102 protein-coding genes, 1 tRNA gene and 1 pseudogene are annotated in these 110010 nt (G+C 46.3%); 53 read left to right on the top strand and 51 right to left on the bottom strand.

Annotation, left to right across the window (positions count from 1 at the left end; genetic code table 11):
• Positions 1-284: 284 nt before the first annotated feature.
• The 4 genes from FTT64_RS06820 to FTT64_RS06805 all read right to left on the bottom strand — a co-directional run bounded on the left by FTT64_RS06820 (position 285) and on the right by FTT64_RS06805 (position 3649).
• Positions 285-701: a heme-binding protein gene (locus FTT64_RS06820; RefSeq protein WP_180182135.1), complete on the bottom strand. Its 417-nt coding sequence runs from the start codon at positions 699-701 to the stop codon at positions 285-287.
• A gap of 63 nt (positions 702-764) precedes the next feature.
• On the bottom strand, positions 765-2066 hold the full coding sequence (gene hemL / locus FTT64_RS06815) for a glutamate-1-semialdehyde 2,1-aminomutase (RefSeq protein WP_075166927.1): 1302 nt from the start codon (positions 2064-2066) through the stop codon (positions 765-767).
• A gap of 42 nt (positions 2067-2108) precedes the next feature.
• Positions 2109-2729, bottom strand: a complete 621-nt coding sequence (gene thiE / locus FTT64_RS06810) for a thiamine phosphate synthase (protein WP_016659151.1) — start codon at positions 2727-2729, stop codon at positions 2109-2111.
• Between the two features lie 536 nt (positions 2730-3265).
• Positions 3266-3649 carry a DUF962 domain-containing protein gene (locus tag FTT64_RS06805; RefSeq protein ID WP_016659152.1) on the bottom strand — a complete coding sequence of 128 codons (384 nt, stop codon included), beginning with the start codon at positions 3647-3649 and terminating at the stop codon, positions 3266-3268.
• 236 nt (positions 3650-3885) lie between these two features.
• On the opposite strand from FTT64_RS06805, the gene FTT64_RS06800 reads away from it, so the two are divergent.
• Complete coding sequence (locus FTT64_RS06800; protein WP_180182136.1) at positions 3886-5343, top strand: inorganic triphosphatase; 1458 nt, start codon at positions 3886-3888, stop codon at positions 5341-5343.
• Between the two features lie 113 nt (positions 5344-5456).
• Complete coding sequence (locus FTT64_RS06795) at positions 5457-6932, top strand: CYTH and CHAD domain-containing protein (RefSeq protein WP_180182137.1); 1476 nt, start codon at positions 5457-5459, stop codon at positions 6930-6932.
• 22 nt (positions 6933-6954) lie between these two features.
• Here the strand turns inward: FTT64_RS06795 and FTT64_RS06790 are convergent, their stop codons facing one another.
• Positions 6955-7587, bottom strand: a complete 633-nt coding sequence (locus FTT64_RS06790; protein ID WP_016659155.1) for a hypothetical protein — start codon at positions 7585-7587, stop codon at positions 6955-6957.
• Positions 7588-7695: 108 nt separating this feature from the next.
• Here FTT64_RS06790 and FTT64_RS06785 point away from each other — a divergent pair, with 108 nt between their 5' ends.
• Together FTT64_RS06785 and FTT64_RS06780 are read left to right on the top strand one after the other, a co-directional pair.
• Positions 7696-8091 (top strand): DUF3144 domain-containing protein, encoded by a 396-nt coding sequence (locus tag FTT64_RS06785; protein ID WP_005178954.1) that lies wholly within the window; start codon positions 7696-7698, stop codon positions 8089-8091.
• A gap of 124 nt (positions 8092-8215) precedes the next feature.
• Positions 8216-9283, top strand: a complete 1068-nt coding sequence (locus FTT64_RS06780; RefSeq protein WP_160241186.1) for an amidohydrolase — start codon at positions 8216-8218, stop codon at positions 9281-9283.
• Positions 9284-9421: 138 nt separating this feature from the next.
• On the opposite strand, the gene FTT64_RS06775 is transcribed toward FTT64_RS06780, so the two are convergent.
• The gene (locus FTT64_RS06775; protein WP_180182138.1) at positions 9422-12184 is read right to left on the bottom strand and encodes a pitrilysin family protein; all 2763 of its coding nucleotides are present in this window, start codon (positions 12182-12184) and stop codon (positions 9422-9424) included.
• A gap of 121 nt (positions 12185-12305) precedes the next feature.
• Positions 12306-13133, bottom strand: coding sequence for a PhzF family phenazine biosynthesis protein (locus tag FTT64_RS06770; protein ID WP_005178958.1), 828 nt, complete (start codon positions 13131-13133; stop codon positions 12306-12308).
• A gap of 136 nt (positions 13134-13269) precedes the next feature.
• Here FTT64_RS06770 and FTT64_RS06765 point away from each other — a divergent pair, with 136 nt between their 5' ends.
• Both FTT64_RS06765 and FTT64_RS06760 read left to right on the top strand, forming a co-directional pair.
• A complete protein-coding gene (locus tag FTT64_RS06765) occupies positions 13270-13848 on the top strand; it encodes a flavin reductase family protein (RefSeq protein WP_045794869.1) in 579 nt (192 codons plus the stop codon).
• A 107-nt stretch (positions 13849-13955) separates the two neighbouring features.
• A complete protein-coding gene (locus FTT64_RS06760) occupies positions 13956-15134 on the top strand; it encodes a YbfB/YjiJ family MFS transporter (RefSeq protein WP_180182139.1) in 1179 nt (392 codons plus the stop codon).
• Positions 15135-15140: 6 nt separating this feature from the next.
• On the opposite strand, the gene FTT64_RS06755 is transcribed toward FTT64_RS06760, so the two are convergent.
• Complete coding sequence (locus FTT64_RS06755) at positions 15141-15710, bottom strand: M23 family metallopeptidase (RefSeq protein ID WP_180182140.1); 570 nt, start codon at positions 15708-15710, stop codon at positions 15141-15143.
• Between the two features lie 217 nt (positions 15711-15927).
• On the opposite strand from FTT64_RS06755, the gene FTT64_RS06750 reads away from it, so the two are divergent.
• A complete protein-coding gene (locus FTT64_RS06750) occupies positions 15928-16089 on the top strand; it encodes a hypothetical protein (protein WP_180088509.1) in 162 nt (53 codons plus the stop codon).
• Positions 16090-16378: 289 nt separating this feature from the next.
• Here FTT64_RS06750 and icd read toward each other — a convergent pair whose 3' ends face one another.
• Entirely contained in the window at positions 16379-17635 is a 1257-nt protein-coding gene (gene icd, locus FTT64_RS06745) for an NADP-dependent isocitrate dehydrogenase (protein ID WP_016659160.1), read from the bottom strand.
• A 406-nt stretch (positions 17636-18041) separates the two neighbouring features.
• Between icd and FTT64_RS06740 the strand changes: the two genes are divergently transcribed.
• Together FTT64_RS06740 and paaI are read left to right on the top strand one after the other, a co-directional pair.
• A complete protein-coding gene (locus tag FTT64_RS06740) occupies positions 18042-18827 on the top strand; it encodes an rRNA large subunit pseudouridine synthase E (protein ID WP_045794865.1) in 786 nt (261 codons plus the stop codon).
• 177 nt (positions 18828-19004) lie between these two features.
• Complete coding sequence (gene paaI, locus FTT64_RS06735) at positions 19005-19397, top strand: hydroxyphenylacetyl-CoA thioesterase PaaI (protein WP_005178971.1); 393 nt, start codon at positions 19005-19007, stop codon at positions 19395-19397.
• Between the two features lie 94 nt (positions 19398-19491).
• Here the strand turns inward: paaI and FTT64_RS06730 are convergent, their stop codons facing one another.
• Positions 19492-21195, bottom strand: a complete 1704-nt coding sequence (locus FTT64_RS06730) for a M61 family metallopeptidase (RefSeq protein WP_180088513.1) — start codon at positions 21193-21195, stop codon at positions 19492-19494.
• A gap of 179 nt (positions 21196-21374) precedes the next feature.
• Between FTT64_RS06730 and FTT64_RS06725 the strand changes: the two genes are divergently transcribed.
• The 3 genes from FTT64_RS06725 to slyD all read left to right on the top strand — a co-directional run bounded on the left by FTT64_RS06725 (position 21375) and on the right by slyD (position 24717).
• A complete protein-coding gene (locus FTT64_RS06725; protein WP_227554614.1) occupies positions 21375-22685 on the top strand; it encodes a D-alanyl-D-alanine carboxypeptidase family protein in 1311 nt (436 codons plus the stop codon).
• Positions 22686-22813: 128 nt separating this feature from the next.
• Complete coding sequence (locus FTT64_RS06720) at positions 22814-24100, top strand: NAD(P)/FAD-dependent oxidoreductase (RefSeq protein WP_180182141.1); 1287 nt, start codon at positions 22814-22816, stop codon at positions 24098-24100.
• A gap of 134 nt (positions 24101-24234) precedes the next feature.
• The gene (slyD, locus tag FTT64_RS06715; protein ID WP_005178991.1) at positions 24235-24717 is read left to right on the top strand and encodes a peptidylprolyl isomerase; all 483 of its coding nucleotides are present in this window, start codon (positions 24235-24237) and stop codon (positions 24715-24717) included.
• Positions 24718-24793: 76 nt separating this feature from the next.
• Here slyD and FTT64_RS06710 read toward each other — a convergent pair.
• Both FTT64_RS06710 and yaaA read right to left on the bottom strand, forming a co-directional pair.
• Positions 24794-25438 (bottom strand): annotated as a pseudogene (locus FTT64_RS06710) (metal-dependent hydrolase).
• 17 nt (positions 25439-25455) lie between these two features.
• The gene (gene yaaA, locus FTT64_RS06705; RefSeq protein WP_005178997.1) at positions 25456-26235 is read right to left on the bottom strand and encodes a peroxide stress protein YaaA; all 780 of its coding nucleotides are present in this window, start codon (positions 26233-26235) and stop codon (positions 25456-25458) included.
• A gap of 135 nt (positions 26236-26370) precedes the next feature.
• Here yaaA and FTT64_RS06700 point away from each other — a divergent pair, with 135 nt between their 5' ends.
• Positions 26371-27003: an alpha/beta hydrolase gene (locus FTT64_RS06700; protein ID WP_005178998.1), complete on the top strand. Its 633-nt coding sequence runs from the start codon at positions 26371-26373 to the stop codon at positions 27001-27003.
• Between the two features lie 116 nt (positions 27004-27119).
• Here the strand turns inward: FTT64_RS06700 and FTT64_RS06695 are convergent, their stop codons facing one another.
• The 4 genes from FTT64_RS06695 to pheA all read right to left on the bottom strand — a co-directional run bounded on the left by FTT64_RS06695 (position 27120) and on the right by pheA (position 32097).
• Positions 27120-27485 (bottom strand): hypothetical protein, encoded by a 366-nt coding sequence (locus tag FTT64_RS06695; protein ID WP_016659168.1) that lies wholly within the window; start codon positions 27483-27485, stop codon positions 27120-27122.
• Positions 27486-27581: 96 nt separating this feature from the next.
• On the bottom strand, positions 27582-29828 hold the full coding sequence (locus FTT64_RS06690; protein ID WP_005179002.1) for a bifunctional prephenate dehydrogenase/3-phosphoshikimate 1-carboxyvinyltransferase: 2247 nt from the start codon (positions 29826-29828) through the stop codon (positions 27582-27584).
• Between the two features lie 3 nt (positions 29829-29831).
• Positions 29832-30923, bottom strand: coding sequence for a histidinol-phosphate transaminase (gene hisC / locus FTT64_RS06685; RefSeq protein ID WP_180182142.1), 1092 nt, complete (start codon positions 30921-30923; stop codon positions 29832-29834).
• Between the two features lie 64 nt (positions 30924-30987).
• Positions 30988-32097 carry a prephenate dehydratase gene (gene pheA, locus FTT64_RS06680; protein WP_005179005.1) on the bottom strand — a complete coding sequence of 370 codons (1110 nt, stop codon included), beginning with the start codon at positions 32095-32097 and terminating at the stop codon, positions 30988-30990.
• 486 nt (positions 32098-32583) lie between these two features.
• Between pheA and FTT64_RS06675 the strand changes: the two genes are divergently transcribed.
• The gene (locus FTT64_RS06675) at positions 32584-33105 is read left to right on the top strand and encodes a type 1 glutamine amidotransferase domain-containing protein (protein ID WP_005179007.1); all 522 of its coding nucleotides are present in this window, start codon (positions 32584-32586) and stop codon (positions 33103-33105) included.
• An 85-nt stretch (positions 33106-33190) separates the two neighbouring features.
• Here FTT64_RS06675 and FTT64_RS06670 read toward each other — a convergent pair whose 3' ends face one another.
• Complete coding sequence (locus FTT64_RS06670; protein WP_168407491.1) at positions 33191-34333, bottom strand: acyl-CoA dehydrogenase family protein; 1143 nt, start codon at positions 34331-34333, stop codon at positions 33191-33193.
• Positions 34334-34483: 150 nt separating this feature from the next.
• Positions 34484-35833, bottom strand: coding sequence for a dicarboxylate/amino acid:cation symporter (locus FTT64_RS06665; protein ID WP_127800011.1), 1350 nt, complete (start codon positions 35831-35833; stop codon positions 34484-34486).
• Between the two features lie 428 nt (positions 35834-36261).
• Between FTT64_RS06665 and FTT64_RS06660 the strand changes: the two genes are divergently transcribed.
• Positions 36262-37263, top strand: coding sequence for a glycosyl transferase family protein (locus FTT64_RS06660; protein WP_171431737.1), 1002 nt, complete (start codon positions 36262-36264; stop codon positions 37261-37263).
• Positions 37264-37335: 72 nt separating this feature from the next.
• Here FTT64_RS06660 and FTT64_RS06655 read toward each other — a convergent pair whose 3' ends face one another.
• Both FTT64_RS06655 and FTT64_RS06650 read right to left on the bottom strand, forming a co-directional pair.
• Positions 37336-37605 (bottom strand): YeaC family protein, encoded by a 270-nt coding sequence (locus tag FTT64_RS06655; RefSeq protein ID WP_005179016.1) that lies wholly within the window; start codon positions 37603-37605, stop codon positions 37336-37338.
• Entirely contained in the window at positions 37605-38513 is a 909-nt protein-coding gene (locus FTT64_RS06650; protein ID WP_005179018.1) for an NAD(+) kinase, read from the bottom strand. The genes FTT64_RS06655 and FTT64_RS06650 overlap by 1 nt, the downstream gene beginning before the upstream one ends.
• Before the next feature lie 189 nt (positions 38514-38702).
• Here FTT64_RS06650 and mrcB point away from each other — a divergent pair, with 189 nt between their 5' ends.
• Together mrcB and FTT64_RS06640 are read left to right on the top strand one after the other, a co-directional pair.
• Positions 38703-41105, top strand: a complete 2403-nt coding sequence (gene mrcB, locus FTT64_RS06645; protein WP_104472396.1) for a penicillin-binding protein 1B — start codon at positions 38703-38705, stop codon at positions 41103-41105.
• A 16-nt stretch (positions 41106-41121) separates the two neighbouring features.
• Positions 41122-41676: a hypothetical protein gene (locus FTT64_RS06640; protein ID WP_104470304.1), complete on the top strand. Its 555-nt coding sequence runs from the start codon at positions 41122-41124 to the stop codon at positions 41674-41676.
• Here FTT64_RS06640 and FTT64_RS06635 read toward each other — a convergent pair.
• The gene (locus tag FTT64_RS06635; protein ID WP_180182143.1) at positions 41673-42596 is read right to left on the bottom strand and encodes a thiamine phosphate synthase; all 924 of its coding nucleotides are present in this window, start codon (positions 42594-42596) and stop codon (positions 41673-41675) included. The two genes, FTT64_RS06640 and FTT64_RS06635, sit on opposite strands and share 4 nt — an antisense overlap.
• A 138-nt stretch (positions 42597-42734) precedes the next feature.
• Here FTT64_RS06635 and hemP point away from each other — a divergent pair, with 138 nt between their 5' ends.
• A complete protein-coding gene (gene hemP, locus FTT64_RS06630; protein ID WP_016659175.1) occupies positions 42735-42905 on the top strand; it encodes a hemin uptake protein HemP in 171 nt (56 codons plus the stop codon).
• 117 nt (positions 42906-43022) lie between these two features.
• Here the strand turns inward: hemP and FTT64_RS06625 are convergent, their stop codons facing one another.
• From FTT64_RS06625 to FTT64_RS06610, 4 genes are all read right to left on the bottom strand, one after another.
• On the bottom strand, positions 43023-44363 hold the full coding sequence (locus tag FTT64_RS06625; protein WP_160242992.1) for a HAMP domain-containing sensor histidine kinase: 1341 nt from the start codon (positions 44361-44363) through the stop codon (positions 43023-43025).
• Positions 44364-45029, bottom strand: coding sequence for a response regulator transcription factor (locus FTT64_RS06620; protein WP_180182144.1), 666 nt, complete (start codon positions 45027-45029; stop codon positions 44364-44366).
• Between the two features lie 118 nt (positions 45030-45147).
• Positions 45148-45504, bottom strand: coding sequence for a NirD/YgiW/YdeI family stress tolerance protein (locus tag FTT64_RS06615; RefSeq protein ID WP_005179042.1), 357 nt, complete (start codon positions 45502-45504; stop codon positions 45148-45150).
• Positions 45505-45615: 111 nt separating this feature from the next.
• Complete coding sequence (locus FTT64_RS06610; RefSeq protein WP_180182145.1) at positions 45616-47373, bottom strand: GspE/PulE family protein; 1758 nt, start codon at positions 47371-47373, stop codon at positions 45616-45618.
• Positions 47374-47571: 198 nt separating this feature from the next.
• Here FTT64_RS06610 and FTT64_RS06605 point away from each other — a divergent pair, with 198 nt between their 5' ends.
• Entirely contained in the window at positions 47572-48567 is a 996-nt protein-coding gene (locus tag FTT64_RS06605; protein WP_168396138.1) for a hypothetical protein, read from the top strand.
• A gap of 129 nt (positions 48568-48696) precedes the next feature.
• A complete protein-coding gene (locus FTT64_RS06600; RefSeq protein ID WP_180182146.1) occupies positions 48697-49959 on the top strand; it encodes an MgtC/SapB family protein in 1263 nt (420 codons plus the stop codon).
• On the opposite strand, the gene tsaA is transcribed toward FTT64_RS06600, so the two are convergent.
• Positions 49946-50665 (bottom strand): tRNA (N6-threonylcarbamoyladenosine(37)-N6)-methyltransferase TrmO, encoded by a 720-nt coding sequence (tsaA, locus tag FTT64_RS06595; RefSeq protein ID WP_005179050.1) that lies wholly within the window; start codon positions 50663-50665, stop codon positions 49946-49948. The two genes, FTT64_RS06600 and tsaA, sit on opposite strands and share 14 nt — an antisense overlap.
• A gap of 105 nt (positions 50666-50770) precedes the next feature.
• Between tsaA and FTT64_RS06590 the strand changes: the two genes are divergently transcribed.
• The gene (locus FTT64_RS06590; protein WP_005179053.1) at positions 50771-51550 is read left to right on the top strand and encodes a ferredoxin--NADP reductase; all 780 of its coding nucleotides are present in this window, start codon (positions 50771-50773) and stop codon (positions 51548-51550) included.
• A 103-nt stretch (positions 51551-51653) separates the two neighbouring features.
• On the opposite strand, the gene FTT64_RS06585 is transcribed toward FTT64_RS06590, so the two are convergent.
• Positions 51654-52280 (bottom strand): cation transporter, encoded by a 627-nt coding sequence (locus tag FTT64_RS06585; protein ID WP_005179055.1) that lies wholly within the window; start codon positions 52278-52280, stop codon positions 51654-51656.
• Between the two features lie 74 nt (positions 52281-52354).
• On the opposite strand from FTT64_RS06585, the gene FTT64_RS06580 reads away from it, so the two are divergent.
• Positions 52355-52780 (top strand): MerR family DNA-binding protein, encoded by a 426-nt coding sequence (locus FTT64_RS06580; RefSeq protein WP_180182147.1) that lies wholly within the window; start codon positions 52355-52357, stop codon positions 52778-52780.
• Here the strand turns inward: FTT64_RS06580 and arsH are convergent.
• From arsH to FTT64_RS06560, 4 genes are read right to left on the bottom strand one after another with little or no spacing between them, the layout of a single operon-like run.
• Complete coding sequence (gene arsH, locus FTT64_RS06575; protein ID WP_180182197.1) at positions 52761-53465, bottom strand: arsenical resistance protein ArsH; 705 nt, start codon at positions 53463-53465, stop codon at positions 52761-52763. The genes FTT64_RS06580 and arsH overlap by 20 nt on opposite strands.
• Positions 53465-54514 carry an ACR3 family arsenite efflux transporter gene (gene arsB, locus FTT64_RS06570; protein ID WP_168400317.1) on the bottom strand — a complete coding sequence of 350 codons (1050 nt, stop codon included), beginning with the start codon at positions 54512-54514 and terminating at the stop codon, positions 53465-53467. Before arsB ends, arsH begins: the two co-directional genes overlap by 1 nt.
• A 3-nt stretch (positions 54515-54517) precedes the next feature.
• Entirely contained in the window at positions 54518-54991 is a 474-nt protein-coding gene (locus FTT64_RS06565) for an arsenate reductase ArsC (protein ID WP_016659186.1), read from the bottom strand.
• A 4-nt stretch (positions 54992-54995) separates the two neighbouring features.
• Positions 54996-55313 carry a metalloregulator ArsR/SmtB family transcription factor gene (locus FTT64_RS06560; protein ID WP_005179068.1) on the bottom strand — a complete coding sequence of 106 codons (318 nt, stop codon included), beginning with the start codon at positions 55311-55313 and terminating at the stop codon, positions 54996-54998.
• Positions 55314-55397: 84 nt separating this feature from the next.
• Here FTT64_RS06560 and arsC point away from each other — a divergent pair, with 84 nt between their 5' ends.
• From arsC to FTT64_RS06545, 3 genes are all read left to right on the top strand, one after another.
• Entirely contained in the window at positions 55398-55826 is a 429-nt protein-coding gene (gene arsC, locus FTT64_RS06555; protein WP_180182148.1) for an arsenate reductase (glutaredoxin), read from the top strand.
• Between the two features lie 144 nt (positions 55827-55970).
• The gene (yegQ, locus tag FTT64_RS06550) at positions 55971-57362 is read left to right on the top strand and encodes a tRNA 5-hydroxyuridine modification protein YegQ (protein WP_075166953.1); all 1392 of its coding nucleotides are present in this window, start codon (positions 55971-55973) and stop codon (positions 57360-57362) included.
• A 3-nt stretch (positions 57363-57365) separates the two neighbouring features.
• Entirely contained in the window at positions 57366-57620 is a 255-nt protein-coding gene (locus tag FTT64_RS06545; RefSeq protein ID WP_127799989.1) for a YfhL family 4Fe-4S dicluster ferredoxin, read from the top strand.
• 136 nt (positions 57621-57756) lie between these two features.
• Here the strand turns inward: FTT64_RS06545 and ahpF are convergent, their stop codons facing one another.
• The 7 genes from ahpF to FTT64_RS06510 form a co-directional block, all read right to left on the bottom strand.
• Positions 57757-59322, bottom strand: a complete 1566-nt coding sequence (gene ahpF, locus FTT64_RS06540; protein ID WP_016659189.1) for an alkyl hydroperoxide reductase subunit F — start codon at positions 59320-59322, stop codon at positions 57757-57759.
• A 197-nt stretch (positions 59323-59519) separates the two neighbouring features.
• On the bottom strand, positions 59520-60434 hold the full coding sequence (locus FTT64_RS06535) for a hypothetical protein (RefSeq protein WP_104516546.1): 915 nt from the start codon (positions 60432-60434) through the stop codon (positions 59520-59522).
• A gap of 43 nt (positions 60435-60477) precedes the next feature.
• Complete coding sequence (locus FTT64_RS06530; RefSeq protein ID WP_180182149.1) at positions 60478-61611, bottom strand: toxic anion resistance protein; 1134 nt, start codon at positions 61609-61611, stop codon at positions 60478-60480.
• Between the two features lie 20 nt (positions 61612-61631).
• Positions 61632-62420, bottom strand: coding sequence for a tellurium resistance protein (locus tag FTT64_RS06525; protein WP_104470294.1), 789 nt, complete (start codon positions 62418-62420; stop codon positions 61632-61634).
• 231 nt (positions 62421-62651) lie between these two features.
• Positions 62652-63056 (bottom strand): nucleoside diphosphate kinase regulator, encoded by a 405-nt coding sequence (gene rnk, locus FTT64_RS06520; protein WP_005179090.1) that lies wholly within the window; start codon positions 63054-63056, stop codon positions 62652-62654.
• Between the two features lie 165 nt (positions 63057-63221).
• Positions 63222-64475: a serine hydroxymethyltransferase gene (gene glyA / locus FTT64_RS06515; protein ID WP_005179092.1), complete on the bottom strand. Its 1254-nt coding sequence runs from the start codon at positions 64473-64475 to the stop codon at positions 63222-63224.
• Between the two features lie 175 nt (positions 64476-64650).
• Positions 64651-65910, bottom strand: a complete 1260-nt coding sequence (locus tag FTT64_RS06510) for an alpha/beta fold hydrolase (RefSeq protein WP_005179093.1) — start codon at positions 65908-65910, stop codon at positions 64651-64653.
• A gap of 251 nt (positions 65911-66161) precedes the next feature.
• Here FTT64_RS06510 and FTT64_RS06505 point away from each other — a divergent pair, with 251 nt between their 5' ends.
• The 4 genes from FTT64_RS06505 to FTT64_RS06490 all read left to right on the top strand — a co-directional run bounded on the left by FTT64_RS06505 (position 66162) and on the right by FTT64_RS06490 (position 68631).
• Entirely contained in the window at positions 66162-66860 is a 699-nt protein-coding gene (locus FTT64_RS06505; protein WP_180182150.1) for a putative quorum-sensing-regulated virulence factor, read from the top strand.
• An 86-nt stretch (positions 66861-66946) separates the two neighbouring features.
• Positions 66947-67669 (top strand): hypothetical protein, encoded by a 723-nt coding sequence (locus FTT64_RS06500; RefSeq protein ID WP_180182151.1) that lies wholly within the window; start codon positions 66947-66949, stop codon positions 67667-67669.
• Positions 67670-67857: 188 nt separating this feature from the next.
• On the top strand, positions 67858-68208 hold the full coding sequence (locus tag FTT64_RS06495) for a hypothetical protein (protein ID WP_180182152.1): 351 nt from the start codon (positions 67858-67860) through the stop codon (positions 68206-68208).
• 132 nt (positions 68209-68340) lie between these two features.
• On the top strand, positions 68341-68631 hold the full coding sequence (locus FTT64_RS06490; protein ID WP_005179099.1) for a hypothetical protein: 291 nt from the start codon (positions 68341-68343) through the stop codon (positions 68629-68631).
• Between the two features lie 42 nt (positions 68632-68673).
• On the opposite strand, the gene FTT64_RS06485 is transcribed toward FTT64_RS06490, so the two are convergent.
• Positions 68674-68892 (bottom strand): hypothetical protein, encoded by a 219-nt coding sequence (locus tag FTT64_RS06485; RefSeq protein WP_005179101.1) that lies wholly within the window; start codon positions 68890-68892, stop codon positions 68674-68676.
• A 659-nt stretch (positions 68893-69551) separates the two neighbouring features.
• Between FTT64_RS06485 and FTT64_RS06480 the strand changes: the two genes are divergently transcribed.
• Positions 69552-69734: a hypothetical protein gene (locus FTT64_RS06480; protein ID WP_005179103.1), complete on the top strand. Its 183-nt coding sequence runs from the start codon at positions 69552-69554 to the stop codon at positions 69732-69734.
• Positions 69735-69835: 101 nt separating this feature from the next.
• Here FTT64_RS06480 and FTT64_RS06475 read toward each other — a convergent pair whose 3' ends face one another.
• Positions 69836-70054 carry a hypothetical protein gene (locus FTT64_RS06475; RefSeq protein WP_075166960.1) on the bottom strand — a complete coding sequence of 73 codons (219 nt, stop codon included), beginning with the start codon at positions 70052-70054 and terminating at the stop codon, positions 69836-69838.
• 549 nt (positions 70055-70603) lie between these two features.
• Positions 70604-70680 (bottom strand) — tRNA-Arg (locus FTT64_RS06470).
• A gap of 180 nt (positions 70681-70860) precedes the next feature.
• Between FTT64_RS06470 and FTT64_RS06465 the strand changes: the two genes are divergently transcribed.
• From FTT64_RS06465 to FTT64_RS06435, 7 genes are all read left to right on the top strand, one after another.
• Positions 70861-71796 carry an ABC transporter ATP-binding protein gene (locus FTT64_RS06465; protein ID WP_005179107.1) on the top strand — a complete coding sequence of 312 codons (936 nt, stop codon included), beginning with the start codon at positions 70861-70863 and terminating at the stop codon, positions 71794-71796.
• Positions 71793-72566, top strand: coding sequence for an ABC transporter permease (locus FTT64_RS06460; protein WP_005179108.1), 774 nt, complete (start codon positions 71793-71795; stop codon positions 72564-72566). The genes FTT64_RS06465 and FTT64_RS06460 overlap by 4 nt, the downstream gene beginning before the upstream one ends.
• Positions 72566-73381 carry an NADPH-dependent 7-cyano-7-deazaguanine reductase QueF gene (queF, locus tag FTT64_RS06455; protein ID WP_005179110.1) on the top strand — a complete coding sequence of 272 codons (816 nt, stop codon included), beginning with the start codon at positions 72566-72568 and terminating at the stop codon, positions 73379-73381. The genes FTT64_RS06460 and queF overlap by 1 nt, the downstream gene beginning before the upstream one ends.
• A 20-nt stretch (positions 73382-73401) precedes the next feature.
• On the top strand, positions 73402-74052 hold the full coding sequence (locus FTT64_RS06450) for a hypothetical protein (RefSeq protein ID WP_180046603.1): 651 nt from the start codon (positions 73402-73404) through the stop codon (positions 74050-74052).
• Between the two features lie 306 nt (positions 74053-74358).
• The gene (gene mltB / locus FTT64_RS06445) at positions 74359-75360 is read left to right on the top strand and encodes a lytic murein transglycosylase B (RefSeq protein WP_163141609.1); all 1002 of its coding nucleotides are present in this window, start codon (positions 74359-74361) and stop codon (positions 75358-75360) included.
• A gap of 292 nt (positions 75361-75652) precedes the next feature.
• Positions 75653-76264: a septal ring lytic transglycosylase RlpA family protein gene (locus tag FTT64_RS06440; RefSeq protein WP_005179113.1), complete on the top strand. Its 612-nt coding sequence runs from the start codon at positions 75653-75655 to the stop codon at positions 76262-76264.
• 410 nt (positions 76265-76674) lie between these two features.
• Positions 76675-77136 (top strand): DUF962 domain-containing protein, encoded by a 462-nt coding sequence (locus tag FTT64_RS06435; RefSeq protein ID WP_016659199.1) that lies wholly within the window; start codon positions 76675-76677, stop codon positions 77134-77136.
• Between the two features lie 45 nt (positions 77137-77181).
• On the opposite strand, the gene FTT64_RS06430 is transcribed toward FTT64_RS06435, so the two are convergent.
• The 3 genes from FTT64_RS06430 to rpsB all read right to left on the bottom strand — a co-directional run bounded on the left by FTT64_RS06430 (position 77182) and on the right by rpsB (position 79494).
• On the bottom strand, positions 77182-77664 hold the full coding sequence (locus FTT64_RS06430) for a DUF3465 domain-containing protein (protein ID WP_180182153.1): 483 nt from the start codon (positions 77662-77664) through the stop codon (positions 77182-77184).
• A gap of 65 nt (positions 77665-77729) precedes the next feature.
• The gene (tsf, locus tag FTT64_RS06425) at positions 77730-78605 is read right to left on the bottom strand and encodes a translation elongation factor Ts (RefSeq protein ID WP_168414381.1); all 876 of its coding nucleotides are present in this window, start codon (positions 78603-78605) and stop codon (positions 77730-77732) included.
• A gap of 142 nt (positions 78606-78747) precedes the next feature.
• Positions 78748-79494: a 30S ribosomal protein S2 gene (gene rpsB, locus FTT64_RS06420; RefSeq protein WP_005179120.1), complete on the bottom strand. Its 747-nt coding sequence runs from the start codon at positions 79492-79494 to the stop codon at positions 78748-78750.
• A gap of 207 nt (positions 79495-79701) precedes the next feature.
• Here rpsB and map point away from each other — a divergent pair, with 207 nt between their 5' ends.
• The 5 genes from map to FTT64_RS06400 all read left to right on the top strand — a co-directional run bounded on the left by map (position 79702) and on the right by FTT64_RS06400 (position 84560).
• Positions 79702-80529 carry a type I methionyl aminopeptidase gene (map, locus tag FTT64_RS06415; RefSeq protein ID WP_075166964.1) on the top strand — a complete coding sequence of 276 codons (828 nt, stop codon included), beginning with the start codon at positions 79702-79704 and terminating at the stop codon, positions 80527-80529.
• Positions 80530-80842: 313 nt separating this feature from the next.
• Positions 80843-81907: an OmpW family protein gene (locus FTT64_RS06410; RefSeq protein ID WP_180046595.1), complete on the top strand. Its 1065-nt coding sequence runs from the start codon at positions 80843-80845 to the stop codon at positions 81905-81907.
• Positions 81908-82063: 156 nt separating this feature from the next.
• On the top strand, positions 82064-83278 hold the full coding sequence (locus FTT64_RS06405) for an MFS transporter (protein WP_177155844.1): 1215 nt from the start codon (positions 82064-82066) through the stop codon (positions 83276-83278).
• Positions 83271-83405: a hypothetical protein gene (locus tag FTT64_RS14420; protein ID WP_005179131.1), complete on the top strand. Its 135-nt coding sequence runs from the start codon at positions 83271-83273 to the stop codon at positions 83403-83405. The genes FTT64_RS06405 and FTT64_RS14420 overlap by 8 nt, the downstream gene beginning before the upstream one ends.
• A 189-nt stretch (positions 83406-83594) precedes the next feature.
• Positions 83595-84560 (top strand): TauD/TfdA family dioxygenase, encoded by a 966-nt coding sequence (locus FTT64_RS06400; protein WP_180182154.1) that lies wholly within the window; start codon positions 83595-83597, stop codon positions 84558-84560.
• Positions 84561-84692: 132 nt separating this feature from the next.
• Here FTT64_RS06400 and sthA read toward each other — a convergent pair whose 3' ends face one another.
• The gene (sthA, locus tag FTT64_RS06395; RefSeq protein ID WP_005179136.1) at positions 84693-86108 is read right to left on the bottom strand and encodes a Si-specific NAD(P)(+) transhydrogenase; all 1416 of its coding nucleotides are present in this window, start codon (positions 86106-86108) and stop codon (positions 84693-84695) included.
• Positions 86109-86321: 213 nt separating this feature from the next.
• On the opposite strand from sthA, the gene lipA reads away from it, so the two are divergent.
• The 3 genes from lipA to FTT64_RS06380 all read left to right on the top strand — a co-directional run bounded on the left by lipA (position 86322) and on the right by FTT64_RS06380 (position 90901).
• Positions 86322-87335 (top strand): lipoyl synthase, encoded by a 1014-nt coding sequence (gene lipA, locus FTT64_RS06390; protein ID WP_180182155.1) that lies wholly within the window; start codon positions 86322-86324, stop codon positions 87333-87335.
• Between the two features lie 454 nt (positions 87336-87789).
• Positions 87790-90363 (top strand): acyl-CoA dehydrogenase, encoded by a 2574-nt coding sequence (locus FTT64_RS06385; RefSeq protein WP_180182156.1) that lies wholly within the window; start codon positions 87790-87792, stop codon positions 90361-90363.
• Between the two features lie 151 nt (positions 90364-90514).
• Positions 90515-90901, top strand: a complete 387-nt coding sequence (locus tag FTT64_RS06380) for a carboxymuconolactone decarboxylase family protein (protein WP_005179142.1) — start codon at positions 90515-90517, stop codon at positions 90899-90901.
• Positions 90902-90914: 13 nt separating this feature from the next.
• On the opposite strand, the gene FTT64_RS06375 is transcribed toward FTT64_RS06380, so the two are convergent.
• Together FTT64_RS06375 and FTT64_RS06370 are read right to left on the bottom strand one after the other, a co-directional pair.
• Complete coding sequence (locus tag FTT64_RS06375) at positions 90915-91175, bottom strand: hypothetical protein (RefSeq protein WP_005179143.1); 261 nt, start codon at positions 91173-91175, stop codon at positions 90915-90917.
• Positions 91176-91609: 434 nt separating this feature from the next.
• Positions 91610-92953, bottom strand: a complete 1344-nt coding sequence (locus FTT64_RS06370) for an amidohydrolase (RefSeq protein ID WP_160241160.1) — start codon at positions 92951-92953, stop codon at positions 91610-91612.
• A 236-nt stretch (positions 92954-93189) separates the two neighbouring features.
• On the opposite strand from FTT64_RS06370, the gene FTT64_RS06365 reads away from it, so the two are divergent.
• The 7 genes from FTT64_RS06365 to FTT64_RS06335 all read left to right on the top strand — a co-directional run bounded on the left by FTT64_RS06365 (position 93190) and on the right by FTT64_RS06335 (position 103960).
• Positions 93190-93702: a tetratricopeptide repeat protein gene (locus FTT64_RS06365; RefSeq protein WP_156189256.1), complete on the top strand. Its 513-nt coding sequence runs from the start codon at positions 93190-93192 to the stop codon at positions 93700-93702.
• Between the two features lie 333 nt (positions 93703-94035).
• Positions 94036-95418: an adenosylhomocysteinase gene (ahcY, locus tag FTT64_RS06360; protein WP_005179150.1), complete on the top strand. Its 1383-nt coding sequence runs from the start codon at positions 94036-94038 to the stop codon at positions 95416-95418.
• Between the two features lie 190 nt (positions 95419-95608).
• Entirely contained in the window at positions 95609-96445 is an 837-nt protein-coding gene (metF, locus tag FTT64_RS06355) for a methylenetetrahydrofolate reductase [NAD(P)H] (RefSeq protein WP_016659212.1), read from the top strand.
• A gap of 24 nt (positions 96446-96469) precedes the next feature.
• The gene (locus FTT64_RS06350; protein WP_005179155.1) at positions 96470-97186 is read left to right on the top strand and encodes a 16S rRNA (uracil(1498)-N(3))-methyltransferase; all 717 of its coding nucleotides are present in this window, start codon (positions 96470-96472) and stop codon (positions 97184-97186) included.
• Positions 97187-97346: 160 nt separating this feature from the next.
• Complete coding sequence (locus FTT64_RS06345; protein ID WP_180182157.1) at positions 97347-100223, top strand: EAL domain-containing protein; 2877 nt, start codon at positions 97347-97349, stop codon at positions 100221-100223.
• A 135-nt stretch (positions 100224-100358) separates the two neighbouring features.
• Positions 100359-102638 carry an NADP-dependent malic enzyme gene (locus tag FTT64_RS06340; RefSeq protein ID WP_104488292.1) on the top strand — a complete coding sequence of 760 codons (2280 nt, stop codon included), beginning with the start codon at positions 100359-100361 and terminating at the stop codon, positions 102636-102638.
• An 89-nt stretch (positions 102639-102727) separates the two neighbouring features.
• Positions 102728-103960, top strand: coding sequence for a multifunctional CCA addition/repair protein (locus FTT64_RS06335; protein ID WP_104488290.1), 1233 nt, complete (start codon positions 102728-102730; stop codon positions 103958-103960).
• A gap of 97 nt (positions 103961-104057) precedes the next feature.
• On the opposite strand, the gene epmA is transcribed toward FTT64_RS06335, so the two are convergent.
• Positions 104058-105032: an EF-P lysine aminoacylase EpmA gene (gene epmA, locus FTT64_RS06330; protein ID WP_180182158.1), complete on the bottom strand. Its 975-nt coding sequence runs from the start codon at positions 105030-105032 to the stop codon at positions 104058-104060.
• The gene (locus tag FTT64_RS06325; RefSeq protein ID WP_005179168.1) at positions 105029-106096 is read right to left on the bottom strand and encodes a 4-phosphoerythronate dehydrogenase; all 1068 of its coding nucleotides are present in this window, start codon (positions 106094-106096) and stop codon (positions 105029-105031) included. The genes epmA and FTT64_RS06325 overlap by 4 nt, the downstream gene beginning before the upstream one ends.
• A gap of 233 nt (positions 106097-106329) precedes the next feature.
• Here FTT64_RS06325 and FTT64_RS06320 point away from each other — a divergent pair, with 233 nt between their 5' ends.
• Complete coding sequence (locus tag FTT64_RS06320) at positions 106330-106962, top strand: class I SAM-dependent methyltransferase (protein ID WP_005179171.1); 633 nt, start codon at positions 106330-106332, stop codon at positions 106960-106962.
• A 69-nt stretch (positions 106963-107031) separates the two neighbouring features.
• Here FTT64_RS06320 and cueR read toward each other — a convergent pair whose 3' ends face one another.
• Positions 107032-107424 (bottom strand): Cu(I)-responsive transcriptional regulator, encoded by a 393-nt coding sequence (cueR, locus tag FTT64_RS06315; RefSeq protein WP_005179173.1) that lies wholly within the window; start codon positions 107422-107424, stop codon positions 107032-107034.
• 72 nt (positions 107425-107496) lie between these two features.
• Entirely contained in the window at positions 107497-109965 is a 2469-nt protein-coding gene (locus FTT64_RS06310; protein WP_180182159.1) for a heavy metal translocating P-type ATPase, read from the bottom strand.
• Positions 109966-110010 lie beyond the last annotated feature (45 nt).

Genomic DNA, 110010 nt, shown 5'->3' with positions numbered 1-110010 from the left:
CCAAGAAGACGTGCACAGAAAACAGCAATTCAACAACGAAATCTGAATCCTGTGCTTGACTTGGAAATGTCTGTATAGGACATTTCTATTTGGTTTTAAGGTAGGACATTTCTACTTGGGAATAACATCTTTTGATTTCCTTTTTAAATCATAATTTTATTGTATATAGGCAAGCCCAATCATTAGCGATTGGGCTTTTTAATTCATATTTAACGTTCCACGCTTCATTTTGGTACAACTTTGGATGAATTTATTGAGTTGAGCTAATCAATTTTTTTCTTGAATTAACTTTGCTGTGCTACAAACTTCTCAATCGCTACCTGTGCAATCTCCGCATCTTCAAACGACTTCACACCCGACACACCCATCGCACCGACGAGCTGCCCTTGATACATAATCGGTTCACCACCTTCTAGCATCCCTGAAAATGATTCCATGGTCAGGAAGCCCATCTGACCGCCTTTGATAATATCTTCAAACAGTTTGGATGCATGGCGACTCATGGCAGAACATTTGGCTTTTTCGATGGCTAGATTTGCAGTCATTGGTGCTGCGCCATCCATACGCTTCATCGCCAGTAAATTTCCGGTCTCATCTACGACTGCAATGCTGACATTAAAGTTATGCTGTATCGCATATTGATGCGCTTCATTTAATAGAAATTCAGCATCACTTAAAGTCATATAATGTTTGGTTTTCATTTTGATCTCGAATTAACTGAAGCTTCCCTCTCCTTTTAGGAGAGGGTTAGGGAGAGGTCAAATTTACGCTTTCATCTCAGCAAAAGTGGCTTTTGCCGCCTGAATGGTAAACTCGATATCTTCATCGCTGTGCGCGCTTGAAATAAAGCCGGCTTCAAATGCAGATGGTGCCAGGTTCACGCCACGCTCCAGCATGCCGTGGAAGAATTTACGGAAAGCATCGACATCACATTTCAGCATCGAGTCAAAGCTGGTGATATCGTCCTGATCGGTAAAGTACAGACCAAACATCGCGCCCACTTGCTGGGTTTTAAACGCAATACCGGCTTCATCTGCCGCTGCCTGTAAACCGGCCAGCAGTTTTTCCAGTTGTGTACTTAATTTTTCATAGAAGCCTGGCTCACGCAGATGTTTAAACATCTCGATACCGGCACGCATCGCCAGCGGGTTCCCCGACAATGTTCCGGCCTGATACACCTTACCCAGTGGTGCAATACATTCCATCACTTCGCGTTTACCACCGAAAGCACCGACCGGTAAGCCGGCACCAATGATTTTACCCAAGGTAGTTAAATCTGGGGTAACGCCATAATGCGCCTGCGCACCGCCTAAGCCGACACGGAAACCGGTCATCACTTCATCAATAATAAACACCGAGCCATGTTCGTCACAGACATCACGAATGGCTTGCAAGAAACCATCAATTGGCGCAACCAGGTTCATGTTACCGGCAACCGGTTCCACAATCACCCCGGCAATTTCTGAACCAAACTTGGCAAAGCATTCTTTTAAGGTGGCAATATCGTTATATGGCAGGGTTAAGGTGTGTTTGGCAAAATCCGCAGGAACACCGGCAGAGGTCGCTTCACCCTCACCTTTGGTTAACAGGCCAGAACCGGCTTTCACCAGTAATGAATCTGAGTGACCGTGGTAACAGCCCTCAAATTTCACGATCTTGTCACGGCCGGTATAACCACGTGCCAGACGAATCGCGGTCATGGTCGCTTCAGTACCGGAGTTGGTCATACGCACCAGTTCAATTGATGGCATGATGTCACAGATAATATCGGCCAGCGTCGTTTCATGAACGGTTGGCGCACCAAAACTTAAACCGTCTACCGCAGCATCCTGCACCGCTTTAATAATCGCTGGATGGGCATGACCCAAAATCATTGGCCCCCATGAACCAACATAATCGACATAGCGTTTGCCATCTACATCGTATAAATATGCGCCTTGGGCTTTTTCAATAAAGACCGGCGTGCCGCCTACACCATTGAACGCACGCACCGGTGAATTCACGCCACCTGGAATATGTTTGCTGGCTTGTTTAAATAATTGTTCTTGCTTTGGAGATAGGCTCATGAATCGACTCAACTCAAAATAAAATCAGACAAAAATTTCGGCTTAAACCGCCTTTTTAAATAGTTCAGACCAGTCATATACGCGTTGAGCAACGGTATGCATCGGACGACCTAATATATCACTAATCACCGCACAAAGGTCTGCACCGGCATCAATCACCTGCTGACCATTTTCAACGGTTAAACCACCAATTGCGCAGATGGGTACATTCAGTTTTGCTTTGGCCTGCTTTAAGGTTTCCAGACCAATATTGCCGGCTTCCGGCTTGGTATCGGTGGCGAAAATTGCCCCAAATGCCACATAGTTAGCGCCATCGGCAATGGCCTGCTCTGCCAGTTCAAGTGAATTGTTACAGCTGCGGCCAATCAGGACATTCTTCGGTAAACGTGCTGCGGCTTCGACAATTGAGCCATCATCCTGACCCAAATGCACGCCGACACCATATTTTACCGCAGCTTCCAAATCATCATTAATCACAAATGGCACTTTGTACTGTGCACACAATGATTTCATATATTCAATTTCATAGGCCTGATCTTCTTTTGCCACCTTTTTACGGCGATATTGCAAGACTGCAACTTCATAGGTCGCCATTGCACCTTCAAGTTTGGCTAAAAGCAGTTCAATCGGATCATCATTGGTAATTAAATATAAGCCACGCATTTTGCCTGCCTGAAACACCTCAAAAAATTGGCTCTCATTATTACATAGTTACAGCTCAAGAGCAGGCCTTGCCTGTATTTTCGCTGATGCTTTGTTTCAGTTCAGATTTTATGCAAAATCCCTAGTATTGGGGATAGAGTCAGCGCCGGTTTCGGTATTTACTAGGACTCACAATAATAACGATATAAGTTGTTGTTTTTTATTTTTTTATATCAATAACAACCAACGTGCATTCATGGTCTCATGGACGTACTAAAATTTGATGCCAGGACGCATTTGGGGAAATGTGATCAAACGCTAGTACGTCCACACTCTTTTGACTCGCTTCATTCTTTTTATTTCAATGATTCCAGCTATAAAAAAAGCCCGGAGAAAGGTCACTCCAGGCTTGGAAAGTTAAAAACTGATGTCATCAAAGTGTCATACACTCTGCATTGCTTCAATTAATAGAACATTCACTCTACAATTTCAATGAATTTTTTGACCATTCATCTTATTTTTGACCGAAAGTTTTAGTTTTGCTCGAAAAATGAAGATTAGCTGTCAATTTTATCCAGTGCGCGGTCTTTAAGACTCAGGTTGCCGCGCAGAATGTCGGCAAACATTCGCCAGTCAGAAATAAAGCTATACAGCGGCTGTTTAAAGCTGGCCGGCTTGTTTTTTTCAAAGAAAAAATGACCGACCCAGGCGCAGGCATAACCGGCCACCAGTCCATAGACAAAGTAACGTGGCTTACGCTGCCTGACCATTTGCGTCAGGCAAATCAGGCCGATACCACTGCCCAGCATATGCAGACGCCGGCTCATGATATTGCGGTGTTCGGTTAAATAAAAACGATAAAACTCGTGATAATTTTGAATTGGACCTTGAGGCGTGTCATCCGGTTTTTTCGCCCATTCGGTGTTGAGGGGTGCGTTCATATTCATCATCCTGATGCTCTGTTCTTGCTCAAATTACCGCATTTTCTGTACAAATAAAAGCCACTTTGTTCGCGCTATTTTTCTGGCTACTTTTTTCAGGACAGATTTTGGTTACAATCAGAAGCCTTAAACAATGAACGCCTTTTCTGGACGCTTGATAATAATTTGGTATAGCGGCGTCATCTGCCAGAAAGCTACTTTTTTGCTGTATTGCTCAATTTTTTAGGACCAATTGAATGACCGAGATTGAATTAAAATTTCAAATTCCTGATGCGCGCCGTAATGCCTTACTTAAAGCGCTGGATCCTAAGAAATCTGAAACCATTTCGCTGCAAGCCCGATATTATGACACTGCCGACCGCCTACTGGCACAGCATGGTATTGCGCTCAGACAACGCTTGGAAGGCACGCGCTGGGTACAGACACTGAAAGCCGGCAAAACCCATATTGAACGTTTTGAACATAATCATGACCTGGGCGAACTGCAACAGCCACCTGCGCTTGATTTAAGCATTTACGATGCCGCTCCTGAAGCCAGACAGCTACTAGATACAGTCCTCACGCAGACTGAAAGCCCGCTGCAACTGCAATTTGAAACCGATATTACGCGTACTTCGCGTGTTATCCAGCTAGATGAAGTGGAGATTGAAGCCAGTTTAGATGTAGGCTGTATTCGCAGCGGCGAGCGTGAATATCCCGTCCATGAGGTTGAGTTTGAATTAAAATCTGGTTCGGTGCAGGCCCTGCTGGCCTTCTGTTTTGAATGGGTCAAGAAATACCAGCTCTGGTTAGATGTACGCAGCAAGGCCGAAATGGGCAATTTGCTGGCTTTAGACTTACAAGTCAGCCCGCCGCGTCTGGCAGAAGAATTCCGTTTAAATAAAAAAGCCTCGGCCGATCAGAATTTAAGATTGTTAATTGCCCAGCAATTGCAGCATTTACTGCCGAACATTGCGGCCATTTCAGCCGGTGTTAATGAAGCCGAGCATATTGTGCAGGCACAGAATGCACTAAATCAGCTGTATTTAACCGTGCATTTGCTCAAAGACTGGAGTGCGTCTATTTCGGAAAAATGGGCCAATCAGTTACTGGCGTTTAGACAGCAGTTTGACCAGCTGCAACATTTAGAGCACATGCAAAATACCCTCGGCACCTTTTTGCAGAATCCGAATACCGCCTCGAATCTGGCCAAAGATATTTTATATGCTAAAGAGAAACTGGCCAATCTGGTGAAATCGACCCAGAATGTACATCATTATCTGGAACTGTTGATGTTTAGCCTGGATGAAGATGCCTCCCACCCTGCGCAGGATTTAAAACAGGCCGCTCAGCAGACTTTGCAACATCAATATAAATTACTGCAAGAACAGCTAAACCAGACCAGCCAGACCGATTTTGACAGTCTGGATCAGCTGGCGCAGAAAATTAATGCCCTGAAATTTATTTTCCCGGTACTCACCACGATCTATGATGTTAAAAACCTGCAAAAGTACAGCAAAGCCCTGAACGATGCCCAACTGGCCGCGCAGGAATATCAGGTTCTCTCCTCCGCTGCGCTGTATATCCAGCAAACTGAGCTGGAAGCCAGCGACTGGTTTGTACTCGGCTGGCTGACCGCAAAACAGGAAGTCCATGCGCAAGCTTTGCTGGATGCCACCGAACAATTCCTGGTCAGCCGCAAATTTATTAAGTAAGTTCAGCCACTCCCCGCTCCGGCCAGACAAAAGAATACGCTTTATGGCTACTTTTTATGCATGGCTTGGCCTATAGTAAGGTCAATCAAGAATAAAAATTGCAGGAGTTGGTTATGGCGGAAATCGAACTGAAGTTTCAGGTGCCGGTGCATCAGCGCCGCATCTTTGAAAAAGCCATTGCCAATAAAAAAGCAGTGCCAATGCAGCTGTGGGCCAAATATTATGACAGTCCTGAGCAGCAGCTGGCACAGCATGCCATCGCCCTGCGTCAGCGTCTGGAAGGTCAACGCTGGTGTCAGACCTTAAAAGCACCGGGGCAGCATCATTTTGAGCGTTTTGAACTGGAACTGGCCCTCGGCCCGGATGAACCGGAGCAGCTGGATCTAAGCCTGTATCAGGAACATAAACAGGCGCAAACCTTGCTAAAACAGGCGCTGGAGCTGAAAAAAGCCGATTTAAAAAATACCGGTCTGGAGCTGCAATTTGAAACCGATGTGCAACGCCTGATTGTGCTTGAACAAGTTAAAGACAGTGCAATTGAACTGGCGTTTGATCAGGGCGAAGTCCGCACACCAACAGCACAAAGCGATATTTACGAAGTCGAGTTTGAACTGAAACATGGCGATGTTAGCGACCTGATTGATTTTGTGCAGCCATGGGTAAAACGCTATCAGCTCTGGCTTGATGTTCGCAGCAAATCACAGCGCGGTCAGATGCTCAAGAATCAGCAGGACATCTTGCCCGTTCAACATCAAACACCTTTTAGCCTCGATAAACATGATTCGAGTAGCCACGCGCTGGCCAAAATTGTCAGCAACTGTCTGACTCATTTATTACCAAATGCCACGGCGATTGCCGACAATCATTATCAGAGTGGTCATGTACATCAGGCCCGTGTGGCCATTCGCCGTTTACGCAGCGTACTGAAAATTTTTGGACACTGGTCCGAACAAGTACAACCCGAGTGGCAAGCGCAACTGGCAGAACTATTCCGGCAACTTGGTTCCACCCGCGACCGCGATGCGCTGAGTGAAAGCCTGATGCCACGTCTGGCCGAGGCCGGCTCTCCCCTCGCAGAACTACCGGCAAGTAGCGAAAGCAGTGATGAAATTGATGCACTGTTTCGCGCGCCAGAAACAGTGCGCCTCTTGCTGGAGCTGCTACAGTTTAGCCAGTGCACAGCACATGAAGATGATCAATCGCTGAAAAAACAGGTACGGAAACAGCTTGCAAAAATGCACCGGCAAATTTGTCAGGATGCCGTGCAGTTTGAACATCTTGACAGTGAACAGAAGCACCGCACCCGCAAACGAGTCAAACGCCTGCGTTATTCAGTCGAGTTTATTGCCTCTTTATTTGAAGCGGATGCCGTCAAACAGTATCTGAAAGCACTGAAACCGGCACAGGAATCTTTGGGGCAGTTTAATGATCTGGTGGTGGCCGAAGCCCTGTTTCAACATGAGGTTCAGCAAAACCCACAGGCCTGGTTTGTTCTGGGCTGGATTGCTGCCGAGCAAAAGCATGTTCTGGCCGAAGCCCAGCAGCATTTGCTGGAATTTACCCGCAGCAAAACCTTCTGGTCGGACTAAAGCCCAGCACGGAGATAATCATTTAGCGGTACTTGCCAAATACCTTCCAGGTCCCGTTATCGGCCAGCGGATCATGATAACTATCGCTCCGCTGCTTGCGCGGTTTTTCCCGGGCATCCACCAGCTGAAAATGCGGTTCGACACTCAGCACAATACCGTTGACATAAAAACGGGTGCGGGTGTATTCACTTTGCCCATGCTGAAACACATAGGTACGCAAATCAATAAACTCACGGTGTGCCACCAGTGCGGCGCTGTCGTCACTCTCCAGCCACTGTTTCATCGCCAGCATCTGCGTAGCATCAAACTGGCCGCACTTTTCCATCAAGCTGGCCAGACCGCGAAAAGTTTTTGATTCTTTGGCCCGGGTTTTATTAATCCGGATTCGGTCAACATGAAAGAAAAATAAAGGCAGGTTTAAGTGACTTGGCAGATGAATGGCATCCAGCACTTCATCTTCCATAAAGGGCTGAAACAGCTCTTGTGCCCGCTCAATCAATCCGGACCATTGCTGGAAATAGGCTTCAACTTCAGCCGGATTGCCATAATAAATTGGCAGCCCTTCTACATTGGCCAGATGTGCCGGCGGCCAGATGTTTTGTCGCAGCAGCGCAATATCACTTTTTAGACTTTGAACCGCAATTGCATCTTGCATCGTGATTCCTTTTTCTTGCTTAGGCTATTTTTAGAGTAAGACAAAGGTTTAGTTTCTGCAAGGCTTTGCCTATAATTATTGTTTATGATTTTAGCTTAGGAAAAATTCATGGTTCAAAAGATTGAAGCAACCGATGTTACCGAAGAAGAAGCGTTAAATGCTGCTTTCTTTGAACGTGCTGATGAATTTATCAAACAGGCCAACGAATTTTGTCGCGTCGAAAAAGGCTCACAGGAACAACCGGCGGAAAAACGCGGTCAGGTCAGTGCTGCCATGCTGTTCGGCACGGCGCGTTTTAATACCTGGGTCGCAGCCAATAACTTCAAAGATGGTGAGGAAATGCGTGCTGCCAAAGATCAGGTCATGTCCTACATTTTGCAGCAGTTCCAGATGATGCTGGAAGACAATTATGATGAATACTGTGAACAGTTCGAGAACTATTTACGTTTCCGTCGTAATGAAGAATTTCACAGCAATAAACACAAACATGATCACGATCATTAAATTGCTAAAAAAAGTCCACCCTGTTGGGCTTTTTTAATGTCATCTTTTCGATAAATACCCTTTTCTTTTTTGCAGACTTGGCTTTGAATAAAATAGACATCTTCAAGGATCAAACCAACCTGCTATGCAAAATCTTGGATTTGCACTGATTGATGCGCATATTCATCAATGGGACCCATATAACACACCACACAGCGCACGCCTGGCGGTCAAGCTGCTGGGGAAATATCCACGCTTACTGGATAAAACCATCCGTACGCTAAAATCCAAAGCGCTAATTGACACCTTGGGACACACCCAGCATGTCACCGCACCGTATTTGCCCGAGCATTATTGCCGCGATGTCGGCTTTTATCCGGTTGAAAAAGTGGTACATGTGGAGGCCAGCTGGCATGACCACAAAGGCAAAGGTGTGGTTGGAGAAACCCGTTTTATTGAGTCGCTGGATTTTACCAAAAATGGTATCCAGCTGGGTGCAGTGGTGGCCACGGCCGACCCGCGTGACAGCCAGTTCAAGCAGATTCTGAAAATGCATCAGAAAGCGGCGCCGCAACATTTTCGCGGGATTCGTAAAATGGCTGCGGTTCATGAAGATAAAGACATTTATGCCTGGGCCGATGATCCGCATTTATACCGTGACAAAAAATTTCTGAAAGGCTTTGAACTACTGGCACAGCATAATTTAAGTTTTGATGCCTGGGTCTATTCCAGCCAGCTGGAAGATGTGATTGCCCTGGCAAAACAGTTTCCGGAAACCTCAATTGTGCTGGATCACCTCGGTACACCGGCCGGTCTGTTTGGTCCGGTCGGCTCGCATACCGGTATTACCCAAACTGCGCGCGACAATATCCTGTTTCGCTGGCAGGAAGACCTAGCAGAACTGGCGCGCTGCCCGAATGTCTATACCAAATTGTCCGGGCTGTTCATGCCGGTACTGGGTCATCAGTTTCATCAGCAGCAACGGCTGGCCTCAAAACAGGAAATCATTGATTTAACTGCCCCGCTGATTCAGCATGCGCTAAAAAGTTTTGGTATGTATCGGGTGATGTTTGGTTCCAATTTCCCGATGGATCGGGTCAGTAGCGACTTAGTCACGATTATTGATGCCTTTAGCGATGTGGTGGCGACGTATCATCCGCAGGCATTAGCGCAGGTGTTCCATGATAATGCCAAACAATTCTATCGGCTCTAATTCTCTATGATAAATTCACCTCATACTTACTAGCACCTATAAGGATTGCTGGCAGATGGGATCAGTGCCAACATAACCGGCTTCATAAAAATCTCCCGTTTAGGGAGATTTTTTATATGAATGATCTGTAATCAGCACTTATTTTACCGGCTGACCATATTGATCAGCCATGACTTCGACCCAATGTTGCGGCAGCAGATATTTCTGGATCACCGCATCAATATCGGCTTTGCTGAGTCGGGCAATGGCCTGATCACGTTTTTCCCGATACGGTAAATCACGGTCAAGTTCCAGCTGTGCCACCAGCATCCGGTGAATACGGCGCTCATCTTCCAGTGCTGTGACACGCTGTTTCAGAATGTCAGCCTTGGCCGCCGCTACTTCCTGTGCAGTCACGCCATTTTTGCGCAACTCCTGAAAGACTTTATGTACCGCCTGCGACAACTGCGCCGCTTTACCGGCAGTATAGTTGGCACTCACACTGAGGGCACCGGAATTTTCAAAGCTGCTTAAACTGAGCGAACTGCCAAAACTGTAGACCAGCGCATTTTTTTCACGCAGCTCTTGCGCCAGACGTGAGGTCAGTTGTGAGTCCCCTAAAATATGACTCATGACCATTAATGCGGCTGCATCGGGATGATCATTTCCCACGGGCAGGGTCATCACGCCCTGATAACTGCCAAACTCACGCTGTTCGGACAGTACATGCTGTTTTTGCGCCGCATAGCTGTTATACGGCACGCTTAAACGCTGATACGGCTGTGCTCCGTTCCAAGTGGCAAACTGCTGTTGCAACAGCTTGAGAACCGGCTTGGCCTCATAATCGCCGGTAATGGCAATCCGGGCATGATCCATGGCAAAAAACTGCCGATACAGCTGTTTGACTTTCTCATTGCTGGCCTGGGTCAACTGCTGCTTGGCAAATTCCGGCTCGAAGTGATAACGCAAATCTCCCGGCTGATAACGCTCGATCAAACGTGCCATATTTAAGGCAGCCACGGTTTCCGGCTCGGTATACGGCCGGTCCAGACTGGCCAGACTTTGTGCCTTGATCAGATCAAACTGGGCCTGTTCAAACAGCGGCTTTTTCATGATTTCCAAGACAAATCTGAAAAACTCATCAAATTTATCTTTTTTGGCCACAATCGAAATGGCCACGCCATTGCTATTGGCCTGTGCCGAAGCTGAACCACCGGCGTCAATGGATTTGTCGGCAATATCCTGCAGGCTGTACTGATCTGAGGCACGCAGCATTAAATAGGCCATCAGGTCAATAATCTCGCCCTGATTAAACAGCGATTTTTCATTGCCAAAATCGACTATAATGGTGGCGTAGGTTTTATCGTCCCGGGTCGAGGTGGGAAACAGTGCATATTTCATGCCATTGGCCAGTGTGCCACGCTGGATTTTGGCTTCAGTCTGGCTTAAGGCCTGTTTGGATGTGTGCAGATACTGCTGAATTTCCTGCTCATAGCTGCTGATGTCTTTGAGTGGCTCGGCCTGTACATCCATTTGATCGAGGGTTTTCAGCGGTTCAGCAGCCTGCTGTTGCTGGGCCTTTTTCTGCTCTTCTGGTGTCGGCTGAATATGCCCGCGCATACGATATTCAGGAATCAGGAATTGCTGTAAACGTGTATTGACCTGATCCACCGTTAAGGCCTGTAATTCCTGTTGATGGACAAAATACTGTGCCCAGTTGCCCTGCTCCGATACCACATAATCACTTAGCATACCGGCAAGAGCACTGGCATTGCTAAACAGACTTTCCTGGCTATTACGAATCAGGGTTTTGACCCGGTTCAGCTCGGTCTGATTAAAATTTCTGCCCTGCTCGACACCCTGCTGCAAGGCAGTTTCAACCTGCTTGGCATTATGAGTCGGTGCATACAAGGCACCCATAAAGACCAGATTAAAATCCTGATCCAGCCAGGTGGTCGATTGCACCATGGTGCTGATACCGGTTTCAACCATGCCCTGATACAAATGCCCGCTCGGCTGCATGGTGTATAAATACGGCGCCAACGCCAGAGCGGTTTTATGCTGGCCGTTCTGACCATTTAAATAGATATTGAACTTGGCCAGCTGGCTGCCTTTTTGCACTAAAAAATCCCGGTTTTTGATGGTACGGGCATCCAGCACTGGCACCTTGACCTGTGCCGGAATCTGGCGTTTGGCCAGCCGACTAAAGTGCTGATCAATCTGCTTCAGTACCTGCGCTTTATCAAACTTGCCGGTCAGCACCATCACGGCATTATTCGGTGCATACCAGTTGCGATAAAAACGCTGCAATTCCGGCATCTGAATCGACTGCAACTCATTCAGATCACCAATCGGTAAACGGCCCAGATACTGGTTGCCATAGGCCGCTTTCCAGACCTGATCCATTAACACCGCATAGGGCTGATCCATACGCACTTCGCGTTCACGCTTCACAATCGCAATTTCTGCCGGCACAAATTTTTCTTGCAGCACCAGCTTGTCCATACGCTCGGCTTCAAGATAAATCATCTCATTAATGGCCGTCTGATCTGGGCGGATGGTGTTCAGATATTTGGTCGAGTAGTAATCGGTGCTGGCATTATTGCTTAAGGTGTACTGGTTTAAACGGCGCTGGAATTCATCTCCCGGGACATTCTGGGTGCCTTTAAACGCCAGATGTTCCAGTAAATGCGCCATACCGCCTTTGCCTTGGGGATCATTCAGGGAACCGGTAAAGTAGATGGTACTCATCACCACTTTATTTTCTTTGGCATTCGGCGCCAGAATCACCCGAAAACCATTATCCAGCCGGTATTCTTCAATCTGCTGTTCAGATTTTACCAACACCGGCTGGGCAAATGTCGTAGCCCCCACACCCATGATCAGCAAAGACAGGCTGAGCTGTTTAAACCGCATTAACATAATTTTTTCAATACCTTTTACCTGCTGCAGCCGCTTGCATGACTGCAGCATTAAATTGTTTGTTGTTGTGACTTATGTTTGAAAATCACCGGCATACCCAGCGTGATTTCCCTGTTCTGTTTTAATCTAAAAATAACTCGGCCACCAGATATAATTTGGCATAACCGGAAATTTCAATACGCTGCTCTGCTTGTAAGGCACAGTACAGCATTCCACCTCGCGCCGAAGCCTGATAAGCCACCAGTTCAGTTTTGCCGGTTTTTTCTGCCCATAACGGCGCCAGACCGGTATGCATGGAACCAGTCACCGGATCTTCATCAATCCCTTTATGCGGGGCAAAGTAGCGAGCAATATAGTCATAGTCCTGAGAGGGCGCGGTCAAGGCCACATCTAGGTCTGTCGCGGTAATTGCGGTGCTGACCTGATGCAGCTCTGCAATCTGCCGGATTTTGGCCAGATCGGGCTGGGCGGCTAACACTGCCTGCTCAGATTCCAGTACCAGAATATAGGCCTGTGCATTTAAATAGACTTCCTTAACCGGCTGATCAATCACATCCAGCAATTGCGCCGGAAATTCATCTTGCAGTACCGGCACACGGGTTGGAAAATTCATGCGGATTTTGCCATCATCATCTTGCGTGACAATAAAAAGACCTAAATTTTTGACATGAAAATGAATGGTTTTGGCGCGGGTATAATCCTTAAACAGTACAAAGCTGCTGGCCAAAGTGGCATGGCCGCAAAAATCGACTTCAACTGTGGGGCTAAACCAGCGGATCTCGAAATTTTCAGCATCCATCGGCTTGACAAAGGCAGTTTCGGAAAGGTTATTTTCCAGTGCAATATTCTGCATTAAAGCGTCATCAAGCCAGTCTTCGACCACTATTACTGCGGCCGGATTTCCCTTAAATAATGCTGTTGTGAATGCATCAACCTGATACATTTTCATGAATCTGTCTCCCGCTGTATTTTGTGCTTTTTCCCAAGCATGCATCAATGATATAAGTTTTAACACCCGGCACAATGCAGAATTGTTGTTTTCCTGCATATCTCTGGAATGATCTCTGATTGAGGAATAAAAAAATATGACGCTCCCTGCTGATCTGCAAACTGTACCTTTGGAAAAGGCCTATCGTTTGATTAATCATGGTCCGACCGTGCTGGTGTCTGCGCAAGATCAGCAGGAAACCGATGTCATGGCTGCTGCCTGGGCCTGTGCGCTTGAGTTTAATCCTGCCAAAGTTACGGTAGTGCTGGATAAAAGCACCAAAACCCGCGCCATCATTGAACAGTCAGGTTATTTTGCCTTGCAGGTGCCGACCTTAAAACAGCTCAAGATGGTGCATCAACTGGGAAGCATCAGCCTGTTTCAGGAGCCGAACAAGCTGGACCGCTGTGGGGTCGAGCTGTTCCAGTTTGAGCATTCTCCTGTGCCGACAGTGGCCGGATGCGCCGCCTGGCTGATCTGTGAACTCATTCCGGAGCCGCACAACCAGCAAGCCCATGACCTGTTTATAGGTAAAGTCATTGCAGCCTATGCCGATCAGCGGGTATTTCGTGACGGGCACTGGTATTATCATGAAGTGGCCGATGAATGGAAAAGTATCCACCATATTGCCGGCGGGCATTTTTATAGCATTGGTCAGCCGGTTTCAGTGGAATAAACAGTTGTTAGATTAGCAAACAAATTGGCCAGATCAGCGCGCAACTGTAATAGCCCGCGCGCCATACAACAATATTTTACGCATAATAAAAAGCGCAAGGAATCTGCATGGATGCACAGCAACGCCGCCTCAGCCTGTTTTTACTGCTGGCCACCTGTTTAGGTATCGGTATTTTTCGTTTTTCTTATACCGCCTTATTACCCAGTACCCGTCTGGCTTTTGAATGGAGTAGCGAGTTTGCCAGCCTGTTAGGCAGCGCCAATTTACTCGGTTATTTAATTGGTGCGGTCTGGGCCATGCGCTTAAACCGGCAGCTATTAAGCTGGATTCAGGCCGCGGCCTTTCTCGGCAGTTTAAGTTTATTCTGCTGTGCGTTCGCCGGTTTTGAGGGCAGCTGGTATCTGTTCTGGCGAATATTGTCCGGCATCTGCGGTGGCTGGCTGATGATTCTGGCGCCGAGCGTGGTTGCGCAGCACTGTGAATTGCAGCATCGGTTTAAAATTAATGTGATTGGTTTTAGTGGCATCGGACTTGGCGTGCTGCTCGCCACGCTGTTTTTGCCCTATTTAGATCATATCTCCACCTCAAGCGCCTGGCTGATTTTATGTGCCTTTGCCGTGCTGTGCAGTCTGGGTTTAATCCTGCTCAAACCCAAAGCCCTACCGGTTAACATCCAAAGCCAGCCTCAAAGCGCTGCTGCTGTGCCCATCAATAAAAAGGTCTTTGCCAGCCTGCTCTTGGTGTATAGCTGTAGCGCGTTTTCCTATGTACCACACTCACTCTTCTGGATTGACTATTTAAGTCAGGTGCAACAACTCAGCCTGTTCTGGATCAATAGCCACTGGATTTTATATGGCCTGGGCAGTGCCTGCGGAGCGGCCTGTGCCTATTTTCTGGCAAAACAGCTCGGCAATTTCAAAGCCCTGAAAATTCTGTATTGCCTGTATGTGACGGCCATTTTAGCGGCAATCGCCCCTTGGTCAGTGATGACCTTTCTGTCTTCCTTTTTTACTGGCCTGCTGAATCCGGCGGTGGTGTTTCTGACCTCTTATACCCTGCTCCAGCTGTATGGTCTGGCCTATAAAAAATTATGGGGCATGGCTACTTTATGCTTTGCCAGCGTGCAGCTGATAGGAGGCTTAAGCTTTAGCGGCTTACAAGTCGCCGGCTGGTCCTATCCGCAGCAGTTTTTACTGGCCGGTGCGGTTCTGGCACTGGGAAATCTGTATTTTATTTGCAGACTGCCGGCCACCAAAACCCCGGTTTCTACAATCGAGGTAAACTGATTTAGCTTATTCATCGGTCAGCTCTTGTACCAAATAGGGATAAGGATTCACGGCGCCTTGACCACTGAGATAAATCCCATAATGCAAATGTGGCGGTGTATTTTGAGCATTGCCGCTATTACCGACATAACCAATGATTTCACCGGCTTCAATCCAGTCGCCTTCCTGAATCTCCGCTGCATAATCCTCTAAATGCGCATAATAATGATGGCTTAAGCCCGGACCAATCACCCAGACCACTTTACCCCCAAGGTTGTTGGTGCCCACCCGCGATACAATTCCAGCCGTGGTTGAGCGTACCGGCGTGCCGCGTTTGGCAAAAATATCAGTGCCTTCATGCCGACGCCCTTCACTGCGCGCCGCACCCCAGGTATCACTGATCTGCCTGGCCTGCACACCTTCTACCGGGACCGGTAAAGGCGCCATGAATTCCTGCTGTTGCAATTTCAGATACAGCATCGGATAGCGCATACCGGCGGCATCACCCGAAGGCGGTGGCTGACAGCCGACCAGCAGCACACTCAAACTTAAGCCAAGCGCCAGACCGGCGAGCCGTTTAAAAATCAAGATATTCATGGCACCTGCATCATCAAGGGATGACTTGATCTTAAGGTCTGCTCAGGGGTAGATAAAACACGGTTTTTGTACAGGTTTTGCTGATCTGGGTTTGGAGATGATTCCTCTGCTGCTTTCCGATCTAGATCGTCATGGGCTATATAGATATGACAAAGGCTCTCATCATGAGAGCCTTTGTCAGTAAATCAATTTAAAAACCTATCTGCGCCTTTAGGCGATGAAAAAGTTTTTAAATTGGGGGTGCGACATCATTGCTGACGTTGGTTTTTCTGTTTTTGATTTTGTTGCTGAGGCTGTTGCTGCTGTTGACGTTGATTGTCATTCTGCTGCTGATTTTGTTGACGTTGGTTTTGTTGATTCTGCTGGTTTTGTTGATTAGCCATTTCATATCACTCCTGTATCAGTTCGATATGTCGCACAATATGTACAGGTATTACTCTACCGGGTTTTGTTTTTTGCCCAAGTCATAAGCTGTATCAAATTGCCTCAATGTAATTGGGCACAGGATTATCCATTACAAATCAAGTGAAAATAGTTTTACTATTTTACCTTAGTCACCCAAAGCATCACTGTGGTTACTTGTCATTACATTGACACAAATGAATGGGAAGATAAGGCATAAAAAACCCGCGTTAAACGCGGGCGGTTACACCGAATAGATAGCGTTTTTATTGGTCCATCTTATCAATAATCGCCTGACCAAATTCGGAGCATCGCAGCAAGGTCGCATCTGGCATGAGACGTTCAAAATCATACGTCACTGTTTTGGCTGCAATCGCACCGGATACACCCCGAATAATCAGATCGGCCGCTTCGGTCCAGCCCATATCGCGCAGCATCATTTCTGCAGACAGAATAATCGAACCCGGATTGACCTTGTCCTGCCCGGCATACTTTGGCGCGGTGCCATGCGTGGCTTCATACATATGAATTGCCCCACCAATATTGGCGCCCGGTGCAATGCCAATCCCGCCAACTTCTGCCGCCAGCGCATCTGAAATATAATCCCCGTTCAGGTTTAAGGTGGCAATGACCGAATAATCTGCCGGACGCATTAAAATCTGCTGTAAAAAGGCATCGGCAATTACATCTTTAATCATAATCTCTTTGCCGGTTTTCGGATTTTTTAGTTTCACCCACGGCCCACCATCGAGCAATTCGCCGCCAAAACGCTCCAGCGCCACTTCATACCCCCATTCCTTAAAGGCGCCTTCGGTATATTTCATGATGTTGCCTTTATGTACCAAGGTCACACTCGGCTTGTCATTATCAATCGCGAACTGGATGGCTTTACGCACCAGACGCTGAGTGCCTTCTTTGGAGACCGGTTTAATCCCAATACCACAGTTTTCTTCAAAGCGGATTTTGGTGACACCCATTTCCTCTTTCAGGAATTTAATAACTTTTTTCGCTTCCGGTGAATCGGCTTTCCATTCAATCCCGGCATAAATATCTTCCGAGTTTTCCCGGAAAATCACCATATCGGTCAGTTCCGGATGTTGCACCGGCGAAGGTACGCCCTCAAACCAGCGCACCGGACGCACACAGACATACAGGTCCAGTTCCTGACGCAAGGCCACATTCAATGAACGGATCCCACCACCAACTGGTGTGGTTAGCGGCCCTTTAATCGACACCACAAATTCACGCAAGACCTCAAAGGTTTCTTCCGGCATATAGGTGCCATAAATCTTGTTGGCCTTTTCGCCGCAATATACTTCCATCCATTCAATCGCACGTTTGCCGCCATAGGCTTTTTGTACCGCCGCATCCACCACCGCTTTCATAGTCGGGGTAATATCCACCCCAATCCCGTCACCTTCAATAAAAGGGATAATCGGATTGTTCGGCACATTCAGGGATAAATCTGCATTTACCGTAATTTTGCTGCCATCTGCAGGCACGACGATTTTCTGATAACCCATAATCCTTGCTACTCCCTGTGATTGGTGGGCGGGCAAATCAATACTATTCTTGCCCGGCACCGGTCTTTTTTGGCTGTCTGCTTAATTGTATTTTTAACTCGATGATCTTTTCAGTTTAATCAAAATTTAACCAGCCCGGGATTTATAAGGGAAATGGCCTTATTTCTGTGCTTAATAAATCGGCATATATCCTGTGCCATATCTCAGCAAGTTTTACATTTCCAATCAAAATCATCTGCTCAGCTTTGCCATAAAGTTCAGGCAGATCAGACAGAATCTGCTATAGTAGCCGGATATTGTGGACCTTCTTTTTGCTCATTGTCACCCTTTCTCTCCCATGCCGGGTTTTATTACAGTTAGCATAAGAATCACACCCAGATTTTTTTATATTTTTTAGCAGGTTACAGTGAAAATAGTTATTCTTAACAAGCCTTATGATGTGCTGTCGCAGTTTCGTCCCGATGAAAAGCACCCAACCATGGCCGACTTCATTGATGATCCGGATTTACGGATTGCCGGTCGTCTGGACATGGATTCAGAAGGTTTAATGTTCCTGACCGATCATGGCGGTTTAAACCAGTTTATTACCAACCCGGCCAATAAAAAGTTTAAAACCTATCTGGTCCAGGTCGATGGTGACATTACCGAAGAAGCACTAGAACAGCTGCGTAAAGGTGTAGAACTGAATGATGGCATGACCTTGCCGGCCAAAGCGATTAAAGTGGCTGAACCGGAGTGGTTATGGGAACGTCATCCGCCGGTACGTTACCGCGCTTCGGTGCCGACCTCCTGGGCTGAAATTTCAATTTGTGAAGGCCGTAACCGTCAGGTGCGCCGCATGACCGCTGCGGTCGGCTTCCCAACTTTGCGTTTAATTCGCACCAAAATCGGTTCGATTGATCTGGTTCAGCTGGGCCTGCAACCGGGTGAAACCCGTGAAATTGAACCACTGCTCTATAGCGACTTTAAAGATGTACCAGCCGAACAGCCGTATCGCTCACGTTCTTATGTGAAGAAACCGGGCGGCACTGGTGGCAAACCGATGCAGAAAAAAGTCAACAAAGATGGTACCGCCAAGAAAAAATCCGGCACACCACGCATCTGGCAAATGGAAGAAGGTGAAAAGCCACGTCGCAAGACCAATGGCACCACCCGTCCCAACACCAAATCACGTGGTCGTCGTGCCCGTTAATGGGGCTGGCATCTGTATAGCTAAAAAAGCTGTTGCAAAGATGCGTTGAATAGACGATGAAAATAAGGCTCCAACGGGGCCTTATTTTTTTGCTTGTATTTTCAGCATCACAATGCTATTTATGATTCACATAATTTTAAATTTAAAATAAAACGTATCTTAAAAAAGGAATCTGCTATGGATCAGCAAGTTAATCCCATGTTTCATCAGGACCGATTAATGCAGCATCTGGGCGCCCATTTGGTGTCGTTTGGTGAACACAGCGCACAGATTGAATTAAAAATTACCGAGCAGCATTTACAAGGCCATCAAACCTGTAACGGTGCGGTGATTTTTGCGCTGGCGGATGCGGCTTTTGCCATTGCCTGCAACACCGGCGAACATCCGGCGGTGGGTCAGCACTGCGGTATTCATTATTTAAAACCGGGCCTGCTCGGCGATACCCTGACTGCGGTGGCAGAACATAAGGCCAGCAGTGGCCGCAGCGGCATTTATGATATTCGGGTCACGAACCAGAAGCAGCAGATTGTGGCGGAGTTTCGCGGTACTTCCCGCCTGATCATCAAATAAGGTTTTATTGCGAAAGGTTTTGTTGCGATAGATCTGCATAAAAAACCGATGCCTGAGCATCGGTTTTTTATAACGTGGACTTTAGACTGTGATTTTACACTTTTAACCAGCGATCCAGTTTGGCCTGATCTTCGACTTTTAATTCGACTTCGGTCAGTTCAGAACCTGCTGCATTCACTTCAAACTGCATCAGTTCATCACGGCGGAAAGCATGTAATGTAAAACTGCCGCTCTGTTTGGCATACTGTTCGATCAGTTTGCTGCTGGCTTTAAGACCATCAATGGCAATAATCACATCATGCGCCGACAGACCGGCTTGCGCTGCCTGACCATCACGGCGTGCGGCCTGTACCAGTACGCCTTCCGGTTTATCGGCCAGTTTTAGCCCCAATGGCAAACGCTTGTCATTTTTTAAGCTGTAGCTCAGACCAAATTCCGGGAACAGCTGATCCAGCGGTAATTCTTCGGTGGTGTTAATCAGATGGTTAATCTGCTCAGCCCAGCTATCACCGGTTAATTCCTGACACAATTCATAAATCGTGCGCTCATGCACCTGAATCCCCTGCTGCGCATTGTCATACAGCTTGCGCATTAACTCATCCAGACTGGAACCACGCAGACGTAAACCAAGATCTAGACACAAGGCCACCAGACAGCCCTTGTTGTAATAGCTGGTGCCGGCATGGTTGGAGTTTTCATCCTGACGGTAGAATTTCACCCAAGCATCAAAGCTTGATTCAGCCACGGTTTGGATTGCCCGACCCGGATTTTGCAAATAACGGTCAATCTGCGCTTTTAATAAAGCAATATAAGACTCCTGATTAACCACACCGCTGCGTAATAAAATCAGGTCATCATAATATGAGGTGAAACCTTCAAAAATCCACAACAAAGAGGTGTAACCTTCCCGGTTCAGGTCATAATTGACAAAGCTGTCCGGACGGATAAATTTCACCAGCCAGGAGTGGAAATATTCATGGCTGCACAGCCCCAGAAAACGCTGATATTCTTTCGACGGCTCTTCCGGCTCATTGGCTTTTGGCAAGTCATCGCGCGGGGTAATCAGGCTGGTGCTGTTTGGATGCTCCAGACCACCGTAGCTGCTCCCGGTCGCCATGGTCATAAAGGTATAGTCCTGAAACGGTGCAGAACCGAACATGGCAATTTCAGTGGCACAGATTTTTTCCAGGTCCTGCTGCATTCGCGCAGCATTCATGGCATGTTTGCCCGATACCACAAATTCATGTGGAATGCCTGCTGCATCAAAACTAAAACGGGTCTGCTCGGCCAGCTCAAACGGCGCATCAATCAGTTCGGCATAGTTTTTGGCTTTTAAGGTATAACGCCCTTTCACCAGACTTTTGGCCGCCAGTCCGGTCGCCAGCTGGAAATGTTTCAGCTCATTGGGCAGAAACACTTCGACTTCAATCGCTTTATCTTCCTGACCTTCCAGCCCTAAACAGGCACAGGCCGGATTGACATATAACCGGGTCTGATCAACATAGGCACCACGCACCGACAGGTCGTAGGCATAAACATCATATTCCACCGTAATCAGTTCATGATCGGTATTAAACAAACGCCATTTGTTCTTTTCAAATTTCTGGATTTTTAAAATACGCCCCGCTTCATCATAAGCCTTGACCGCTTCAATATGTTTGGAAAATTCACGAATCAGATAGCTGCCCGGAATCCAGGTTGGTAAAGCTAGAACCTGTGTCGGATTGGCCAGAAAGCGCAAAGTGACATGAATAAGATGCTGACGATAATCGTCAAATTCGATTTGATAATGCAACATAATGGGCGATATAAAAGATCAAAGAGATAACTTATCAATTAGCTTAACATTTTTTTGTCATGCAATGCGCAGTCGTCTTCATTGTCGAAAATTATCGCTAGTCAGACGGTAAAAAAAAGCATAGCATGCCTAAAATTTTTATGTTTATGACCAACGGACTGGTTAAAAAAGGAATCCCCTTGAAACGTGTCATCTACCTGATTGCGCTGCTGTGCTGGCTATGCAGCTCGCTTGCGCATGCCACCTTATTATCTTTTAATCCTGAAACGGTTGAAGCAGAAGCCTGGACCGTGCTTGATCCACAATCGGGTCAGGTGATTGCAGAACACAATAGCCAGATTCAGCGCGCCCCGGCCTCGCTGACCAAAATGATGGTGGCCTATATTGTGCTCAAGGACATTCAGGCCGGCAAACTGAACGCGGCAGATGTGCTGACTGCAACGCCGGTGGTGAAACAGGTGATGTGGGATGAATCCCAGATGTACCTGAAAGAAGGTGAGCAGATTTCTGTTGATCAGCTGCTAGCTGGTTTAATTGTGATGTCTGCCAATGATGCCGCCCTAACTCTGGCCGAACGGATTTCTGGCAGCGTACCGCAGTTCGTGGCACGTATGAATCAGGAAGCACAGGCCTTGGGAATGCAGCATACCCATTTCCAGAATCCGGCCGGGATTACCATGCCGGAACATTATTCTACCGCGGCCGATCTGGCCCGTCTGGCACAGGCGGTCGTCAATGACACTCCGGATTATCTCGCTTATTCCAAACAGACCAGTTTTACCTATAACCAGCGTTATCACCGTGCCACTAACATTCTGCTCAAACAGGACCCGACGGTGGATGGCTTGAAAACCGGTTATACCCGTGCCGCCGGTTATAACCTGGCGCTGACGGCCAACCGTCTCACCCAGAATTTTGATGATCCGAACCGGCGTTTAATTGTGGTGGTTTTGGGTGCCAAAAGTGCATTTAAACGCGCTGAAATTGCCCAGCAACTGATGAACATCAGTTATGCCTACACCCGCAACGAAGTGGCTTTAAAAAACAAGCAGCTGATTGCTGAGTTGCCAGTGGTAAAGTCGACCCTGAAAATGTTCAAGGTTGAAGTGCAGCAACCGAAAATTGTCACCACGTCTTTATATGGCGAAAATAGCGCGATTAATTTAAAACAGTTTGATGTGACCCAGCAGCGCCTGTTTGTTAACGATACCTTCGGTCAGACCCGACTGATTGAACCCTTAACCCAGACCGAAACCCATTTGAATGTCGAGCTGAAAGAAAAGTTACTGACGGCCCCGCTGGCACAGGTGATGCAGCTGGCCACTGTGCATGTTTATCAGAATAACCGCCTGATCAATACCATTCATCTGGAAGAAGAAGTACATATTGCCGAAGCCAGTCTGTTTGAAAAATTGCTGATCTGGCTAAAAAGCCTGTTTAGCTTCTCCTCTAAGGATGAAACCGCAGCCAAAACTTATCCGCTGGTTTAATCATGTGAACAAGCACAGTGGAAATGCTACATGATGTAAGTTGTCGAACAATCTGAGCCATTTTCCTGACCGGGAGATGGCATAAATTGAGCCTGTTCTTGCATTAAAAATAACAATATAGGTTCATCATGTCAGCATTACATCGTATTGTGATTGTCGGTGGCGGCGCCGGCGGTCTGGAGCTTGCTACCCAACTCGGTCATCGTTTGGGTAAATCGGGCAAAGCGCAGATTATTCTGGTCGATCAGAAACTGACCCACATCTGGAAACCGCTGCTACATGAAATTGCAGCCGGCACGCTCAATCCGCATCAGGAAGAAACCAACTATTTTGTCCAAGCTGCCCAGCATCATTATCAGTTTATATTAGGCACCCTGGTTGGCATTGACCGGACCCAGAAAAAGATTCAGCTGCAGGCACCGCAATTTTCCAAAAAAGAGCAGCCACCAAAGCAGATTGACGTGGACTATGATACGCTGGTACTGGCGCTAGGCTCCACTTCCAATGACTTTAATACCGAAGGGGTGAAACAGCATTGTCATTTTCTGGACAGCCTGCCTCAGGCCACGGTGTTTCATCAGGACTTGCTACACCTGTATTTAGAAGCCCAAAATCAACCGCAAAGCCGTGCCCTGAATATTGCCATTATTGGCGCCGGTGCTACCGGTGTTGAACTGGCGGCAGAGCTGTATCAGGCCAAACAGACTTTTGCCCAATATGGTTTAAACCGGATTGACCCGCAGCAGGTTCGGATTACGCTCATTGAAGCTGCCGACCGGATTTTACCAGCGCTGTCGCAGCAAATTTCCCGGCATACCCAAGTCCAGCTGGAGCGCTTTGGTATTGAAGTGCTGACCCAGCATCGGGTGGCCAAAGTCGATGAAGAACAGGTTTATTTTGCTGCAGGTAATCCGCTAGAAGCAGAAATTAAAGTCTGGGCTGCCGGAATTCAGGCCCCGGAAATTTTTAAACAGTGGGATGATTTTGAAAAAGATCATCTGCACCGTTTAAAAGTCTATGCCACCTTACAGACTTATACCGACCCCAACATTTTTGCCTTTGGCGATTGTGCCCATTGCCAGCCCAAAGCCGATGAACCGGTGCTGGGTCCGCGTGCGCAGGTGGCCAGTCAGCAGGCCAGCTTTCTGGTTCGTGCCCTGAGCCAGCACGTGAATGGGAAACCACTGCCGATGTTTAAATTCTCCGACAAAGGCTCGCTGATTTCTTTAAGCCAGCATACGGCCGTGGGTGAATTACTCGGTCGGGTCAATGTACAGGGCATAGTCGCCAAGTCGATGTATGTGTCTTTATACCGGCTGCATCAGGCCACCATTCATGGCTATACCCATGCCGGGGTGCTGACCGCCAAAGATATGCTCGGCAGAAAAATTGGCCCTAAAATAAAATTGCATTGAAATTTTATCGACTGCCCCAATATCTGGGAAAATGTCATAAAAAAGCCAAATGTGAGTTTTTTGAGTAAAAGTATTCAACAAATTTGCCTTTTCACTTTATGATGTACCCTTAGAAAACTAAATGGATCTATAACATGACTGCTATTGCAAATGACCTCGTGGTTTCTTTCCACTACACATTGACTAACGCAGAGGGTGAAACTCTCGACCAATCTCAAGGTGAACCACTTGCCTATTTGCATGGTGCGGGTAACATCATCCCTGGTCTTGAAAAAGCCCTAGAAGGTAAAACTGTGGGTGAAAAATTCACTGTAAACGTACCTGCTGCTGAAGGTTATGGCGAATACAACCCTGACCTGGTTCAAGAAGTTCCAGCGCAAATGTTCCAAGGCGTAGACAGCATTCAGCCTGGCATGCAGTTCCAAGCACAAACTGATGACGGCGTACAGATCGTAACGGTTAAAGCAGTTGAAGGCGAAAACGTAATCGTTGATGCAAACTTCCCGCTTGCTGGTCAAGACCTGACGTTTGAAGTTGAAATCGTAGAAATCCGTGAAGCGACTCAAGAAGAGTTAGACCACGGTCACGTACATGGTGTTGGCGGTCATCACCACTAATCTTGTGACAAGATGGAAAAGGCAAAGTCTGACTTTGCCTTTTTTTATGCCTGAATTTTAGTGGGTGAATAAACCATCACGATGCTGATTCGCCCGTTGTAGACAAAGCCTGGGCCAGATTGTGTTTGGCCTGTGCTTCATAATGCTGCTGGAAATACCGGGTCTGATATAGCGGTTGCATCTGATAAAACTGCATCAATACCGCACGGCGCTTGGGCTGATAAAGCTGCTGCTCAACCCAGGCATATTCCTGACGAATCTGTTGCTGATATTCAGCAAAACGTACTGGCGGCGCAGCCAGAATTGCCAGATCAATATCCAGCAAGGCATTTAAATCTGGCTCATCACTAGGCTGATGCTGCCGGGTCGCGAGAATCCAGCGGCTCACGATTTCCAGTTATGCTGCCGTTAAAAAATCTGCACATAACTGCTGGCACAATGTCGCACTTTGTGCTTCATTGTCCTGCGCTTTAGGATGATAGACCGCATCATGAAACCATAACGCCAGCTCGACCAGCGATGGTTGCTGCAACTGTGTGCGAATCTGATCGAAATGCTGCAGACATTCCAGAATATGCTGCACGCCATGATAGTGCCGCTGCGGCTCACTATAGGCCGCCAGCAGCCGCGCATACAGCTGCTGCGTCTGGCAGCGATTCAGCGAAAACTGCTGAGCGCAGCGTTGCCAATACAACTGAAAATCAGCAAGTTCTGATTGCATGGCACGCACTCCCCTGTTTATGCGGCTTGCTCATCTCGCTTAAACACCAGCTCACCTTTTAGGGAGCTGTCAGCATCGAAATAATAGCCATCGCTATTAAAGCCTTTTAAATCTTCAGCACGTTCAATTTTATTTTCGATGATATAGCGCGCCATCAGGCCACGGGCTTTTTTGGCATAGAAGCTGATGACTTTATATTTGCCATTTTTCTGGTCTAAAAATACCGGCTTGATGATTTCTGCCTGAATCTTACTTTCTTTCACCGATTTATAATATTCATCCGAAGCGATATTCACCAGCAATTCAGACTTGGCCGCAGCCAGATCTTCATTGATCAGATCAGTAATGATGGTGCCCCAGAATTCATACAAATTGCTGCCACGCGGATTTTTCAGCTTGGTGCCCATTTCCAGACGATACGGCATCATTAAATCCAGCGGGCGCAATAAGCCATACAGACCTGATAACATACGCAAATGTTGCTGTGCGTAATCAATGTCCTGATCCTTCAGGCTATAGGCATCCAGACCGGTATAGACATCGCCTTTAAAGGCAAACAGCGCCTGACGCGCATTGGAAAAATCAAAATCGGCCTGCCAGTCGCGGAAGCGTTCTACGTTTAAATTGGCGATTTTTTCGCTCACACTCATTAAATTGGCGATTTCTGAAGCAGATAGCGTACGACTAACGTCGATAAGTTCTTGTGAATGCGCTAATAGTCTTGGTAAGGTGTGGCTGTCGGTGGGTAATGCAGATTCATAATCTAAAGTCTTAGCAGGAGAAATTAAGGCGAGCATACACATCCTGATCAAAAAGTGGTTAAAAAATAATTAATCAAACTATAACAGTCAGCTTATTTTAATGCCAATCTGTGTTTTTCCTAAACATAATCGGTAAAATAATCGATTCTCCTGCCATTATTCGATTATCTTATGTCCGAGCAAATTTTCATTCCAGGTCCTGTGGGTCGAATTGAAGTTTTCGTAGATTATCCCCAGGGTGAAGTGAAAGGATTCGCGGTTGTCAGCCACCCCCATCCATTGCAAGGCGGCACCCCGCAACACAAAGTTCCTGCATTATTAGCACAAATGTACCTAGAGCGCGGCTGCGTAGTGTATCGCCCAAGCTTCCGCGGTTCAGGCCAGAGTGAAGGTGTGCATGATGAAGGCTTTGGCGAAACGGACGATATTCTAGAAGTCATCAAATATGCGCGTAGCCAGCACATTGGCCTGCCGTTCTATGCCGGCGGTTTCAGCTTTGGTGCGCATGTGATGGCAAAGAGTTATGCAGCGCTACCGGTTGAATTACAGCCAAAACAGACCATTTTATGCGGCTTGCCGACTGCGACGGTGGCCGGCGTACGTCACTATGTAACCCCAGAAATTAAAGGTGACATCCTGTTTATTCATGGCGAAGCTGATGATGTGACCCTGCTCTCGGACATGATTACTTGGGCCAAACCACAGCGTCATCTGGTTACCATTTTACCGGGTGCCAACCATTTCTTTACCGGCTATTTAAAACAGCTGCGGATTGCAATTACCCGCTTCCTGGCCTTAGGCTAAAGACAAAAACCCATCTGCTGATGGGTTTTTTTATGGGGGGGGAGATCAGTGACGGTACTGTTAATTTTAAAATGGATACAGACGAAATGGCTTCGCAATTCCAATCTGGGATTGTTTTAATTTTTCCATTCAAAGGCCGTAAAGTTTTCATCCTGTTTTAAGGTCTGCTCGACCGCCTGGGCCAGCTGATTTAACAAGCTTTGCGATTCAATCCGGTCAAACCAGTCCTGCTCTTCTTCCGGATAAGACAGGATTTCACACACCAGTCGTCCTTCGGCATCGCGGCTTTCACAGCTCACGCTTAAGGGCAAAGGATGATCTTCCACACTAACCGCAATTTGTGCGCCACTTTGCGGCAAGGTTTCAAAGCCGTGCTGGTTTAACTGTCGGGCCAGCAAATCTGCCACATAATTCTGGGCAATCTTACAGTCCTGTAATTCGGCCTTGTTATCACATTGTGCGGTAAACTGGAGTGTTTTCATAAACGACCCTACTGCTGTTCTTGTTGTATTTTTAGCATAAGCAATATAAAGCAAACAGCCAAGCAAAAGCTTGGCTGTTTTGGGTTATTTTTCTCTTTATTCGGTCACTTCAATCTGCAGACCGGCCTGAGCGGTCAATTGGGTAAAGGTCGGAAAGCTGGTCGCGACCGTTTCTGTACCTACAATTTTAATCACTTCCGAGTTACGTAAACCGGCAATCGAGAAACTCATGGCAATACGGTGGTCATGATGTGACTCAATTTCACCACCGGTGAACACAGGCGACCAGTCACCTGCTTTGCCCTTGCCTTCAATGATGATGCCATCTTCAGTTGGGGTACAATCGATACCCATGGTTTTCAAGCCATCTGCCATCACCTGAATCCGGTCGGATTCTTTGACGCGAAGCTCGGCCGCACCAGTCAATACAGTTTGGCCTTCCGCACAGGCTGCTGCAATAAACAGCGCCGGGAATTCATCAATCGCCAGTGGCACTTGATCTTCCGGAATATGAATACCTTTTAAGGTACGGCTGCCCTGAATACGAATATCGGCAATCGGTTCACCGCCGGCAATACGCTCGTTGGATACAGTAATATCTGCACCCATTTGTTTGAGGATTTCAATCACGCCAGTACGGGTCGGGTTAATGCCCACAGCTTCTAAAGTGACATCGGCATTTTCAGTAATGGCCGCGCCCACCATAAAGAACGCTGCAGATGAAATATCTGAAGGCACCTGAATATTGGTTCCCACCAGTTTACCGCCGCCTTGCAGGGAAATACGGTTACCTTCGGTTTTCACTTCATAACCAAAAGCACGCAGCATACGCTCGGTATGGTCGCGGGTTGGTTCCGGTTCAGTTACTGCAGTTTCACCTTCGGCCCACAAACCGGCCAGTAAAATTCCTGATTTCACCTGTGCCGAGGCCATTGGTAAATCGTACTGAATGCCTTTTAACTGCTGGCTGCCCGTAATTGACACCGGTGGCGTACCACGCTCACCTGTGGTCTGGATTTGCGCCCCCATTTCACGTAATGGCTTGGCAATACGCTCCATTGGACGCTTGGACAAGGATGCATCACCGGTCATCACCGAATCAAAGGCCTGCGCCGATAACATGCCTGACAGCAAACGCATGGAGGTGCCAGAGTTCCCCATATACAGCGCCCCGGCTGGAGCTTTGAGGCCCTGCATCCCCACACCGTGAATGGTCACTTCACCATTTTTCGGGCCTTCAATACTGACACCCATATCGCGAAAAGCCTGTAAAGTCGCCAGCGCATCTTCACCTTCCAAAAAGCCGGTGACATGGGTGGTGCCTTCTGCAATTGCACCAAACATGATTGAACGATGTGACACAGATTTATCACCTGGCACAGTAAATTTACCCTGGAAATTTTTAGAGCCCGGTAAAATCGTAAATTGTTGTGTCACTTTATTGTTCTCCATCAACGGTTTTTTGGCCAGCATATGATTAAAATGCTGACGCGCTGCTTGAGCATGTCCCAGCAGGCCCATTAAAGCCTGCGAGTTTTCCTGTTCGATCAGCTGGCGCAAGATTGCCAGCTGTTGTTCAAAGCCATCGACTGCATTCAAAATTGCCTTTTTGTTGGCAAAGAAGATGTCGTGCCACATTTGTGGATCACTGGCTGCAATTCGCGAGAAATCACGAAAGCCGCCTGCAGCATAGCGAAAAATATCTAAATTGTCTTCCCGGTTGGCCAGTTGCTCCACCAGGTTAAATGCCATTAAATGCGGAAGATGACTGGTATGTGCAAGCACTTCATCGTGCTTGTCCACATCCATACAGATTACTTCCGCTTTGGCTGCTTCCCACAGTTGAATCAGTTTATTGACCGCCCAATCCGCACTGGTCGGTAATGGAGTCAAAATCACTTTATGATTGGCGAATAAATCGACCTTACCGGCATGGACCCCGGTATGCTCGGCTCCAGCAATCGGATGCCCCGGCACAAAACCGGCAGGCAGCTGCTCACCAAAAACTGCTTTGGCTGCATCGACCACATTGCCTTTGGTGCTGCCGACATCGGTCAGGATTGCATCAGGTTTTAAATACGGTTTAATCTGCTGCAACACATATTCGGTGGCACGTACCGGTAAGGCCAGTACCACCAGATCAGCATCTTTCACCGCCTCGACCGGATCGCTATAACCGGCAGCAATTAAACCCAAGGCTTTGGCATCTTCTAGCGTTTTTTGCGAACGGGTCGATGCCACTACCTCATGAGCCAGCTGTTCAGCCTGAATCACACGCGCCAGACTTGAGCCAATCAGCCCAAGTCCAATAAAAGCGACTTTTTCAAACAGGGGTTGCGTCATGGCTTATGCCTTTGCGTCCAGACCTAACACCTTCGCCAGTGCAGTCAGGAATTTGGCATTTTCTGCTTCTGTTCCAATCGATACACGAAGATGGTTTGGAATACCAACCGGACGTACAATCACGCCTTCTTTGAGCAAGGCATTGAAGGTTTGTGCCGGATCAGCCTGTACATCAACCAGAATAAAGTTGGCACGTGAAGGCACATAGTTCAGGCCCAGTGCCTTAAAGCCCGCTTCCAGCTGCGCCATACCAGCCTTGTTCACTTCACGTGATTTTTCGATAAAGGCTTCATCTTTCAGCGCTGCTACAGCTGCCACCATAGCTAAATGGTTCACGTTAAATGGCTGACGGATACGGTTTAAATAATCAGTCACCTGTACAGAGGCCAGAGCAAAACCAACTCGTAGCGCTGCCAGACCATAGCACTTCGATAAAGTACGGCTAACAATCAGGTTTGGATACTGATCCAGATATTTCAGGCTGTTGAAGTTTTCCGGGAAGTATTCCACATAGGCTTCATCCAGTACCACAATTACATTGGCCGGTACTTTCTGCATGAAGGCTTCAAATTCAGCTTCTTCAAACCAGGTGCCAGTCGGGTTATTCGGATTGGCAATGAACACCAGCTTGGTGTTGGCTTGAATGGCTGCAGCCATCGCCTCTAAATCGTGCGAGAAACCTTTGGCTGGTACTTCAATGGCCTGTGCATTAATGGCCTGAGTCACCAGTGCATAAACCGCAAAGGCGTGCTGGCTATATACGATTGAGTCCTGCTCGGACACAAAAGCGCGGGCAACCATTTCCAGCAGGTCATTTGAACCATTACCCAAAGTAATCCGTTCATGACCAAAACCAAACTGCGCTTCAATCTGGTCTTTTAAAATAAAACCACCACCATCTGGATAACGGCCAATTTCTGCCAGCTCGGCAGCCACGGCCTCTTTGACTTTGTCTGAACAGCCCAACGGGTTTTCATTGGATGCCAATTTCACAATATCGGTAATACCCAATTCGCGCTCAAGTTCACTGATCGGCTTACCTGGTTGATATGGCTTTAACTTAGAGATGCCTTCATTGGCTGGGACAAACGACATTTTTTACTTCCAGATTTACAGGTGAAAAGCAGCCGCATGCAGCGCACACGGCCACCAGAGAATTTTATAAAACTGCCGCCGGATAAGAGCCGAGTACACGGACTTCTTTCACCAATGGACGGATTTCTTCAATCGCAGCTTTAACATTGTCTTGCTCAATATGACCTTCCAAATCAATAAAGAACACATAGGCCCATTTTTCAGGTAAAGCCGGACGGGTTTCAATACTGGTTAGACTAATGTTGTGTTTGGCAAATGGCGCCAGAATTTCCAGCAAGGCACCGGCACGGTCATGTGCAGACACCAGCAATGAAGTTTTGTCATTGCCGCTTTGTGGCACTTTCTCACGGCCAATCACCAAGAAGCGCGTGGTGTTTTCCGGGTTGTCTTCGATATTGCTGTGCATGATTTCAAGATCATAAATGGTTGCCGCAATTTCAGAAGCAATGGCCGCAGAATGCCATTCATTACGAATACGGCGCGCCGCTTCACCATTGGAACTTAAAGCCACACGCTCCACCCCAGGATAATGCGCATCTAGCCATTTACGGCACTGTGCCAGCGTTTGCTGGTGAGCATAAATCTGTTTAATGCTGTCTTTACGGGTATTTGCAGAAATCAGGAACTGATGATGAATCGGCAATTCAACTTCGCCAATCACATTCAGATTTGAAGTTTTAAAGCAGTCTAAGGTATGGTTAACCACCCCTTCAGAGGAGTTTTCTACCGGCACCAGACCATAATGCGCACTGCCCGCTTCCACTTCACGGAATACTTCATCAATGGTTTGTAAAGGGCGCACCAGGGCATCATGACCGAAATGCTTGAGTACCGCAGAATGGGTATAAGTCCCAACAGGCCCCAGGAAGGCAATACTTTGCGGTGCTTCCAGTGCCAGACAGGCCGACATGATTTCACGGAATAAACGTGCCATGGTCTGGTCCGACAATGGGCCTTCATTGCGATCCATAACATTACGTAAAACTTGTGCTTCACGTTCCGGACGGTAAAACAGTGGATTCTCTTCAGCGGCAAATTTGGCTTTGGCCACCGCTTCTGCCAATCGTGCGCGACGGTTAATCAGTTGTTGAATCTGCATATCAACAGAGTCAATTTCCTCACGAATATTGTTCAGGTCAAGAGAAGTCGTTGTGTTTTGATCGTCGTTGATCATTGTTATGTCGCCCTTCATAAACGGTATGCAAACAGTATAACAATAGTTAGCTTTCAAATGTTGCGCAATACAACTTTGATTGATTCAGTCTTAAAAACAAACAGTTGGTTAAACTCTCTGCAACTTGTGAGACTGTTTATCAATTGAGCAGCTATAGCTCATGAATAATTCTGAACAAGTCACGACGCTTTGCCTGTTTTTCCATCCAGAGTGTAGCGAATTTAAGCAGATGAAACAGGGTCTTTTTCCAATCAACCGATAGCTTTTGCATCTGAATTCGATGAATAGTGATAGGATTTTGCAAGTTTATTGCGTAAACTGAACAGGCGTCATAATTACTTACATAGAAAATTACGCCCATAAATATTGAATAAAATTCCAGAAATTTTAACTTGAAAAAGAAATAAGAAAACTGGTTACAAAGCAGCAATGAAATTTTGCTTTTTCCCCTTTACTCTTTTATTTAAAGCAATTCGGAGAATAATAATGTCAAAAAGAATCGCGGTGCTGATTACCCATGATTATGAAGATGCAGACTATCCAGAATTGATCCACGCATTCCGTGCAGCGCGGCATAGCGTGGTAAATGTTGAAAACAAGGCCGGCAATATTGTCTATGGTTATCAACGGCGCAGCTCGGTAACCATCGACCAAAGTATAGATGATGTGACCATTCATGATTTTGATGCGCTGCTGATTCCCGGCGGCCAATCTCCGGCACAACTGCGTGATGATTTACGTTTTGTCGATTTTGTCCGAAATTTTGCCAATGCCCAGAAACCGATTATGAGCACCTGTCATGGTCCGCAACTGCTGATCCATGCCAGTGTGGTCAAAGGCCGGCGCATGACCAGCATTGCCCCGGTGATGCTGGAACTGATGGATGCCGGCGCCGTGTATTTTGATGAGGCGGTAGTGAATGACAATAACCTGTATATTTCCTCACGCTCACCAGCAGACTTGCCGATCTTTATTCGGGAAAGTCTGCATGTGCTCAGCCTGCATTAAAATCAGTCTCAGAAACACACCCACCAAAAAACACCCGCCCAGTCGATGCTGGGCGGGTGTTTTCATTTGGTCTGATGTACAGGACTTAACGGCCCAATAAACCGCGCGCCACAATCTCTTTCATAATTTCATTGGTGCCGCCATAAATTCGCTGGATACGGGCATCGACAAAGAAACGAGAAATTGGATATTCAGTCATATAACCATAACCACCAAACAGCTGCAGCAGCTGATCGGCCACTTTCATCTGCATATCGGTCGAGAAGCTTTTCAGTGCTGCCGCGGTTTCAACATCCAGTTTGCCCTGCATATACAGCTCAACATTCTGGTGATAAAATGCAGCCGTGGCCAGCTCATCAATTTTAGCCTGTGCCAAAACAAAACGGCTGTTCTGGAACTGGCCAATTTTCTGGCCAAAGGCCTGACGTTCCTGAACGTATTGCGTGGTGATGTCAATCGAACCACGGATAGCGCCCAAGGCGGTGGCGGCAATCGCGGTCCGTTCACGTGGTAATTCCTGCATTAAATAGGCAAAGCCCTGTCCCGGCTGGCCCAGTAACTGTTCTTTGGGTACTTTCACGTTATCAAAGAACAATTCCGAGGTGTCCTGAGCATGCAGGCCAATCTTGTCGAGGTTGGTGCCTTTCTTAAAGCCATCCAGATGGGTATCGACTAATAATAAAGACACGCCTTTGGCGCGTGCCTGCGGATCGGTTTTTACCGCCAGCACCACCAGATCGGCATGTTGGCCATTAGAAATAAAGGTTTTAGAACCATTTAAAATATAATGATCATCCTGCAAAATGGCATGACTGCGCATGGCTTGCAAGTCAGAACCAGCACCCGGCTCGGTCATACCAATCGCACCGACCACTTCACCGCTAACCATTTTTGGCAGCCAGTACTGTTTCTGTTCTTCTGAACCAATATTTAAAATATACGGCGCAGCAATTTCTGAATGACAGGAAATACCGGTAGACAGTGCGCTATAACCAGCACGTGCCGATTCTTCCACCAGCATCAGCGAATAATGGGTCGGTACGCCATAGCCGCCATACTGTTCCGGTACATCTACACATAAAAAGCCGTTTTCACCCAGCTGGTTCCAGACCGAGCGCGGCATAATTCCTTCCCGTTCCCACTGTTCATAATGCGGGGCAATCTGTTCGCTCATAAAGCGGCGGAAGTTGTCACGGAATAATTCTAAATCTGCATCATAAGCCAGCATAGTCGATCCTTGTAGGGTACATTCTTGTTTTACATTCAGCCCCATGCTATGCATTTTAAAGCGTACTGTCATGGCTTTTCCCGGCTTTTTTATTGACTGCCAAGTAATAAAAAAAGGAAGCCGAAGCTTCCTTTAGTCACCGCCCTGCTGTTAAGCCGAAGCAGATTGCTGGTTTTGTTCTGCCATCTTGCGGTCAATTTCTTCCGGATTATTTAATGCATATTGCAGCTTTTCCTGATCCAGCTGACCGACCCACTTCGCTACAACAATGGTTGCCAATGAGTTACCCACCAGATTGGTCAAGGCACGTGCTTCAGACATAAAGCGGTCAATACCCAGAATTAGCGCCAGACCGGCCACCGGAATCTGCCCCACAGCCGCCAGTGTTGCCGCCATCACAATAAAGCCTGAACCGGTCACCCCTGCTGCGCCTTTAGAAGAAATCAACAGCACCAGCAATAAAGTAATCTGATGATGCAGTTCTAAAGGTGTATTGGTGGCCTGAGCAATAAAGATTGCGGCCATGGTCAAATAAATCGAAGTACCATCCAGGTTAAAGGAATAACCCGTTGGAATGACCAGACCCACCACCGATTTTTCACAGCCGGCAATTTCCAGTTTCTTCAGCATACGCGGTAGTACTGATTCTGAAGATGAGGTCCCCAATACAATCAGTAATTCTTCGCGAATCATGCGGATCATTTTTACGATACTGAAACCGGTCATGCGCGCAATACTGCCGAGTATGATAAAAATAAACAGCACACAGGTCAGGTAGAAGCAGATAATTAACTGCGCCAGTTGCGCCAGACTGCCAATCCCGTATTTACCAATAGTAAAGGCCATCGCACCGAAAGCACCAATTGGCGCAACTTTCATGATCATGTTAACAATGTTAAAGAACACATGCGAAATCTGATCAATCAGTTTCAAGACCGGCTTACCTGCTGGCCCTAAACGGTGTAAGGCAAAACCAAACAGGATGGCAAACATCAGCACCTGCAGGATTTCACCCTGGGCAAAGGCACCGACCACGGTATTTGGAATGATATTTAACAGGAACTCGACTGTAGATTGTGCTTCACCAGTTTCTACATATTTGGAAATACCGGTGGTATCCAAAGAAGCTGGATCAACGTTCATGCCAACGCCTGGTTTCCAGACGTTAATCACCACCAGACCAATAATCAGGGCGATGGTAGAGACAATTTCAAAATACAGTAATGCCACGCCACCGGTTTTACCCACCGATTTCATGCTTTCCATACCGGCGATACCACTCACCACGGTACAGAAAATCACCGGCGCAATAATCATTTTGATTAAACGGATGAAGCCATCACCTAAGGGTTTCAGCTGCTCACCCAGACCCGGAACATACTGTTCCACGCCATTAATAACTTGTGTGCCACTAGGAGAATAATGACCGACGAGAATACCTGCAATAATTGCAATAATCACCTGAAAGTACAGGGATTTATAAATAGGTTGTTTGGCCATAACAGATCTACTTTTGTTCTTGTCCAGAGGACAAATACCCTTGATTTTTTACCCACGACCTGTTCTGCCTGTTTTTAAAACAACAGGCATACGCTGCCTTGAGCCATGGCTCAAAACATTCAACGCTTTATTTTCATCGGCAAAAGTCGGGCTTACTTTGAGCTGCCAGAATAAACAGGCTCAAACGCAAAAGCGGCTTTTTAGAACAGGAGATGAGTAAAAATAAAAAACAATATAAAACGCTGCGAATTTTACCTAAAATTCAAATATAGTGCTGCTAAAAACAGCGAGAACTGGCGAACTTTAAAACAGAAGCAGCTTAGACATTAGTCTAAATCCGAGCAAAGCATACGGTTTTTAAAAAGCCGCAAACATGTGTATATTGTGGGAAGCGACCGGCGCCATTTATTTGAGATTCAGGCAGTTACATGAGCACGAAAAGAAACATTTATAAAGACGTTGAACATCCTTTTGCCCAGTACGTACGTATTGTGGGAAAAGGCAAAAATGGTGCACGTTCCCTCACCTATGAAGAAGCCTATCAGGCCTTTTCCATGATCCTGAAACAGGAAGTACTCGATGTTCAGCTCGGTGCTTTTTTGATGCTGCTGCGGGTCAAGGAAGAATCGGTCGATGAACTGGCCGGCTTTGTTCAGGCCACCCGTGACCAGTTGCAGTTTAAAGCTTTAGATGTAGATCTGGACTGGTCCTCCTATGCCGGGAAACGCAAACATTATCCGTGGTTTTTACTGGCCGCGCTGACTCTGGCCAAACAGGGTTTTAATATTGTCATGCACGGCGCTGCTGGGCATACCATTAACCGGGTCTATACCGAACAGGTGCTGGAATACTTAGGCTATCCAATCTGCCAGTCAGATACGGAAGTCGAACAGCAATTACAGCAGCGTCATTTTGCCTATCTGCCTTTAGACGTGATTTCTCCGGTGCTGGCCGATTTGATTGCGCTACGGAATGTAATGGGCCTGCGTTCACCTATTCATACTCTTGCCCGGCTGATTAACCCCTTTAATGCCAAAGCCACGGTACAGGCCATTTTCCATCCGGCCTATCGCAGTTCCCATCAACAGTCGGCGTTTAAACTGGGCTATCTGAACAGTGCGGTGATTAAAGGTGAAGGCGGCGAGTTTGAACGGAATCCGGATGCCAAAACCTTAATTTGTGGCATTCGTAACGGCGAGCTGTATGAACATGAATTGCCAAAGCTCACCAACAACCGCAGCCCGATTGAAGAAGAACTGGACCTGGCGGTATTTAAAGCCGTCTGGGAAGGCCAGCAATCGCATGACTATGGTGAAGTGGCGGTGGTGGAAACCATGGGCATCGCGCTGTATACCATGGGCGTCTGCGACAGTTTTGCAGCAGCCATGGACAAAGCACAGCAATTCTGGGCTGCGCGTTTAAATGCTTAAGCCACAAAAGACTGCCAATAAAAAAGGTAAGCCGCGGCTTACCTTTTTTGCATGAATCCGTTTCCTTAAAGTTTAAATAAACTTGATCGGCTGGAAATCTTCATTTTTGTGATGATCATCATCACATTGTTCACCTTCTTCCTTGGTGCCACGGTCGATATAACCGCTACGTTCAGTTTCCGGTAAATGCTGGATTTCCCAGGCATACACGGCCTGCATACAAATTTCGCGCTGCTCTTTGGTCAACGCCACACCATTCGGCCATTTACCAATCTCTACCGCGGTTTTTAGACGACCAACAATTTCAGGATTGAGTACGGCCAGCATCTGTTCAATATTCATCATAAATCCTGCTGTTGCAAAGAATCAAAATCTTGGTTCCAGCCGAGCTTGGTACGACATGCCATATAGAAGTCATAACCCGGTGGATGAAGTAGGTTTAACTTATAGGGATGCTTGCGGATATGCAAACTGTCCCCGACACTGAGTGAAACACTGTGCTGACCATCGGCACTTACCATTGGCAAGACACGGTTTTCACGAATCTGGATTTTAATTTCGCTTTGTCCACCCACCACAATCGGGCGTGAAGACAAGGTATGCGGATGCATCGGTACCAGCACAATCGCATCCATACTCGGATGCACAATCGGGCCACCACCAGACAAGGCATAGGCGGTAGAACCAGTAGGCGTGGATACAATTAAACCATCACTGTGCTGACGATAAACATACTGACCATCAATATTCAGGTCAAAATCAATCATGTGTACCGATTTACCGGAATGCAGCACCACATCATTTAAAGCCACTGCTTCATAAATGACTTCACCTTTGGAGCGCACTTCCATTTCCAGCAGGAAACGGCGGTCCAGCTGAAACTCGCCTTTTAATACCTGATCCAGCTTGAAGATGACTTCCGTGGGTTTAATGTCGGTCAGGAAGCCTAAACGGCCGCGGTTTACCCCGATGACCGGCGTATTGTATTTGACCAGCGCGCGCGCTGCATGCAGCAACGAGCCATCACCGCCGACCACAATCACCAGATCAACCACTTCGCCCAGCAAGGCGCGGCTGACGGTTTGGGTGTTCGGATAAGGGACCAGTTCTGCTGTTTCTGCATCAAATACCGGATGCAGGCCTAAATTCAGCAGATGATCATGAATTAAACTGAGCGTTTCTACGACCGAAGTTTTGCCAGGACGTCCAATCAATCCGATATTACGAAAGTTCTTGTGTGAAATTTGCACCTACGACATCGCTCCGCTACGATCCGTTGACTATAATAGCACTAACCCGAATGTTTTAAAAAAACTTTAGAAATCTGAATCCAACCGTTTTTTCTCCTCGATTGGCCGCTTCATTCACAGATTAAATATTGCAAATTATGTAAAAGCTTCGCATGATTAGCCTAATTTCTTAGGGTTTTATTGCGATTTATGAAGTCTGAACGTGGCATAGGTATTATTGCACTTCTATTTTGTATACTGGTGATTGGGGCATTTCTGGCATTAAGTATCTACCTGATTCGATTAGATAATATTGTTAGAGATAAATTTGAAGGACAGCGCTGGGACATTCCAGCCAAGGTCTTTGCTCGTCCGCTGGAAATCTATACCAATGCACCGCTCAATAAAGCCGATTTCGTGCAGGAATTAAAACTTTTAGGCTATAAAAGCGCAGAAAGCTATAACAAAACCGGCAGCTATGTCGATGCGGGCGACACCTTGTTTGTACATACCCGCGGCTTCGATTTTGGTGAAAGTGTTGAACCGGAACAGGTACTCAAAGTCAGCTTTGCCAATAACCAGATTGCTGAAGTCAGTGCGACCAAACCATCGACCACCGGTATTGCCCGTTTAGAGCCCATGCTGATTGGCGGGATTTATCCGCAGCACAATGAAGACCGGGTGCTGATTAAACTGAACCGGGTGCCAAAACCGTTAATTGAAGCCTTAATTGCCACCGAAGACCGTAATTTCTATCTGCATCATGGCGTGTCGATTCGCGGGACTGCGCGTGCCATTGTCAGCAATATTACCGGCGGGAAACGTCAGGGCGGTTCGACCCTGACCCAGCAACTGGTGAAAAACTTTTATCTGACCCCGGAACGTACATTAAAGCGTAAAGCCAATGAAGCGCTGATGGCGATGCTAATTGAGCTGCATTATGACAAAGATGAAATTCTGGAAGCCTATTTAAATGAAGTGAACCTGGGTCAAAACGGCAACTATTCTATTAATGGTTACGGTCTGGCCTCACAGTTCTATTTTGGTCTGCCGCTGCGTGAACTGAATATTGCCCAGCAGGCTTTTCTGGTTGGTCTGGTGCAGGGACCGTCTTTATATAATCCATGGCGTAATCCGGAAGCGGCAGAAAAACGCCGTAATATTGTACTGAACAATATGCTGGTGATGGGCTATCTGACGCAGGAACAGTATGAAACCGAAACCGCGCGTCCGTTAAATGTGATTGCCAAACCGACCATGGGCCCTGCCCGCTTCCCAGATTTTCTGGACATTGTGCGCCGTCAGTTACGTGCTGAATATCAAGAAGGTGATCTGACCAATCAGGGACTACGGATTTTTACCACTTTAGACCCAATTGCACAGACCAAGGTACAAAGTGCATTTAAAGAATCAGTAAACCGTCTGGCCAATGCCAATCCGCGCCGTTTAAAAGATTTGCAAGGGGCGGTGCTGGTGTCCCATCCTGAAAATGGTGAACTGGTGGCTGCAGTCGGTTCTACCCAGGACTTTACCGGCTTTAACCGTGCGCTGGATGCCAAGCGTCAGGTCGGCTCGCTCTTGAAACCGGTCATCTATTTAAGCGCACTAGAATCGGGTCGCTATAACTGGGCCAGTCCGGTACAGGATACCGAAATCAGTATTCCATCTGCCGGCAAGTCATGGACACCGCGTAATTACAGCGGCAGCGAACATGGCGTAGTCCCGATGGCGCAAGCGCTGGCCAATTCCTATAACCTGTCGGCGGTACGTTTAGGTCAGGAATTTGGTCTATCAACCTTCCGTAACCATCTGATTAAATTTGGCGTCAGCAGCGAAAATATTCCACAGTATCCGTCCATTTATCTGGGTGCAGTCGATTTATCGCCTATGCAGGTGATGAATATTTATGGCAACTTTGCCACCGGTGGTTTCCAGTATCCAACCAAAGCCATTCGCGCGGTGGTCGATTCTAATGGTCGTCTGCTCGAACGTTATGGCCTGTCGGTACAGCAGACCATTGAACCGTCTGCGGCCTATATGCTGAATTATGGCCTGCAACAGGTAATGAGTGCAGGAACCGGACGTGCAGCCTATAACAGCCTGTCCAGCGATTTAAAACTGGCCGGTAAATCGGGCACCACCAACGATACCCGCGACTCCTGGTTTGCCGGTTATTCGGGCAACTATTTAAGTGTGGTCTGGTTAGGGCTGGATGATAACAAAGTCACCGGTTTGACAGGTTCATCGGGTGCCCTGCCGGTGTGGAGCAATGTGATGCGTCAGCTGCGCCAGAAGCCGGTGAATCTACGCCAGCCGGACAGCGTACAGTGGCACTGGATTGACCGTGACTCTGGTCACTTGTCGGCTCAAGGCTGTGCTGGTGCGATGTATATTCCGATTTATCGCAATCATGTGCCGCGTCAGGCCACCGCCTGTGGTTTACCGCATTATCAGGTTGAGCCGGTTTACAATCCGGATACCGAATATTACCAAGCTGTACCTGAAAGCAGTGACAGTATCGAGAATTATATCCAGGAAAGTGAAGCCGAGATGGAAAGACAACTTTCCGAAAATGATGCACGCATCATTTCAAGCGGCAGTTATACGCAATAAGTGGACCCTTAATTAAATGACCTTGAAATATCTGATCTTGGGGATGGGACTGGCTGGACTGGTGGGCTGTCAAAGCCTGCCGGAATCCAAGCCGGCACCGCAACCGGACCAAGAAAAAACGACTGAACGAAAAACCATTCGCACACCCACCGGCGTGGTGATTCATCCTTATGAACAGGAAGAAATTCAGCGCAAGAAATTACAGGTCGTGGTTCCTGAACAAAAAGTACAGCAGCGTTTTGAAGATGGCCGCTCTTTACCAGCGTTTAAGAAACTGATGCAGCAGACCCAGACGGCTTATCGTCAGGGACAATGGGCGCGTGCCGAAGCTGCCGCCTTACAGGCACAGCGTCTGGCACCGCAATCGGCTGAAACCTATATGTATTTAGGGCTGGTGGCGAACCAGAAAAAACAGCCGAAAAATGCAGAAGCCCTGGCCCGCCGTGGTCTGAGCTATGCACAAACACCGGCGATGAAACGCCAATTATGGCTGATTATTCAAAAAGCCGGCCAGCTACAAAACAATAGCCGTACCGTGCAACAGGCACAGCAAGCGCTGAAACAACTTTAGGCTGAAGCGCTATCCAACGCATCCATAAAGCGGATCCCGGCAATACCATAGGCATGGTGTTGCTGGGCCTGCGCCAAGTCCTGCCGATGCATCCCGCCTAAGGCAAACACCGGAATATCGACCTGTTTGGCCCAGTTCTGAAATTGTGCCCAGCCTAATGCCGGAGTATCCGGATGGCTGGCTGTTGGCAGCACCGGACTTAAAATTGCAGCATCACAGCCAATATTCTGCGCATGTTGTAACGATTCCAGATCATGACAGGCAGCAATATAACGCTGACCGGCCTGCAGGCTGCCCTTGTGCAATTGCAGACATTGTTGCTGCTTTAAATGGATGGCAGCGACCGAGACCTGCTGCACGCTATTCAGCTGCTTCCACAGTTCCAGATTAACAATTAATGATTTTAAACAGCCAATATTCTGCTCAGCCAGTTCAATACTGCGTTCCGGTGCCGGTGCGACACGCCAGTACAGCAGTTGCTGGGTATCCGGGGTATCCAGACAGTTTAAGTCTTCACTAATTTTGATACATTCAGGCCAGTAGAGGCGTTGCAGCATACGCTGGTTGGCTTGCGGGAAATTCAAACGAGCCAAATCCTGCCGTTTATACCAGGTCCACGGTTGCTGGATGTCTGAGAGCAACGCCGCCGGCACAAAGGCATGGAACACATGCAAATTGACAATCACATCTTCATATTCATGCCGGATAAAATCAAACTCATGCCACTGGGTCAGGTCAATGCCTACTTCTTCGCGCACTTCACGGCGACAGGCCTGCACTGGCGTTTCATGCTGCTCTACCTTGCCGCCGGGAAATTCGTGCTTATTGCCCTGATGCTGTTTGGCTTCGCGCCAGCCGACCAGGACCTGGGTCTGATGCAATAAAATCCCAATCGCGATATGTAGATGTGGCTTTGACATGAAACGTCCTGTTTTTGAAATATGAGCAAGTGTAAGCAAATTTATACTTTTTATAAATTCCCCAAATCAAGCGTTGACAGATATATTTGATAATGATTATCATTTATATCGTTCAACATACACCACGGAGTCGAAGGAATGAACGCACCATTTAGCCTGTTTAGCCGTAATGCAGATCAACAGCATGCCTTACCAATGTTACATTCTAATAACCTGTTTGCTCTCGGTCGTGAAATTCGCATCATGCATGCCGGAGAAGAATACCGCCTACGCCTTACCCGTAATAATCGCCTCATTCTCACCAAATAAGAACAACATCTGAATAATAATAATCGTGGGAAGCAGCAGTATGAATCAGCGCATACTGCTTTTTAACTGCCCATGCGTATCTCAAGATTGAACTCAATATTGTTATTTTCGATTTTGTTATTTTTGCTTCACACCGGGCAAACTCAGTTCCACCAGTAAACCGCCTAAAGCTGAACGGCTAAACTGCAATTGGCCCTGATGCAGGCTGATAATCTTTTTACAGATCGAAATACCAAGACCACTGCCTTGGGTTTGTGTGCCCAGCGCCCGATAAAAACGCTCACCCAGACGTTGTAACACCTCATCACTGATCTGTTGACCATTATTTTCAATACACAGCTGCACCTGTTCAGCATCACCATTGATACTGACCACCACCTCACCCTGTTGCGTGGCATAGCGGATGGCATTGTCGATCAGGTTACGGATACAGGTATATAGCAATTCCGGATTGGCCTGAATGATCGCCGGTTGTAGCTGCAAGCGCGGTTTAATCTGTTTTTCCAGACTAAACGGTGCCAAGGCCTCGAGCACATCCAGCACCAGCTTTTGTAAATCAACCTCGGTTATAGGCAAGTCTTGCAGATGTGCCGGGTCTAAACGCGCCAGTAACAGCAGATTCTCCAGTACCTGAGTGCCGCGGTTGACATCGCGCTGAATCTGGGCCAGATCTTCCGCTAATTGCGGCTGATCCTGATATTTGCGTTTTAACACCTGCAAACGCATTTGAATGGCAGAAAGCGGCGAACGCAGTTCATGTGAGGCGTCAGAAGTAAAACGCTGCTCGGCTTCTAAAGAATGTTCCAGCCGGCTAAGCAAACGGTTTAACTGCTGCACCATCGGCTGTAATTCCAGTAATTCTGGCTGGGTACTTTGTACCGGACTCAGGTCCTGCACATGCTTTTGCGCAATTTGCGCAGACAAAGCCTGTAAAGAGCGGAACTGTTTACGAATAGCAAAATGCACAATGCCCCATTGAATCAGCCACAATAAAATTAAAATCGCGGCATAGCCCAGACCTGTGGCCCAGATTTCCTGGAAACGCACATTCATTTTCTGGGTCATCAGTACGCTTAAATCATCATCACTGGCCACATAAACACGCCATAAACGCTGATTCGCCCAGACAAAGGAAAATCCCTCTTCCTGCTGTGTGATCGTAGCTGGTGCTAAGGGAAAATCTTCTGTTTCGGTCAAGGTCTGCTGGCCCAGTCGCAGCTGATAATGCATCTTGAACTGTTCAGTGAGTTCATCGACCTGCTCGCCGGCGCCACTGCTAATATCCTGCAATAACAGCATATCGGCCGCTTCATCCATGATTTCATCTTGCAGCTGCATGGTCTGATAAATTGACACGGCAAACAGCAGCACCAGTGCCAGCAGGCCGGCAATCATGGAACTCAGTACCGAGGTTTTAACTAGGGTTTTCTGTAAAGAAACCGCACCCGTTTGCTTCATTTACGCCTGTTCCTGCTGCATGCGATAGCCCAAACCGCGAATGGTTTTAATTAAATGGCTGCCAATTTTTTTACGCAGTTGATAAATAAACACTTCAATGGCATTGCTTTCAATTTCATCACCCCAGGCATACAGCGATTCTTCCAGCTGTTCCCGGGTTACGATATGCTCGGGCTTTTGCATTAATTTATACAGAATCTGGAATTCCTTGGCGGTTAAATTCACCGCGTGGCCATCCTGAGTTAAGGTTTTGGCTTGAGTATCTAACAGCAAATTGGCAAAACGGATCTGATGATCGGGCTGGGTCTGCCGGGTACGTAACTGGCTGCGCACCCGTGCTGACAGTTCTTCCAGACTAAAAGGCTTGACCAGATAATCATTGGCGCCTAAATCCAGTCCATCGACCCGGTCCTGAATGCTGTCTTTGGCGGTAATAAAAATCACCGGGGTATCCAGCTGTTTGCGGCGCAAGGCGGTCAGGATTTCATCGCCGGTATTGCCCGGCAGGCCACGATCCAGCAGCACGCAATCATAGTGATGCTGTTCAATGGCCAAAATGGCATGATTGCCACGCTCGACCCAGTCGACGTTATAACTGTCCATTTCCAGCCAGGTTTTAATACTTTCTGCCTGAGAGGCGTCATCTTCTGCCAGTAAAATACGCATTGGTTCTACTCTAGCTTTTTTTACATCATGCCTGATTTTTCACAAGATTCAAAAAAACCACATGCATGGAGCATGTGGTTTTGCGTGGAGCTGCAATCAATCTGATTAAAAGGTCGGCTTAGAAACGAACCTGCTCGACATCAATTTCAACACGTTTAGATGGTTTATAATCGATGTCCACTTCACCGGTAATCACCACTGGAGTTTTGGCAGAAATCGCTTTACCATTCCACAGGTCATCATCAATATCTACTGTGATGGTGCCAGTGCTGTCGCGGAACTGGTATTTTTCATCACCAATGGCTTTTACGATATAACCTTTCAGCTGAACATTGCTGTCATCTTTCATGGTTAACGCCTGTTTCACCGTGGTTGCTTGCGCCAGTGCAGACTGGTTCACTGCGGTATCTGCAACAGCAAATGTAGTTGCGCCCACTAGACCTGCAGTTAAAAGTGCTTTTGAAAATAGGTTCATCTGTCTTTCCTCATTCAGTGTTGTTCGTTTCGATGTAGTCATTAAAACAAAGCAAGATGAGCTGAATCTTAAGATTTCCTCATATTCAAAAATTTTTCACTTTTTTGGGTTTTAGTTTAACGGCACCACCCGCAGTACTTCTTCCAAGGTGGTAATACCGGCCATGACTTTACGTGCCCCGGTAATCCGTAGTGGCTCGATGCCTTCTTTCTTGGCCTGCTGGCGTAACTGGGTCAGATCGGCATTGGCACCAATCAGCTGTTTGGTGTCCAGACTCAGCGGCATAAACTCATAAATCCCGATCCGGCCTTTATAACCGGTCTGACGGCAGGCTTCACAGCCCACCGGCTTATAGACTTTTTCCGGCATCTCCATGACATAGTCAAACGTCAGATGTTCCCATTCATTGGCATTAATCATGCCTTCCTGTTTGCAATGCGGACACAGCTTGCGCACCAGACGCTGCGCCAATACCCCCAGAATGGTGGCCGCAGTTAAAAAAGGCTGCACACCTAAATCATGCAAACGGGTTAGACTGGACGGCGCATCATTGGTATGCAAGGTCGATAACACCAGGTGACCGGTTAATGCCGCCTGAATGGCCATATTGGCCGTATCCTGATCACGAATCTCCCCAACCATAATAATATCCGGGTCCTGACGCATCAGCGCGCGTACACCATCGGCAAAGCCCAGCTCAATGCCCTGATTGACCTGCATCTGGTTAAAGCTCGGCTCAATCATTTCAATCGGATCTTCAATGGTACAGACATTGACTTCATCGGTGGCCAGCTGCTTCAGTGATGAATACAGCGTAGTGGTTTTACCGGAGCCGGTCGGCCCGGTGACCAGAATAATGCCATGACTATGACCGGTCAGACTTTGCCAGCCCTGTAACAGACGTTCTTCAAAACCGAGCTGCTGGAAGCTGCGTACCAGCACTTCCGGGTCAAAAATACGCATCACCAGTTTTTCACCAAAAGCCGTCGGTAAAGTCGAAAGACGCAATTCGGTTTCCTGCCCTTTGGGAGTACGGGTTTTTAAACGGCCATCTTGGGGTTTGCGTTTTTCTGCCACATTCATGCGGCCGAGAATTTTAATCCGTGAAATGACCGCAGTTAAGGTATTGGCCGGCATGTTATAAATGGTATGTAGTACGCCATCAATCCGGAAACGGATTTTACCCTTGTCTTTACGTGGCTCCAAATGAATATCACTGGCGCCCTGTTCAAAAGCAAACTGCAGCACCCAGTCCACCAGTTTAACAATATGCTGGTCATTGGCATCGGGGTTTTGGGTATCGCCCAGCTGTAATAAGGCTTCGACACCTTTATTTTCACGGTCATGTGCTGCGGCTTTTTGTGAACCACTGACCGCACGACTGACCTGATAATATTCTACCAGATAACGCTGTAACTGCTCTGGACTCAGCAGCACGCGCTGGATTTTACGCGGCAATAAACTGTGTTCTAAATTGGCGACCCAATCGGTCATAAACGGCTGATCGGTGGCAATGAACACCGCATCGGGCTGAATCTCTACCGCCAGAATTTTATTGCGCAGGGCAAATTCCTGGGACATCACTGCCGTTAAAGCAGCAACATCGGCTTTTAAAGGATCAATAATATAAAATGGTAAGCCTGCTTTATCAGCCAGCCACTGGCATAAACGGTTGAGCGTTAAAGTGGTTTGAGGATGGCTTTGATCGACCAAATTAAAGTTTGCAATCCATTGCAGCGGATGCCATTTTAATTGGTCACGCTGACGATGCGTGGTTTGTACCAAAGCCTGATCACGCTCGGTAATTTTGCCATCCTTAACTAATTGTTCTAAGCACCAAGTACTGTCTATCTCAAAATTAAAATTCATTGTTATATGCCCCAAAATCTGGGTTTACTATAGCAAATGTAGCATTGTTTAATAAAAATTATTTCTTAAGTTTTAATTTAAAGTAAAACTTAACTATTAATTTTATTTATGTTTTTATATTTCAAACCAAATAAATATCTATTATTATTCCACAGCTTAATAATTCAACACACTAAAATTAAATTTCTTAGGGTAATCATGAAATTAAAAACTTTATCATGTGCAATTTTTGCAGCTTTTACATTGACGGCTTGTGGTGGTGGAAGTGATGGTGGTTCATCCGAACAATTTATTGAAGATGGTGCTACAAATAAATTTCAACAATGGTCCAATTTTTCTATAGAAAATGACTATAGTACAAATAAAATTGGCTATGACAGTGACACTCTAACGATTGATCAAAATAAAGCCTTTAGTAAAAATACGAACACTCTAGATTGGGATCAGACTCAAAGCTTTTTTGTAACAGCAGATGGTGTATATGACGAAGGTGAAGAACATCCCGAATATGGTGCCTATCAAGGTGAAGTATCAATTTCAAATAATACCTGGACACATATCCCTTACTCAAATATTGACTCTAAAGGATTAAAACTTACTGTCAAATACAATCCCGTTGATATCAGCAATAAGGCAATAGCTCCACTTGTATCATTCCACGAATATTGGGTTGTGAAACATAATCAAAATGACACTTGGTATGTGCCTGACAACATGATTAATTTTATTAAGACAATTGAACAAGTTAAGTTTCCTCAAGGTTCAGTCTGTCTCCAACTCGTAGAAAGTTCAAACAATCAAGAATATCTTGAACTCTACAAAAATCAGGATACACCAGAGGTACAAACAACTTTGGAACAAGATTGGGAGAGTTATCGAACAAACACTTCGTCAGACATTCAAAAGAAAGTATTCAAAGACACGATTGCTTATCTGGAATACGATGAAGACAATGCAGAATATTTTGGAGTTGGACAAAAAGCTAATCATTTCTATCAAGTTAATTTGACACAAAAAGGAGTTGAGTATTCTAAAGCTCAAGAAATTAGGTTACTTGAATCCTTAGCCGCAGAATATATAAGCTCTGATCAAACTATTGCGCAAGACTATATTAACTTATACAAAAACTCTTGTTTTATGTTCAATCAAACCGCATCTGAGGCAATCAAAAAACAAATCGCAAATTTCCAATAATCAGAAAATTGATATTTAAGCCATTCTCGCTAAAGCCTCTTTAAGAGGCTTTTGCACATTTTTAAATACCATTTTCATATTGTTTCCATTAAATTATTAAATTACTGCAATCGTGATAAATCTAATAATATGGATCTCCACCCGCTCCTACTCAATACAACATTCCCCGAACTGCTCACCATTTTTGCAGCAGCACTTGGCTGTGGTTTACTCATTGGTTTAGAGCGTGAGCGCAGTAAACGAAATGGACAACATCATCATTTTGCGGGAGTGCGTACCTTCGGTATTTGCTCACTGTTAGGTGCAATCTGCTTTTTATTTGGCACACCGCTCGCTATTGTGGGGGCACTGATTGTTGGTGGAGTTGGTTTGTACTCCCTTAAAAACCAAAAGGAAGATGACCCCGGTGCAACCACCGAATTAGCCTTTGTTATGACTTATTTTATAGGCGCATTGTGTTTGTGGAATATTCCACTTGCTGCAGGTTTGTCGGTTATTTTGACTGGCTTACTCATGACCAAACACCTGATGCACGGCATTGTCAGCAAATGGATTACCGAAGCAGAGCTGCGTGATGGTCTGTTCCTGCTGGCACTGGTTCTGATTGCCCTGCCTTTGACGCCAGATACCCCCTTATGGGGCAATGTGCTCAATCCTTATGTGATTTTAAAACTGCTGATTCTGATTTTATCGGTACAGGCTTTGGCGCATATCGCCAAGCGCCTGCTGTCCACCAATAATGCACTGATGCTATCCTCAATTGCGTCCGGCTTCGTATCCAGTACCGCCACCATTGCCAGTTTAGGCATGGAAGTGCGTTCCGGCCGCGGCGATGCCCAGATTAATGCGGGCGCGGCGCTCATGTCCTGCGTGGCGACACTGTTGCAGATTCTGATTATTATTGTGGGGATTAATCTGTCTTGGTTTAAGGTATTTGTGGTACCGAGTGCAGTGGCGATTATGATTCTGGTGGCGGTGGGTTACTGGCTGCTCAGAAAAAATACCGGCTCACAGCAAAAAGCCAAAGAAGCCGATAGCCGCATGTTTAGCCTCAAAGAGGCCGCGATTATTGTGGTCACGCTCACCCTGATTCAAGCCATGGTCTACGGACTGGATCAGGCACTGGGCAGCACCGGTTTAATTGCCGGAACCTTCCTGGCATCCTTATTTGAAATTCACGCTGCCGCTGCCGCGGTAATTACCCAAGGCTCGCCCAGCAATTTAACCCTGTTTTATGCGCTGATTTTGGGTCTGGGTGCACATGCACTGGCCAAATGCGTGAATGCCTTTTTAATTGGCGGACCACGCTTTGCCTTGTATTTTGCATCGGCCCAAATTCTGCATATGGCGGTGCTGATTGCGATGGCTTATTTTATGTTTAAGCCGGCTTAAGCGCTAACATCTGAATCAGCACCTGATCTGGCTGTACTAGAAATCCGACATCAATATTGGCAAAGTGCATTTTATAGAGCCGGGTTTCATCCTCCTGATAAGCCGGACGCGGGTCTAAAGACAACACCTGTTCCAGCTCACTCAGCATCTGCGCGCTAATTTTATGCTGCTGCAACAATTGCTGTTTTTGTACAGCGGCCTGCTCTGTCCACACCACCTGTTTACGTTCAGGCTCATCCTGCGCATAGCCACTTTGCGCCTCCATGACCGCATCAGAATACTGGATATAAGGCTTGATATCTAAAATCGGTGTACCATCGAGTAAATCACTCCCGGTCACATAAACCCGTACTGCCTTGCCGACTTTTTTCACCTGTTTTAATTGCACCACTGACAAGCCCACCGGTGACGGCCGGTACATACTGCGTGTCGCAAATACTCCAATTTTCTGGTTACCACCCAAACGCGGCGGCCGCACCTGAGCACGGAATTTTGTCTGCTGCTGGTTTTTATTGTCATGAAATTGCCACAGCAACCACAAATGACTAAATGCTTCAATGCCCTCAAAGGCCAGCAAATCGTTATAAGGTTCCAGCATGTCAATATAGGATTCAACCTGAACCAGATTCGGCTGCCGCGGGATGCCAAACTTTTCTTTATAAGGAGATTTCATAATCCCGATAATGGGCAAGGTCAGATCAGTCATAATCACTTTTTTTGATAAGCTCAATTAAATATATTCAGTTTATCGAGTATGAATTTAGATTAGAATAGCAACCTGTTCTAATTTGATAATTTATTGAGACCTTTAATGGCTGCTTTTAACGTCGAAAAGATTACTCACGTCCACCACTGGAATGACACTTTATTCTCTTTTAAAACGACTCGTGACACTGCACTGCGTTTTAAAAACGGTCAATTTGTAATGATCGGTCTTGAAGTGAATGGTAAGCCTTTGATGCGTGCATATTCGATTGCAAGTGCCAACTATGAAGAAGAGCTGGAATTCTTCTCGATTAAAGTGCCAGATGGTCCATTAACCTCGATTTTGCAAAAAGTTAAAGTGGGCGATGAACTGCTGGTTTCTCGCAAACCAACCGGAACTCTGGTACTCGATGACTTAAATCCGGGTAAAAACTTATACCTGCTGTCTTCAGGTACCGGTCTTGCACCGTTCCTGTCGGTGATTCGTGATCCGGAAACCTATGAACGTTTTGAAAAAATCATTGTTGTTCATGGTACACGTTATATTTCTGAACTGGCGTATCAGGACCTGATTCTGAACGAAATTCCAAACCACGAATTCTTCTCGGAACTGGGCGCGAAAGAAAAACTGGTTTATTATCCAACGGTAACACGTGAAGATTTCCATACTCAAGGTCGTGTCACCACTGCAATTGAATCTGGTCAATTGTTCGAGAAAATCGGTTTACCACGTTTTAACCCGGAAACTGACCGCGCGATGCTGTGTGGTAGCCCAGCCTTCCTGGATGATGTTGCTGCGCTGCTTGATCAACACGGCTTAAAAGAATCACCACGTATGGGCGTTTTAGGCGATTACGTGATTGAACGTGCATTCGTGGAAAAATAAGCTTTTCCAGAACTAAAAAAACCGGTCAGATTGACCGGTTTTTTATTTGTCTCAATGAGTCGAGTTCTGTATCGCCCATTAATTCGATGTTAGATCAACGTCCTTATGCACACTGATCCACAGCCCGGCTTTCCCGTCTCTCCGCCCAGGCTTTTTTAATCACCTGATAGCCCGCAGTTAAACCCAGCCCCGCCATAATCACCGCGACAATAATATCCGGCAATAAACTGCCCGTTCCAAATACACCGACCGCAGCCAGAATCACCGCGACATTGCCAATTGCATCATTACGGCTACACAGCCAGACCGATTTCATGTTGGAATCGCCATCACGAAAGCGATACAGAATCACGGCTGCCACTACATTGGCCACCAAGGCCAATCCACCAATTACCCCCATGGTAATCGCTTCCGGGGGAATACCCTGCATATAGTTATAGACCGTTTTGGCCAACACCAGACAGCCAAACGTGGCCATGGTAATGCCTTTTAATAAAGCCACGGTAGCACGCCAGTACAGACTCATCCCCAGCACAGCCAGTGAAATGGCATAGTTGGCGGCATCACCAAAGAAATCCAGCGCATCGGCCCAGAGTGCTGCCGAATGGGCATACATCCCGCCAAACAGTTCCACCACGAACATCAGCAAATTAATAATCAGGGCAATCCAGAGTGCGGTACGAAAACGGCCATCGGGTTTGACCGGTGCAGGCTGACATTGACAGGCCATAAAGCCTCCTGTTGCATTTTTCTATGACTGTATTATGCTCATTAGAAACTATGGTCTAACTCCAAGGTCAAGTCATGACACATTATCTGATTCGGGATTTGGTCAAAAAAACCGGTCTGAGTGCAGACACGGTGCGTTTTTATGAAAAGAAAGCGCTCATCCAACCCACCTTAAGGGCCGAAAATAATTATCGTTATTATGATGATGACACCTTAAAACGGCTAATTTTTATTAAACGTTGCCGCGCACTGGATTTATCCTTAAAAGAAATTGAAACCCTGATTGCACTGGAACAGCAGCCTGATCAGGACTGTCAGGCGGTAAATGAACTGCTTGATCATCATTTAGTACAAATCGAAAGCAAAATTGCTGAGTTACAGCATTTTCAGCTGCAACTGCAGCAATTACGGCAGTCTTGCAATGCCCGAACCACCATCGACCATTGCCAAATTTTAAAACAGCTAGAGGCGGATGAAACGCCTAAATCGACTTCTGATTAACCCGTTTCGACAGTTCCGCAGCCGATTCCTTACGCTCGGAATAACGGTTGGTCAGATAGCTGGCCTGCCCGCGGGTCAATAAAGTGAACTTGTACAGCTCTTCCATGACATCGACAATCCGGTCATATAAGGAAGAGGCTTGCATACGTCCGGCTTCATCAAACTCCAAAAAGGCTTTCGGAATCGAGGACTGGTTCGGGATGGTCATCATCCGCATCCAGCGCCCTAAAATACGCATCTGATTCACCGCATTAAAGGATTGCGAACCACCACTGACCTGCATCAGCGCCAGAGTTTTACCTTGGGTCGCACGAATGGCACCGGCAGCTAAAGGAATCCAGTCAATCTGTGCTTTCAGAATGGAACTCATGGCACCATGACGTTCCGGACTGCACCAGACCATGCCTTCTGCCCAGGCCAGCAATTCATGCAATTCCTGAACTTTAGGATGTGAAGCATCGCCATCTTCCGGTAACGGTAAACCTTTGGGATGGAAAATTTTAACTTCTGCGCCAAAGTGCTCCAGAATCCGGCCGGCTTCCATCACCGCCAAACGGCTATAGGAACGTTCGCGGTTTGAACCATACAGCAATAAAATTCGCGGCGGATGCGGCAATGCTCTGGCCTGAACCTGCTCAAAACTCGGCTGTTCAATTAAGTCTACATCAAGATTGGGAAGTGACATCATCCACCTGTTCCATTATAAAATTTACGTTTCAGCCACAGCGAGACACTCACCAGGGCAATTAACACTGGCACTTCCACCAGCGGGCCAATAATGGTGGTAAATGCCACCGGTGAGGTCAGACCAAAGGTTGCAATCGCCACCGCCAAAGCCAGTTCAAAATTATTGCCGGCCGCGGTAAAAGAAATGGCCGTGGTACGTGGATAGTCATTGCCCATCCACTTGCTCATCAAGAAGCTGACAAAGAACATCAATACAAAATAGATGGTCAATGGAATGGCAATGCGCAGTACATCCATAGGTAACCCAACCACATCGGCCCCTTTCAGGCTAAACATGGCGACAATGGTAAACAGCAGCGCCAGCAGGCTAAGTGGACTGATTTTGGGAATAAAACGCTGCTGATACCAGTCCAGTCCTTTGTTTTTCACCAGAATCAGCCGGGTCAGAAAGCCCAGCAAAAACGGAATGCCCAGATAGACCAATACCGCATGAGTAATGGTCCAGAAACTGACATCAATCACCTGACCGGCCACACCAAAATAAGGCGGTAACACGCTTAAGAACAACCAGGCATAGGTACTGAAAAACAGAATCTGGAAAATACTGTTAAAGGCCACCAGGGCAGCGACATACTGGTTATCGCCACAGGCCAGATCATTCCAGACCAATACCATGGCAATACAGCGTGCCAGTCCAATCAGAATCAGGCCGGTCATATATTCCGGATAATGCTGCAGGAAAATCAATGCCAGTGCGAACATCAAACACGGTGCAATCAGCCAGTTTTGTACCAGCGACAACAGCAGCGTGCGTTTATCCTGAAAAATCTGCGGTAAAGCGGCATAGTCCACTTTGGCCAGCGGTGGATACATCATCAGAATCAGGCCAATGGCAATTGGTAAATTGACATTGCCCATACTCATCTGGTCCAGACTGCTCGACACCTGCGGGAAATACAGCCCAATGCCAATCCCGAGCGCCATGGCAATAAAAATCCACAGCGTCAGGTTGCGGTCTAAAAAGGAAAGTTTGCGGGTGCTGGCCATGACTTACTCGATATGGGAAATATTGTTGATGGCAGCAATCAGTTCGGGACGGGTCATCTGCTCAGGCTGTAACGCAAACAGTGCATCCAGACGCTTGTTGATATGCGCGACTGTTTCTAAAAAGGCCTGCAACTTGGCCGCTTCCGGCAAATCCAGATGCGATGGATCGGCAAGTCCCCAATGCGCTTTAATCGCGCCGCCCAAATACAAAGGACAGGCTTCTTGGGCAGCCGCATCACATACGGTAATCACCACATCGGGCTGATACTGCTCACAGTCATCAATACTTTTACTGGAGAGCCCTTCAGTCGACAGGCCCAGATTTTCCAGCGTCTTTAACGTCAGTGGATGGACACGACCGGTCGGTTTGCTGCCGGCGCTATAGGCTGTCCAGCCTTCTGGAGCACGACTGTTAAATAACACTTCAGATAAAATGCTGCGGCAGCTATTTCCGGTACATAAAAAGAGGAATTTCATGGTTTTACTCACAATAACTTGAAAGCGTTGCTGTCAGCGAATTCATCGGACTGACATCTTGCTCCGCGATAATATTCAGCACACTCACTGCCCACTCGGGTAAATCTGGATTCAGGCGGTAATACACCCACTGCCCCTGACGCTGGTCCAGTAAAACCGATAAATTTCTCAGCAAAGCCAAATGACGGGAAATTTTAGGTTGGCTTAAATTTAATGCCTCGGTCAGCTCGCAGACACAAATATTCTGTTTGGCCAGCACCAGTTTCAAAATATCCAGACGGGTCGGATCGGACAGGCATTTAAAAAAATCAGTTTGATTCATACAGCTTCCCCATATTTATACTTGCGAATATACGTATATCCATATATAAAAGCAATATTCCTCTTTTACCTGAGTTTTAGCACTATGGCGGCTCCAATTAAAATCTTTCACAATCCTGACTGTGGCACTTCGCGCAACACTTTGGCCTTAATCTGTAATACCGGACAAGAACCTGAAATTATTGAATATTTAAAAAATCCACCAACAGCCGAAGTGCTGGCCGACATGATTCAGCAGGCCGGTTTAAGCGTACGCGAGGCGATCCGTCAAAATGTAACGCCGTATGAAACCTTGCAATTGGCCGAGCGTGATCTGAGCGATGCAGAACTGATTGCTTTAATGGTACAACATCCACTGCTGATTAACCGTCCTTTTGTGGTGACTGAACGCGGCGTTAAACTGTGCCGACCTTCTGAACTGGTACTGGATTTATTGACCCAGCCGCAGCTCAATGCCTTCCGTAAAGAAGATGGAGAACTGGTAATTAATGAACACGGTCAGCGTGTCAATTAACTTATTTTCCTCTCGCCTGCTGCCGCCTATCCCTCAGCGCTAGCAGGCTGAATGCCTGATAATCCCGAGTTTTTTACTAGGTTGAATCGAAAAATTTTATCCCTACAATAAAGCCACAATTTTTTTATGCCTTTTTGATTGATCATGCATCTTCATCCCGTTACCGAACTTCTCTCTCCTGCCGGTTCTTTAAAAAATATGCGCTATGCCTTTGCCTATGGAGCAGATGCCGTGTATGCCGGGCAGCCGCGTTATAGTTTGCGTGTCCGGAATAACGAGTTTGATCATGACAATCTGGCTATTGGCATTAAAGAAGCACATGAATTAGGCAAAAAATTCTATGTGGTGGTCAACATCCAGCCGCATAACTCCAAACTAAAAAACTTTATCCGTGATCTTGAGCCAGTCGTGGCCATGCAGCCTGATGCACTAATCATGTCCGATCCGGGCCTGATCATGATGGTGCGTGAACACTTCCCACACATGGACATCCACCTGTCGGTACAGGCCAATGCGGTCAACTGGGCTACGGTCAAGTTCTGGAAAAATATGGGCCTGACCCGGGTGATTCTGTCGCGCGAACTGTCCATTGAGGAAATTGAAGAAATCAAAACCCAAGTTCCCGATATGGAAATTGAGGTCTTTGTACATGGTGCCCTGTGCATGGCCTATTCGGGACGCTGCATGCTATCAGGCTATATGAACAAACGCGATGCCAACCAGGGTGCCTGCACCAATGCCTGCCGCTGGGAATATAAAGTGCTGGATGCCGCAGAGGATGAAACTGGCGATGTAATTCCGGTAAAAAATCTGGACGCAGGCTGTTGCTCGCAAGATGCCGATGCGCTCCACATGCAAGCCCAGCACCAGTTTAATGAACCGGTGCTGCTGCAACGTAATGAAGAAGATATGTTTGCCGCCGAAGAAGATGAGCACGGCACCTACTTCATGAACTCCAAAGATTTGCGTGCGGTACAACACGTAGAACGTCTGACCAAAATTGGCGTACATTCACTGAAAATTGAAGGCCGTACCAAATCCTATTTTTACTGCGCCCGTACCGCACAAATCTACCGTAAAGCCATTGATGATGCTTTAGCCGGCAAACCGTTCGATCCATCCTTGATGACCCAGCTCGAAGGTCTGGCCAATCGCGGTTATACCGAAGGTTTCCTGCGCCGCCATGTGCATAGCGAATATCAAAACTATGAAAATGGTTCATCCAGTTTTGATCATCAGCAATTCTGCGGCGAAGTGCTAGAGCGCAATGGCGACTACATTAAAATTGATGTCAAAAACCGTTTTGTCGTGGGTGATTCTTTAGAACTGATGACCACCAAAGGCAATATCAGCTTTATCCTCACCGAGATCAAAGACAAAAAAGGCAATTCAATTGAGGAAGCCAAAGGTTCTGGTCATATTGTGGAAATTCCGGTCCCGGCTGATGTCGATATGCGCTATGCCCTGCTGATCCGTAATTTACCGAACTCCACTGCTGATATTTCAGCATCATCCTTGGCCTATCAGGCAGGTTAACTCATGGCGCTGCTGATTACCGATAAATGCATCAATTGTGATATGTGCCTGCCGGAATGTCCGAATGATGCCATTTATGAAGGCGACAAAATCTACGAGATTGATGTCAGCCGCTGCACCGAGTGCGTTGGTTTTTATGATCATCAAACCTGTGTTGCGGTATGCCCGATTGAATGTATTGTGCCGCATCCTGAGCATCGGGAAAGTCAGGAAGAACTGACTGAGAAGTTCAAGCGCTTAAACTTGCTTCATCCCTAAAACTGGGGTACAACAAAAAAAGGAACTGAGCTGTTAGCGATCTCAGTTCCTGTAAAAAAAACAATAACTATTTTTTGATATTTTACCGCATATAGGGCCTGGGTATTGGGGAACTCAGGCCCTATTCTAATTTTACTTACTGTCCAGAACGGATGATGTAATCAAAGGCAGATAAGGATGCTTTCGCGCCTTCACCAGTCGCGATGATGATCTGCTTGTACGGCACTGTAGTACAGTCACCTGCAGCAAACACACCTTTGACATTGGTTTCATTGCGCTCGTTAATCACAATCTCACCACGGTTAGTTAGCTCAACATCGGTTCCTTTCAGGAAGTCAGTGTTCGGCAACAAACCGATCTGTACAAAGATCCCCGCCAGTTCAACCGTATGCTCTTCATCCGTTGCACGGTCTTTGTATTTCAGCGCTGTCACTTGTGAACCATCACCCACGACTTCTGTTGAAAGTGCATTTTTAATCACTGTGGTATTTGGCAAGCTGTTCAGTTTGTCTTGCAATACCTGATCGGCACGTAACTTGGTATCAAATTCCACCAGTGTCACATGCTCAACAATACCCGCCAGGTCAATCGCGGCTTCCACACCGGAGTTACCCCCACCAATAACTGCAACACGTTTGCCTTTAAACAAAGGACCATCACAGTGTGGGCAGTAAGCCACACCACGGGTACGGTATTCTGCTTCACCTGGGACATTCATCTCTCTCCAGCGTGCACCGGTTGAAAGCACCACAGTTTTCGATTCCAGTTTAGCACCGTTTTCCAAGGTCACTTCAACTAAACCGTTGGCTGTTTCATCTGCACCTTTAATGTCAGATACACGTTGTAGGTTCATGATGTCGACACCGTATTCACGTACGTGTGCTTCCATTTCAGCGGCAAATTTTGGACCTTGGGTTTTCTTGATTGAAGTGAAGTTTTCAATGTCCATGGTGTCCATCACCTGACCGCCAAAACGTTCCGCCACGATACCGGTGTTAATGCCTTTACGTGCTGCATAAATCGCTGCAGTGTTCCCGGCAGGTCCACCACCAATCACCAGTACATCGAACGCAGCTTTGGCATTCAGCTTTTCTGCTTCTTTGGCTGCAGAGTTGGTGTCTAATTTGGCAATGATTTCTTCCAGTGTCATACGACCCTGACCGATGTGGTTACCGTCCTGGAATACCATCGGTACCGCCATGATCTTACGTTCTTCCACTTCATCCTGGAAGAATGCACCATCAATCATAGTGGCAGTAGTACCCGGGTTATAGATGGCTATCAGGTTCAATGCCTGCACCACGTCTGGACAGTTATGGCAGCTTAACGATACAAACACATCAAAGTCCGATTGGATACCCAAGTCTTTAATAGAAGCTAATACTTCATCAGACACTTTTGGTGCATAGCCCGAAGTTTGTAACAATGCCAGAATCAAAGAGGTGAACTCATGGCCCATTGGCAAACCTGCGAAGAATACACGCGGTTGCTCACCGGCTTTGGCAACACCAAAGCTTGGTGCACGTTTGTTGTTACCATCGAAGCGTGCAGTCACCTGATCAGACAGGGCGGCAATTTCAGTTACCAGTTCTTTGATTTTGTCTGATTTGTCAGAGCTATCTAAAGTGGCCACTAATTCGATTGGACCTTCAAGGCGTTCTAACAAGGCTTTTAATTGGGCTGTGGTATTTTGATCTAACATTGCTAACGTCTCCTAAGGAGTCAAATTTTTCAATACCGCTATCATAGGCCAAATTTTAAAATAGATAAAACAGTTTGTTTTTATATTAATGATCGCTTTTACAAATCAATATACTTTATGGATGAATCAATCTAAATTGTAACAACGCGATAAAAATCATCTACCAGAAAAAGGCTCCCACAGGAGCCTCATCAGCATTAAAAAATCCGCTGCTCAATTCTTAATGCCCGCTTTTTAAAACTTTGTGCCAACACAAAGAAAATCAGGCTAAAAATGGCCGACACAATCGCCACTGCAATCACCAGAATCTGTACAAACTGGCTTAAACGCTCGGCTTGAACCACCTGTTTATTCACGCTTTCTGCCATTGGGGTCAGGGTTTTACCATAGACCTGTTGCTGCATTGACCAGAGCTGTTCTGGCTTGAAACCATACTGAATAAAATCCGGATTCTGCTGCTCGGCCTTCACCAGATTCAACACATGCGGAATAGCTGCGGCTTTATCCGGTGGTTGATGCAACAAGGCGGTTTGCGCCAGCAAATAGGATTTGACTGGTGTATCCAGCGGTGCATCTGCCAGATAACGCGCCAGCTCACTTTCTGCCAGGTGCTTGTCATAATAGACAATTTTTTGCTGCGCATCATAATCATCATTTTTCAGATCATATTGCAGATAGGTCAGACCTGACCACAGCACGATAAAAGCAATTAACCAGCCGACAAACTTCAGGATAAAGGACTGAAAGCGCACATAGAAAAAGCGGATTTTCTTGAGAAAATGCACCACAAAAAAGGCGCCAATAAACGACAGCAATAATTTCAGAAACAGCCAGCCAAACCAAGACAACAGCCCCAGAAAATAATCCGGTTGCTGTTCTAAAATCGCCAGGTTTGCATCAACCGTTAAAGGAATATGCAGCTGTTCGACCTGTGTGGTCAGGCCAAAAAAGCCATAGACAAAATCTTGCTGTACAAAAAAAGCAATAATGGAGGCAATGAACACCGTGCTGGAGGTTATACCCAGCAACATCAGATTGCGCTGGCGCTTTTTCAGCGCCAGCACACCGCTATTGATGTGCTCGGTCGGTACCGCATAATCATCTAAGGGCAATGTATTCTCCTTACGTTTGCAATACTCCCGAGCCAGAGTTTACTCAGGAAGGATTGGAACCGCTCGAACTTGATTCAAGCACCAGATGATTCAGGTTATCTTGCAGCACACGTAAACGCGTGGTTGCTTCGGCACGCTTTTGCATTCCCTCTTTTTGCACCTGAATCACATCATTGACTGTTTTAATGAGGGTGTTTTGCACATGTTCAAGCGTTTCAATATCAATCACTGAACGCTGGTTGGCTTTGGCGGTATCGACCGAGTTCTGATGTAACAGGTCGGCATTACGGCGTAGCAGCTCATTGGTGGCATCATCAATACTGTTGGCCAGCTGCACACTGTTCTTTTGCTCATTTAAGGAAATTGCCAGACTAATCTGGTTTTTCCAGGCCGGTAAGGTAATGTTTTTAATTGCATAAAACTTGTCGACCAGCATCAGGTTATTGGACTGGATAATCCGGATCATTGGCAGGGTCTGCATGGCCGATTGCTGCAACACCTGTAAATCACTGACGCGTTTTTCCAGATTATTGGCCAGATGATTTAGATCATAAACTTTCTGGGTGGTACTCTGGTCCTGCTCCTGCGTGGTTAACTGGCCAATCTGATGCTGAATTTCCTGCTGTTTGAGCTGACCAGCGGCAATATAAATCCCTAGCTGTTTATATTCTTCCTGCACGCCTTCAAACATTTTATCCAGGGTATCGACACGGGTTTTTAAGCCGTTTTGCGAGGTTTCAATTTCCTTGACCAGTACATCAATCTGTTCTTTGGTGCTGTTAAAGTGCTGGTCAAAATTCTGCTTGGCACCTTTAAACTTGCTGATCAGGCTGCCAAAAAAACCGGAACTTTTCGATTTGTTGAGAATACTGCTGGTATTTAACTGCTGCGCCACCTGTACCACCTGATTCAGCTTTTGCCCGGTCGCATCCAGATCTTTATTCTGCACCAGATGAAGCAGTTCATCAGTATAAGTCGAAGTTTTGGTGGCAATATTTTTCCCATATTCCGCCACCGAATTATGGCTTAAGTCGGCCAGTTCTTTACGCGCGGCCATGACCTCATTGAAATCGGATGGCTGCAAGCCAATTTCCTGTAAATTGAGCGCCTGGAATTTCTGCTGATTTTCTTCGGTTGTGGCTTCCACCACGGCATTTACCTGTTCAGGATGGGTCATACGTCACCTTATATTTGATTCTATTTAGAGCTGTTTTCGAGTGATTTTTTTAGCGTTTTAATCAGATTTTCCCGACTATTATCAAGCTTTTCCAGCTCACTTGTCGAGCTGCTTTGCTGACTTTGTTTGACATGATATTGCCAGGCCGGAATCAGCACCTGCTGCGCTTCCTTAAACCGGTCCAACAAGGTAAATGACAGCTGCTGGCTCAGCTGCATCTGGGTAATGGCAATATCATTACTCGCCTGCAGTGTGCGCAGTGTATTTATTTTTTTAGATAATCGTTCCGAGAAGTTATCTAAAGGATGTTGATGTTTCACAAAACTTGGATATTCAGTCAAAAATTCTTCAGCGGCGACAATATGCTGCGCCATCTGCTCTCTTAAGCCACGTAACTGCTGAAAACGCGCTTGAGATTTCTGAATTTCGATCTGTAATTTCTGGCTTAAATGATTGGCCTGATCGAGTAAGCGGTCCAGCTTTTTATAATATTCCACCTGACTGGAACCATATTCCAGATCAATCCCCAGCCATTTTTGCAGCGCATTAAATTTGCGTTTTTTCAGATATTTTTTGGAATCCGCCAGCATGCGAATTAGTTCTTCAATGGTTTGACTGAGCTGCTGGGTCATGTGCGGATCAATCCCGTTTAACAGCACTGCCTGCGACTGAATGAGGGCATCGGCATAATGATTTAATTTGTACTGGTCATTTAATACCGGCACCAGCTCATGACGCTTGATCGAGAGAATGGTATCCCGGTTCAGCTCCAGCTCTGTTAATGGTTCTAACACATCTATTTGCGGCATAACATCATCAGCTTGATCAAATCATTTTTTATACTAAGACTTTTATATAAAGCAAGCTGTAGCTTTTTGCAAATGCAGTAAAAGCGGAATATTTAAAATTAACAATATTTTACTGATCAATGACAGAGAGTGAATCCTCTCCTTTTCGCGCATACTTATCAAATTTTTAAGCCAAACTGCAAAGACACAAAAGCCCTCAACTGAGGGCTTTAATTTTTCGCGCAGCGGAGATTATAAATAATCACCTTCACGTTCCGGCTGATACAACACTTTATCAATACGGACTTTCATAATATGACCATCCGGTTGTGGCCATTCAATTTCCTGCCCTTCAGCCAGCCCTAAAATAGCCGCCCCGACAGGTGCCAGTACATTGACCTGGCCTTTATCGCCACGGAAGTCATGCGGATACACCAGCGTAATTTCGGTTGGTTCCGGGAAAGGTGCGATGGTCACCAGCACGCGGGCATTCATAGTCACCACATTGCTTGGCACATCTTGCGGTGCAACCACTTCGGCACGCGCCAGCTCATCTTCCAGATGTTCCATGGTCGGGGTAAGTTTAGACTGATGTTCAAGCATGGTTTCTAAACGGTGCAAGTCTTGTTCAGACAAAATAATTGTCGGTTTATCCATTCTTTGTTCCTTTATCATTATCAGCCAAAAATAAAAATAATTGATCTATTTCACAAGTGCTATGCAACTGTTATAGCAGAATTTAATCCGGCTGAATAATTGCAATTTGTTTTTTAGCACCTATAAAAAAAGCTCCCTTGAGGGAGCTTTTTCTCAAGTGCGGGCTTATTTCGCGTAAACCGGGAATTTCGCGCAAACAGCTTCAACTTTTGCTTTGACATCAGCAATTACAGCTTCATCCCCTTTGCTGTCCAGGATGTCAGCGATCCAGCCAGCCAGTTCACGTACTTCAGCTTCGCCGAAACCACGTGTGGTTACTGCTGGTGTACCAATACGGATACCAGAAGTGACGAATGGAGAACGTGGATCGTTTGGTACAGAGTTTTTGTTCACAGTGATGTGAGCAGCACCTAACCAAGCATCCGCATCTTTACCGGTGATGTCCTGTTTAATTAAAGATAACAGGAACAAGTGGTTTTTCGTACCGCCAGATACCACATCGTAACCGCGTTCGATTAACACTTCAGCCATCGCTTGTGCGTTTTTCACAACTTGTTGTTGATAGGCTTTGTATTCAGGCGCCATTGCTTCTTTAAAGCAGATTGCTTTTGCAGCAATCGCGTGAACCAATGGACCACCCTGGTTGCCTGGGAACACAGCAGATTGTAATTTCTTCTCGATTTCTTCGTTGGCTTTAGCCAGGATTAAACCAGAACGTGGACCACGTAGTGTTTTATGGGTAGTGGTTGTAGTGACGTCAGCAATTTGTACCGGGTTCGGGTAAACCCCTGCAGCAACCAGACCAGCCACGTGTGCCATATCCACAAACAGGTAAGCGCCTACTTTGTCTGCGATGTCACGGAAACGCTGCCAATCTACGATTTGGCTGTATGCAGAGAAACCAGCAACGATCATGCGTGGTTTATGTTCTAAAGCCAGACGTTCAACTTCTTCATAGTCGATTTCGCCAGTTTCAGGGTTTAAACCGTACTGAACCGCGTTATATGTTTTACCAGAGAAGCTAACTTTTGCACCGTGAGTCAAGTGACCACCGTGAGCCAGGCTCATACCCAAAACCGTGTCGCCCGGGTTCAGTAATGCCAGGTAAACTGCAGAGTTTGCTTGAGAACCTGCGTGTGGCTGAACGTTAGCATAGTCAGCACCAAAGAGTTCTTTAGCACGGTCAATAGCCAATTGTTCAATAACGTCTACATATTCACAACCGCCGTAATAGCGTTTGCCTGGGTAGCCTTCTGCATATTTATTGGTCAGTTTTGAACCTTGAGCTTCCATTACTGCAGGTGAGCAATAGTTTTCTGAAGCGATTAGCTCAATATGTGCTTCTTGACGCGCATCTTCATTAGAGATTGCTTGAGCTAAATCTGGATCAAAGTCAGCAATAGAGATATTGGCAAACATTAGCGAGGTCCTATTCATGTAGGGCTTTTAAGCCGTGCTAAGATTGGCGCATATTGTAACATGAACTTTATATTTTTTACCCATCAACTTTAATCAGTTTTGCATAAAAATAGCCCATGTTTTTATAAAAACATGAGCTATATCATTAATTCTATCTTTACCGGAATTGAAAAAATTATTGGGTAGGCATGATCGATTTCACATCTGCCACAATCTCATCCCAATTATCGACATATACAGAGCCATGATCCCATTTCTGATCTATAGGTAAGTCCTGATCGGTGACATAATGAATTCTGGTTCCCTGCTGGCGTGCAGACTGTACCAGAAAATCAGTGACCTGTTTTGGAATGGTCGGGTCGGCAGAGCCTTGATAAATAAACACAGGCGTTGAAATCTTAACAGTTAATGGCTGTGATGCCTGGGTCAGGAAATCTTTAATTTCAGGAACCGTAGTCATAAAGTCGGTCTGAGTACGTGGATAAGCGGCCAAGTTGCCATAGGTCTGCGCATACTTCATCATTTCTCCACCGAATGCTGCGCCAAGATCAGCATTACACAGCGACTCGGCTTCTGCCGCGAGCAGATCGGTCGGGTTCTTGAACACTTCAGAGTATTGCAGGGTTGGATGACTATTTCTAAGACCTGCCGTAATTAATGCCGTGAAAGTATCTAATGGAGCCAGAATCTGTATTTTTTTGCTCAGATCTGGTTCTGCTGCTGCCTGCTGTTCTCCACCGCTAAGAATCATGCTCAGGGAAGATGCCGGCGCTATGGCCACCGCACCTTTATAATTTAATTGCGCCCGGGATGCATATTGCGCTGCACCTAAAGCCGCCTGTCCACCTTGGGAATGACCGACCACGGTCCAGCGTGTTTCAGCGCTATTGTTAAAATGTTGATGTGCCGCCACAACCGCATCGGTAATGGAGTAAGCCTGACTTTTTAAATTCAAGAACGGATGCAGCTCTTGTCCACTCGGTTCGCCCAGCCCTTCATAATCTGGAGCGACCACGGCATAACCTTCAGCCAGCAGGCGCGCAATAAAATATTCATTGCCTTTCAGGCCCTGACGGCTTGGTGCACAAATATCGGCGACGCCCGTAGTGCCATGTGCCCAGACCACAATGGGCCATCCACCAGCCGGTTTAGGCTGATTAGGCTCAAACAGCAAGGCCGTAGCTTGTGTTTCCTGCCCATTCACCCCCAACATTTTATACGTCATCAAGGTTTGTGAAGCACTAACCGACTGTAAGACCATATTTGCATTTGAATCCTGGTCTAAATATAGTTCAGCTTTTACTACTGGCTGGCTAATATTATGCTTCGGAATACCATCATCAATGATGACTGCGCTGTTGTCATTGTCATCATTACATGCCGTTAAAAATAAACTGCTGCTGGCCAACGCCACGCTAAGCCATATTTTTCTCATCTGATTATCCTTATACAGGTATTATTCTAAAGTTGCGTCCTTCGCAATTTTCACTTTTACGCTGTTTGCTGCGCTCAGGCAATATCAGTTCAATTAATATATAAGTGTATTGTATTAAAATAGAGTCACTTATCTTTAAAATAGATAAGCTGAACGGCCCACAAATGCCGATTATTCGCCCGACAGCCCTGTAACTTTCAACATGATAGTGTTAGATTGCTTTTTAAATCCCTTAACAAGCGAATGAGCACATGCACGCGATTATTCTCGACACTGAAACCCATACCCTGAATGGTTATCCGATCGAAGTTGCCTATGCGCCCATTCAATTACAACAGGGCAAAATCAGCCTGGATAAATCGCAAATTTTTGACCAGTTTTATCAGGTCGATGAACCGATTTCCTATGCCGCGATGGCCGTGCATCATATTCTGGAATCCGACCTGATTGATCAGCCGCATTACACCAGCTTCTGCCTACCTGAAGAAACGCTGTATATCATTGGTCACAATATTGATTATGACATTCGCGCCATTCAAAAATGCGGTGTTGATACTTCTCATATTAAGGCGATTTGTACCCTTGCTCTGGCGCGTCTGGTCTGGCCCGATGTTGAAGCACACAACATTTCTGCCTTAATTTACATGATTGGCAAAGGCAGCGAAAAAGCCCGCGATATGATTAAAAAAGCCCATCGGGCCGATATGGATATTATTTTGACCGCCAATATCCTGATGCATATTGTGCATCATCTGCAAATTGACAGTATTGAAGCCTTATATGCTGCATCTGAAGACGCCCGTATTCCACGCGTCATGAGTTTTGGTAAGCATCGTGGTACAGCCATTGCCGATTTACCAAATGATTATATCCAATGGTTGCTGCGTCAGGATGAACTTGACCCTTATTTAAGAAAAGCCCTTGAGAACGCCAACATCGTCACACTCTAAGCCCAACAATGTCATAAACCCTTCATATTAGTGTAATTTTCATTCTTTATAGTCAGCCTTAATTTATTTGGGGAATAAATTAAGGCATGATTCATTATCATAAAACACAGTTGGGCATTGACGCCCTGCAACAACGCCAGCTGCAATTGAATGCACGTCAACGCCGTCTTCTGGTGCTAATTGGAACCGAAGATTTCGAGCAATTGGGCGACCAGTTTAAACAGCGTATTGCTACGCCAGAATTAATTGAACAATTGCTGGAGATGGGTTTAATCAGCTCTGCTTCGACCGAGCCAGCCGAAGCAGAAATTTTGGTGCCAGCTCAAGCCGAACCGCAAAGTGAAGCAGCCTCTACCCTACGTTCAGAAATTAAAACCACCTTAAATACGCCGGTACCAAAACTGGTGGAAAAATGGGTCGAACATATTATTGCCCCGTCTTCAGCGGCCAAAGTGGCTGAAGCTGAACCTGCTGCGATTGCTCCAGAAATTCCGGTCCTGGAAATTGAAGTACCGCCAGAAGTGGAGCCAGAGCCAGAACCGCTGGTTACCTTGAGCTTTGAAGACACCAAGCAATTAATGGCCAGCTTGTTGCAGCGTTATTGTGGTCTAATGGCCAAACAGCTTATTCTCCGCATTCAGGCTGCACCGGATATTCGTAGCCTGAAACTGTGTCAAATGCAGTGGATTACCGAATTACAGGAATCGCGTTTGCCACCAAAAGAACTGAACCAGGCTTTACAGCAGATTAACTTTTCGCTGCAGAGCCTGCAAAGTCCTGAAGATTCATATAATTTTGCTTTGCTTTAAGTCTTTTTTCATCTAAGAATTTTCTTTATATGCGCTAAAAACCTTTATAAATAGTGGTTATTGTTCAGCTTTTAGAAAAATAATTAAAAATAAGCAATCCTTTCTTAAAACACTAAGACTTAAGACCAATAGTGAGATTGGCCACAGCACGGCATAACAACAGCTCTGTATTCTGTTGGGAATGAAGCATGTCTGCCCTGCACTACCTGCAATTTAAAACCTTTGATAATCCGATGCAACTCAGCAAAGTTGGTAACTGGGTCATCACCTTTTTAAGTCCTAAAGACGAACTCAAGCAGATTCAGCTGGCCATTACCCATGTCATTCCACGTCAGGTTTCCGCACAGTTACAGCCCCGCCGTATCATCATTCACAGCACCGAACATGAACAGCGCTGGCTGATTCAGGCGATTGAATGCTTCGACAGCACCCGCAATCAGGAAATCATCCTGAACGCTGCAGATGAAACCGCCCAACAGATGCTGCGCAGCATTTTGCAGGAATTTCATAAATACGATGTGGATGTCGGCCTGATTTAAAGCGGTTAGAGTGAAATCATCACCTGTTTTGAAGTCCTTGAAGATCAAGCATCGCTTTTTACAACTTTATGCATGCAAAATGGGCACAAGTCTTTTAGAATCAGGTCACTTATAAATAAAGAGTAAAGACGTATGAGTCGGCATATCCCTAAGTCTGCGAACCTCACCGCCTTAACCATTTCTCATTTTTATCCGAGCTTGGATCAATGTTTGCATGCCTTGTTTCATTATCATCAAGGCCCACAATTAACGCTTAAAAATGATCCGGTATCTTCGCAGCATGTCTGTGTACAACAACGTACACAAGGTCGTTTGAAAAAAGAAATCCGCTTAAATAAAACAGAAGTTGAGCAGGCCAATAAAAATCGTCTGGCGCTTTATCAACTGTTGGCGCATGTGCTGAATCAGTTTGAAACCGCTTAGGCCAGCTTAAAACAAGAAACTTAGCAAATGCTAAGTTTCTTTCTATTCAATAATTTTATAAATATTATTGCTCTTCTGGCTTTCAAAAAATAATTCAATACTTGGCAGGATAATTTCATCCTCGACAATAATATGGTCAATTTTCTTAAATAACGGCAATTCAGCTGTTTTGGCATTTTCAGCAATCTGACGCAGCTGTGCTTTGGCATCATAACGGTGCTGATACTGATCTTCTACTTTAATATCAATTAATTGGCTCATGATTATTTCCTCTTATCATTGGTTTTCTTGAAGACAATTTGTTATAGCATAGCTGATTCAAGTTTGACTAAACAGAGTTGTTAATTTGTTTGACAATGTTAATTCTATGCTTTATTAGGTCATTACAATTAAAAATAAGTGATTGATTTTTATAGTTTAACATTTTATCCGGTTTTTCTTATTCTTAACAATTTGCTCAATGTGACGCTCAATTCATCATTATTTTAAGCAAGAAAAAGCTCGCATTGCTGCGAGCTTTTTTATGTTGGAAGGCTAGTGCTAGATCTATTGTTTGAACCGGAGTTACAAACTCAACAAGCTGTCATTGATCCGTCCAACTACATCGTAGCGTCTTTGTTTTGCGACCTACTGTAGGTTCACTATAGTCCCCTTCGGCTTGGATTGGCAAGCCTTCTAACATTTCTCAGCATTTGTATAGCAAAAAGCCTATTGAACAAAACTTAATCAGGCTTATTATATTTCTGTCGTGAAATTCAGCCTTATTTTTCTCAGCGCATCTGCTCTCATTTTCACCCTGCTCTATCGCTAGATTGATAGCAAACAATCGCCGGCAACAGAATGAAACATAAGTCTTTTTCTAAATTCTGCGTTATCCGTTATAGTGAACTTGAGACATTAAATTAAAAGAGGAATTGAAGATGCAAAAATTTATTATTCTGTTTGCATTCTGCCTGTTTGCAGTTTTAGGTCTAGGTTTTATCGTGTATCAATTCTTGAGCAACATGCCAAGCGTCGAGTACTGGATTATGCTGTTAATTCCAGCCTTCGCAGTTCCTATTTTAACGGCCCTGATTGTGTATCAGGAACCGAATCATCCATAATGAATAAGCTAGATACGACTCATTGATCCCCTATTCATCAAAAGGACGCTCAATTCAGCGTCCTTTTTTCTTTGACTATTTTTCTTGGATTATGTCTAGCTTTACTTAAGTTGCACCGGATCTTCGCTGGTCGATTCAATGATGTAATCAATATTTTCAACCAGGTCTTTATTAAACAGCCTGACTTTTGCCCGCGCATTGGCATATTCGAAAAACAGACCCTCTGCAATTGCTTTTTCACGCGATTCTGTCATGCCAATTTCATGATCATTCGGCACAAAATAGACTTCTTCAGGAATTAATTTAACGATATAACCCATTGTTCTGACTCTTATGGTGTTTTAATAATTTACCCTGCGACATTTATAGGCTGAAAAATCGCTTCCGGCTATGGCGAATTCATCCGACAGTTATGCTTATTTTTGATATGCCATCTCAATGCCAGTCATATAAAGAAAAAATATTTTAAAATCATATAGATTATTTAAATTTAGGTGCTTCTATATCTCACTAAACTGATCTGGTATAGCGACGAGATTTTTCTGATTAAACAGATTTTTTATTCAGCCTTTCTGTCCTGTTTAAAGCTTAAAACGGATGTTTCTATTTTGTGGGTGATGAGGCGATAAAAATCTAGAAAGGATGATTCTTTAATCAAAATAAAGATAAAAAATGCAAAGAAAATGCAGTTCAATGACTACTTTTTAACCAAATATAGAAAGGCAGACCAATAAGCACTGTCTTACGATGATGGTTCAGCATTCGTTATTCAAGCCAGATTATGGAAAGGATTTTGGTTCAAAACTGAAGTAAATAGTTTTAAATGATTGAATCTTGGTAATTTTTATAGTTTTTTATGGATCAGAATTTGGTGCGCCCGGCGGGAATCGAACCCACGACCCCAAGCTTCGGAAACTTGTACTCTATCCAACTGAGCTACGAGCGCGCGTCGCACATCATAACAAAAAAATGCACAAGGTAAAGCAACTATATATAAGTTCTTTATTTTTATGCTTATGCTTTAAGCAATCGTTCCAAATATACGATGCAGAATTCCCGGTAGATTACTTGGTTTATTGGGCAATATCGCTCACAATAGCCTCTCCCTACACCATGCGAGATTTTCATGACTGATGCATTGACGTTAAGAGACTTGTCTAAAACCTATCGCAATGGGTTTCAGGCCTTAAAAGGTATCAATTTGACTGTACCTGAAGGTGAATTTTATGCGCTGCTGGGTCCCAACGGTGCAGGCAAATCTACAACGATCAGTATCATTAGCTCCTTAACCAAGAAAACCTCGGGCACCGTGGAAATTTTTGGCCACAATCTGGATACCCATCCCTCTCAAGCCAAACAGTGTCTGGGCGTGGTACCACAAGAGTTTAACTTTGGTCATTTTGAAAAAACCTTTGATATTCTGGTGACCCAGGCCGGTTATTACGGTATTCCCAAAAAAGTGGCGCAGCAGCGCGCCGAACTGTATTTAGAAAAACTGGGGCTGTGGGATAAACGTGCCACGCAAGCGCGAATGCTATCTGGCGGGATGAAACGCCGCTTGATGATTGCCCGCGCCATGATGCATGAACCGAAATTGCTGATTCTGGATGAACCGACCGCCGGGGTCGATATCGAACTGCGCCGCTCGATGTGGGATTTCCTGATTGAAATGAACAATAGTGGCACTTCCATTATTCTGACCACCCACTACCTGGAAGAAGCGGAAATGCTGTGCCGCCGGATTGCCATTATTGACCGCGGTGTGATTAAAGAAGACACCACCATGAAAGGCTTCCTGAACCAGCTGAATGAAGAAACCTTTATTTTCGATCTAGTTCAGCCGATTCAGCCCATTCATCTGGATATTATCGGGGTACGTTTTAATCTGGTCGATCCGCTGACCCTGGAAGTGACTATGGACAAGGCCCATACCGTGAATGAGCTGTTCCAGTTACTGGAATCACAAGGGGTACAGGTGCGCAGTATGCGCAACAAGGCCAATCGTCTTGAAGAATTATTTGTGAAGATGGTAGAGAAAAATCTTGCAGGAGTCGCGCAATGAACTTTAATCAATTAAGAGTTGCGCTGTATACGCTGGTTCATAAGGAAATCCGCCGTTTTATGCGGATCTGGCCACAAACCCTGTTACCACCGGCCATCACCATGAGTCTATATTTCGTGATTTTCGGTAATCTGGTCGGTTCACGTATTGGGGAAATGGGCGGCTTTAGCTATATGCAGTTTATTGTGCCCGGCCTGATCATGATGGCGGTCATTACCAACAGTTATGCCAACGTCTCCTCTAGTTTCTTTAGTGCCAAATTCCAGAAAAGCATTGAAGAACTGATCATGAGTCCGGTGCCATTACATGCCATTTTGTGGGGCTATGTGCTGGGTGGAGTATGTCGCGGCGTACTGGTCGGCATTATTGTGACCTTAATGAGCCTGTTTTTCACCGACCTATACATTACCAACTGGTTTGTGACTATTTATACCGTACTGATCACTTCATTATTACTGTCTTTAGGCGGTTTTATTAATGCCGTTTATGCCAAATCATTTGATGATATTTCCATTATTCCAACCTTTGTGCTAACACCGCTCACCTATTTAGGTGGTGTGTTCTATGCAATTAGTGCATTATCGCCGTTTTGGCAAAACCTTTCTTTAATTAACCCTGTAGTGTATATGGTCAACGCCTTCCGTTATGGCATTTTAGGACATAGCGATGTCAACGTGACCGTTTCCTTAGGCGTGATTACATTATGCTGTGCTGTGTTATATGGCATTGCCTATCATTTACTCTCCCGTGGTTCAGGAATGCGTGAATAATGAGCGTAGAAAATTCTTTATTGGGTAAAGACACTCAGTACCCTACAACTTATCAACCTGATGTGCTGTTTCCGATTGCGCGTGCTGAAGCGCGGGAAAAATATGCGCATGTGGCTGGTATTCAGCAAGGTAAAGACTGGTGGCATGTCTTTGAGATGTCCTGGTTAAATGCAGCCGGCGTTCCGCAAGTTGCTATTGGCCGGATTCACTTGCCTGCCACCTCACCAAATTTAATCGAGTCGAAATCTTTAAAGCTGTATTTCAACAGTTTGAACTTTAGCACCTTTGCTTCAACAGACGCGCTGATCAATACCGTCGAGCAGGATTTATCAGCCGCGGCACAGGCACAGGTCAATCTGGAACTGTTATCTGTCGATGATCTGGCAATTAGCCATCCTGAAGGCATATGTATTGATGACTTAAGCCCGACCCGACTGGAAAATCATCCGGATGCATCCTTATTACAGCACGATGCCGAGCAAGACGAACAGGTCGAAGTGCAACTGTATTCACATTTACTGAGAAGTAACTGTCCGGTCACCGGTCAACCTGACTGGGGCACAGTTTTTATCCGCTATCAGGGTAAAAAACCTTGTTATCGCAGTATTTTGGCTTATATTATTTCTTACCGTCAGCATAACGGTTTTCATGAGCAATGTGTTGAACAGATGTTTGCCGACATCTGGCAAAACCTGAATCCTGAAAAACTGATGGTGTATGCCACCTATACACGTCGTGGCGGATTAGACATTAATCCATGTCGTGTATCGGATTTAACATGGATGCCTCGCCCTATTCGTTTAGCGCGACAATAAAAAAACATTGAGGTTAACAGATGCCATTTTTTGGTTTTATTCCTTCCGAGGAACTTTTAAATACCATTCAAACTGCGCAGCAGAAAAAAAATTCAAGCGAACCGCTGTATCCATTACGTGATAAAACAGCATTAATGATTAATGATGAAATCATTGATGCCATTTTAACCGAGCTTGTCCGCCGTTTCCCGCCAAGTGACAAACGCGATACTGCGGAAAAACTGGCCGGTTATGTCAAATCCACCGTAGCGGTGTTACTCAAGCAATTGTTGAGTAAAGCCCCGAACGATGTGGTCAAGCAATCAATTGAATTTTCTGAACGCAGCCTGTTTAAAGATGCAGACGGCAACACGCGTGTCGGTGAAAGTTTAGATGCCAGCCTGGTGACCAATCTAAAAAACACCTATGCCGAAATTAAAGCCGGCAATGACATTAACAAGTCAGCTTTGGCCGAGTTGTATAAACAGTTTGCCGAAGCTACTGTGCGTCATTTTATGAGTGACTTTAATAAAACCCTCGATTTGGGCATGATCAAACGTAAAGCGGCTGATATTGGCTCAGCTGCGGTTATTAAAGCTGTACATATTGCGGTGGATAAAATTATTCCAAATCTGACCAAAGATGAACTGGTCGCGCTGGCGGAATATCACGACACCCTGTTTCATGCCTAAGTAGAAACACCTTCAATAAACCTGACTCCGGTCAGGTTTTTTTATGCCACTTTTCCCGCAACATTTCTCTATAAAGAAGGGATGATGAAGCCCCGGTTGAACTTTGTTACAAACAGCGCGCATTTTTTAGACAGGCTTTGTCACTTTTTGTATATGCGCTTGCCTGTAGCGCCAGAATGAATGTTATCTTAATTGCCTGTGTGAACTGTCTTTTTAAATCGACACTTTTGCTCAACCTGTTTTAATTTTTAAACACCATCTGCTTTTTGTCACTAAATTGATAATACATTGGGAAATTGAACCAATATGTTGAATCGTTATTTCTATAAAAAATTACAGCGTCTTTCTTTACTTGTTGGTGCTCTTTCCTTATCCAGTGTTGTTCAGGCCAATGACTTCCTCAGCCATCCGGACTATCCAAACTTTAAGCAAAAAACCATGCAGCAGTATGGGCTCAGTTCCGAGCAAATTGATCGCGCCATGAGCGGTGCCAAAAATCTGCCGAATATTATCAACATCATGAATCGTCCCGGTGAAAGCAAACCGTGGTATGCCTATAAAACCAATTTTCTGGCTGAAAGCACCATTCAACGTGGTGTGCGTTTCAAACAGCAATATGCCGATACCCTGAATCGTGCCGAACAGCAGTTTGGCGTGCCGCAAGCGATTATTCTGGGGATTTTAGGCGTTGAAACCGGTTTTGGTTCCAATAAAGGCTCTTTTATTACCCGGGATGCGCTGGCCACTTTAGGTTTTGGCTATCCACGCCGGGCCGAATATTTCCAGAGCGAACTGTCTGCACTAATTGCCTGGAGCTATAAAGATGGCGTTACCACCAATTCTGTGGTCGGTTCCTATGCCGGTGCAATTGGCTATCCGCAGTTTATGCCAAGCAATATTCCTAAATTTGGCGTCGATTATGATGGCAACGGACATATTGATTTAAGAAATTCAGCAGTAGATGCGATTGGCTCGATTGCCAACTATTTGGCCCAGCATGGCTGGCAGCGTAATCAGCCGATTGCATTCCCTGCCCGTTATAGCGGTTCAACTCCAGATGCAGTGATTGCCAAAGATCTAACCTTGCCTACCCCGTATGGTGTGCTGAAAAATCAGGGCATCAGTCCGCTGAATCCGATTGTGAAAATTGATGACCTCGATCTGGTCAATGTCATTCAATTACAAGAAAATTATGGTCCAATTTATTACATCACCTATCCAAACTTTCAGGTGATTACCACCTATAACCGCAGCCGTATGTATGCCACTGCACTCTGGTTATTGGGTACTGAAATTGTCAGTCGATAAGAACTTATTTTTACTCAAAAGTTACAAAGTCAAGATTTTTTTACGAGATTTTGCGCACAAAACCGACTTTTCACATACATTGTTACAATATTGTCTATTATCTAACCAAAAGAGGTAAAGGTTTGGTATTTTTTGTCATTATTTCCGTGTAAAGACTAGACACCTTTAGTAAACGATGAATATTATCCATTTCGTCAAATATGGTTGCAAAAGTGAAATAACAGGCATGATGTCTGCTATATCAACCACTTAGGGTTGATTCACGGCATCAAGCTGCAGGAGTTTTAAACATATGCATTCTTCAATTAAATATTTACTGGCGCTGTCGACGGTATTTACCTTAAGTCAGTCGCAAGCCGAAATGGTGCAATCTTCATCGTTCAATAACGACAATGAAAGCTCTAGCCTGGCTGCCCGTGTGCTAAACAAAGAAGCACAAAGCTTTAATACCCACTTCTCTAATTTAAATAGCCTTTCAATTACAGAACGTTCTGGTGATAAAATCCGCCGCGAAACCATCGCTGCAAAAATTGAAATCCCAGAAGAAGAGCCTTCTGTCATTGAAAAGTTAAACACCGTAGCATCGAATACTGTTCGTAAGTTCAGCCAGACTGGTATGGCTTCCTGGTATGGTCGTCAGTTCCACGGTCGTAAAACTGCCAGCGGCGAAACATTCGACATGAACGCCATGACTGCAGCACACCGCAGCCTGCCACTGAACTGCTATATCCGTGTGACCAACAAGAACAATGGCAAAAGCGTAATCGTTAAGGTTAATGACCGTGGTCCATTCCATGGTAACCGTGTAGTTGACTTATCTTACGGTGCTGCGAAACGTTTAGGCATTACCAATGCCGGCGTAGCCAAAGTCAGCATTGAACGTGTAGATGGTCCAAACTCCTAATACCCGTTTAAGCTCCTGCACCATATGACCCAAAAGCCACCTCAGGTGGCTTTTTTAATGCCCAAATTCAGGGAAAGACGCTTACTTCCCTATCCGTTTTTTGGATTTTAAATACGCTGATCTGGTCATCAAAGTGAATGATCTGTTCTAAAAATACAGATTTGCATTCATTTCCACGCTTAGCGTGCTTTTCTTACTTTTTGAATCCATAGGTAGCTTTTTATTTTTTTCTGCGCTTAAAACGCATCCTATGCGCATTTAGCCCTATTCCTTTATACAGGAATTTCCCTATTTCCCTCATTTTACGATTTTCAGGTATTTTTGCCGCCCCATTTTGACCGTTTTCCGCTTCTCGTTTATAGTGAGAACATTCTTGGAAACTCAGAAAAATAATGCAAAAGGAGTACTGCATGAAAACAATTTCAGAATGGCTGGATGAATATAGCGAAAGTCATCAAAACAAGACCAATAAACTGATTCACTGGGTCTGTGTACCGACCATCTATTTTTCCATTATTGGCATCATTGCGCATTTCAGCGCCCTGCTTACTGCCCTGTTACTGGTGCTGGCCTTTATTTTTTATGCACGCCTGGATCTGGTACTGGCCGTGGCCATGGCAGCACTGACTCTGGTGATGGCCTGGTTAATCTGGATTTTACCGGTTGGTGTTGGTTTTTATATTGCGCTGTTTGTTTTTGCCTGGATTGGACAGTTCTATGGCCACAAGGTCGAAGGCAAAAAACCATCGTTCTTTAAAGATCTGCAATTCCTGCTGATTGGACCGCTCTGGTGTATGGATGCCTATTTAGGCAAGATTTTACCATCTTGGAAATCTCGCCAGCACACCACGCATCTGGATGTCCAAACCTAAAGACGCTTACACATCAGGAAGCATTTTGCTCCAGTGCTGGAGGGCTTATTGATAGATGCTTCCCTGATGCTTTAACCAGCCATCAACATGGCGTTTTTGTGGATCATGATGGGTCCAGTGAATCACGCCACCTTTGTCGGTATATTCATATTCACCAAAGAACTCGACAGTATCGCCTTTTTGCAGACGGTCGATGCGTGGAGCCAAATCAATATTGTGGGCAACCAGCAAGGTTTGCCCATTGCCAAGTTCCAGAATAAAACGCTGATGACGCGAACCTTCATTGTCATCACTTAACAGTGCCACTACTGTACCAGTAGCTTGTACCTGTACATCATTTTTTCGTTGCTGAAAGGCTTGGGCAATTTTGGCGGTATCATCCTGAACAGGAGCTTGCAGTGTGGTTTCAGACTGCTGTTGAGTGAAGGTATTTGAACCGGAGTTTTGCGGTTGTAGGTCGATACCTAAATAAGCCGCAACCAGCAGCACAATTACTGCGCCAATGCCCATATTGGTTTTCTTCGACATTGTTCTTCCTGTTGTTGTCTTGGTCATAAAAAAAGCCCCGAAACGGGGCTTTTTCGCAAAATAAATTATTTTGCAGCAGCTTGAGCAGCAGCAACTTCTTCTGCGAAGCTCATTTCTGCTTTCTTCTCAATACCTTCACCCACTTCAAAACGAACGAATTGAGCAACAGTTGTGTTAGCAGCTTTCAATGCATCAGCAACTTTCTTCTCGTTGTCGATTACGTACATTTGACGCTCAAGAACAACTTCGTTCAGGTATTTTTCAACCGAACCAGTTACCATCTTCTCTACGATGTTTGCAGGCTTACCAGATTCAACTGCTTTCGCTTCTGCAATTTCTTTCTCTTTAGCGATAAGATCAGCAGGAACTTGTTCAGCAGTAACAGCAACTGGGTTGAATGCAGCAACGTGCATTGCAATACCTTTACCAGTCGCAGCATCACCTGTGTAAGAAACAACAACACCGATTTTTAAACCGTGCTTGTACACAGCAAGGTTTTCACCTTCAACGATTTGTGCACGACGAACTTGGATGTTTTCACCAATTTTTTGAACAAGGGCAACACGTGTTTCTTCAACAGTTGCGCCATCTTCAAGTTTAAGTTCAGCAATTTTAGCAGCATCAGTTTCGTTTGCAGCAAGAGCAGCAGCAGCAACTTTCGCAGAGAAACCAGCAAAGTTTTCGTCTTTTGCAACGAAGTCAGTTTGGCAGTTTACTTCTAGAAGGATTGCTTTGTTACCTTCTTGAGCGATTGTGATCGCACCGTCAGCAGCAATGTTACCTGCTTTTTTAGCAGCTTTTGCTTGACCAGATTTACGAAGGTTGTCAATCGCTAATTCGATGTCACCACCCGCTTCTGTCAAAGCTTTTTTACATTCCATCATTGCTAAACCAGTACGGTCACGCAATTCTTTAACCATGCTTGCAGTAATAGCAGTCATGTGAATCTCCTAATTCGGTAGAAAATGAATTCTTTTTAGAACAGAAACGGCCCAGAGGATACTCATGGGCCGCCTGCATACATGACGCTTACTTTGCCACCATCACATGTCGCAAAAATGACAAGCTTGCGTCAAAAACGCATTAAGCCTCAGAAGCTGGAGCTTCTTCGCCTTTCGCTTGAGCATTTGCTTGGGTTTGAGCGTACTCTTTACCAGCAATGATCGCATCAGCCATAGCAGAAGCGTAAAGTGTTACTGCACGGATCGCATCGTCGTTACCCGGAATAACGTAGTCTACGTTGTCTGGGTTAGAGTTTGTATCAACGATACCGATTACAGGAATACCTAGGTTTTTCGCTTCTTTGATCGCGATTGCTTCGTGGTCAACGTCAATTACGAATAATGCGTCAGGTAAACCACCCATGTTTTTAACGCCGCCTAAAGCACGTTCAAGTTTTTCCATCTCACGGCTACGCTCTAAAGCTTCACGTTTAGTCAGCTTAGCGAAAGTACCGTCAGTAGATTGAGTTTGAAGATCTTTTAAACGGTTGATAGATTGGCGAAGTGTTTTCCAGTTCGTCAACATACCACCTAACCAACGGTGATCTACGTATGGTTGACCAGCGCGTTGAGCTTGTTCACGGATGATGTTAGAAGCAGCACGTTTAGTACCAACGAACAAAACTTTGTTCTTTTTGCTTGCTAATTGGTTAGCGAAGTTCAAAGCATCATTTAACGCAGGAACAGTGTGCTCAAGGTTGATGATGTGAATTTTGTTGCGCGCGCCAAAGATGTATTGACGCATTTTTGGGTTCCAGAAACGAGTTTGGTGACCAAAGTGCGCGCCAGCTTGTAGAAGGTCGCGCATGCTTACGTTGTAATCTGCCATTTTCTTTACCTTAAAGTTTGGGTTAGGCCTCCATATATCCGCATTCTCCACCCCAAAGGGCACCCAGAGTAATGTGACGATATATGTGCGGATTTTGTTGCCCCATCGCACAATGCCCGCGAAATTTATTCACGAAAAAGCATTTGATAAAATGGGCGGCTATTTATACCATAGTCACATATAAATTTCCAAAAGTTTTTAGAGATCATGAACAGTACTTATCAAGCGCCTCGTCGATTAATTAAAACCGCAGATGAAATTGAGAAAATGCGGGTAGCGGGACGACTGGCAGCGGAAGTTTTGGATATGATCAAGCCACATATCAAACCGGGTGTAACCACACTTGAGCTTGATACGATTTGTCACGATTATATTGTCAATGTACAAAATGCCATTCCAGCCTGCCTGGGCTATGGTGCAGCCCCAGGTCGTCCAGCCTTCCAGCATACCATCTGTACTTCGGTAAACCACGTGGTGTGTCACGGTATTCCATCTGAAAACAAGACATTAAAAAAAGGCGATATCCTGAATATTGATGTCACGGTCATTAAAGATGGTTACCACGGCGATACCAACATGATGTACATCGTTGGTGGTGAAACTTCTATTCTTGCCAACCGTCTATGCAAAGTAGCACAGGAAGCTATGTACCGCGGTATGGAAGTTGTAAAACCGGGCGCGACCATTGGTGATATTGGCCATGCCATTCAGAAATATGTCGAATCTGAGCGCTTTAGTGTGGTGCGCGAATATTGCGGTCACGGCATTGGAACAACCTTCCATGATGAACCGCAAGTGCTGCATTATGGCCAGCCAGATACCGGCATGATTTTAGAAGAAGGCATGACCTTTACCATTGAACCAATGGTAAACGCGGGTGTTTGGCAAACCAAATTACTGGGCGACAAATGGACTGTGGTGACCAAAGATCACAAACTTTCAGCGCAATATGAACACACTATTTTAGTGACTAAAGACGGTCTGGAAGTCCTGACTGCACGTCCTGAAGAAGACCTGTCACGTTTCCAGTCTTAAGCTGTCATTGGCGTAAAAACTAAAAAAATTGTCAGAAAGGTCACATTGATGTGGCCTTTTTTATCGCCTAAAACTTCAACTTAAAATAAATAAATCAAATACTTATATCAATATTCAGGTTTCATCCCTAAAAACCGTATTACCATTTCTAGCTACACAAGTCATAAATAAGTCACAGAGCAGCAAAGTTATTTCAAGAATGTTACAAATGTAATAAAACAATCTTCTTCAAAAACAACAGTCTTGCTTTATCTAACTATTAAATAATGGCCCTTATAAAAACGAGCAACAAATTGGACATGGAGTCCCTTATATGAAGAAGACCTTATTATTTGCCAGCACGCTGTTGGCCTTACCTGCTGTTTCTTATGCCTCACCGTATTTTAGCCTGCAAGATGGTGATGGTTTTAAACGTTTTTCTGTTTCAGTCGGGGCATTGCATGTCATGCCGCAAGGCAAGGCACAACCCTTTCAGGTTAATACCGCGGTTAAAGAAGGTGAAACTGCAAAAGTTGGAGATATCAAAGCACAAACGGTGCTCGACAATATCAAACCAGGAAGTAGCGTCAATCCTTTCTTAAAGGCTACTCTTGATGGGCTAGCTTTAATTAATGCTGATGTCGCCTCAGCACTGAGTGGAACTGCTGAAATCCGTGGACTCAGTCAATGGGATAATCCAGGTACGGGTTTAGAAGCCGATGATGTCACCACATTGGGCATCATGACCAATTACTTTTTTACCGACAATATTTCTTTTGAAATGAAAGCTGGTATTCCGCCTAAAGTCGATTTACAAGGTAAAGGAAAAATTTATGCACCTTTTTCAGCAACTGCAACACCTATGGGCGGAGCTTTAGGAAATTTAGAGCTTGAAAATGATATTTTCATTACCGATCTAGAAGCGCATGGTCCTGCGGCATCAGCACGCGCCTGGACACCGGCATTTGAGTTTCAGTATCACTTTGGCAAAACCGGTGTGAATAAATTCCGCCCTTATGTCGGCCTAGGTTTAATGTATGCCTACTTTAACGAACTGGAAATTAACCCGCGTACCGAACAGGATCTGATTGCCGCCGGTCATATGATTGCCAATATCAAACAGGGGCAAGCCGGTGCATCACTGGAAGGCACACCAAGTAATGCCAATCCGAAAGTCGAACTTGAAGCCTCGGATGCGTTCGCACCGGTAGCGACGGTTGGTTTTACCTATGACTTTAATGAAAAATGGTTTGCGGTTGGTTCGCTGTCCTATGCACATCTGCAAAATGACACTACCATTACCGTGACCGATGCAACGCATGGCGAACTTATTCGTTCTAAGGCCGATATTGAAGTGAATCCGATTTTGGCCTATGCCGGTATTGGTATCCGTTTCTAGACTTTAATTTTTCAGTCCATCATCAGGCAGCCTTTCGGGCTGTCTTTTTTGATGCAGCCATAAAAAAATTTTATCTTTTATTTAATTTTTATTCTATCGCCTCCCGCGCGGCAATCTACTAACATAAGCAGGTCTTTCCTGGCTGCCGGACTTTTTATGTCAGATACCCATTTTTCCAAAGCCCTGATTTATATGCTGATGGGAAGTGCCATTATTCTGGCGCTGTCATTGGGGGTACGACATGCCTTTGGCCTGTATCTGGTGCCAATGAGCCATGAATTTGGCTGGGGGCACAATGTCTTTAGTCTGGCCATTGCCATGCAAAACCTGATCTGGGGTGCGGTACAACCAGTTACCGGCGCCTTTGCCGACAAATATGGCAGTAAAATTGTGGTCGCCGTTGGTGGTGCCTTATATGCACTGGGTTTATTGCTGATGGCGGTCAGCTCGACTGGCTGGCTGCTGAATTTAAGTGCCGGTTTAATTTTAGGTCTGGCGCTCTCTGCCACCTCTTTTCCGATTTTACTGTCTGCAGTTGGCCGGGCTGCACATCCTTCAAAACGTAGTCTGGCGATGGGAATTGCCAGTGCGGCAGGTTCTTTCGGTCAGTTTATTATGCTGCCGACCACACTGCTGTTATTGCAGAATTTAGGCTGGAAAGGTGCACTGGTGGTTAGCGCCATTCTAATGACCCTGCTGATTCCTTTGGCATGGACCTTAAAAGCACCGATGTATACCGACCCGAATGCAGCGACCACCAAACCGCAACCGGCGTTAACATTTAAGCAGATTCTGGTGATTGCCAAAAACCACAAGCCGTTCTGGTTTTTATCGTTGGGCTTTTTTGTCTGCGGCTTTCAGGTGGTGTTTATTGGTATTCATTTGCCGGGTTATTTAATTGATCATGGGTTTAATGCCACCACTGGTACCATCTTCCTGGCCTTAGTCGGTTTATTCAATATTATCGGCACCTATACGGCTGGCTGGTTGGGCGGCCAATATTCCAAACCGCATTTACTGATGTGGCTGTATGGTCTGCGTGGCCTTGCCATTATCGCCTTTTTACTGTTACCGCTCAGTACTTGGACAATTTATGGCTTTGGTGTCATTATGGGACTGTTATGGTTATCGACCGTACCACTGACCAATGGCATTGTAGCCAATATGTTCGGGGTGAAATATCTGACCATGCTCAGTGGGATTGTGTTCTTTACCCATCAGGTTGGTTCGTTCCTCGGTGGCTGGCTGGGTGGCCTGAACCATGACTTAACCGGTAACTATAATGCCATCTGGATGTTCTCGATTGCGCTAAGTGCTTTTGGCGTCTGGGTACATTTCTTTGTGAATGAACAGGCGGTGGTGCATGACTAATTCAATGTCGCTGTTAAAAATTCTGATTGGCCTGTGCATCATCAGCTTTTTTATTTTATCGCTGCTGTTATGGATGAAAACCCCGCAGCTGTTTGAATACTTTAATCAGGCGTTTTGTGCACATTAATGTTTAAAAAACCGCAGCATCAACAGCAAATTCAGTTATTTGTTTGCTGTTTTAATTAAAAGAATATAAATCATATATTCAATTATTTTTATAGCCTTTTCATAAGTTTAGCATTTCTTCTGATTTTATTTGGCCTGCGGTTTTTTCTAAATTTTCTTGAAGCAATAACACTGAGAGAAAAATTTAAACATGACCAGTCTGACCCCACTTTCCCAAGCCATTCATGATGCACCGCGCTGGCATCAGGCCGATCAATTTCAGGACGGCAGCGAAATCCGTATTGTTCCACACACTGACCAGGCTCTTGGTGCGGTGGTGTATGGATTAGATGCGCGCAAGGCTCAATCGGGTGAAACCATTTTCCGGCTGAAACAGGCCTTGGCAGAACATTTAGTTTTAATTTTCAAACAGCAACAGCTGGATGATTTACAGTATCTGGCCTTTACCACCTATTTCGGTTCAATTTTCCGTCCCGCTGCCGACACGCCTGTACTGGCCGCGCAGGATGATAGCGGTGTACCACCCGATATCGTGCCTGTTTCCAATGCAGTAGAACAAGGCGATTATACTGGTCATGGTGAATTAAGCCCGCATGCCGATCATCAATGGACACCGCTGCCCTCCTTTGGCTCTTTGCTCTATGCTATTGAACTGCCACAAAATGGTGGCCAGACCAGCTGGATTAATATCATCAAAGCTTATAATGCCCTAGATGCCGACATTCAGGCACATATCGACCAGCTACAATTAATTACTTACAACCCTTTTGTTCGCCGGCAGAAAACCCAAGCCTCGTCGCAAGACGGCGTTTATGACAACAGTCCGCTGTATCGCTTTAAAGATCAACCGGTTTTAAGCCATGCCTATCCACATCCTTTGGTGCGCACCCATCCAGAATCCGGGCGTAAAGCTTTGTGGCTCAATACCCATACCGAAGTGGAACTGGAAAACTATGACGATCAGGCTGGTAGCGAACTGATTGCCCAGTTACGTGCCCATCTGCTTCAACCAGAATTTGCCTATGAGCATCAGTGGGAAGTCGGTGATATTGTGTTCTGGGATAATCAGGCTACCCTGCATTCCCGCCGTCCATTTCCAGCCGAGCAGCGCCGTTTGTTAAAACGTATCAGCCTTGCCGGAAGCCGACCTTTTTAAGCAGGAACTGAACTAGAGATACTGAATATGCACCGATGTTCAGGACTTTGACTGCAGGATATTTATCCTTTTTATCTAACCATAAAAAAACCCGCAAACTGTGTTTACGGGTTTTTCAGTATGAGCAACCGCTTAGAACAGACGGTTCATACCATTTAAGGTCGCCACACGATACGCTTCTGCCATCGTTGGATAGTTAAATGTGGTTTCTACAAAATACTTGATGGTATTGTTCGGGCTGTTCATTACCGCCTGACCAATGTGAATAATTTCTGCCGCGTTATTCCCGAAGCAATGTACACCTAATACTTCTAAAGTTTCACGGTGGAACAGAATTTTCAGTTCACCAACCGTATCACCGGTAATTTGCGCACGTGCCAGATGACGGAAAGAAGCCTGACCCACTTCGTACGGAATTTTTTCTTCAGTCAGTTCCTGCTCGGTCTTACCAATTGAAGAAATTTCCGGAATGGTATAAATACCGGTTGGAATATCAGTCACCGGTGCCACATTTTCTTCACCACTCATGTTGGCACCAGCACAGCGCCCCTGGTCATAGGCAGCAGACGCCAGAGATGGCCAGCCAATCACGTCACCGGCAGCGAAAATATTTTCAACTTCAGTCTGATATTGCTCATTTACCGTCAGCTGACCGCGGCTGTTTGGTTTTAAGCCAACATTTTCCAGGCCTAAACCATCGGTATTGCCTGAACGGCCGTTACACCACAAGATGGCATCGGCTTTGATTTTCTTGCCACTTTGCAAATGCAGCACTACGTGATCATCAAAGGTTTCCAAATGATCAATCTGCTCATTGTGACGAATCAACACGCCCTGTTCACGCAAGTGATAGGACAAGGCATCGGAGATTTCATCATCCAGATAGCTGAGCAATTTATGCTGGGTGTTAATCAGGTCGACTTTATGGTCCAGACCAATGAAGATCGAGGCATATTCACAGCCAATGACACCGGCACCATAAATGATGATTTTCTGAATCGAGAAATCCAGATCCAGAATCTTGTCTGAATCGAATACACGTGGATGGTTAAAGTCTAAAATTTCCGGACGATACGGACGCGAACCGGTTGCAATCACCAGCTGTTTAAAAATCAGGGTTTCCTTAATGCCTTCCGGACTGAATACCAGCACGGTATTTTTGTCCTGCACATAGGCACGACCATGATAGATATCAATTTTATTGCGGTCATAGAAGCGTGAGTGAGTATCGACCTGCTGCTGAATCACTTTATGTGCATTACGCAGCACCTGTTTCATGGTGAACTGTTTCCAGTCGCCCACTTTCTGGAACATCGGATCACGCTGGTAACGGATAATACTGGATACCGTCTGACGCAGCGCCTTACTTGGGATTGTGCCCACGTGAGTACAGTTACCGCCGAGTTGCTCACGCATATCCACCACAGCAACACGCATGCCTGATTTGGCAAGTTTCATTGCTGCGCCTTCACCTGCAGGACCAGAACCTAGGACCACCGCATCATATTTAACGAAAGTTCCGGCAACCACCTCTTTTTTACGTGGCATTCAACGCTCCTTAAACTAATCTATTCTGTTTATATCTCATATGCATATTATGACTGAAAACATCATGATTTTCTGTATTTACCTAGCATATATTGCGTGATAGCCACATTTTTTAAATGAATATCGTTTTTTTCCTATTTGCACCCAAGTCCGTTATAATGGAGGCGCTATTTTTCGAATATCTCCCCCGTCAAAACAGTGGAAAAGTTGAATATGTCTGAAAACCGTAAACCAGAACAGGGTGTTAAACTTCGTGGCGCAGAAAAGGTCGCTCGTATTCCTGTAAAAGTTGTGCCTACGGTTGAAACGCCGCGCAAACCGGACTGGATTCGGGTCAAGATGGCGGCGCCAGAAGAAGTTCAACGGATCAAATCGACACTGCGTCAGCAAAAACTACATACCGTCTGTGAAGAAGCAGCCTGTCCGAACCTGCCAGAATGTTTTGGTGGTGGTACTGCAACCTTTATGATTATGGGTGATATTTGTACCCGTCGCTGTCCGTTCTGTGACGTTGCCCATGGTCGTCCGAATGCACTTGATCCGGATGAACCGCGTCATATGGCTGAAACCATTGCCAACTTGGGTCTGAAATATGCGGTCATTACCTCGGTAGACCGTGATGACCTGCTTGATGGCGGTGCACAGCATTTTGTTGACTGTATTAAAGAAGCGCGTGCCTTAAGTCCGAATACCCTGCTGGAAATTCTGGTTCCGGATTTCCGTGGCCGTATGGATATTGCGCTGCGCATTATGACCGAATGTCCGCCAGATGTGTTTAACCACAATATTGAAACCGTGCCACGTTTATATAAAGCCATGCGTCCGGGTTCAGACTATCAACACTCTTTAAACCTGCTGAAAATGTTTAAAGAATATTGCCCGGAAATTCCAACCAAGTGTGGCCTGATGGTGGGTATTGGTGAAACTGAAGAAGAAGTGATTTCATTATTGGATGATCTGAGAGTACATGATGTAGATTATGTGACCATTGGCCAATATTTACAGCCATCAAAACAGCACGCACCAATTGACCGCTTTGTAACACCAGAAGAATTTGAGCGTTATGCAGAACATGGCCGCAAACTGGGCTTTAAAAATATCTGGTCTGCACCAATGGTGCGCTCAAGTTATTTTGCAGACCGTCAATACTACGGCGAGCCAGTTCCAGCAGTACGTCGCAAGACTGATCCTGCCAAGAAAATTAGTGTACAAACCATCGAAGCATAAGCTGAGAAAACTAAGCTTAGAAAACAAGGCCCCGGATTCGGGGCTTTTTTACAAGGTCATCTTTTACTTAAATTTTTACATCGTCCTCGGATCAGAATTTTTAGCCCAGAGAGATCATCTATTTCCTCTTAGACCCAAATACGGCTCGTCTTTAAAAAAATACCCTATTCAAATCAGAAATAAATTTCTATCCTTCTTTGACCTAGCTGCTAAACCCTTACTTATCTTCACATTTCTTTGCGCGTTCTTACTTGAATGTCGATCATTTTTCAACCAATCTTCATCCATAGAGTTTGTTTTTAGCAATCGTTTTGATGGTCTTGATATTTAAAAAAACGATACCGAAGTTCCAAGAACAGCCTTCACCGGATGACTTCAGACAAAATGAAGCAGCATTTCTTTCATTTTTCCTTGCAGGCACGGTGATGCTGTAGCAGCCGGGAGAAATACAATAATGCTTTTTATACTCAGTATCGTCATTCTTGTTTTTACACTGTGGGCGATTTTCTATTTTCAGCTGTCTCGCAACAGCGGTGCCATGACCCTGATCGCGGTCAGTATTGTCTCTGCCTTTATTAATCCCTGGTCCTTAATTTTAGGCATTCCGTTAATTGTGCTGAGCATAATTGTGATGGTGGATGCCTTGCGCATGAAAATCATCACCCAACCCGCGTATAAGGCTTTGTCACAAGCCATGCCAAGCATGAGCAGCACCGAACGTGAAGCACTGGATGCCGGCACCAGCTGGTGGGAAAAAGAGCTGTTTATGGGTGCGCCCAACTGGGATACCTTTGAGCAATATCCCTATCCTACGCTCAGTGCGGAGGAACAATCCTTTTTAGACAATGAAGTGGAACAGCTGTGCAACATGCTGGATGAATGGGAAATCCATCATAAGCACAAAGATTTATCTCCTGAAACCTGGCAGTTTATTAAAACCCATGGATTTTTGGGCCTGATTATTCCCAAGGAATACGGCGGCAAGGCTTTCAGTTCTTTTGCGCAAAGCCGGATTATGAGCAAAATTGCCTCACGCTCCCTAACCGCCGCGGTCAGCTGTATGGTGCCCAATTCCTTAGGCCCGGGTGAGTTGCTGCTGCACTACGGTACCGATGAGCAGAAAAAACGTTACTTGCCCGGTCTGGCCAAAGGCGAAGAAATTCCCTGCTTTGGGCTGACCAGCCCGGAAGCCGGCTCCGATGCCGGTGCCATCCCCGATACTGGCGTGGTCTGCTATGGCCAGTTTGAAGGCCGGCACGTACTGGGTCTGAAAATGAATTTCTCCAAACGCTGGATTACATTGGCACCCATTGCCACCGTGATTGGTCTGGCTTTTAAACTGTATGATCCGGACGGTTTACTCGGCGATAAGACTAAAACCGACTACGGCATTACCTGTGCGCTGCTGCCGGCCAATCACGCCGGAGTGAAAGTCGGGCCGCGCCATCATCCCGGTTCACCATTTATGAATGGCACGGTCGAAGGTCAGGATGTGTTTATTCCACTCGACTGGATTATCGGTGGTGTGGAAAATGCCGGTAAAGGCTGGCGCATGTTAATGGAATGTCTGGCCGTCGGTCGCGGGATTTCCTTACCGGCACTGTCAACCGCTGCCGGGGAAATGACCTATTTAAATGTCGGTGCTTTTGCGCGAATCCGCCAGCAATTCAAGTTGTCGGTGGGGAAATTTGAAGGCGTACAGGAAGTCACCAGTGATATTGCCAGTGAAACCTATATGCTGGAAGCCTTTCGCTATCTGGTGACCTGTGGACTGAATCAGGGCGGCAAACCTGCCGTGATGACCGCGATGGCCAAGTACTATGCCACAGAGTCTATGCGCCGTGTGGTTAATCATGGTATGGATGTGGTCGGTGGCCGCGCCATCCAGTTGGGTCCACGGAACTTTCTGGCGCTGACCTATCAGGCCATTCCAGTTTCCATTACCGTTGAAGGGGCCAATATTTTAAGCCGCTCGCTGATGATTTTTGGCCAGGGTTCGATGCGTTGCCATCCGTATTTGTATGAAGAATTACAACTGCTACAAGCCCCTGATAAAGATGCCGCGCTGACACAATTTAATGAACTGTTCTACCATCATCTCGGTTATACCTTTAACCGGACTGCGCGCGCATTTGCCTTTGGCTGGTTTGGCGGTTCATCCGATGCTCCGCAACAAGCCGATGAATTTAGCCGGCCTTATTACAAAACCATCAACCGTTTTAGTGCGGCCTTTGCCCTGACTGCCGATATGTGTCTGGGTTTATTGGCCGGTGATATTAAACGCAAGGAAATGCTGTCCGGACGCCTGGCCGATATTCATGCGCAGCTGTTTATTGCCACCGCCATCTTAAAATACTATGCACATGGGCAAAAAACCGCAGATGAGCAACTGCATGCGCAACTGGCTTTAGACAAAGCACTGTTTAATGCACAAGAAGCCTTCTTTGGACTGTTCAATAATTTCCCTATGCAGCTGGCGGCTGGCGTCGTGAAATTGATCTGCTTCCCGTGGGGCCGTGCCTTGCAGCCACCAAGCGATCAGCTGAAACGTGATGTGGCCATGAGCATGATGCAGGACAATGCTTTTCGCCAGCAGCTGAAACAGCATGTTTTCTATAACACGGACCCGGACGATGTCTTTGGCCGGATGGAAAGTACCTTCCAGAGCTTAACCGAGATTGAACCGCTGTGGGATCGCTTTAAAAAAGCTGAAGCCAAAGGCAGTTTTGATGGCCTCAGTTTTGAAGAACACATTGCCGATGCCCTAAATACCGGCGCGATTCAACCCGAAGAAGCTAGCCAGCTACTCAGTTATAACGCGCAGCGCTTTGACAGTATTCTGACCGATATTTTCGATATGCAGCTGGAACAGACCCTGCCACTAGACAATCCGCATTTAATTGAACCTTTAGGTGTCGATACGGAAGCTCATCCTCCGGCAACTTCAGCAGAACCGAAAACCGGTGGCACCGCACAACTGGCCACAGATCATCATAAAGAGGATCCGGAACCGTTTATCCGTTTTTAGTTATATGCTGAATATTGAATAAAGTGGCTTTCGGGCCACTTTTTTATGGACTGGAAATGACACTTCTGACAGGCATTCTACGACCATCTTCCAATGGTATAGACTGCATAAGCCGTTAAGCTACATCGAAAACAATATTGAGGGAAACAAGATGTCACAACAAGATTATGACAATGGTTTAAAAGTACGTACAGAAGTCATGGGTGAAAGTTTTGTGAAACGTGCGCAGGACAATACTGTGCCGTTTACCCAGCCTTTGCAGGACTGGATTAATGAACATGCCTGGGGTTCTACCTGGCAACGTGAAGATGTATTGCCGCGCAAATATCGTTCACTGGTGACAATTGCCTTTTTAACTGCGCTCAAAAGCCCGACTGAATTAAAAGGTCATGTACGCGGGGCTTTAAATAATGGCGCGACAGTGGAAGAAATTCAGGAAGTGCTGCTACATAGCCTGCCCTATTGCGGCGCACCGGCTACGCAAGAGGCCTTCCGTGCGGCGTTAGAAGTCATTCAGGACTATCAGGCCAACGCGTAAATTTCGGACGAGTTTAAATCCAGTACACATTAAAACTGTAAAAGAATTCACTGACCTCAAAACGCACCTGATAACCAAGCTGGGTCAGTTCGGCGGAGAGATTACGGATTTCTTCCAAAGGCAAATGTTTGGGCAATACCGTAAATACTGCAGTGTTGCCCTGCTTGGCATTCTCTTCAATTAAACTGGCTAAACGCGCTTTATACAGGTTGATGTCCAGATTGGCATGCGCCGAAAGCACTTTTGCATCTTCTGCGGTTAGAAAGTTCACCATTTTTTTCTTCTCTTTTTTTGTTCCGTTGTATGGGTCTAACTTAAAAAATGCTACGGCTCCGCTCAACTCTATTTTTGTAAGTAATTTAAATTAAAGATGAATTGGTTTACATCGACTGCTGTTATCCATCCTCTGATAAATCAAAAACTCCCTTATCCTGGTTTTCTCTCTAAGTCATAACAGACGCAAACAAGGAATATTTAATCTTCATTTTATAATTAACGCATGATCAGGTTCTGAGAGGTAAAAGAGATTAAATAACGTAGGCTATTTTGATATATGGGTTCCGTTAAACTTCCATCGTTATTACCTAACTCTCTCCTGCTCAATTTTATATTTCAAAGCGGATATTTGATTGTTCTATCTATGAGTCATAAAAAACGGAGCCGATCTGCTCCGTTTTTTCGCTCTTGGGATTTATATATTCAAGAGTATTATTTTTTCGCCTTCCATGCACTTTGTACCTGGCTGGCAACTTTTGGATAATCCAGAATAAAACGCATATGCGACTCTACCCCGGTTTTTAAGGTTTTATCATCGACAATAAAGTACGGGTTATGGTTCGGTGCGGCTTTACTCATATCCTGATCAGCTGGTGTCGCACCTAGGAATACAAATAAAGATGGCATCAGCTGGCCATAATAAGAAAAGTCTTCACTGGCGCTCTGGTTATGTTCTAAAACATGCGCCTTACCTTCACCCGCGGCCTGAATTAAAGATGGCGCCATCAATTCAGTTAAGGTTTTATCATTGGTGGTGACCGGCGCATACGGTGAAATTTCCACTTTGGCTTTTACATCATTGGCTTGCGCGGTGTGATCAATCATGGTTGGCAGGTTTTTGTAGATGCTTTGACGGATATCTTCATGATTGGAACGAATGGTTCCGATCATCGAAACCTGTTCAGGCAAGATATTACCACTGGTACCACCCTGAATCTGCCCGATACTAACCACGCCCATGCCTTTACTCAAGTCGGCACGGCGCGACACCATGGTCTGTAAATTCTGGATAATATCAGCCGCGGCGACAATAGAATCACGTCCTTTCCACGGCATTGAACCATGTACCTGCTGACCGGTTAAAGTCACTCGAATATTGTCGGCACTGTTTAAAGCCACACCATCTTTATAGAAAATATTGCCACTTGGCATACCTGCCATCACGTGCATCCCAAAAATCACTTCAGGTTTTGGATTATTCAGTGCGCCATCGGCAATCATTTTACGTGCACCGACCTGATCACCATTCAGGAAGTTATCAATATCGGCACCACCTTCTTCCGCAGGCTGGAATACAAAGACCACGGTTCCGGCAATTTTATCTTTATTCTCTGCCAGTGCCTTGGCCGCACCTAACAGCATGGCAGTGTGGGTATCATGTCCGCAGGCATGCGCAACCGGTGTTTCTGCGCCCTGATAAATACCTTTGGCTTTACTGGCAAAAGGTACCTGGGCTTTTTCTTCCATCGGCAAGGCATCCATATCGGCACGTAAGGCCATAATTGGACCCGGTTTTGCACCTTTTAATACGCCAATCACACCGGTTTTGGCAAAGCCTTTTTTCACTTCAATGCCGTAAGAACGTAATTCTTTTTGCACCAGTTCCGACGTTTTAAATTCCATATTGCCAAGTTCAGGATTGGCATGAATATGATGACGCAATTGAATGGTATGCTGCTCGACTTTTGTAGCGGCATCATCCACCCAATCTGCAAAAGCAAACTGAGAGATACTCATGGCTAACCCCAAGCTAAGACAGGTTTTAGTGAGCTGCATGGAAACTCCATTTTTATAACCGTTTAAAATCTTATCTTCGGAGAATTTAGGGTTAAAATACAAGGCTATTGTTGTAATTTTATATAGTCATTTGCACTATACTTGATATTTTAAAAGTTGAAAATTACCACAATTTAGCGAGCAATTTTGCGTTATGACTCAAAACATTTCATTTCAGATTGGCTTTTTTCCGGCAGACCTTTTAGGCTTATAGCAAATATTTTCTGGATATGACCATGTCGGACGCCATCACTGTTCCTCCCGCCCTGATTAACCGTGCGCTTGCAGGCCAAGCCGATGCCCAGTTTGAGCTGGCTGAATTGTATATGCAAAGCGAGCATGAAGATGACAACCTGCTGGCTGAAGAATGGGCCTTAAAAGCCGCTGAAAATGGTCATTTGGAAGCCATGTACTGGTTGGGCGAAGGTTATACCGTCTATGCCAAAGACGTGCAGGAAGATGATCCTGAAGATTCCAAAACTCACTTTGAGTTAGCCTATTACTGGTTGAAACAAGCAAGCGAACAGAAACATGCAGGCGCAATTCTGGAGCTGGCTGGCTATTATCGTCGTGGGAATGTGGTAGAAAAAGATATTCCGACCTCGGTAAATTTGGTTCAGCAAGCGGCTGAACTCGGTGATGCACAGGCCATGCGCGATTTGGCTTGTATTTATGAACATGGCCTGGGGGTCGAGATTAATGAAGCACAGGCAGATTACTGGGCCGAAAAAGCCAAAGCTGCCGAGTAACCCACTCAACCCGATCAAAAGCTCATCAGATGATGGGCTTTTTTATATTGATGCATGGAGATAGGCGCTGGATTAGCCGGAATTTTTAATTGTTTTGGAGATCAAAGAACACTACAGCGAGAAACCGGAACAGTTTAGCCAGATATTCAACAATTTCAGATTGGAACTCTGGGCAATTTCCAAGTACAATACTGCGCTAGTCGAGGGATGCTGCGACGTTTTACAGGTACGAAATGTAAAAGCGCTAGGCTCGACCATCGGTCAAACATCCGCTTTGATCAACAACGGCATCCGCGAACTGAATGATCAATTGTTTTTATTAAGGAGATCGTGATGAACGCGGTTAATGCTTCATTTACTGATTACAAAGTAGCAGACATCACTTTAGCGGACTTCGGTCGTAAAGAAATCAAACTTGCAGAAGCTGAAATGCCAGCCCTGATGGGTCTGCGTAAACGCTACTCTGCGGCTAAACCACTTGCTGGCGCTAAAATCCTGGGTTGTATCCACATGACAATCCAAACAGCTGTTCTGATCGAAACTTTGGTTGAACTTGGCGCTGAAGTACGCTGGACCTCTTGTAACATCTTCTCGACTCAAGACCACGCTGCTGCTGCCATTGCTGCGTCTGGTGTTCCTGTGTTCGCTTGGAAAGGTGAAACTGAAGAAGAATACGTGTGGTGCTTAGAGCAACAAATTAACGTAAATGGCACGCCTTGGGATGCCAACATGATTCTGGACGATGGCGGTGACTTAACTGCACTTGTTCATGAAAAATACCCAGAAGTTTTGGCGAAAATCCACGGTATTACTGAAGAAACCACCACAGGTGTACAACGTCTGCTTGAAATGTGGAAAGACGGTTCTCTGAAAGTACCTGCAATCAATGTAAACGATTCAGTAACCAAGTCTAAAAACGACAACAAATACGGTTGCCGTCACTCACTCAACGATGCCATCAAACGTGCAACCGATATGCTTTTATCTGGTCGTCGTGCGCTGGTCATTGGTTACGGTGACGTAGGTAAAGGTTCTGCGCAATCACTTCGTCAAGAAGGCATGATCGTACGTGTTTCTGAAATCGATCCTATCTGTGCAATGCAAGCCTGCATGGACGGTTATGAAGTGGTTTCTCCATACAAAAATGGTGTTCAAACCGGCAAGAAAGAAGACGTTAACGCTGACCTTCTTTTAAACACTGACCTGATCGTAACAACAACGGGTAACTACCACGTTTGTGACGCTGCCATGCTGGATACATTAAAAGCAGGTGCTGTTGTATGTAACATCGGTCACTTTGACACTGAAATCGACACCAACTACCTACGTGGTTACAAGTGGGTTGAAGTGAAACCTCAAGTTCACCAGGTGTATCGTTCAGAAAATGAAAACGATTACCTGATCCTGCTGTCTGAAGGTCGTTTAGTGAACCTGGGTAACGCAACAGGTCACCCATCACGCGTGATGGACGGTTCATTTGCCAACCAGGTTTTAGGTCAAATGCACTTGTTCGCTGAGAAATTTGCTGATCTTCCTGAAGATCAAAAACAAGCCGCGATTCGCGTTGAACTGCTTCCGAAGAAATTGGACGAAGAAGTTGCAGCTGCAATGGTTGCAGGTTTTGGCGGCGTTCTGACGCAATTGACGCAAGAACAAGCGGACTACTTAGGTGTAGCGGTTGAAGGTCCGTTTAAATCGGATGCTTATAAATATTAATTAGCCCTCACCCCATCCCTCTCCCATAGGGAGAGGGTGAACTCTCAAATCATTTACATTACGAGTTTTACTTGTGAAATTTAAGTAATTTGAGCCAAGACTCTGCGTTATTCAGTAATGAATACTCCTCTCCCTTTGGGAGAGGTCAGGGAGAGGGTGAATAAAAAGTATTTATAAAAAGGATTTCAACATGTCAAAACAGATTCCGATTTCATTCGAGTTCTTCCCAACCAAAACTGATGCCGGTGCAGAAAAACTCAAGACCGTACACCAAGAGCTTCAGCTTTTAAATCCAGAATTTTTCTCGGTGACCTATGGCGCTGGTGGTTCAACTCGTGAACGTACCTTATCGACCATTAACGACTTCAATGGCAAAGGCACACCGGTTGCGCCTCACCTGTCTTGTATTGGTGATGATAAAGCCCGTATTGCCGAATTGCTGGACCTGTACAAATCACAAGGTATTGACCGTATTGTGGCACTGCGTGGTGACTTGCCATCCGGTCAGGTTGGCTTGGGTGAATTGCCATATGCACAGGATCTAGTCCGCTTTATTCGTGAACATTCCGGTGATCATTTCCATATTGAAGTGGCTGCCTATCCGGAAATGCACCCACAAGCGGAAAGCTTTGATAAAGATATTCAGCATTTTGTTGAAAAAGTAAATGCCGGCGCCAATGCAGCCTTAACGCAATTCTTTTTCAATCCGGATGCCTACTTCTACTTTGTTGAGCGTATTCAGCAAGCCGGTGTCAATATTCCGGTGGCGCCGGGTATTATGCCAATTACCAATGCCAGCAACCTGATTCGCTTTGCCGATAGTACTGGTGCTGAAATTCCACGCTGGATTCGCAAGCAACTGGCGACATATGGTGATGACACGGCATCGATTAAAGCCTTCGGTCATGAAGTGGTGCTGAAATTCTGTGAACGCCTGATTGCAGGTGGTGCGCCAAGTCTGCACTTCTACACCATGAACAATACCGAGCCTACCCGTCAGCTTGTGACTGATCTTGGTTTAGCCTAATTTTCTTTTTGCGAGTTGTACTTTATGCCACGTTTTTATATTGAAGCTGAATTAACGGTTGAGACGCAGCTCGCGCTGACCGAAACCGTGTTTCACCATTGGTGTAAAGTACTGCGTGCACAAGTGGGCGACACAGCCACCCTGTTCAATGGACAAGGTGGCGAATATGAAGTGACCCTTACCGACGTCCAGAAAAAAACAGCAACGGTGATGGTCAACAGCTTTAATCCGGGCAACCGTACACCTAAATTCAAGGCCCTGCTCGGTCAGGTCATGAGTAAGGGCGACCGGATGGATTATGCCATTCAAAAAGCGGTGGAACTCGGCGTTTCCGAGATTCAGCTCCTCACCTCTGAACGCTGCGAAATGCGTCTGAAATACGACCGTGACCAGAAAAAACTGGATCACTGGCAAGGTATCGCCATTGCTGCTTGTGAGCAATGTGGTCTGAATATTGTGCCTAAAATTCTCCCGCCGATGTCGCTGGAAAAATGGCTCGATACCGATCTGCCAGCCACCAAACTGGTATTAGCACCCAACAAAGATGAAGTGAATGTCTTACACAATGCCACGCCAGAACTTGCCCTGTTAATTGGGCCTGAAGGCGGCCTGAGCGAGGCTGAAATCAGTAGCGCAAATACGAAAGGTTTTGTGAACTGGTGTATAGGCGAGCGCGTGTTAAGAACTGAAACTGCGCCTGTGGTCGCACTTTCTATTTTAAATTTTAACTTCAGCGTGTAATTCGTCTTATTTTTAGCTGAATGCTGAGTCAGATGATTGCTTTTTTAAAGTTTACTGACTAATCTCAAAATATTATTTTACAATTTCACCTAATATCAGGTTATTCATAAAATAAAATGGATTTTTACATACTCTGTAATTTATAGGGTTTTGGGGATATATGTCAGACCATCAGGATGAGCTCATGGAGCAATATTTGTATGCTGCCCAAATCACCAATACAATCCGGCTGATGCGCTTCTTTTTGCTGAGCATCCTCATTCTCTGTTTTTATATTTATTTTATTTTTCACTACTCTTTTAATTTTTCAACTTTCGCATTTAATGCCTGGTTCCTACTGAGTGAACTGGGGCTGGCCGGCTGCCTGTTCTTTAATGAAATGCGCTTTAAGCCCGGTCAATACAGTATTCAAATGGCGCATCGCTGGATCAAGCTGGTATGCCTGCTGGTTGGTATTAGCCTTGGTATTGGCATTGCCCTGCTGTACTATTTCCTGCCGAAGTACAGTCCAGACATGAGCACCTATCAGGCCATTATTCTGGCGGCTTTGCTGGTGATTATTAGCCAGACCTTTGCCCTCACCTTTTTAACCCAGCGCCTGAGCTATTTTTCGCTGGTATTTATTCCGGCCATTGTGCCGTATTTAATTTCCCCACTGTTCTTTAACAGCAACACCGAACCGCTGTTTTATCTGGCCACCAACTTTGCCTTAATCTGTCTGCTGATTTGTGCCAATACCTCCATGCACATGCATCGCCGGCTATCTAGCGTCTATTTCAAGAATAATCAGCTGAAAAAACAGGCCGAACAGCAAGTGGCCTGGACCGACCAGCTATGCCAGCAACTGCAAACGGAAATGAACCGCTCCAAAGACATTGAGCAGCAGTTGCAGTTTAATAACCAGATGCTGGAACAGAAAGTGAAAGAGCGGACCTTTGATCTGGAGCAAATCCATAAAGCCCTACAAGATCAACAGGCCAATCTGGTGCTGGCGCATGAAGTGGCCGGGTTAAAACCATGGGATTGGGACATCAAGCATCGCCTGATTACCCTGACCAATGAACACCAGCAGCTGAAAATGTCCGGCTCCAAAGCCCATCATCACAAACTGCAGCAACTGATTCACCCGGATGATCTGGCGCATTTTCGTAACACCATGAAGCAGCATCTGCGTGGCCAGACCGACCGCTATGAAGTGACCTACCGGGTACAGCAAAGCAATGGCAAATGGGTCTGGGTACATGATGTTGGCCGTGTGATTGAGCGTGACCCCGAAACCCGGCGTCCATTACGCATGGTCGGTATCCGCCGTGACATCCATCAGGAAAAAACCGATCAGGAACGCCTGAAACTGACCGCCAGCGTACTACAGCAGGCAGCAGAAGGGATTTTTATTCTGAATGAGGACCTGCGTTATATTGAGGTCAATCCGTGCTTTGAACAGCTGACCGGCTTTAGTCGCGAGCAGATTATTGGCAAACATCTGTTTGATATTGCCAGCAATTACAAATCACGGCAGCGCAGTATGCACAATGCCATTGTCAAGCAACTGCTCAAAGAAGGCGAATATGATGGCGAAATGGATGAAAAATACCTGTCGGGCAAAGAGCTGACCATCCGCCTGCACATGAATACCGTCAGCAATGAGCAGAACCGCTCTACCCATTATGTCGGGATTGTCTCGGATTTAACCGAGCGCCGCCGGCAGGAACAGCGCCTGTCCTATCTGGAAAATTATGACACGCTGACCGATCTGCCTAACCGGTTTTATTATAACTATCAGCTGCATCAGTATCTGGTGTCCCATCAGGATTCGATTAAACAACTGGCGGTGATTCGTCTGAACATCGACCGGTTCCGGGTGCTGAATGAATATTTAAGCCATAATGGCGGCGATGAACTGCTAAGACAGGTGGCGCAGCGTTTACGCCTCATTAATGCCGAAGCGCTGTTGGTGGCGCATTTAAATGGCGATGATTTTGCCATTATTTATGAGCTATCACATATTCGTCCATCGGTGCAGCAGCATTGCGAACGCATTACCAAAGCCTTCTCGGCGCCGTTTAATATCCAGGGTCAGGACCATATTATTACCCTGTCGATGGGCGTGTCTTTATATCCTGAACATGGCCGGCAGCTGGATTATTTAAACAACTGTGCCGAACAGGCGCTGTCGGAAGCCAAGCGTCTGGGTGGCAATACCACCAAATACTATTCGCTGGAAACCACCAAGCTGTTAGAGCAGGACGTGCACATTGAGCGCGATTTACGTCAGGCCATTAAAAATGATGAGCTGATCGTCTATTACCAGCCAAAAATCAATTTCCATGATCAGCAGGTCTCCGGTTTTGAAGCCTTGGTACGCTGGAACCATCCGGAAAAAGGCCTGATTCCACCCGGCTTATTTATTCCAATTGCCGAGCAAACCAGCCTGATTTCAGAGATTGGCCATATCGTAATTCAGCAAACCGCCAAGCAGATTCGGGACTGGCAGGCACTGGGCTTTGATAACATCCGGGTTTCGGTCAATATTGTGGCGCAGCAGCTACAACGCGGACATTTGCTGGAAGATATTGATGAGGCGCTCAATACCTATCATATTTCCGGTGAAAGCCTGGAACTGGAAATTACTGAATCGTCGTTGCTGGAAAATACCGACGAGGTCAAATATATTCTGGAAGAAATCAAGAAGCGCCATATTCATATTTCGCTGGATGATTTTGGTACCGGTTATTCTTCCCTCTCTTACTTAACCGATTTTCCTATAGATGTTTTAAAGATCGACCGCAGCTTTGTGTCCAAGATTGGCCACAGCAAGCAGGAAGCCATTGTCAGTGCCATGATTGCCATGGGCAAAGCCATGGGCATGACCATTGTCGCTGAAGGTATTGAAACTGAACATCAACTTCAGTACCTCAGAAAGCTCGATTGCGACATCGCCCAGGGCTTTTTATTCTCCAAACCGCTGCCACAACAGGATGCGACCCGCTTCCTGAGTGAAAAAATGCAGACACCACTTATTGTTAGTGAATCTTAATCTATAGCTTAAACTTCTAAGTTTGTTCTAAAAATGCGCAGCTTTGACTGTGCTTAGCGCGTAAGTAATGGTATATTCGAGCAGATTTAGCACAAACCGCCAGCATCGCTGGACACAGTAACATACGAGATTCAGATGGACGATCAATCATTAAAACAGCAGGCTTTGTATTATCACGAATTTCCTACTCCAGGTAAAATCAGCGTTACCCCAAGTAAGCAGCTGGTCAACCAACGTGACTTAGCGCTTGCATACTCACCTGGTGTCGCGGCACCATGTTTAGAGATTGAACGAGATCCTTCTACTGCAGCACTGTATACAGCACGTGGCAACCTGGTTGCCGTGGTGAGTAACGGTACCGCTGTACTAGGTTTAGGGAACATCGGTCCTTTAGCGTCTAAACCGGTTATGGAAGGTAAAGGCGTTCTGTTCAAGAAATTCGCCGGCGTCGATGTATTTGACATTGAAATCGCTGAAAATGATCCAGACAAAATCGTTGATATCGTTGCTGCACTCGAACCAACCTTTGGCGGGATTAACCTTGAAGACATCAAGGCACCAGAATGCTTCTACATTGAGCAAAAACTGCGTGAACGCATGAACATTCCGGTGTTCCATGATGACCAGCATGGTACGTCAATTATCGTCGGTTCTGCGCTGCTGAATGCGCTACAACTGAACGGCAAAAACATTGCCGAAATCAAGATTGTGGCTTCAGGTGCCGGTGCTGCTGCCCTGTCGTGCCTGGACCTGCTTTGTGCCCTGGGTGCGAAAAAAGAAAATATTATTGTGGCGGACTCACGCGGTCTATTGACCACCAAACGTGAAGGTCTGGACGAGTCGAAAAAACGCTACGTACAGGATATTGAAGCAACCCAACTGGCCGATGTAATTGCCGGTGCCGATATGTTCCTCGGTCTCTCTGCTGCCGGTATTCTGACCAAAGAAATGGTCAAGCAGATGGCGGCTAATCCAATCATCTTCGCTCTGGCTAACCCGGACCCGGAAATTCTGCCTGAACATGCCCACGAAGTACGTGATGATGTAATTATGGCAACCGGCCGTTCCGACTATCCGAACCAGGTGAATAACGCGCTGTGCTTCCCGTACATCTTCCGTGGTGCGCTAGATGTCGGTGCAACCACCATTAACGAAGAAATGAAAATTGCCTGCGTACACGCGATTGCACGTATGGCGCACATAGAAGCAGATGCGGCATCCTATGGTGAGAAATCTGCTTCATTTGGTCGTGACTATTTAATTCCACGTCCGCTTGATCAGCGTCTGATTCTTGAAATTGCTCCAGCGGTTGCCAAAGCAGCGATGGATTCAGGCGTGGCAACACGTCCAATTCAGGACTTCTCGGCTTATCATCAACGTCTGTCAGAGTTTGTATATAACTCTGCGTTTATGATGAAACCAATTTTTGCGCAGGCGAAAACCGATCCGAAACGCATTGCCTATGCAGAAGGCGAAGACTTACGCGTTTTACGTGCAGTACAAATTGCAGTGGACGAAGGTCTGGCACAACCGATTCTGGTGGGTCGTACCGCGGTTATTGAAGCGAATATCAAGAAACTGGGCTTACGTCTGGAACATGGTGTGAATATCACTATTGTTGATCAGGAGAAAAACCCGGATTACGAAAAATTCGCTGATGATTACTACAGCATCATGCAGCGTAAAGGTGTAACGCCTGAATATGCGCAGCGTGAAGCACGTCGCCGTTCGACTCTAATTGCCGCAATGCTGGTGAAACACGGTCTGGCTGACGGTATGTTATGTGGTACTTATTCAAGCTACGACATTCACTTAGACTTCGTCAGCAATATTATTGGTCTGAAAGAAGGTCACAATACTTTCTTCACTCTGAATGCGCTGATGCTGGAAGATCGTAACCTGTTTATTGCCGACACTTACATCAACCGTAATCCGACAGCTGAACAGCTGGCTGAAATGACCATTCTGGCCGCTGAAGAAGTACGCCGTTTTGGTGTAACACCACGTATTGCCCTGCTGTCGCATTCAAGCTTTGGTTCAGACCAGAACGATGCCAGCGCGCAAAAAATGCGTAAAGTGTTTGATATTCTGTCTGAGATTGCACCAGAACTTGAAGTGGAAGGTGAAATGCATGGTGATGCGGCACTGGACGAAAATATTCGCCATTTCGCATTCCCGAACTCACGCTTCAAAGGTTCAGCTAACCTGCTGATTATGCCGAACCTGGATGCAGCCAATATTTCGTTTAACCTGTTGAAATCGACTTCAGGCAGCAACGTGACCATTGGTCCAATTTTGCTGGGCGCAGCGAAACCGGTACATATTTTAACGCCAACAGCGACCACCCGTCGTGTGGTGAATATGACTGCGTTAACCGTGGCAGAAATTCAGCAAGCGGAACAAGACGCGCTATAAAAACTGAATGCCGAGTGAAAAGCTCGGCATTCTGACTTGAGAAAACCTCTATTCTGTTGCATGATGACCTCAAGAATAGAGGTTTTTTCATGCAAGTTTATTTAGTAGGCGGTGCGGTGCGAGATCATTTGCTGGGGCACCCCTATCACGAAAAAGATTATGTGGTTGTCGGGGCAACACCCGAACAGCTTCTGGCCCAAGGCTATCAGCCCGTGGGCAAAGACTTCCCTGTGTTTTTACATCCTGAATCAAAAGAAGAATATGCACTGGCCCGTACCGAACGTAAAGCCGGTCAGGGCTATCATGGTTTCGAGTTTTATACTGCACCCAATGTCACGCTGGAAGAAGATTTAATCCGTCGTGACCTGACCATTAATGCCATGGCCATGGATGAAAACGGCCAGGTCTATGATCCTTATGGTGGACAGCAGGATCTGGCGCAAAAAGTGCTGCGTCATGTTTCCGACGCCTTTGTTGAAGACCCATTACGTGTACTCAGAATTGCCCGTTTTGCTGCGCGTTATAAAGCGCTGGGCTTTCGTGTGGCCGATGACACCCTGACCCTGATGCGCACGCTGGCAGCATCTGGCGAGCTGGATACCTTAACCCCGGAACGGGTCTGGAAAGAAACTGCACGCGCCTTGCAGGAAGATCATGCCGATGAATACTTTGAAGTGCTGCGTCGCTGCGGTGCCTTAAAAGCCTTGTTCCCGGAAATTGATGCCCTGTTTGGGATTCCACAGCGCCCGGAATATCATCCGGAAATTGACTGCGGCGTGCATACCTTAATGTCCCTGCAACAGGCCTGCCGCCAGAATTACAGTCTGGATGTGCGTTTTGCCGTGCTGGTGCACGACTTGGGCAAGGCCCTGACCCCAGCCGATGAATTACCGCGTCATATCATGCATGAAGAACGTGGTATTCAGCCGGTTACTGACCTGTGTGACCGCCTGAAAGTGCCAACCTATACCAAACAGCTGGCACTGGCGGTGTGCAAGGAACATTTAAAATGCCATCAGGCCCTGACCTTGAAACCGGGCACCTTATGGCGTCTGTTACAGCGTCTGGATGTATTGCGTCGTCCGGAACGGGTAGAAGCCTTTGTCCAGGCCTGTGAATGTGATTCGCGTGGCCGTTTAGGCATGGAAGATCGGGACTATCCGCAGGCCGATTATGTGCTAAAAGCCATGCAGGTGGTGCGCGGCATTAAAGCGCAGGATTTACCGCCTGAGATTAAAGGCCCCGATATTGGTGAAATGCTGATTCAGCGCCGCATTAAAGCGATTGAAGTGCTGAAAGCAGAATATACAGCCGCAAGCTAAAATTGAGTCATAAAATTTAAAATACCCGTGTCGTGCACGGGTATTTTTGTTGATCAGGGATGAATCATCCCCCTGTGCTGATCTGGATGAAGCCGCCTTAAGACCGTTCGGCCGGAAAAGTAATTACCTGTTCCAAACGCATCTGCTGGGTGGCAATCATCAATAAACGGTCAATACCCAGCGCAATACCTGAACATGGCGGCATCTGAGGCAAGGCACTGAGCAGATATTCATCAAGTGGCATCACATGCAAGCCCAGTTTTTCCCGCTCCTGATTGTCGGCTTCAAAACGGCCACGGAGCACCTCGGCCTCAGCCAGTTCATCATAGGCATTGGCCAGTTCCAGCCCTTCAATGTACAGCTCAAAACGGGCGGCAACCAGTTCGCCATCTTCATCGACACGAGTTTTGGCCAGTGAGGCCAGTTCCGGCGGGAAATCAGTCAGGAATACCGGCGTATCAAAGCCCAGACTAGGCTCAACCATATGCGAGAACAACAGGTCGATATAGCCCAGACGATCATCACCTAAATCGAGGCTTAGCCCGACACGCTGACAGCAGGCTTTCAGTTCCTGCAATGTCGCTTGCAGCGGATTTAGATCCAGCCGGTCCATAAAAGCATGTTTATAACTCAGTACTGTCGGACGCACTTCACCAAAACGCTGTGCCAAGGTCAGATTGAGTAAATCGGTGACTTCAAACATCAGCTCTTTCAGGCTAAAACCCGGGCGATACCATTCCAGCATGGTAAATTCGCTATTGTGTTTGCGGCCGTGCTCATCATCACGAAACACCTTGCAGATCTGGTAAATCGGGCCACTGCCACTGGCCAGCAGGCGTTTCATGGCAAATTCAGGCGAAGTTTGCAGATAATGCGTCTGCTGCTGGCCCAATACATGACGCTTGGCCTGTACCGAGCTTAAATGTACATCGGTGACACCGGCCTGCGACAAAATAGGCGTTTCCACTTCCAGCACTTCGCGCTCAGCAAAAAACTGGCGAATCTGGACGTACATCTTGGCGCGGGCGCGCATAGCCTCAAGACTACAGGTCGGCTGATAGTTCAGGCTCATGCGGCTGGCCCTCCATGCGCAGCCCATTCACGGCGCAGCGGATAAGTCTTGCGTAAATGGTCAAAGGCCTGCTGATCGACCTTGCCGTCTTTTAAGCAGGCACGTAATTTGGCGTCATCGGCGGCAATATCATACATCTGTGGCAGATGCTGTTGCAGTGCGGCTTTTAACGGCTGACCACTAAAATAATCGCTGCACGGCGGCAACTGGTTTTCAAAGCGTTTATGTGCCACTTGCCCAAAGACTTCACAAAAAGCGGCATAAATCATTTGTGTGCCGCGGGCTTTGCCTTCCAGACTGTAACCGGCAATATGCGGCGTTACCAACGTGACCAGATGTAATAATTCGGCAGAAATTTCCGGTTCATGCTCAAATACATCCAGCACCACCGCACGCCCGGTCTGCTGGATATCGGTCATTAATGCCTGCTCTGCCACCACCGGACCACGCGCTGAGTTAATTAAAATTGCATCCGGCTTCATCTGGGCCAGGGTTTCGGCATTGAACAGATGATAGGTCGGATACGGACCGGTTTTGGTCAGCGGCACATGAATCGAAATGGCATCGGCCTGAGCCAATACGTCTGCCAATGCCAGTTGCTGCACACTTTCACGTTGCACCAAAGGATCATAAGCCACCACTTTCCAGCCCAGCAGTTCCGCCATTACCGCCAGACGCGAACCGACATTGCCCAGTCCGATAATGCCCAGACAGAACTGCTGGCCTGCTTCCAGTAAGGCTGGACGCACATGCAGTAAGGCGGTAATCACATATTCGGCAACCGCCTGTGCATTACAGCCGGCGGCATTGGACCAGCGAATCTGCTGCTGTTCCAGCGCGGCAATATCCAGATGATCGGTACCAATGGTGGCACTGCCCACAAAACGCAGCTTGCTGTGCTGGATCAGTTCGGCATTGACCTTGGTTACCGAGCGCACCAGTAAGGCTTCGGTATCGTGCAGGTCCTGCGCAGTTAAGGTCCGGCCCGGACGATGGGAGATTTCACCAAACTCGGCAAAAAAATAATCGGTAAAGGCCAGATTTTCATCGGCAATAATTTTCATAAGGCAATCCAATGCTTTGATCTGTCCATGATAACGCCTGAAGGCCCTGCGGATGAAGCGCTATTGCAGTAAATACACTGAATATTAACCGCAGAAAAGCCGGCCCATCAGGCTTCACCCAAATACAACTTGCCGAAGCCGAATAAAACAATATATGTTTTTATAATATGTTATAGTCAAGGCCAGTCTTAATCTTCTCCCCCGTTTATTTTTAACCAATGAAGGGCCTGCATATGACACCTCGCTTTAGCAATCCATGGGATGAACGCTACCACAGCACCGATCATTTATATGGCGAAGCGGCCAACGTTTTTATTCAGCAGATGGCCCAGCAGTTAGCGATTTCTGGCGCTACGCTGGGCATTGCTGAAGGTGAAGGCCGTAACCTGATTTATCTGGCCGAGCGCGCCCGTGAACAGCAACTGCCGTTTGCCGGACTACTCTGGGATTATTCGACTGTTGCGCTTGAAAAAGCCCAAAAACATGCCCAGGCCAAACAGCTGACCTTGGATACCGCCGCGGTGGATTTAAGTCAGGTAGAATGGCCGGAAAACCAGTTTCAGCATGCGATTTGCGTGTTTGGTCATGTCAATCAGCCGACCCAGCAGAAATTACTGCACGGCGTGCGTCATAGCCTGAAATCCGGTGGCTGGTTCATTGGCGAGGTCTATTCCAAAGCACAACTGGCCTATGCCACAGGTGGCCCGGGCAATCCTGACATGCTGTATGATCCACGTGATTTTCTAGAGATCTTCCAGCAGGATCATCTGCTGCATTTCTTTGTCGGTGAAGTGGAACGTCATGAAGGACAGCTGCATCAGGGGAAGTCGCATGTGATTCAGTTTGCCATTCAAATCCGTAAATAAAGCATAAAAAAGGAGGATGAATCTGCATTGATTCATCCTCCTGCAATTCGATTCCTGCTGCTTACTGGCTTATCCGCCTTTTTCAATCTGGTCCAGAATGGCACATTCCGCGCTGTGATTGCCCTGACAATGCTGCGCAGATTGCTGCAACAAATTGACCATGTCCTGTAAACGCTGGATTTTCTGGTTCAGCTCATCAATATGTTTTAAGGTCAGCGCTTTCACTTCTGCACTCTGGCGGCCGCTATTTTTCCACAGCGAAATCAGTTCTTTCATTTGCTCGGTAGAAAAGCCCAGCTCGCGGGCATGACGGATAAAATTCAGGGTTTTTAAATCCTGCTCGGAATAGACCCGATAACCGGCAGCACTGCGCTGGGCAGCCGTGAGCAGGCCGATACTTTCATAATAACGGATCATTTTGGCAGAGATGCCCGACTGCTTTGCGGCTTGACCAATATTCACATGCTTCTCGCTCAATACGGCGGTTTAAGACCTGCCTCCGATCTTAAACCGAAAATGTCCTGACGCCAACGGCTATTGCAGCGGCGCGGCAAAGCGCTTCAGGCGTAAAGCATTGCCCAGCACAAACACGGATGACAGTGCCATTGCGCCTGCAGCAAACATCGGCGACAGTAAAATGCCCCACAGCGGATACAGCACGCCGGCGGCAATCGGAATTAAGGCCACGTTATAAACAAAGGCCCAAAACAGGTTCTGGCGGATATTGCGGATAGTGGCCTGACTTAAAGCAATCGCATTGGGAATGCCTTTTAAACTGCCGGACATCAGCACCACATCGGCGGCTTCAATGGCTACATCGGTACCGGTGCCAATGGCCAGCCCGACATCGGCCTGTGCCAGCGCCGGGGCATCATTAATCCCATCGCCGACAAAGGCCAGACGGCCATATTGCTGCTGCAATTCACGTACGCTATCGACTTTGCCTTCCGGCAGAACTTCGGCAACCACAGTATCAATTTTTAGCTGCCGGGCAATCGCTTCGGCGGTATGCCGGTTATCGCCGGTGATCATTGCCACTTTTACGCCCAACTGATGCAAGGCTTCAATCGCGGCAAAGGTGCTGTCTTTGATTGGATCGGCCACGGCAATGATGGCCGCCAGTTGATCCTCTACCGCCACATACAGTGGTGTTTTTCCCTCCTGCCCCAAACGTACCGCAACCTGATCAAAGGCTGTGGTACTTAAACCCAGCTGATGCATATAACGGTCGGCCCCGATATGCAGCCATTGACCATTGACCTGCCCTTTCACGCCGGACCCGACAATCGAATCAAAATCGCTCACAGCTGGTAAAGATAAGCCTTGTTGCTGCGCGGCTTCGACAATAGCAAAGGCAATCGGATGCTCCGACTTGGCTTCTACCGCCGCCACCCAGCTTAATAATTGCGTCTGCTCAAAACCGGCCTGTACATGAAAATCGGTCAGTTGCGGCTTGCCTTCGGTTAAGGTGCCGGTTTTATCTACCGCCACCACCTGCGCTTCCTGTAACAGCTGCAAGGCTTCGCCTTTACGGAACAGAATGCCCATTTCTGCCCCACGTCCAGTGCCGACCATAATCGAGGTTGGAGTGGCCAGCCCCATAGCACATGGACAGGCAATAATCAGCACCGCTACAGCATTGACCAGACCAAAGGTTAGCGCCGGTTCAGGACCAAAAATCAGCCAGACCAGAAAGGTCAGCACAGCCATTAGCATTACGGCTGGCACAAACCACATGGTGACTTTATCGACCAGCGCCTGAATGGGCAGTTTGGAGCCTTGCGCCTGCTCGACCATGCGGATAATTTGCGCCAGCACCGAATCTGCCCCCACCGCAGTTGCGCGGATGCTCAGGCTGCCATTCTGGTTGATGGTGCCGCCCACCACGGCACTGCCTGCCATTTTTTCTACTGGCAGCGGCTCTCCGCTAATCATCGATTCATCGACATAACTGCGGCCGTCCAGCACTTCCCCATCCACCGGAATCCGCTCTCCTGGGCGGATATCGACCTGCATACCCGAGCTGACTTCAGCCAGCGGCACTTCCACACTTTGGCCATTACGTACAATGCGGGCGGTTTTTGGCTGCATGCCGATCAGGTGCTGAATTGCCTGCGAGGTGCGGCCTTTGGCTTTGGCTTCAAAATAGCGTCCCAGCAAAATCAGGCTGACAATCACCGCGGCAGCTTCAAAATAGACATTGACCGTGCCTTCCGGTAACAGCTGTGGCATAAAAGTCGCCACCACCGAAAAGCTGTATGCGGCCAGGGTTCCGACTGCCACCAGCGAGTTCATATCCGGCGCGAAACGCAGCAAGGCCGGAATGCCTTTTTGATAAAAACGCCGGCCCGGAAATAGCAATACCAGCGTGGTCAACACGAACTGCAACAGCCAGCTCGGCATCTGCCCGATCTGATGCATGACCCACATATGAAAAGCCGGAATTAAATGCGAGCCCATTTCCAGCACAAATACCGGAATGGCCAGCACCAGGGAAATTAACAGATCACGTTTTAGTTGCTGCTGCTCGCTGGCTTTCTGATCCGCCTGTTCAGTGGTGGTCGTGGTCTGCAGCTGGGCATCATAACCAGCCTTACGGATGGCCTGAATCAGTTTATCGGCACTGACCGTAGTATCGGCTTCGACCCAGGCCTGCTCAGTGGCCAGATTGACATTGGCTTGCTGCACACCCGGCACTTTTTTCAGGGCTTTTTCTACCCGCGCCACGCAGGAGGCACAGGTCATGCCATCAATTGACAATTCGATGGGTGCCGCGACGACCACATCATAACCGGCACGCTCAATGGCTTTGACCAAAGCGGCCCGGTCAAGTGGTGCGGAAGATTCCACCACGGCCTGTTCGGTGGCCAGATTGACATTGGCCTGCTCGACCCCATCCACTTTTTTTAAGGCTTTTTCCACCCGGCCTACGCATGAAGCACAGGTCATGCCCTGAATAGACAATGTTTCACGAAAAACAACAGATGAATTTGAGATGCTCATGCCCTACCTCGGCCAATACCCGGATTTCCCTACAGCATACAGATT

This window comes from Acinetobacter sp. Q186-3, from assembly GCF_013420655.1.
In the GTDB taxonomy this organism is placed as follows: Bacteria; Pseudomonadota; Gammaproteobacteria; order Pseudomonadales; family Moraxellaceae; genus Acinetobacter; species Acinetobacter indicus.
The sequence above is the reverse complement of the archived record's forward strand: the minus strand, read 5'-3'. Positions and strand labels throughout refer to the sequence as shown.

What these genes read in the sequence shown, in the direction of transcription:
- FTT64_RS06820 (WP_180182135.1), bottom strand. Translation starts at nt 701, where the DNA reads ATGAAAACCAAACATTATATGACTTTAAGTGATGCTGAATTTCTATTA.
- hemL (WP_075166927.1), bottom strand. Translation starts at nt 2,066, where the DNA reads ATGAGCCTATCTCCAAAGCAAGAACAATTATTTAAACAAGCCAGCAAA.
- thiE (WP_016659151.1), bottom strand. Translation starts at nt 2,729, where the DNA reads ATGCGTGGCTTATATTTAATTACCAATGATGATCCGATTGAACTGCTT.
- FTT64_RS06805 (WP_016659152.1), bottom strand. Translation starts at nt 3,649, where the DNA reads ATGAACGCACCCCTCAACACCGAATGGGCGAAAAAACCGGATGACACG.
- FTT64_RS06800 (WP_180182136.1), top strand. Translation starts at nt 3,886, where the DNA reads ATGACCGAGATTGAATTAAAATTTCAAATTCCTGATGCGCGCCGTAAT.
- FTT64_RS06795 (WP_180182137.1), top strand. Translation starts at nt 5,457, where the DNA reads ATGGCGGAAATCGAACTGAAGTTTCAGGTGCCGGTGCATCAGCGCCGC.
- FTT64_RS06790 (WP_016659155.1), bottom strand. Translation starts at nt 7,587, where the DNA reads ATGCAAGATGCAATTGCGGTTCAAAGTCTAAAAAGTGATATTGCGCTG.
- FTT64_RS06785 (WP_005178954.1), top strand. Translation starts at nt 7,696, where the DNA reads ATGGTTCAAAAGATTGAAGCAACCGATGTTACCGAAGAAGAAGCGTTA.
- FTT64_RS06780 (WP_160241186.1), top strand. Translation starts at nt 8,216, where the DNA reads ATGCAAAATCTTGGATTTGCACTGATTGATGCGCATATTCATCAATGG.
- FTT64_RS06775 (WP_180182138.1), bottom strand. Translation starts at nt 12,184, where the DNA reads ATGTTAATGCGGTTTAAACAGCTCAGCCTGTCTTTGCTGATCATGGGT.
- FTT64_RS06770 (WP_005178958.1), bottom strand. Translation starts at nt 13,133, where the DNA reads ATGAAAATGTATCAGGTTGATGCATTCACAACAGCATTATTTAAGGGA.
- FTT64_RS06765 (WP_045794869.1), top strand. Translation starts at nt 13,270, where the DNA reads ATGACGCTCCCTGCTGATCTGCAAACTGTACCTTTGGAAAAGGCCTAT.
- FTT64_RS06760 (WP_180182139.1), top strand. Translation starts at nt 13,956, where the DNA reads ATGGATGCACAGCAACGCCGCCTCAGCCTGTTTTTACTGCTGGCCACC.
- FTT64_RS06755 (WP_180182140.1), bottom strand. Translation starts at nt 15,710, where the DNA reads ATGAATATCTTGATTTTTAAACGGCTCGCCGGTCTGGCGCTTGGCTTA.
- FTT64_RS06750 (WP_180088509.1), top strand. Translation starts at nt 15,928, where the DNA reads ATGAAAAAGTTTTTAAATTGGGGGTGCGACATCATTGCTGACGTTGGT.
- icd (WP_016659160.1), bottom strand. Translation starts at nt 17,635, where the DNA reads ATGGGTTATCAGAAAATCGTCGTGCCTGCAGATGGCAGCAAAATTACG.
- paaI (WP_005178971.1), top strand. Translation starts at nt 19,005, where the DNA reads ATGGATCAGCAAGTTAATCCCATGTTTCATCAGGACCGATTAATGCAG.
- FTT64_RS06730 (WP_180088513.1), bottom strand. Translation starts at nt 21,195, where the DNA reads ATGTTGCATTATCAAATCGAATTTGACGATTATCGTCAGCATCTTATT.
- FTT64_RS06720 (WP_180182141.1), top strand. Translation starts at nt 22,814, where the DNA reads ATGTCAGCATTACATCGTATTGTGATTGTCGGTGGCGGCGCCGGCGGT.
- slyD (WP_005178991.1), top strand. Translation starts at nt 24,235, where the DNA reads ATGACTGCTATTGCAAATGACCTCGTGGTTTCTTTCCACTACACATTG.
- yaaA (WP_005178997.1), bottom strand. Translation starts at nt 26,235, where the DNA reads ATGCTCGCCTTAATTTCTCCTGCTAAGACTTTAGATTATGAATCTGCA.
- FTT64_RS06700 (WP_005178998.1), top strand. Translation starts at nt 26,371, where the DNA reads ATGTCCGAGCAAATTTTCATTCCAGGTCCTGTGGGTCGAATTGAAGTT.
- FTT64_RS06695 (WP_016659168.1), bottom strand. Translation starts at nt 27,485, where the DNA reads ATGAAAACACTCCAGTTTACCGCACAATGTGATAACAAGGCCGAATTA.
- FTT64_RS06690 (WP_005179002.1), bottom strand. Translation starts at nt 29,828, where the DNA reads ATGACGCAACCCCTGTTTGAAAAAGTCGCTTTTATTGGACTTGGGCTG.
- hisC (WP_180182142.1), bottom strand. Translation starts at nt 30,923, where the DNA reads ATGTCGTTTGTCCCAGCCAATGAAGGCATCTCTAAGTTAAAGCCATAT.
- pheA (WP_005179005.1), bottom strand. Translation starts at nt 32,097, where the DNA reads ATGATCAACGACGATCAAAACACAACGACTTCTCTTGACCTGAACAAT.
- FTT64_RS06675 (WP_005179007.1), top strand. Translation starts at nt 32,584, where the DNA reads ATGTCAAAAAGAATCGCGGTGCTGATTACCCATGATTATGAAGATGCA.
- FTT64_RS06670 (WP_168407491.1), bottom strand. Translation starts at nt 34,333, where the DNA reads ATGCTGGCTTATGATGCAGATTTAGAATTATTCCGTGACAACTTCCGC.
- FTT64_RS06665 (WP_127800011.1), bottom strand. Translation starts at nt 35,833, where the DNA reads ATGGCCAAACAACCTATTTATAAATCCCTGTACTTTCAGGTGATTATT.
- FTT64_RS06660 (WP_171431737.1), top strand. Translation starts at nt 36,262, where the DNA reads ATGAGCACGAAAAGAAACATTTATAAAGACGTTGAACATCCTTTTGCC.
- FTT64_RS06655 (WP_005179016.1), bottom strand. Translation starts at nt 37,605, where the DNA reads ATGAATATTGAACAGATGCTGGCCGTACTCAATCCTGAAATTGTTGGT.
- mrcB (WP_104472396.1), top strand. Translation starts at nt 38,703, where the DNA reads ATGAAGTCTGAACGTGGCATAGGTATTATTGCACTTCTATTTTGTATA.
- FTT64_RS06640 (WP_104470304.1), top strand. Translation starts at nt 41,122, where the DNA reads ATGACCTTGAAATATCTGATCTTGGGGATGGGACTGGCTGGACTGGTG.
- FTT64_RS06635 (WP_180182143.1), bottom strand. Translation starts at nt 42,596, where the DNA reads ATGTCAAAGCCACATCTACATATCGCGATTGGGATTTTATTGCATCAG.
- hemP (WP_016659175.1), top strand. Translation starts at nt 42,735, where the DNA reads ATGAACGCACCATTTAGCCTGTTTAGCCGTAATGCAGATCAACAGCAT.
- FTT64_RS06625 (WP_160242992.1), bottom strand. Translation starts at nt 44,363, where the DNA reads ATGAAGCAAACGGGTGCGGTTTCTTTACAGAAAACCCTAGTTAAAACC.
- FTT64_RS06620 (WP_180182144.1), bottom strand. Translation starts at nt 45,029, where the DNA reads ATGCGTATTTTACTGGCAGAAGATGACGCCTCTCAGGCAGAAAGTATT.
- FTT64_RS06615 (WP_005179042.1), bottom strand. Translation starts at nt 45,504, where the DNA reads ATGAACCTATTTTCAAAAGCACTTTTAACTGCAGGTCTAGTGGGCGCA.
- FTT64_RS06610 (WP_180182145.1), bottom strand. Translation starts at nt 47,373, where the DNA reads ATGAATTTTAATTTTGAGATAGACAGTACTTGGTGCTTAGAACAATTA.
- FTT64_RS06605 (WP_168396138.1), top strand. Translation starts at nt 47,572, where the DNA reads ATGAAATTAAAAACTTTATCATGTGCAATTTTTGCAGCTTTTACATTG.
- FTT64_RS06600 (WP_180182146.1), top strand. Translation starts at nt 48,697, where the DNA reads ATGGATCTCCACCCGCTCCTACTCAATACAACATTCCCCGAACTGCTC.
- tsaA (WP_005179050.1), bottom strand. Translation starts at nt 50,665, where the DNA reads ATGACTGATCTGACCTTGCCCATTATCGGGATTATGAAATCTCCTTAT.
- FTT64_RS06590 (WP_005179053.1), top strand. Translation starts at nt 50,771, where the DNA reads ATGGCTGCTTTTAACGTCGAAAAGATTACTCACGTCCACCACTGGAAT.
- FTT64_RS06585 (WP_005179055.1), bottom strand. Translation starts at nt 52,280, where the DNA reads ATGGCCTGTCAATGTCAGCCTGCACCGGTCAAACCCGATGGCCGTTTT.
- FTT64_RS06580 (WP_180182147.1), top strand. Translation starts at nt 52,355, where the DNA reads ATGACACATTATCTGATTCGGGATTTGGTCAAAAAAACCGGTCTGAGT.
- arsH (WP_180182197.1), bottom strand. Translation starts at nt 53,465, where the DNA reads ATGTCACTTCCCAATCTTGATGTAGACTTAATTGAACAGCCGAGTTTT.
- arsB (WP_168400317.1), bottom strand. Translation starts at nt 54,514, where the DNA reads ATGGCCAGCACCCGCAAACTTTCCTTTTTAGACCGCAACCTGACGCTG.
- FTT64_RS06565 (WP_016659186.1), bottom strand. Translation starts at nt 54,991, where the DNA reads ATGAAATTCCTCTTTTTATGTACCGGAAATAGCTGCCGCAGCATTTTA.
- FTT64_RS06560 (WP_005179068.1), bottom strand. Translation starts at nt 55,313, where the DNA reads ATGAATCAAACTGATTTTTTTAAATGCCTGTCCGATCCGACCCGTCTG.
- arsC (WP_180182148.1), top strand. Translation starts at nt 55,398, where the DNA reads ATGGCGGCTCCAATTAAAATCTTTCACAATCCTGACTGTGGCACTTCG.
- yegQ (WP_075166953.1), top strand. Translation starts at nt 55,971, where the DNA reads ATGCATCTTCATCCCGTTACCGAACTTCTCTCTCCTGCCGGTTCTTTA.
- FTT64_RS06545 (WP_127799989.1), top strand. Translation starts at nt 57,366, where the DNA reads ATGGCGCTGCTGATTACCGATAAATGCATCAATTGTGATATGTGCCTG.
- ahpF (WP_016659189.1), bottom strand. Translation starts at nt 59,322, where the DNA reads ATGTTAGATCAAAATACCACAGCCCAATTAAAAGCCTTGTTAGAACGC.
- FTT64_RS06530 (WP_180182149.1), bottom strand. Translation starts at nt 61,611, where the DNA reads ATGACCCATCCTGAACAGGTAAATGCCGTGGTGGAAGCCACAACCGAA.
- FTT64_RS06525 (WP_104470294.1), bottom strand. Translation starts at nt 62,420, where the DNA reads ATGCCGCAAATAGATGTGTTAGAACCATTAACAGAGCTGGAGCTGAAC.
- rnk (WP_005179090.1), bottom strand. Translation starts at nt 63,056, where the DNA reads ATGGATAAACCGACAATTATTTTGTCTGAACAAGACTTGCACCGTTTA.
- glyA (WP_005179092.1), bottom strand. Translation starts at nt 64,475, where the DNA reads ATGTTTGCCAATATCTCTATTGCTGACTTTGATCCAGATTTAGCTCAA.
- FTT64_RS06510 (WP_005179093.1), bottom strand. Translation starts at nt 65,910, where the DNA reads ATGAGAAAAATATGGCTTAGCGTGGCGTTGGCCAGCAGCAGTTTATTT.
- FTT64_RS06505 (WP_180182150.1), top strand. Translation starts at nt 66,162, where the DNA reads ATGCACGCGATTATTCTCGACACTGAAACCCATACCCTGAATGGTTAT.
- FTT64_RS06500 (WP_180182151.1), top strand. Translation starts at nt 66,947, where the DNA reads ATGATTCATTATCATAAAACACAGTTGGGCATTGACGCCCTGCAACAA.
- FTT64_RS06495 (WP_180182152.1), top strand. Translation starts at nt 67,858, where the DNA reads ATGTCTGCCCTGCACTACCTGCAATTTAAAACCTTTGATAATCCGATG.
- FTT64_RS06490 (WP_005179099.1), top strand. Translation starts at nt 68,341, where the DNA reads ATGAGTCGGCATATCCCTAAGTCTGCGAACCTCACCGCCTTAACCATT.
- FTT64_RS06485 (WP_005179101.1), bottom strand. Translation starts at nt 68,892, where the DNA reads ATGAGCCAATTAATTGATATTAAAGTAGAAGATCAGTATCAGCACCGT.
- FTT64_RS06480 (WP_005179103.1), top strand. Translation starts at nt 69,552, where the DNA reads ATGCAAAAATTTATTATTCTGTTTGCATTCTGCCTGTTTGCAGTTTTA.
- FTT64_RS06475 (WP_075166960.1), bottom strand. Translation starts at nt 70,054, where the DNA reads ATGGGTTATATCGTTAAATTAATTCCTGAAGAAGTCTATTTTGTGCCG.
- FTT64_RS06465 (WP_005179107.1), top strand. Translation starts at nt 70,861, where the DNA reads ATGACTGATGCATTGACGTTAAGAGACTTGTCTAAAACCTATCGCAAT.
- FTT64_RS06460 (WP_005179108.1), top strand. Translation starts at nt 71,793, where the DNA reads ATGAACTTTAATCAATTAAGAGTTGCGCTGTATACGCTGGTTCATAAG.
- queF (WP_005179110.1), top strand. Translation starts at nt 72,566, where the DNA reads ATGAGCGTAGAAAATTCTTTATTGGGTAAAGACACTCAGTACCCTACA.
- FTT64_RS06450 (WP_180046603.1), top strand. Translation starts at nt 73,402, where the DNA reads ATGCCATTTTTTGGTTTTATTCCTTCCGAGGAACTTTTAAATACCATT.
- mltB (WP_163141609.1), top strand. Translation starts at nt 74,359, where the DNA reads ATGTTGAATCGTTATTTCTATAAAAAATTACAGCGTCTTTCTTTACTT.
- FTT64_RS06440 (WP_005179113.1), top strand. Translation starts at nt 75,653, where the DNA reads ATGCATTCTTCAATTAAATATTTACTGGCGCTGTCGACGGTATTTACC.
- FTT64_RS06435 (WP_016659199.1), top strand. Translation starts at nt 76,675, where the DNA reads ATGAAAACAATTTCAGAATGGCTGGATGAATATAGCGAAAGTCATCAA.
- FTT64_RS06430 (WP_180182153.1), bottom strand. Translation starts at nt 77,664, where the DNA reads ATGTCGAAGAAAACCAATATGGGCATTGGCGCAGTAATTGTGCTGCTG.
- tsf (WP_168414381.1), bottom strand. Translation starts at nt 78,605, where the DNA reads ATGACTGCTATTACTGCAAGCATGGTTAAAGAATTGCGTGACCGTACT.
- rpsB (WP_005179120.1), bottom strand. Translation starts at nt 79,494, where the DNA reads ATGGCAGATTACAACGTAAGCATGCGCGACCTTCTACAAGCTGGCGCG.
- map (WP_075166964.1), top strand. Translation starts at nt 79,702, where the DNA reads ATGAACAGTACTTATCAAGCGCCTCGTCGATTAATTAAAACCGCAGAT.
- FTT64_RS06410 (WP_180046595.1), top strand. Translation starts at nt 80,843, where the DNA reads ATGAAGAAGACCTTATTATTTGCCAGCACGCTGTTGGCCTTACCTGCT.
- FTT64_RS06405 (WP_177155844.1), top strand. Translation starts at nt 82,064, where the DNA reads ATGTCAGATACCCATTTTTCCAAAGCCCTGATTTATATGCTGATGGGA.
- FTT64_RS14420 (WP_005179131.1), top strand. Translation starts at nt 83,271, where the DNA reads ATGACTAATTCAATGTCGCTGTTAAAAATTCTGATTGGCCTGTGCATC.
- FTT64_RS06400 (WP_180182154.1), top strand. Translation starts at nt 83,595, where the DNA reads ATGACCAGTCTGACCCCACTTTCCCAAGCCATTCATGATGCACCGCGC.
- sthA (WP_005179136.1), bottom strand. Translation starts at nt 86,108, where the DNA reads ATGCCACGTAAAAAAGAGGTGGTTGCCGGAACTTTCGTTAAATATGAT.
- lipA (WP_180182155.1), top strand. Translation starts at nt 86,322, where the DNA reads ATGTCTGAAAACCGTAAACCAGAACAGGGTGTTAAACTTCGTGGCGCA.
- FTT64_RS06385 (WP_180182156.1), top strand. Translation starts at nt 87,790, where the DNA reads ATGCTTTTTATACTCAGTATCGTCATTCTTGTTTTTACACTGTGGGCG.
- FTT64_RS06380 (WP_005179142.1), top strand. Translation starts at nt 90,515, where the DNA reads ATGTCACAACAAGATTATGACAATGGTTTAAAAGTACGTACAGAAGTC.
- FTT64_RS06375 (WP_005179143.1), bottom strand. Translation starts at nt 91,175, where the DNA reads ATGGTGAACTTTCTAACCGCAGAAGATGCAAAAGTGCTTTCGGCGCAT.
- FTT64_RS06370 (WP_160241160.1), bottom strand. Translation starts at nt 92,953, where the DNA reads ATGCAGCTCACTAAAACCTGTCTTAGCTTGGGGTTAGCCATGAGTATC.
- FTT64_RS06365 (WP_156189256.1), top strand. Translation starts at nt 93,190, where the DNA reads ATGTCGGACGCCATCACTGTTCCTCCCGCCCTGATTAACCGTGCGCTT.
- ahcY (WP_005179150.1), top strand. Translation starts at nt 94,036, where the DNA reads ATGAACGCGGTTAATGCTTCATTTACTGATTACAAAGTAGCAGACATC.
- metF (WP_016659212.1), top strand. Translation starts at nt 95,609, where the DNA reads ATGTCAAAACAGATTCCGATTTCATTCGAGTTCTTCCCAACCAAAACT.
- FTT64_RS06350 (WP_005179155.1), top strand. Translation starts at nt 96,470, where the DNA reads ATGCCACGTTTTTATATTGAAGCTGAATTAACGGTTGAGACGCAGCTC.
- FTT64_RS06345 (WP_180182157.1), top strand. Translation starts at nt 97,347, where the DNA reads ATGTCAGACCATCAGGATGAGCTCATGGAGCAATATTTGTATGCTGCC.
- FTT64_RS06340 (WP_104488292.1), top strand. Translation starts at nt 100,359, where the DNA reads ATGGACGATCAATCATTAAAACAGCAGGCTTTGTATTATCACGAATTT.
- FTT64_RS06335 (WP_104488290.1), top strand. Translation starts at nt 102,728, where the DNA reads ATGCAAGTTTATTTAGTAGGCGGTGCGGTGCGAGATCATTTGCTGGGG.
- epmA (WP_180182158.1), bottom strand. Translation starts at nt 105,032, where the DNA reads ATGAGCCTGAACTATCAGCCGACCTGTAGTCTTGAGGCTATGCGCGCC.
- FTT64_RS06325 (WP_005179168.1), bottom strand. Translation starts at nt 106,096, where the DNA reads ATGAAAATTATTGCCGATGAAAATCTGGCCTTTACCGATTATTTTTTT.
- FTT64_RS06320 (WP_005179171.1), top strand. Translation starts at nt 106,330, where the DNA reads ATGACACCTCGCTTTAGCAATCCATGGGATGAACGCTACCACAGCACC.
- FTT64_RS06310 (WP_180182159.1), bottom strand. Translation starts at nt 109,965, where the DNA reads ATGAGCATCTCAAATTCATCTGTTGTTTTTCGTGAAACATTGTCTATT.